Source organism: Guyparkeria sp. TX1, from assembly GCF_046523965.1.
In the GTDB taxonomy this organism is placed as follows: Bacteria; Pseudomonadota; Gammaproteobacteria; order Halothiobacillales; family Halothiobacillaceae; genus Guyparkeria.
Map to the genome: position 1 here is coordinate 1,104,664 of NZ_CP144142.1, position 115,343 is coordinate 1,220,006.

The following is a 115,343-nucleotide window of genomic DNA, read 5'->3' on the forward strand; positions in this document are numbered from 1 at the left end:
GATGGCCGAGGAAGTCGGCATGGACCTGCTGGTCCACGTCAACCCGGAAGGCGTGGAGAAGGACGTCAATCCGTTCACCCACGGCTCGGCGATTCACACCGAGATCATGAAGACCGAGGGCCTCAAGCAGGCGCTCGACAAGTACGGCTTCGACGCCGCCTTCGGCGGGGCGCGCCGCGACGAGGAGAAGTCTCGCGCCAAGGAGCGCGTGTTCTCGTTCCGCACCGCGCAGCACCGCTGGGACCCGAAGGGTCAGCGCCCCGAGCTGTGGAAGCTCTACAACGCCCGCAAGCACAAGGGCGAGTCGATTCGGGTGTTCCCGCTGTCGAACTGGACCGAGCTCGACATCTGGCAGTACATCTACCTCGAGAACATTCCGATTGTGCCGCTGTACTACTCGGCGGAGCGTCCGGTGGTCGAGCGTGACGGCACGCTGATCATGGTCGACGACGATCGCATGCCGCTCAACGAGGGCGAGGTGCCGATGATGAAGAAAGTCCGTTTCCGCACGCTCGGCTGCTACCCGCTGACCGGGGCGATCGAGTCCGAGGCGGACACGCTCACCGACATCATCCAGGAGATGCTCCTGACCAACACCTCCGAGCGCCAGGGCCGCGTGATCGATCACGATTCGGCCGCCTCGATGGAGAAGAAAAAGCAGGAAGGCTACTTCTGAGCGATTGGCCCGGGAGTGCCTAAAGTGGGTAGGAAAGAAAAAGGGGACCTGGAGTCCCCTTTTGTCATGTTGCCCGGGCCGTTTGCCCGGCCGATCTCGGCGATGTTGTTCCCGGTCCGCGATGCGCTCATCAGAACCGGGCGCTCGGGATGTCAGTCGCGATGGTCACGAATGATCAGGATGAGCATGTGCACGATCACAGCCAGGAAGAGGGTGATCAGGGCAAACACCACCGAGTTGTAGGTGCGCTCGGGCTCGACCGGGTACTCCGGCATCAGCGGGCTTTGCAGTACCGAGACCTGCTTGAGCTTACGAGCGGCCTCGATGCGCGTGTTTTCCAAGGCGGCGATTGCGCTGGAGTAGGTTTCCTGCGCGAACTCGGCCTGAAGTTCGAGTGTCTGGTAATGCGCCGATACCCGGTTGAGTGACTCGCCCGTCGCCTGGGCCAGCCGCTTCTTCTCCAGATCGATCTGCTCGCGCAGGGCATCGATCTCGCTCTTGACCTGCACCATCTCGGCTGATTGCCCGCTCTGATAGCTCGCGATGGCCTTTTGCCGGGCCGCGAGTCGGGAGAGTTCGCCCTCCAGGGACGCGACCACCTGGTTCAACGCCTCGACGGTCTGTGTCGGGGCGACCAGCCCCTCCTCGTTCTGGTAAGCCAGCAGGTCGTCGCGAGATTCCATCAGTCGGCTGTGCAGGCGCTTGACCTGTTTCTCCAGGAAGATCACCTGCTCCTCAGCCAGCCGCCGCCCCATCTCGTTCATGTGCGCTTCGCCCGCCTCCAGCAGGAGGTCCGCCAACTCCTTGGCAAAGGCCGGTTCGAATGCCTGGACCTTGATGTTCAACACCCCGGCATAATCGTCCAGCTCGACGCTGACGCGCTTCATGTAGTAGTCGTGCAGGTCCTCGATCGGCGCTTCAGCATTGTGAAGTCGGGTGAACCAATCGCCGTTCTGGCTGTAATGCTCGCGAAACGGCATCTCCTTGCTGATGCGCTTGAGCATGTCGACCGACAGCAGGTGTTCACGCAATAGCAGCAGATCCTTTTGGCCACTGGTGCCCCCGCTCATCAGCGACGAGAAGGACAGCTCCGGCGGCGCGATCTGCGGGCTTTCCAGGACCACCGTTGCCTTCGAGACATAACGGTCCTCGGCCCAGAGGTGCCAGTAGAGGGTAACGGCCGTAATTGCGACCAAGGCAATCAGCCAATGGGGTTGGATCTTGAGTTTCATGAATGCGGAGGTTCTTGCTGATTGGTGTTAGGGGAATTCGTCGTGTCGTTGCCGCCGCCGGGCGTCGGGTTCGAGTCGAGAAAGGCTTCGAGCTGCTCGATGTGCTGGCGTGTGGTCACCATGGCTGTCTTCCGCGCCGTGATTTCGGGGGCGGGTAGGCGAAGCTGCCGCGCCTTCTTCAGTGCCGTGTGCTGCTGGCGCCATTGCCGGCGATATTCCTTGAGCCACTTGGCTGCCTGCTCCTTGTCACTCGGCGTGAGGTCGGGCGGCGGGGCGTCATCGGTGTCCTTGTCGGCTTTCGACTCACCGCCGGTCGCGTCGTGGTAGATCTTGATCGCGTCGTTGATGTCGTCGAACCAGGTCGCGTGCCCGTTTTCCAGGTAAATGCCGGCATGGCATAGCTCCTTGAGGATGCCTTCCTGGTGCGAAACCATGATGAGACTGGCCTCGCCGATCTTGTCCTTGAAGGCCTTTTTCGCCTTTTCCTTGAACATTCGGTCGCCGACGGCCGTGGCTTCGTCCGAGAGGTAGATATCGAAGTTGAACGCGAGCGACAGGCCGAAGGCCAGACGTGCTCTCATGCCCGACGAATACGTGTTCATCGGCTCGTCGAAGGCATCACCGATCTCGGCGAACGACTGCACCTTTTCGATCACCTCGCGAACCTTGGCCTCGCCGCCGTGGATGCGTGCCACGAACTTGACGTTTTGCCGACCGGTCATCGACCCCTGAAACCCCCCGGTCAGACCGATGGGCCAGGACACGCGGCTATGTCGAATGACATCGCCTCGTTCCGGCGCATCCATTCCGCCGATCAGGCGCAGCAGCGTCGACTTGCCGGCGCCGTTTCGCCCCAGCAGGCCCACGTTGACGCCAGGCGGGATCGTCAGGTTGATGTCGCGCAATACCCAGTCACTGCCGTGATGATTGTGGTAGCGCTTGTACAGGTTTCGTATTTCGATCATTTGGCCTTGAGCCTCAACTCGAAACGAAGGTGCAGCATCAACCCCAGCGCGATCAGCCCCAGCGCCCAGTACCAGAGGTAGGTGATGTCGGTTCCCGGGAGTGGCTCGTAGTACGGGAAGAATCCCACCCGCATGTATTCGATGCCATGCACGATCGGGTTGTACATCAGGTAGACCAGCAGGTCGTGCGGCAGCAGGTGCAATGGCGCGATGACGTTGGAGAGAATCAGCAGCGGCAACGAGACGATGCGCACGAGCTTGCTGATTTCCGGCACCAGCGCGGACAGGGCCGACAGCGTCAGACCGGCGCCGATGCCGAGTGCCCAGAGCGACACCCAGCCTGCCATCGCCATCACGGGACGATCCGGCATCAGGTCCAGCTGGATCAACGCCCCCACGGCGATGAACAGCAGAAAGATCACGCTGCGGGTCATGCCCTCGAGATAACAACGCACCAGTACCGTGTCGACCGGTTTGACCTGTCGGTAGGCAAACAGTCCCTGGTTGGCCTCGATCGCGCCGATGGGGCGCTGCATGTTCTCGCGGAACAGGAAGAACCCCAACAGGCCGGTGATCATCCAGGGCACGAATTCCGCGCCGGCAATCTGCGCGTCGTGTCCGAGTACCACCACCCGTACGGCGATCATGATCGCCACGAAGGCGATGGGCTCGACGATCATCCAGAACCAGGCCAGCCGGTCCGCCATGAGCCGCGCGAGAAATTCGCGGACGAACAGCGCGCTCCAGACCGACCGGGTGACTTCCCAAGGCGGGCGGCCCGGCTGCGGCTGGTCGTGGATCGTGTCGGAACTAATGGCCATTACAGGTCCAGTGCTACCTTCGCGGCGATCGCGATCTGGTAAAGGATCTGCGTGATGTTGGTCGCCAACTGCAGGTTCTTGGTCGGTACCTTCGGCAGGACGAGAATCTCGTCACCCGGCCGGACGGTCGTTTCCCCGGCCTGGGCCACCTCACCGTTCGCGTGGACCACCAGGATGCGATCGTCATCGGCACGTGAGCTGAAGCCGCCGGCGCTTGCGATGTAATCCTTGATGTCGCGATCCGGACGGAAGACCACCGATTGCGGCATGACGACCTCGCCGCTGATGAGGATCGAGTCGGAGTGCTCCGGCAGGGTCACCACGTCGCCGTCACGAAGGCGCAGGTTGGTTACCTGTCCGTTGTCGGCGACCACGAGTCGACCGTTGGGCTCGACGTCGCGGGCCCGCTTGACGAACTCGGTGATCAGCTCGGCTTCCTTGACCCGGATTTCGGCCTCTTCCGGCGTCGAGGACGAGGCGCCGAGATAGGTCGACTCCAGCCGCTGCAGGTTTTCCTCCAGGGCGATTTTCTGACGCTCGGCGACGCTTTCCCGACGAATGGACACGTCCTTCGTCGCCGTGAGTTCCGGCGGCACCGCGACGGCGTCGAGCAGCTCGTGCAGCGAGGCATCTCGCGGGAGGACGTACCGGGACGGCCCGAAGAAGCTCCCCTCGAGCTGAACCACGATGTACTCCTCGCGCTGGTCGCTGGAGAAGAGGACGTCATCACCGTTCTTGAGTGGCGTACTGGTGAAGTCATCGAGCGCCACATACTGTGAAATCGGCTTGTCACCGCGGAACCCGCGCAGCAGCACGTGCGAGACATCGGATTTCAGACGGGCCAGATCCAGGAGCGTCTTGCCGTTGGAGCCGTCCTCCACGAGTTCGAACGCGTACGGTCGAGCCACGTCACCGGTGACGGCCACGGTCGGTCCTTTCTCGCGCACGATGATGGTGTCGCCGTCCTTGAACTGTGGACGGGGAAGCTCGCCCTCGAGCAGGAAGTCGTACAGATCCGCCGAGGTAATGACCTTGCCGTTGCGGATCACGTCGACCTGGCGATAGCTGCCCATCACCGGGTCGATGCCTTCGGCCTGCGCGATGAAGTACAGAAGCGAGTCCGTCGGCACCCCGGCATACCGGCCCGGGTTGTTGACAAAACCCGTGACGTACAGGGCGACGGGTTGTACACCCTGCAGGTTGGTATAGACCTCGACGTTTTCCGGGTAGACCGAGCGGATGGCGCCGGTGATCCGGCTGTTGAGTTCGCCCGCACTCGCGCCTTGCACCGGCACGGGGCCCACGCCGGCGATGAAGACATTCCCCTGCGAATCGACCGAGAGGACACTCTGCATCTCCACGGCACCCCAGACGCGCAGATTGATCTGGTCGCCCGGCACGACGCGGTAATCCGGGTTCACCCCGTCGGCGCGGGTGTCGCGGAAGCCGCCCTCGAACAGGTGAGCGCCGAACGGAGGCAGCGATTCCTCGTCAATGCTCGTCTCGCCCTTGCCCGAGGTGCCCCAGGACCCGACTGACCAGTCGGCCCGTGCGCGATCGTCGATTTCTTCGGGGACGGGTTTCGCCTGCTCGTCCTCGCTCAGACCGCTGGTGCCCGACCCCGGCATCTCTTGTGCCGAGGCGGTGGGTAGCCACAAGGTCAGTGCGAGAAGACTGGCCATGAATAGGGGAAAAACGTTTGTGAATCGAAGCATGGTGTATTAGCCGATAAAGTGGTGAAAGCGTATTGGCGGTGATCGCTGGGTTAGCGGGTCACGTTCCGAACCCAGTGCCAAGTGTTTTCGTGTTGGCAGGCAATGCCCACCAAGGAACCGCTGGCCGGTGTGGACACATCGATCCGACGGCATACACGACCGCTGGCGGCATGGTAGGGAGCGCGTGCGGTCAGGGTGGCCGGTGAGCCCCACGGGCTTTGGGAAAACTCGGCCTGCTCGTCCTCTGCTGCCTTGCTCAGGAACGTCGCAATGTCTGCGGGCAGGCGTTTTTCGCCTTCCACGTTGAGGGATGGGGAGTCAAAGTCCTGATCGGTTGGCTGGGTGGCCATGTGCTGGCATCCAGCAAGCAGGGTCACGGCCAGAAAGCCGACGGTGGCAAAAGCTGATCGCGAAATGAGAGAAGATAAAGTGTTCACGTAACATCCTGATTATGATGGGTTTATGACGATAGTCTTCGACCCGGAAGTCGAGCGGTAGTTCGGTCGGCGCGCGAATTTTTCTACGCGGTCACGACCAGAAAGCCGGTCGATGATGACGACCTCATAGCCACGCCTGGAGCCGGTCGAGGGCCATGTCGATCTGTTCTTTCGTGTGTTCGGCCGAGATGAAGAAACGCAAACGGGCGGCACGTTCTTCGACGGCCGGGTAGATGATTGGTTGCACGTTGATTCCCTGCTCGAGCATCGCGTTCGAGCAGTTGGCCGCCTTGATCGAGCTGCCGAGTATTGCCGGCGTCACGCAATAGCCTTCACTGTCCCCGGTATTGATGCCCCGTGCCTTGGCCGCATCGAGGAAGTGGCGTCCGTTGGTCTGCAGTCGCGCGACGCGTTCCGGTTCGTCCCGCAGGATGGCCAGGGAGGCCAGTGCAGCCGCCGCCAGCGGCGGGGCGAGTCCCACGCTGTAGACAAACCCGGGGGCGCCGTAGCGGAGCATCTCGATCAACGCCGTGTTGCCGGCGATATAGCCGCCGCAACTCGACAGCGTCTTGCTCATCGTGCCCATCCAGATATCAACCTCGGCCGGGTCGATCCCTTGCGCTTCCCACGTCCCTCGGCCGCGATCGCCGAGTACGCCCAGCGCATGGGCCTCGTCGACCATCAGGAAGGCCCCGTGCCGTTTCTTGATCTCGATGGCCCGGGCCATGTCCGGCGTGTCGCCGTCCATGCTGTAAAGCCCCTCGATCACGATCAGCACGCGATCGACCTGGTGGCGCTGTTCGCTGAGCAGGCGGTCGAGTGCCTCCCAGTCGTTATGCGGGAACATGCGTCGCTTGGCCCCGGAAAGCTCGGCACCTACCAGCGCGCTGTTGTGAATCAGCGCATCGTGGACGACGAGATCTCGCGGCCCGAACAGGTGACCGATCGTGGCGACATTGGTGGCGTGCCCGCTGACGAAGGTCAGCGCGTCGTCCGCCTGGTACAGGTCCGCAATAGCCCGTTCCAGCTCCCGATGAATGGGACGCTCGCCGGAGACAATGCGGCTGGCGGAAACCGACGTGCCGTAATCGGCAATCGCCTGTTCGGCGGCAGCCGTCACGCGCGGATCGCCATTGAGACCCAGGTAGTCGTAGTTCGAGAAATTGACGCAGTCGACACCGTCGATCCGGCTGGTCCCCCCGGCTCGCACCTCATGCTCGCGGAAAAACGGGTTGCCAATGCCCAGACGCTTGGAGGCCTGCCGCTGGATCTGAATGCGCTCATAGGCTTCGAAGTCCTCGAAGCGCGCACGTGCGGCATGGCGTTTACGGGGCTTTGCCCCGTTCCCGCCAGTCTGGTCGCCGGCCTTCGAACTCCGGAATCGTTCGATCAGGGCGTTTTTCTTGTCGCGCGTCAGCATCTTCATGCCCTGCGGGCCTCCCGTGCTCTCGCGTCGTTGGCCAGCTCGCCCAACGTCGCTTCATCGATGTCGGTTTCATGCTGTTCGGCCAGCTCTCTGACAATGCGGCTGGTGTCGTCCTCACCGTCACCATCGCCCTTGAGCTCTCCCCATACGCGGGAGGCCAGTCCCTCGATGCTGGCCGTCTCGCTCAATGCCATGGTGGGTACGCGAACCCCCAGGCGTGTTTCCAGGGCCAGGGTGAGTTCGACGCCCATCAACGAGTCCAGGCCGATGTCGAACAGGGACCGCTGTGGGTCGATTTGTCCGGCGGTCAGGCCCAGCACCTCGGCGACCTCCTCGGCAATCCACTGGCCGATCAGTGCCTTTGCCTCGGGCTCGCTCTTATCGGCCAACAGGGCTCGAAGATCGTTCTCGTCCTGTTGTTTCGGCCCGGCCGTTCGCTTGACCAGGTCGAACAGGGGCGTTTCCGCCGTCGGAAGCCCGTGGGCCAGGGCGTGCCAATCCAGCGGCGATACCGCTTCGCCGGACAGCCCCTGATCCAGGGCCGCCTCCAACTCGGCAATCGCCTGCTCACCGGTCAGCGCCGGGGCACCCAGTCGTGCTTCCAGTCCCGTCTTGACCGTTTCGTTGTCGGCGAGCATGCCGATGTCCCCGATCGGTCCCCAGTTAAGGCACGTCGCCGGAAGTCCTTGCGCCCGGCGCGCCGCGGCCAGCCCGTCGAGGTAGCCGTTCGCCGCGACGTAGTTCCCCTGGCCGGGATTGCCCAGCACTGTGGTGACCGACGAGAACAAGACGAACGCATCCAGCGAAAGTTCACGGGTTGCCTCGTGAAGGTGCGCGGCACCTTTTGCCTTCGCGGCGATGACCGTCTCGAGACGGTCGTCGTCCAGATTGGCCAGCAGCGCGTCATCGAGAACCGTCGCGGCGTGGAATACGCCACGCAGCATCGTGCTTCCCCGGGGCAGGGAGTCGATCAGCGCGGTGACCTGCTCGTGATCACTGACGTCGCAGGCGCGCACGGTCAGGCGGTCCGCCGCCTCACCGAGATTGGCCAAGCGCTCGTCGAGCCCCGGGGTGTCCGCTCCGCGGCGGCCGACCGCTACCACCTCGCCCGCGCCGCGATCGAGCAGCCAGCGGGCAGTGGCAAAGCCAAAGCCGGCGAGTCCGCCCGTCACCAGATACGTGCCATCGGCATGGACGGTGAACTGGCCGGATGCCTGCGGGGCAGGGAGCATTGGCGGGGTCTCCAGCGAGACCACCACCTTGCCGATCTGCCGGGCCTGCTGCATGTAACGGAAGGCCTCGACCACGCGGTCGGCCGCGAAGACCCGGTGTGCCAACGGGTTGACCTCGTGGGTCTTCATCCACGTCATCATTTCGCCGAAGACACGGGAGGCCACGTCGGGGCGAACGGACATCAACTGGTCGACGTCGATGCCGAAATAGCTCAGGTTGTTCTTGAACGGACGCAGGCCGACGTGGGTGTTCTCGACGAAATCGCGCTTGCCCAGCTCCAGAAACCGACCGAAGGGTTTAAGGGCGTGCAGGTTGCGGTTGATCGCTTCGCCAGCCAGCGAGTTCAGTACGACATCGACACCACGCCCGTCGGTTTCGGCCAGAATCTCGTCGGCAAAGTTGACGGAACGTGAATCGTGGATATTTCCGACCCCCATCATGGCGAGGAAGTTCCGCTTTTCCGGCGTGCCGGCGGTGGCGAAGACCTCCGCGCCAATTTGCTGGGCGATCGCAATTGCCGCGATACCCACGCCCCCGGCTGCGCCGTGGATCAACACCCGTTCGCCCGGCTGCAGGCGAGCCAGCTCGATCAGGGCGTAGTAGGCGGTGAAGAACACGGTCGGCACCGTCGCTGCCTCGTCGAAGGACCAGCCGGCCGGCTTGGGATGAACCGCGCCTTCATGCGTGACCACGTGGCTGGCAAAGCACTGCGGACCGAAGCCAATCACCGCCTCACCTAGGGAGACGCCTTCGACGTCGGGCCCGGTGCGCGTGACGATGCCGGCGAATTCCAGCCCCATCGTCGGGCCCGAGAACCCGTCCTCGATGATGTCGTCACCCAGCAGGCCGAGGGCATACATCACGTCGCGGAAGTTCAGGCCGACGGCCTTGACGGCAACCTCGACCTCACGCCCGGAGAGCTCGCGGGGCTCGACCCGGCGCCAGGCCAGGTTCTTCAGCTGACCGGGCAGGTCGAAGCGCAGTTCGAAATGCTCGTTTGCCTCGGCCGGCCGACGTGCTGGTGTTGCCTGATGTAGTCGAAGGGCCAGCCGCGATTCGCCGCGCAGCACGATTTCCCGCTCCTCATCGGGACGGGATAGGGCGTGGCGCAGGACATCGGAGGCCAGCGCGGCGTCGGGATCCGGGTCGATCAGTTGCAGGTCGAGCACCGGGTATTCGTTCATCACCACGCGGCCAAAGGCCCACAAGGCGCTGTTCCAGGCGTCGGTCGGCCTGGAGGCTTGGGTCACGGCCCCGTTGGGCAACAGCCACGTGAGTCGCGGTGGCGTCGTTGCCTTGGCCAGCTGGTTGCACCAGTCGAGAAGATGCGCCAGGGATGCCGTGTCCGGGGTGCTCTCGGCCCCCGTCGCCGGGAAGGCGATCACGATCTCGTCGAATGACGGGACATCGGTTGGCTGGTTTTCGAGGTCGAGTCGGGTGATGTTCGCGCCGGCCCGGGTCAGCTCGTCGGCAAGGACGGTTGCGGCCTTGTCGTTGCTCGAAGCCGGGGTGATGACGGCCCACTGACCGGCAATCGAGGCAATCGAGGCAATCTGGGCCTGCGTCGGCGCGGTCTCGCGACAGGCCAGCAGCGCAAAGGTCGATTGCGCCATCTGGTCGGATTCGGTCGCGGTGGCCACGGTTTGAATGCTTGTCCACTTGTCGGCACGGGCAGCCAGCGAGTCAGCGGCTTGCGGTGCCGAGCCGGTCGCCGCGGCCATCAGCGCCTGCCAGTACGGTGCCGCATTCAGGCCGGTGATCAGCACCCGGCCGTTCGCGGCCAGGTGCTGGCTCAGGCCGTTGGCGAATGCGTCCGACTCCGCGCTCATCCCCTCATCCACCCAGATGATCAGATCGAAAGCCGGGTGGTCGGTGGCCGGCAGGTCGAGCATGCCGGTCTCGGCATCCATGCCGGCGAGTGTCACGCGCGGGTCGCGGCCATAACGCGACTGCATGGCCTCGCGGTCGGTGGACTGCGGGCTGGTCAGGACCAGTTCGGCCTGCTGCCAGCCCAGGCGTTGTTCCAGCCGGTCGGCCAGGTCAAGCCAGTGGCCACCGACCTGCAGGATCCGCAGCGGACGGCCTTGCTGAACGTGCTCGAGCAGGGCGTCGATGGCGGCCAGGGTCAGCGTGTCTCGTCCGGCAACCGACAGGCTGGCCCGGCGAAGCACGTTGGCATGTGGGCTGTCCGCCACGGTTTCCGTCAGCCGGTCGGCCAAGGGTGTCGCCTTGTTTTCGGCCGGATCGAGAACACTGGGCAGGAGGCGGCCCAGTCGACCCAGCAGGATCAGTTCCGGTGAAAGCGACGGGTATTCCGCCAGCAGGCTCTGCCAGATGGCCTCGACCGGCGGTGGTGGCTCGTCCTCGCTGCGCTCCCAGCCCGACTCGGTCGCGGTCAGCCAGCCCTGGGTGACCAGTTGGTCGGCCAGCCAGTGGGCCCAGTCGAAGCTCAGATCATCCGTGGCCCGGTCGGACAGCATTTCGTGGCTGACCGGTGCGTCGCCGAACGCACCTTGCCAGGCCTCGAAGGCAGCCGAGGCGAGCAGGGCATCCAATAGCGGGCGCGCCTCGTCGAGAAACGCCTGATGCGCCTCGTCGGCACTGAGTTCTTCCAGTGCCGTGGCCAGTGCGTGTTGCCATCCCTCATGGTCCGGCCAGTTCGCGTCTGCCACCCCGTTTGCCGGGACGGTGTCGACGCGCCAGTGAGGGACGGTCTTGTCACGCCGCGTCACCGCCGCCAGGCGGAAGCGGCAACGCTCCATCACGGCGATGGTCTCGCCCGCCTCGTCGAGCAACGCGAAATCCGCGAGGATCGACTGGGGGCTCTGGCGTCTAATCTCGGCACGGCAGCCGGCGGCACGCCCGCCCCCCGATCGCCACAACAGGCGACCGATTGCTACCGGCAGCATGGTCAGCCCGCGGCGGGCCAGTACCTCGAGTGCCGGATGGCTGATCAGCGACTGGAAGCACAGATCGAGAATGCCCGGATGACAGTGATGCGCGGTGTCCGTGGCAACCGCCTCGGGCAAGGCAAACGTGGTGACCAGCCGGGGTCCGGCCTGCTCGATGCGTGCGATGCCCTGAAAGGCGGGCCCGTAATCCAGACCGATACGGCGAGCCTTGGCGTAATGAGCCTCCGCCTCGAGCACGGTCGGGGGCTCGGTCGTGTGGTTGTCCGGTTGCTTGGCTTCCACTGGCCGGGTTGGCGCACCCAGCACACGACCCACCGCGTGGTCGGTCCATTCGTCATCGCTCAAGCGCGGGCGCGAGCGAATGACGAATCGCCCGTCATCGCCCTGCAGGATCAGGCGCAGGACTCGCCCGTGTTCCGGTTCGAAGATCAGCGGCTGGCGTACCTCGAGGGCCTCGATATCGACGGCGTCGAGATCGAAGGCCAGCACCCCTGCTGCCACGGCCATTTCCGCAAAGCCGGCCGCCGGCATGATCGCCGCCTCGCCAACGCGATGGTCGGCCAGGTACGGCAGCACGCTGGTATCGAGTGGATTCTCCCAGCCGTGCGCCACCTCCCTAAGCGGATAACCGAGCAGGGGGTGAACACGGTTGCGCAGGATCAGCGAATACCCCTCGGACGTCGCCTGCGTCCAGTAGCGTTTGCGGTCGAACGGGGAGAAGGGCAGGTCGAGGAACGGCGCGCTCTCCGGCAGGCGGGAGGCGGCCGTCGGCAGGCCGGCGAGCAGGTGAATCCGGTGCGCGCTTTCCTCGATATCCAGGCGGCTGTCGGCCTGTCGCTGGACCAGCGGGATGACGCGGGCATTGGCCTCGGCGGCCTTGATGGTCTGGGTGAGATAGCGCGGCAGGATCGCGTTCGGTCCGATCTCCACCAGCACGTTGCTGCCGGCGTCCAGCAGGTCGCGGACGGCCTGTTCGAAGGCCACCGGCTGGCGGACGTTATCCCACCAGTAATCCGCCGACATCTCGCGACCGTCCAGTACTTTCCCGGTGACGCTGGAGACAAACCGCCGCTCGCCGGCTGCCGGCGTGAGTCCGTCCAGCCGTTCCAGCAAATCGGCCCGGATCGGCTCCATCGCCCGGGAGTGGAAGGCGTAATCCAGCGCCAGCATGCGGGCGAAAATGCCCTTGTCCTCGAGATGCTCGGTCAGACGCGTCAACGCGTCCTCGTCGCCGGCCAGCGTAAGCTGGTCGGGGGCATTGGTGGCGGCGTGCTCGATCCAGGCATCCCCGAGACCCAGTGCGTCGATCTCGTTCCGTAGGGCTTCCCAGCTCAGGTTCACGGCCATCATCCGGCCGTCACCGTGGGCCGCCACCTGGGCGCGACTGCGGTGGCAGACCAGTTCGGTGGCCTGCTCGAGTGTATAAATCCCCGCTGCCCAGGCTGCGGCCACCTCGCCGACACTGTGACCCATGGTGGCTTTGGGAGTAATGCCTTGTCCGGTCAGCAGGCGGGTCAGGCCCACCTGGATGGCGAAGATCAGTGGCTGGGCGACGGATGTGTCCTCGAGGTGGCTTTCCTCGGGAGTGGCGTTCAACTCATCGATCAGCGAGAAGCCGCCGTGTTGTCGTACCAACGCGTCGATTTCCCCGATGGTCTCGGCGAACGCAGGTGACTCGTCCAGTAGCCTCTGGCCCATGCCCAGCCACTGGGCGCCGTTGCCCGAATAGATGAAGGCGATTTGCGCCGGGACACCCAGCGCCTTTTCCTGCACCACGCCACGCAGGTCGGAGTCGTTCGGTTCCCGCGCGAGTTGCCCGAGTCGATCGATCAGTTCCTGCGGGGAGTTCCCGAAGACCGCGCAGCGTTGCTCCAGCCAATTGCGCCGATGAGCGGCGTTCCAGGCCACGGCAGGCAGCGTCTCGGGCGCACCACTGAGCTGCTCGTGATAGGCCGCGGCCAGGGTGGCGATGGTCGCTGGGGAGCGGGTGGAGAGGAATAGCGCCGGCGTGGTGTCGCTCACCGGCAGGGCAGTCGGTTCGGTGGCCGGCGGGCTTTCCAGAATGACGTGGGCGTTCGCTCCACCGAAGCCGAAGGAATTCACGCCCACGCGCAGCGGCCGGTCCGTCACCTCCAGTCGTTTCGGGGCACGGACCACCTCAAGGTGGTTTTCCTTCAGATTCAGGGTCGGGTTGAGCGTGTCGGCGTGGATCGAGGGCGGAATCTGCGCATGCTTGAGCGTGAGCAGTGCCTTGACTAGCCCGGCCATGCCGGAGGCCGGCTCCAGGTGGCCGAGGTTGCTCTTCACCGAGCCGATGGGCAGGGGCGCTCCCTTGCGAGCGCGGCCCAGCACTTGGCCCAGCGCGCCTGTCTCGATCGGGTCACCCACGGCGGTGCCGGTGCCATGGGCCTCGACGTAGTCGATGTCGTCGGCGGACAGGCCCGCTTTCGCCAGCAGGCCGGACAGCAATTCGGCCTGCCCCTCGCCACTGGGAATCGTCAGCCCGTTCTTGCGCCCGCCGTCGGTATTGTTGCCCGTTGCGCGGATGACCGCATGGATCCGGTCGCCGTCAGCCTGGGCCTTTGCCAGCGGCTTGATGAGCAGCATTGCTCCGCCTTCGGCGCGGACATAGCCGTCACCGCCCTCGGCAAAGGCCCGCGACCGGCCTTTGGCCGACAGCATGCTCGCCTTCGTAAACCCGACGAATGGGTAGGGGTGCAGTAGCAGGTTCACCCCGCCGACCAGGGCCGAACCACATTCGCCTTGGCTCAGGCTCTGACAGGCATGGTGCAGCGCGACGAGCGACGAGGAGCATGCCGTGTCCACGGCCAGGCTGGGGCCGTGCAGATCGAAAACATAGGAGAGTCGGTTGGCCGCGACGCTGAGCGTGTTGCCTGTCATGGAATAGGCATCGAAGCTGGGCAGGTCGTCCAGCGAGCGTATGCCGTAATCCAGACCGGAGATCCCGAGATAGACCCCGCAATCGCTGCCGGCCAGGCGCGAAGCCGGGGTGCCGGCATCCTCGAGTGCATGCCAGGCCAACTCCAGCATCAGACGTTGCTGCGGGTCGAGCTTTTCGGCTTCGCGCGGCGAGATGCCGAAGAACGCGGGATCGAACTGGTCGATATCCGAAATAACCCCGGCGGCATAGGTGATGCTGCGGCCGGGCTCGCCACGGCGGTCGTGCCGCAACGTGTCGGTGGCCCAACGTTCGGCGGGTACCTCGGTGACCAGGTCCTGGCCCTCCATCAGGGCAGACCACAAGGCATCCGGATCACTTAAATCCCCCGGGAAGCGGAAGGCTAGGCCAACAATCGCGACTAGGTCCGGTTGGTTTTCGTGTTCAGTGCAAGTTGCCAAATCAATTCACTCGACGGAGTTGGTAATGATCGGCGCGCACGTCCCCGGGCACGGATGGCCGTAGCAAAATCGCGTGGTGCGCGATGTTGCCGGACTCCCTGCCAGCGGAACGGTCGACGCCTCTTGGTTTGGTTGCGCGTCGCTCGAAGCGAGGCACTCTCGCTGGACGCGTCTTGGTGGCCTTTGCGGGGCTCACTGTCGAGAGACTCCGACAACGTTCCTTCCAAAGTGTTCCTGAAGTGTTTTGGTTTTGGCTTGATTTCTCCTCGAGCTCGCACTCGGGCGAGAGTCGATTTCCCTTCTCGCGGGGTGTTGTTTTCCTTGGTTATTTACCGTGTTCCGTTACCCCGGAGTGGTGACCCGGCCCCCGGTCGTGCACCTGTCATGGTGCATGTCACTAGTTCGAAGTTTTGCATTCTGCCTATATGCGGCGGTGAATCTGCCGATCCAAGCATTACCGGATCCAAATATAACTCGGATTGGATATGCTGGTGATGGGATATTTGATTCCCTTTATGTGGGTTATGTGTAGACGAGCGAATCCGACGCTCGGTTGAACTCAACTGCTCCCGGCAGGTCGGATATGGCGAGGGCAAATCCAGGACGACGAAATATCGCTCTGGCGAAATATTACACACCCCGTATCGGGATTATTTGTCGCTGACAAATTCGTAACCGGGGTGAACTCAGTTGCCCCCGTTATGTCGGATCACCGTAACGACGCATCGGGGTGTTGGGTATCCCATGACTGGGGTGTTCAACTGCCCGAATGCGCATTGTTAGTTCCTTGTTAAACAGCAACATGCATGGATTCAGTTGCCTTGAGGGGAGGGTGGATCGGCCTAACGACGAATCCGGGTGTTAAGTATTCCTGGGTCGGAATATTTGAGGGCCTGGATAGGTATGCTGGTCGCCGACAAGGCAGTCACGTTCCCGTCATTTTGCTGAACTAAATTGCCCTCGATGTGTCGAGTGGTAGCAAATAAATATCAGGCGTATCGAGTATTTCTTTATTGGAATATTCCGTGCTCTGAATGGGGTGGTGTTTCTGATTGTTCGGTTTATTGATTGAACTCGACTACCCCCGTTGAGTCGAATCGGATCTTGCGTAAGAAGTGTTGCGGGAAATTAGCGTTCCGCAGTTTATATATCGCACGCTAAATATCAGGAACATTGAATGCCCATGATTTTTAGTCAATCTCATATAAAGCCGTTTTTCGCAGTGGCGGGAGGCAGTCCGGATGTGTTGGCAAATGCCCGCTCCGGAAGGGTTTCCTGTGATCACTGGATTAATTCCGGTCTCGGCTGTGGTGATTTTGGCCCATTATGGGTGCGCACTAGCTTGGCGCGCAAGGCTTTGTGTTTTGTGGAGTCCGCCGGATCGATTGATAAACCGCCGGCATATTGTCCGCTGGTGGATGAGTTTTGCGTTCGATGCGATGGCTCCACATCGGCAAACGAATGGTCATTGTCCGTTGAGTCTCCCTCTCGTGGTTCCAGTCGAGACCGGAGGAGCTCGGGGTTGAAGGGGGCGTTGGAGTTGTCATGACCACTCAACCGCAACAGCTTTTCGGGTCTGCTGGGGCAGGGAGGGAGTTCGAGTACTCCCACCCTTTCAATCAGCCGGTTGACCTGCCGTTTGATCTTCCGACCCGGATTTACGGCGGGATGTACATGATCTGGCTTTTACGTCCAGGCCTCCAGACGCGCTTCCCCCTGCAGAAAGGGCGGCGAGACGACTACCTGGGGTATCTCGCGTGGTGTGTGCGCCACGGTCGGCGGGAATACAAGTTGTTGCGACAGATTCAGTCCTGGAACGAGGAGTTGATGCGTCCTGCCGCAATGGACAAGGTCAGAGGTGACTTGTGGGAGGGTGCCTACACGGTCGGCATGTTCCTCTGCGGGGTCGCCCGTTCCCGTTACTGGTCGGCCCAGGTTCGTTACAACAGGCGTGTCCGGCACCGAACCGCACGCTGGTATTTCCGGGGTGGTCGGCAGGAGATCGGTCTGGCCTCGACGTTGCCGGCGTGGCAGGTGCGAGCCTTGCAGCAGGTCTTCCCGTCGCTAAAGGGTTTTCTGGGCAGCCTTTCCTTGCCGAAGGATGAGCGTGACCCGTACGGCTTCGAGCGAATTGCCTTGTACAACCAGGATCTGGTGCGGGCCTGGGAAGACGGTAGTGCGCCATCCGAGAGCCGGTCACCGGTGGTGGCGCTTCCCCAGTCACCCTGGTGGAGCCGGGCCGCAGCCCGGCACCTGCCGGTCGGCGTCAAGGAAGTGGCCAGGGTTCGACGCATTCGAACGACCCGGCCGACTCAACCGGAGATCGAGGATCTGGTTTCGGGTTTGTCCGCGTCGTTCCGGGAGAAGCAATCCGACAGGAAGGAAGGCAGGTTGCCGGGCATCAACCTCTACGGGTATGCGCGCGGCGAGCTTGGTATCGGAGAAGACGTGCGGATGGTGGCTCGTGCCCTCGAGGCGGCTGAGGTTCCCTTCTGCGTGATCAATTTCGAACCGGGCGGTGACGTAAGCCAGGAGGATCGAAGCGCGGAAAACTGGCTATCGGACGAGCCGAAGTACCACGTCAATATCTTTTGCATGACGGGCATCGAGATGACCCGGCTGGTGTGCGAGCGCGGTCTGGACCTCCTGGAGGGCCACTACAACATCGGACTGTGGCCATGGGAATTGCCGGAATGGCCGGCAGCCTGGCGCCATGCGTACTCGTTGATCGACGAACTCTGGGCAATCAGTTCGCACGTGGCGGAAAGCTACGCCAACTCGCCCCTGTTAACCCGTGTCGTGCCGTTGCCGGTGGTACTGGGTGACGTTGCGGCATCGACGCGAAACGATTGGGGGCTGCCCGAATCCCCCTACCTGTTCCTGTTTTCGTTCGACATGAATTCCCGGCTTAGCCGGAAGAACCCGGAAGGCCTCGTTCGAGCGTTCAAGAAGGCGTTCCCGGATGAAGGCGTGGACGACGTTGGCCTGGTCCTGAAGGGAAGCCACGTCGACCAGCAATCGCCCGCCTGGAAACGACTGCTGAACCTCATCGGCGGGGACAAGCGCATCCACCTGATCACGAGCGTGTTCCGGCGTCCGGATGTCCTGTCCCTTTACGACCAGTGCGATTGCTACGTCTCCCTTCACCGGGCCGAGGGGTTCGGCCGAGGTATTGCCGAGGCGATGCTTCTGGGAAAAGAGGTCATCGCGACTGCCTATTCGGGAAACATGGATTTCTGCAATCAGCCCGGTATCGGTCTGGTTCGGCATCAGACACGCCGTCTCGAGCCGGGTGATTACTTTTATGGCGAAGGCCAGTTCTGGGCCGATCCCGACCTGAACCACGCAGCGGAACTCATGCGTCAGCGTGCGTCAGGAGGGCGAAATCGCTCACCGCCGAAATACGACGTTAGCCGGTTTTCTCCGGCGTATTGCGGTGCCTACATAAAGCGCCGTTTGGAAGCTCTACAACAAGCCAGTAGTTCTGAGTCCATCAACACACAAAAGGAACGAAGCACATGATTACTCCAGTTATCTTGACAGGCGGTAGTGGTAGCCGTCTGTGGCCGTTGTCTCGCGCGGGCTACCCGAAACAGTTCCTTTCGCTTGCGGGCGAACGGACGATGTTCCAGGAAACCCTCCTTCGGGTGCAGGGTGACCAGTTCGGCGCGCCGTTGGTGGTTTGCAACGAAGAGCATCGTTTCGTTGTGGCCGAGCAGCTGCGTGCATTGGGGGTCGAGGCAGAACGGATACTCCTGGAGCCGGTGGGCCGGAACACGGCGCCAGCGGTAGCCGTCGCGGCCTTGAGCTTGATGGAGCACGATCCGGACGCCCGCATGCTCGTCATGCCCTCCGATCACGTCGTCTTTGATACCGATGCCTTTGTCGAAGGTGTCGAGCATGCGGCCGCGGCCGCGGATGCCGGATACCTGGCCACCTTCGGCATCCAGCCGAACAAGCCGGAAACCGGGTATGGCTACATCGAGAAGGCCTCGGAGCCCGTGATGCCCGGCGTGCACCGAGTCTCCCAATTCGTCGAGAAACCGGATCAGAAGACCGCAAAGGCGTATGTCGATTCCGGCGATTATCTCTGGAACAGCGGCATGTTCCTGTTCCGCGCGGAAGACTACGTCGTCGAGCTGCAGGCCCATCATCCGGACATGCTCAAGGCGTGCGAAGACGCGATCGCCCAGGGTGAGGACGACATGAACTTCCGTCGCCTGAATCGCGAGGCCTTCTTCTCGACGCTTTCCGAGTCGATCGACTACGCCGTGATGGAAAAGACCGAACGGGCTGCCGTCGTCCCCGTCGAGATGGGGTGGAACGATGTCGGCAGTTGGTCATCGCTCTGGGAAATCAAGGAAAAGGACGAATCCAACAATGCCGTTTCTGGGGACGTGGTCCTCCACGAAACGAGCAACAGTTACGTTCATTCCCAGAAAGGGCTGGTGGCTGTGTCCGGGCTGGACAATGTCGTGGTGGTGGCCACGGATGACGCGATTCTGGTCGCTGACCGTCGCAAGGCCCAGGACGTGAAAAAGCTGGTCGAGACACTGAAGAAACAGGGTCGTGAAGAGCATTACCAGCACGCCGAAGTCCACCGTCCGTGGGGTGCGTATTGCGGCATCGATCTGGGCGAGCGCTATCAGGTCAAGCACATCACGGTGAAGCCGGGCGAGCGCCTGTCGCTCCAGATGCACTATCACCGCGCCGAGCACTGGATCGTGGTCAGTGGCACCGCTCTGGTGACTCACGGTGAGCGGACGTTCCTGTTGCACGAAAACGAGTCCACCTACATTCCCTGCGGTGAGACGCATCGTCTCGAGAACCCCGGCATGGTGCCCCTGCACCTGATCGAAGTGCAGTCAGGCTCCTACCTCGGCGAGGACGATATTGTCCGATTCGAGGACGGGTATGGCCGCGCCGAGCAGTGCGCCTGAGTTCTGAAGCCAAGGAGCATGGGGAGGTTGGCCGATGGCCACGATCTGTCTGGTAGGTGATTCGCAAACGGACTTGGACCTGCTTCGAGGCATGCTTGAGTCCGCGACTCACATCCCAACGGACGAACAGTTCGGCGTCATCGCAGGCGATGCCTTTCCCACGGAGAAGCTCCAGGAGGCGGGCCGATCACGACCCGAGGGGCATTTCCTGATTCTGTCCCGGTCGCTCAGGGAAACGATCGCCGATGGCATTCGCCGTCGGGCCGGTGAGCCGCGCGAGGTGCTGTCAGGCTGGCTGCGCACTCAGCGGGAGAAGCTGTCCTTCTGCAAGGACCATTCGTCTCGCTGTCTGATGGTGGCTCATCAGGCGGTCCGCGATCACCCGGACTGGGTGGCAGAGGTTGTTCGGGAACGCTGGGATCTTCCGAGCGTTGCCGGCAACCCAATCACACCGTCGACACCCGAGGGAGGGGGCGGCGCGGCCGACCCGCTCCCCTGGATGCTGGCACAAATGTTTATCGAGCGGCTCGACTCGGCCACGACGGTCGAGATCGACAGCCTGGAGACGCGGATTGTTGGTTGTCCGCTTTCATCCGAACGTTTCCACGATGACTCCGGCAGGGTCGATGAGGCGATCCGGGGTTATGGGCAACTCGTCGGGCAGGCCAAGGCAAGTGACCAGACCTCGCCGGAGCAGGACGAGGCGGCGGTGTTGCTTGCCCAGCTCGACGACTGTCATCAACGGATCGAACGCCACGCGCAGTTGGCCAATCGACGCGAACAGGCGCTGGTCGAGGCGCGCAAGACCGTGGACGAGTTGCGCTCAGGCGCCCAGCAGCTGCTCAAGCAACTGCAAGAGACACAAAGGGAAGTCGTCAGGCACGCCTACCTGGCTAACCACCAGGAGGCCAGCGCGGTCGAGATGAGGCGCGAACTGGGCGAATACCGCGCCATGGCGGGGGAATTGCTGGTGGCACTGCATCGGTCTCACGAAGAAACCGAACACCTTGCCAGCAAGTTCAACGATCAAGGCTGGAGTCACATCGGGAAACGGCTTGCGGGCGCGAGCAAGGTCCTCGAGTACCACTCCGTGCGCCTTGTCGGGGTAAAGAACAACCCGGATTACGAACATATCGTCGTGATGCTGGAAAACGTTCGTTGGGGGGGGCAGAAGTTGAAACGGTGGGGGTTTCGGTTGTCCAGCGCGAATCTCGGCCCATGCCGTTTCGGCGAACGTCCGAAGCTGGAGATACCCGCGCAACCACACCAGTGGCTTCAAGGCTGGTTTCCCGAATCACGGGATACCCATGGGGGCAAATGGGAGCTTCGCTTCGAGGCGCCCAACACGTTGGACATGGCGGTACTAAAGCGTCTGCCTCGATCGGATCGGACACGCGTGGGAGAGCTGCTCGAACGGCTCCCCGCGATGCTCCACGAAATTTTCGACATGGGTGGCAGCAACCATTCGCGGGAGGACTGGGTGCGCCTTGCCGAGACCATGCGCGATATCCACCGCGATCGCGTGAGCGACAAGGGCGGCCGCGTCACCGGCAAGGTCGCGGATGCCGGTATCCGCTTCAAGAACTTTCGTTTTATCAAGACTTAAGCAGAGGAAACACAAAGGCAAATGGCTATCGATATCGAGTCATTACGCAGACGACATTGCCAGGAGCTGGTGGGCCATGCCTTCCGGTTGTTGGCAGACCCGTCCGATAGAGAGAAAGCCCAGCTGGACCAATGGGTGGATTTTCTTCTGCAGGAGGGAGATGTCCACCAGCTGATCCAGCGTTTGAAGGCCCGCGGTGAAAAGGCCGCCGCTGAGAAAGCTGCTGCTCAGAAGGCTGCTGCTGAACAGACCGTCAGTGAAGTTGAGGCACCGGCCCAGGCAACGACGCCGGCCGAGTCTCCAGCTCCAGCTGAGGCCGAGTCAGCAGCGCCGGCCGAGGCTCCAGCCCCAGCTCCGGCCGAGTCAGTCGCTCCGGCTGAGGCTGAGGCTAAGGAAGAAGGTGGGGAGTACGCCGGCATGGCGGAAATCGTCGAGGCACCACGCGAGTTCCAGGCCGGCATGCCGGAGACCATCTTGGTAGCGATTGAGAACAATTCATCCTTTACCTGGGAAACCTCGGAAGAGCGGCCCATCAACGCCTCATATCATTGGCTGAATTCCGCGGGGGAGATGGCGTGTTTCGATGGCATTCGCACGCCGTTGGAGGGTCCGATTGCTCCCGGGGAACGCGTCGATATCGATGTGCGTGTCGAGCCGCCGTCGGAGCCTGGCGATTACGAGCTGGTTCTGACGATGGTCCACGAAGGGGTGACCTGGTTCGAGGAACAGGGGTTCACGACTTGCGGGCGCAAGATCCAGGTTGACGAGTACAGCGGCTACGGGCTGTCTCGTCAGGCCCGGGATATCTTTCTGTCGCTTAACCGCCGGTCCCAGGTAATGGAGGTGGCTGCCTAATGCGCATCGTCATCGACATGCAGGGTGCGCAGACGGAAAGTCGTTTCCGTGGCATCGGGCGTTACACCCTTTCACTTACCGAGGCGATTGTCAGAAACCGTGGGGATCACGAGGTGATCCTGGCGCTGAGTGGCCTGTTTCCCGAGACCATTGAAGGTATTCGGGCGGCCTTTCAGGATCTGCTTCCACAAGAAAATATTCGGGTTTGGCAAGCGCCTGGCCCGGTTTCCGACAATACCCCGGACAATACCCCTCGCCGACTGGTGGCCGAGCTGGAACGCGAGGCATTTCTGGCCAGTCTGCAGCCGGATGTCATCCATGTTCATAGCCTGTTCGAGGGCTTTGGGGATGATGCCGTGGTCAGCATTGGGCGCTACGACCGGACAACACCGGTCAGTGTGACGTTGCATGACCTGATACCGCTGATCTACCCGGAGCAGTATCTGGAGCCCAACGCGGTATTTGCCAGCTACTACTACAACAAGCTTGAGCACCTCAAGCGCGCCTCGCTGTTCCTGTCTATTTCCGAGTCGTCCAGCCGGGAGGTCGTTGATCACCTGGGCGTGGAATCCTGGCGGGTTTTCAATACCTCCGAGGCCGCGGAAGATCGATTCCGCGAGGTGGATATCGCGCCGGCCGAAGCGAAGGCGATCAGGGCGAAGTTTGGCTTGAAACGACCGTTTGTCCTGTATACCGGCGGGGCGGACCAACGCAAGAACCTGCCGCGCCTGATCCGTGCCTATGCAGCGCTACCCGACAAGATGCGCGCTTCCCATCAATTGCTGTTTGCCGGGAAGATGCCCGAGGGCGAGATCGCGGACCTGCGGCGGGTTGCCGAGGAAGAGGGCCTGGGCAGTGACGAGTTGTGCTTCACGGGATTCGTCGCGGACGACGAACTGGTTCAGCTCTACAACCTCTGCAAGCTGTACGTCTTTCCCACCTGGCACGAAGGGTTCGGCCTGCCGGCACTGGAGGCCATGCAATGTGGCGCGCCCGTGGTGGGGGCCAATACGTCCAGCCTCCCCGAGGTGATCGGCCTGGCCGAGGCGCTGTTCGATCCGTCGGACGTCAGCGACATGTCGGCCAAGATCGAGCAGGCGCTGAAAAACGAAAAGTTCAGGCAACGTCTCATCGCCCATGGCAGACAGCAGGCGAAGAAATTCTCCTGGGAGACGTCGGCCAAACGTGCCATCGCCGCCTGGGAATCCCTTCATGCCGGTCGCCACAAGCGCGATGCCACGGGCGACGGCGTGTCCACGCATCCGGTGGTTGCCGACGAGGCGCTCGAGCGCGCGATCGTTGAACAGCTGGAGCAGCCCAACAAGTTCGTGCTGAGCGAAATCGCCAGCAGTCTGGCCCTCAACCAGCAGGCCGGCTTTACCCGTCAGCTGCTTCTGGATGTTTCCGAAATCCGCAATAGCGATGCCGCGACGGGTGTGCAGCGCGTGGTGCGCAGTTATCTGCAGGGCCTGTTGAAGAACCCGCCGGACGGGTATCAGGTGGTGCCGGTCTACGCAACGCGGGACGATGGCTATCGTTATGCCTGGCAAATGGCACGCGAATATGGGGCGGTGTTGCCGGATGGGTTGAGCCGGCAGGCGCTCGAGGATCGGGTGCCCATTCGCTGGCAGCGCGGCGACGTCTTTTTTGCACTGGACATGCAGCATCACGTCCAGCTGGCCCATCAACCGTTCTACCGTCAGCTGCAGGCCGATGGTGTGACGGTCAAGTTCCTGGTTCACGATCTGCTGCCCATTCAGCTGGCGGACCTGTTCAAGGATGACGATGCCAAAGAGCTGCACGAGCAGTGGCTCACCATGGTGGCGGGCACCAACGGGGCGGTCTGCGTCTCCAAGGCGACAGCGGATGCCTTCGATCAATGGATCGACGAGAACGGGATCTACCGCACCCCCGGTTTCCATATGACCTGGGTGCATAACGGTGGCGATCTGGATGGCTCCAAGCCTTCGACTGGCGTGCCGAAAGACGCGGAAAAGGTCCTGGCAAAGATTCGCCAGCGGCCGACCTTCCTGAGCGTATCGACGATCGAGCCACGCAAGGGGCAGGATCAGCTATTCGATGCCGTTCAGACGCTGTGGAACCGGGGCCACGACATCAACCTGGTGCTGGTCGGCAAGCAGGGCTGGAAGGTGGATGAATTGGCCAAGGCCCTGCGCAAGCATCCCCAGAAAGGCAAGCGGCTGTTCTGGCTGGAGGGCATCAGCGACGAATACCTGGAGAAGGTCTATCAGGCCAGCAGCGCGCTGGTGGCCGCGAGCATCAACGAAGGCTTCGGTCTGTCGCTGATTGAAGCGGCGCGTTACGGCGTGCCGATCATCGCGCGTGACATCCCGGTGTTCCGTGAGGTGGCCGGATCAAGCGCCTTCTACTTCAAGGGCAGGACCGGTGTGACGCTGGCCGACGAGCTGGCCGACTGGTTGCTGATGAAGGAGGAGCAGCCTCAATCGACCGGGCTTGAGTGGCAGACCTGGGCGCAGAGCACCGAGCAGCTCAAGCGCGAGTTGGTGGAGAAACATCACCCCAAACACCAGCTGCTGGTCGATATCTCGGAACTGGTGATGCGTGACGCGCGCAGCGGCATCCAGCGAGTGGTGCGCAGCATTCTCAGGGAGTGGCTCAGTGAGCCGCCGGAGGGGTACCGGGTCGAGCCGGTCTATGCCTCCGTTGAGGAAGGCTATCGCTATGCCAGACGCTTCACCCGGGACTTCATGGGGTTGCCGGCCGGGGATCTGGAAGACGAGGTCATCGACTACGCGCCCGGCGATGTGTTCTTCGGGCTGGACATGCAGCCTCAGGTGCAGATCGCCCAACAGCCGTTTTACCAGAAGCTGCGTGGTCATGGCGTGACCGTGAAATTCCTCCTCCACGACCTGCTTCCCATAGCGATGCCTGAGTTCTTCCCGCCCGGCAACGAGGAGGGTTTCACCCAGTGGCTCAGATCGATTACGGCCACCGATGGCGTGATTTGCGTGTCGAGCACGGTCGCCAACGAGCTTCGTGACTGGGTGGACGAGCAAGGCCTCCGCCGGGAGCGACCGTTGCAGATCGGCTGGTCGCACAACGGCGCGGATATCCACAGCTCGGCACCCAGTCGCGGCATCCCGGAGGAGGCCCCGAAGGTCCTGTCGTCGTTGGACGCGAGGCCAAGCTTCCTGATGGTGGGCACCCTGGAGCCCCGCAAGGGCTACGCGGACACCCTCGACGTGTTCGATTCGCTCTGGGAGCAAGGGCTGGACGCCAACCTGGTGATCGTCGGCAAGATGGGGTGGAAGGTCGAAGCGCTCGCCGAGCGCATCCAGTCTCATCCCGAGTACAACCAGCGTCTGTACTGGCTGGCTGGTATTAGCGATGAGTATCTGGAGAAGGTTTACACCACCTGCACCTGCTTGATTGCCGCCTCCTACGGGGAAGGCTTTGGCCTGCCGCTCATCGAGGCGGCCCAGAAGGGGTTGCCGATCATCGCGCGGGATATCCCCGTTTTCCGCGAAGTGGCCGGGGAACACGCGACCTACCTTCCGCGGGATATGAATGTGAAATCGGCGGGCAAGGTGTTCCGCCAATGGCTTGACAGTTATCAAAATGGGACCGTGATTACGTCGGGCGCTATGCCGTGGCTGACATGGCAAGAAAGTGCTGATGTGACGATAGAGGAAGTGTTGAAGTGATCATTTCAATTGAAAAGAAGTTCATCTTTATTGCCAATCTGAAAACCGCGTCGACGTCTATCGAGTCTGAGTTGAGGCCGCACGGCGATATCGTCGTTAGACGAAGCGAGCTGGGTAAGCATCTGCCTTACGCCCAGATTCAGAAGCGTTTCAAGTGGCTTTTTGATGTCATGGACGAGGGTGAGTTTTTCAAGTTCGGTGTTATCCGGGACCCCGTGGATTATGCGCTTAGCCTGTATAAGTCGCATCGACACGAGAAGTTCAAGGATAACCCCAGGCTTTACACCGGTGACATGAATTTCGATGAGTTCCTGGAGAAGTGGGTGCCTAATAACAAAGGGCAGTTGCAGCCGCAGATCGATCGGTTTATCGATGTCGACGGAAACCTCTCGGTCGACCAGCTGATCATTTACTCCGAACTGGATAAAACGTTTCCTGAAGTGATGAAAAAGCTGGGCATCCCCGAGATTACCTTGCCGCGGATGAACGTGAGCCCCGATTTCGACGTTGACGTGAGTGATTATGCAAAGTCGCGTCTTGAGACGCTGATGGAGCGTGATTACAAAGCAATCGCGGATATTAGGACCTGATCGGGAATTTCCAGGGTGATCCCCTTGTCAAAGCATGAGGGGGCGAACGGCCCCCTCGATCTAGATAAGGATGAGGGTGTGTCGTTGGGAAGTCGGCCTGCTGGCTATTAGCGGTGTCGGTTTTCGACCAGCCCTGGAGTGAGTTGGCCGAATTCTTTCCTGCTCGCGTTCGGCACATGCCGGAGCGGCATGAGTCAACCGTAACGTAACGCGGATCTGCGTCTTCTGTGGCCAAGCAAAGATCGGCCACGGGTTGGGGCTTCTTGCGCCGGCAAACCGTCCTACCGACTTCTCGCCTCGTGCGGGCGATGTCCGAGGCGGGCGGTTGGCTGGCCGCGCGTAACGATACGTGGGCTGATTGCGTTTTCGCATAGTTATCAATGGGTGGATTAACTCAGGGTGGTTTATATGGGGCATTATCCAGCCGCGTTCGCACCGACAGAGCTTTTTGTGGTGTTGCTGTCGTCGTATTTTGGGAATCATGATTCCGGTTTCTTGATCATTGTGCCCGACCAGGTTCCGGTTTCGCTTCCTGTCGAGGAATACGTGCAATCTGTGGGTGGTCGAATCATGACTGCCAGTGAAGCCAAGAAGCTCGACAAGGATCAGGTTCCAGGGCATCTCTGGGTGCATCCGTTTGGGAAGGCGCATATCTCGACTGGATTGATTGAGAAGTTCGGCGCCCAATACAGCGTGTATTCGGATGGAATCAAGAACGAGCTCGGCAAGGCCAATCTGGAAGAGGTTTTCCCTGACTACAAGGAACTTCTCTTCTTTGGTTTTGTGTGGAAGCGGCCGTTCATAAAGAACGGGGCCCCGGTCAGGGTCTGCACGTTCCGTGATATTGACTCGGCGTTCGATGCGTTGAAGTCGATCGTCGGGGCCAAGTTGTCGTTCGATGCCGATGACCTGAAAAAGGACTGGCTGTTTCTCCGGTATTGGGGACAGGGCCCCGGTGAGTTCGTCGATGGGTTGCGTTATATCGACGTAATAAAGCGGTACCTCTCGACTGAAGACGTTTCGAGCGTGGTCCTTAAGGGTGATTCCCGAATCATGGCCTCATCAACCGATGATGTATTGGCGGGCTTGGAGGGCGACTATGACGTGGTTGCCCTTGAGGATCGGGTTGAATTTACCAAGGCCGATTCGTTGGAGGTCGATAAATTCTTCGCGGAAGTCATGATTCCTCATGATTTTTCCGGTCGGCTGCATTGTTTCGATAGTTCGTTGTCGGTGTACGCGGCGGTGGCTACCGAAGCGACGATCCGGTTCCCCCGAGAGGAACTGGTAACCGACGTTTTCGCCAACGCGGGGTTTGCGAGGAACGTTATCAGCTACGCCGGGCTGTACCGCGGTGTCTGCGAGAAGGTCAGGGAATTGCGAGATGCCGATGCTTTCAAAATCGACGATGCCCTGGTCGTGGAGCGAGGAGAGGGTGGTTTCTCGGTGAGGGAGGCTCACTGCCCCACGGATAAAGCAGTGCCGATCGAAAAACTCTAACCGGTGGATTCTATGTATTTCCTTGATTGCACTCTCCGTGACGGCGGCTACTACAACACGTGGGATTTCTCCACGGATGTGATCCATCAATACCTCGAGGCGATGCAGGCCGCCGGTGTGGACGTGGTGGAGTTGGGCTTCCGGTCGTTGAAGAACAACGGATTCAAGGGGCCCTGCGCCTTCACGACCGATCACTTCATCCAGAGCCTCTGGATCCCGGAAGGACTGGCCATCGCGGTCATGGTGAATGGCAGTGAACTGGTCGGTGATGTTCCTCAGGACGAGGCCTTGGAGCGACTGTTTCCGGTGCGCGGCGACGAGTCTCCGGTCGACCTGGTACGCATTGCCTGTCACGTGCATGAGTTCGAGGCGGCACTGCCGGCAGCTCGCTGGCTCAACGAACGAGGTTATCGGGCGGCCTTCAATCTGATGCAGGTCTCCGATCGAACCGAGGAGGAGATCAAGTCCTTGGCCCGCGAGGCCAAGGATTATCCCCTCGAAGCGCTCTACTTCGCGGACAGCATGGGGAGCATGACCCCGGGGCAGACGGCGCAGATCATCGGGTGGCTGCGCAGCGAGTGGGACGGTGACCTGGGTGTCCACACGCACGATAACCAGGGTCTGGCGCTTTCCAACACCCTGCGTGCGTTGGACGAGGGCGTGAACTGGGTCGATTCCACCGTGACGGGCATGGGCCGCGGGCCGGGCAATGCCCGCACGGAAGAGCTGGCGGTTGAGATAGCCGAGCGGCGCGGCAAGTCGGCCAACATGGTGCCGTTGATGTCGCTGCTGCGCGAGTACTTCAAGCCCATGCAGCGTCAGTATGGCTGGGGGACGAACCCGTACTACTACCTGGCCGGCAAGTACGGCATTCACCCCACCTATATCCAGGAGATGCTCAGCGACTCGCGTTATGAAGAAGAAGACGTGCTGGCTGTCATCGAGCACCTGCGCGTGGAAGGTGGCAAGAAGTTCAATCTGAACACGCTTGATGCCGCACGCCATTTCTATGCGGGTGAGCCGAAAGGTCAGTGGACGCCGCGAGAGCGTTTCGAGGGCCGCGATGTCCTGTTGCTCGGCACCGGACCGGGTGTTACCCGGCATCGTGACGCCCTGGAGCGTCATATCCGGGAGCACCGGCCATTGGTCGTGGCCCTGAATACCCAGAGCGCCATCGATGCCGAGTTGATCGACCTGCGTGTGGCGTGCCACCCGGTGCGCCTGTTGGCCGACTGTGACGCACACACCCAGCTACCGCAGCCACTGATCACGCCTTACTCGATGTTGCCTGAAAAAGTTCAGGTCTCCCTGCGTGAGAAGAACGTGCTGGATTTCGGTCTCCAGGTGCAGCCCGGCAAGTTCGATTTTTCCCAGACCTACTGCGTCACACCGACGTCATTGGTCATGGCCTACGCATTCGCCATTGCGGTCAGCGGACAGGCGAACTGCATCTATATGGCCGGGTTTGACGGTTATGCAGGTGAAGACCCGCGAAACGAAGAGATGAATCGGGTGGTCAAGCAATACCACGCCTCCGATTCCACCGTTCCCCTGATTGCGGTTACGCCATCGCGCTATGACGTGGCCAAAAAGAGTATTCACGGACTCATCACATGACAGACAAAGTTACCTGCTTTTTGCCCTGTCGAGCGGGCAGCCAACGCGTCGCGCGAAAGAACATCAAGCCCTTTGCGGGGTTCGAGTTCGGCCTGATCGAAGTGAAGCTTCGACAATTGTTGGCTGCCGATGCGATCGATGAAGTGGTCCTGACCACCAACGATGCCGATATTCTCGCCTTCGGAGAATCGCTGAACGAACCTCGCCTTCGTTTGCACAAGCGCATCGAGGCCCTCTCGTCGAGCAAGACCAGCACCGATCAGCTGGTCGCCCATGCGCTCGACCTGATCCCGGAAGGTCACATCCTCTGGACGCATGTGACATCGCCCTTCATTACCGAAGAACACTATGACCGGGTCATTCGTTCCTATCTGGACCGGCTGGAACGGGGTTACGACTCGCTCATGACGACGACCTCGATCCACGGTTTTCTTTGGCAACACGAAAGGCCCATCAATTACGACCGTGATATCGAGAAATGGCCCCGGACCCAGACACTGCCGCCCGTTCATGAGGTGAACAGCGGCGTTTTCCTGGCATCCGCTGACATTTATCGCGATCTGGGTGATCGGATCGGTCGCAAGCCTTATCTATATGAACTGGACAAATTTACCAGCCACGATATCGACTGGCCCGAAGACTTTGCGGTGGCCGAGTGCCTGGTGGAAAAAGATCTCATCAAAATTTAATTACGGGTCCGAAGGTGAAGGCATGAAGAAAGTAACTCTCCATATGGGGTTGTGGAAAACCGGTACGACTTTCTTGCAGAAGGCGGTTTTCCGCGAGACGGGGGTGTGCGCCGGGATGCACATCACCCCGCACAAGCAAGAGCGCGAGTTTCAAAGTCACTTCATGCATAGCTCGCCCCTGTTTTGGGATACCAAAGGCGGGCGAGAGATTCTCAAGCAGCTTTTCGTTGGCAAAAGCCTTTACACGGCCGAGAACCTGTATCGAGCGAAGATCTTCAAGAACAACGTGGATCGAGGCGTGGCTGGGGTCGAGCCGGATGCCTTTCTTCGCCATCTCGACGCCATCGGCGACGTGCTGGCGGAATTCGGCATGGACCTTCAGGTGCTGTTCTTCTTCCGACGACAGCCTGAGTGGCTTGCGTCGATGTACAGCGAAATGAGCAGGCCGTTGAACGCCGCAAGTCAAAAGGACTTCGACGAGCGCATCGAGCAGATGGTCAACAACCCGTATCAGCACGGTGACCACGTGATCAAGTATGACCTGCTCTATAAAAGGCTTTGCCAGAGTGTCGGGCGCCGCCGAGTGCTGGCACTCCCCTACGAGGAGTTCATGACGCCTGACAACCTCAACCGGATGCGAGAGTTCACCGGGATTCTGGAGTTGGGTGAGGGGGTCGATCCGAATAAGCGGGTAAACAAGAAGTCATCCGGGGAACGGTCCTGGGGTCTGTGGGTCAAGGAAAAAGAGGAATTTGTCCCCGGGAAACTGACGCTTTCTCCCAAGACGGAAAAGCTGATCCAGGATCACTACCGTCGTTCCAATCAGAATTTCTCCAAGATGCTCGACCTGGATCTGGGTCAGTGGGGCTACTTTTGAGTAATTCGATGTCGTATTCAACCTACCGAACGTTGGTGTTCGACTGCGATGGCGTCGTGTTGAACTCCAATCGCTGCAAGACCGACGCGTTTTATCAGGCAACGTTGCCCTACGGCGAGGCGGCTGCCAAGGCGATGGTCGACTACCACCGGGCCAATGGCGGGATATCTCGCTACACGAAGTTTGCCTACTTCCTCGAGGAGATCGCCCCGCGACACGCGGCCCACTCTGCCGGCCCCGATCTGGATGGCCTGCTGGAAAACTACGCCAGCGAAGTTCGCCAGGAACTGATGCGTTGCGAGGTTGCGCCTGGTCTGCGTGCGCTGCGCGAAAAGACCCCCGACGCCCGCTGGCTGATCGTGTCCGGTGGTGATCAGAACGAGCTGCGTGACGTATTTGCCGATCGCGGCTTGTCAGAGCTGTTCGATGGCGGGATTTTCGGCAGCCCGGACACCAAGGACGAGATTCTCGCGCGCGAACTCGACACGCAGGTGATTCGGCAGCCGGCGCTGTTCCTGGGTGACAGTAAATATGACCACGAAGCGGCCAGCGCCGCTGGTTTCGACTTCGTTTTCCTGAGCGGCTGGACCGAAGTGTCTGGATGGGAAGAGTGGGTTGCGTCCAAACAGATCACCACGCACGAGAACCTGGCCGAATTCGGCCGCGGGTAGCCGTTTGCGGAGGGTGACGGGACGTCACTTGTCGATTCAGGTCGCTGTTATTTATTAAAACTATCGTTATCTGGGAGTTGTATTTTGCACGACGAATCTAATGTTCAGGCGATTCTCGGGAAGAGTCAGATCGAGTTCGGCACCAGCGGTGCGCGCGGTCTGGTCGAACAGTTCACCGACGAGGTGTGTGCAGCTTTCACGACTGCGTTTCTTGTCGTGATGCGCGAGCAGGGCGATATTAATCGCGTAGCGATCGGCATGGATCGGCGCCCGAGCAGCCCGGCGATGGCGGCGGCGTGCACTACAGCTGCCCGGGCCCTGGGGGTGGACGTGGTCGATTACGGGGTGCTGCCCACCCCGGCGTTGGCGTTGCAGGCCATGGCCGATGGGATGCCGGCCATCATGATCACCGGCAGTCATATCCCGTTCGATCGCAACGGCATCAAGTTCTATCGCCCGGAAGGAGAGATATCCAAGGCGGATGAACAGGCGATCATGACGGTGTCGGCCGAGTTGCCGGCGCTTGGCACGAGCAAGCGCGAACCGGTCAACGATGCCGCCAATCGGCGCTATTTCTCCCGGTATACCGAGTGGTTTGCGGGCCAGCCGTTGGCGGGCCGGCGCATTGGGCTCTATCAGCACTCCGCGGCTGGACGTGACCTGAGCCAGGAGGTGCTTGAGGGGCTGGGTGCGGAGGTGATTGCCCTGGGCCGGAGCGAGGAGTTCGTCCCGGTGGATACCGAGGCCGTCAGCGACGAGGACCGTACCCGCGCCCGCCAGTGGACGACCGAGCACCGGCTGGACGCGCTGTTGACGACCGACGGCGACGGTGACCGCCCGCTGCTGGCCGACGAACGAGGTGAATGGCTGCGCGGTGATATCACCGGGTTGCTGTGCGCACGTGAGCTGGGCATACAGGCACTGGCCGTACCGGTCAGTTGCAATACCGCCATTGAAGCCAGTGGTGCGTTTGATGACGTGCTGCGCACCCGTATCGGGTCGCCCTACGTGCTGGCGGGCATGGAAGAGTTGGCCGGGAAACATGCCCGGGTCGCCGGCTTCGAGGCAAACGGCGGTTTTCTTCTTGGTACCCCGGTCGAGGAGGGTGATCGTCGCCTGGACCCGTTACCGACCCGCGATGCGCTGTTGCCGGCCCTGACGTTGATGGTGGCCGCCGCACGCCAGGGCGGGCCGCTTTCCGCCTTGGTGGATGGGCTGCCTGCACGCTATACCGCCAGCGATCGTCTCAAGGAGTTTCCCACGGAACGCAGCCGGGCACTGCTGGCCGAGTGGCGTGAAGACCTGACGGCCATGCAGCAAGCCCTGGGCCTGGAAGCCGCCGTTTCTCGCATCGACGATACCGATGGGCTGCGTGCCGTCCTGGCCAACGGGGATATCGTTCACTTGCGTCCGTCGGGGAATGCGCCTGAATTGCGTTGTTACGCGGAGTCGGCTCAACCAGAACAGGCGCAAGCCCTGGTCGCCCACGTGCTGGAGAGGCTCTCACGGCAATGAGACCGGAGCGCCGTATCGTTCTTCACATCGGAACGGAAAAAACAGGCACGACGTCCTTGCAAGCGTTGCTCCACGCGAATCGGGAGACGCTGGCCAGACATGGCGTCGCCTACCTGTCGACGCCGGGGCGGGCCGAGGCACGCGGGCTAACGGCCGCCGTGCTTGATGAAGACCTGCCGGACGACTATCTGCGGTTTCTCGGTGTGGACGGGGAGAACGCTCGCCGGGTGTTTCGCGAGAAAACCCTGGCCGAATGGCGTGCACAGCTCGAGGGTCTCCCTGCGCACATACATACCGTGGTGGTTTCCAGCGAGCACTTGCATTCCCGTCTCAGGCGTCCCGAGGAACTCAAGCGGCTTGCGGATTTGTTGAGCCCGTGGGGTTCCGAATTCCGGGTGGTTTGCTATCTGCGCCGCCAGGTCGACGTGATGGACTCGTTCTATTCGACGGAGCTCAAGAACGGGGGCACGCGGACGTTGCTCGAGGCGGCCGGGAAAATGTGCCGGCCGGGGAATCATTACTTCAACTACCGCCAAGTGCTCGAGCTATGGGGCGACGTCTTCGGTGAAGAGACGCTGTGTCCCCGGCTCTTTACTCGACCAACCCGTCAGGGCGACGGGGTGATCGAGGATTTCCTTTCGCTGTTGTCCATCGATAGGGCCGCGTTGTCGCGCCCGGTGCGCCCGCGACTGAACGAGTCGCTCACGCCCTTGGGCCAGGCGCTCTTGCGCGGGCTTAACCAGCTGGCGCATCGGGCCGGGGATGAGGGCCGCCTCGCCGAGGACCTGCAGATGTTGCGCCGTGAGGTGGTGCGGGTGTTTGCCGGCAAAGGGGCCACCTTGCCGACGGAAGAGGCACGTGCGCTTCAGAGCCGGTTTGACGAGATCAATGGAGCATTGCGCGAACGGTGGTTTCCCGACCGGGAGACCCTTTTCGCTCCATTGGGCAAGAACGATGATCGTCAGGTCGGGCGGCGCATGGACCTGTCTGCGAAGCAACTGACACTGGTTTCTCGCGCACTGAATCTGTCGGACGCCCTGGGTGAAAAGGCCAACCGGTTCAAAGGGTTCGACGAGTGTGCCGTGCGTTTGCGCGACGCGGCCGTGGAGCGGGAGACGCGGGATCCTGCGGGGGCCGCCTCCTACATGAAGTTGGCCGCCCGTATCCGTCCCAAGGGCGCATTCATCCGGCAGTGGCTGGAGACGAATTGCCCGCCGATGGGGTTCGCCGCGCGCCTGCGTCACCTCCTGGGCCGATGAAGTCGCCTCGAGCCTGAAATGGGGATTCCTCGGCACCGGCCGCTGAGGCGAGAGCCGTCCAGCGGCAAGGGGTCAAAGCCCACCCGATCGTTCACGGGCACCAAGCCACGGTGCCGGTGGTCGATGCCATCGGGTGAGGGTCCAGACACTCTGGGTCTGGTTCAATGAACGGTTCGATCCTGCGGTGTCAAACCAGCATTCTGTAGACGGTTCATGTGGCCCCTGGTGCGTGTGTACGTGCCTGCGGTAGTCCGCGTGGGCGTCGAATGAAACAAACCTACCGAGAGAACAAAGCCAGCCTTTGCTCTTCCCGACACGGGACCGCCATGTCGTCGTTCTTGTTCCTGCAGGGTTCCGCGTCGCCGTTTTTCGATGTGCTTGGCAGGGCCCTCAAGGCCCGCGGGCACACGGTGACGCGCATTTTCTTCAACCCGGGCGACCAGCTTTACTGGTCGCATGGCGGGGTGGCGTTCCGTGGACGGCTCGCGGCCTTGCCGGATTTCGCCGATGACGTGATGACCCGCCATGACGTGACCGATCTGGTGCTGTTCGGCGATTGCCGGTCGATACACCGGCCGGTGATCGACCGTGCCGAGGCCGCCGGTTTGCGGGTTCACGTCTTCGAGGAAGGGTATTTCCGCCCCAATCGCATCACCCTGGAGCGGTTTGGGGTGAACCGGCATTCACGTCTGCCGCGGGATCCGGACTGGTACCTCAAGGCCGCCGCGCTGTGCCCGGACGAGCCCACGGGGTGCCAGATGACCAAGGTGTTCCGCGCTCGGGCGTATCACGATGTGCGGTATCACGTGGCCGGGTTGCTCAATCCGGTGCTGTATCCGCATTACCGTAACCATCAGATCTACAACGCCCCGCTGGAATACAGCGCCTACCTGTGGCGGTTTGCGCGCCTGCTCGTGCGCCGTCGGCAGGACAAGGCGGCGGTGCAAACCCTGCTGGGTGGCGGGCGGACGTTCTTTCTTCTGCCGCTGCAACTCGACGGCGATGCCCAGATCCGGAATCACTCGCCGTTTGATGGCATGAGTGGCGTGTTGTGCTCGGTGATGCGGTCATTCGCCGAGCAGGCGGACCCGTCCCACTGGCTCGTGATCAAGAACCACCCGCTCGATCCCGGCGTGGCATCCCACGAGCGGCAGGCGCGACGAATGGCCGACGAGTTGGGCATCCGCGACCGGGTGGTGTTTCTCGAAAGCGGGCCGCTGGAGGAGTTGATCAAGGCCTCCCGCGGGGTGGTGACCGTCAATAGCACCGTCGGGTTCGTTTCGCTCGGTCTGGGTTGCCCGACGATCGCCCTCGGGGAGTCGATCTACCGACTGCCGGGGCTGACGCACCAGGCCGGCATGCGTCACTTCTGGTCAGACCCGCAACCGCCGGACAGCCGGTTGTTTGCCGCCTTCGAGCGGGTGGTTCGTCATGCCGCGCAGGTCCCGGGCGGGTTTTACTGCCGTGAAGGCATTGCCTGGGCCGTGGAGAACGCGGTTCCGCGTCTGGAGGCCGAGCGTTCGGTGCTTGAGGAGTTGCTTGATGCCGTCGGTTGACCCCTGTCGTGTCCTGATTACCGGGGCCAGTGGCGCCATTGGTGCAGCGCTGGCGCAAGCGTATGCCGAGCCGGGACGAACCCTGGTCCTGCAGGGGCGCAATCTCGACGCGCTCGAACAAGTGGCAACGTCGTGCCGGCGGGCGGGCAGCGAGGTGATCGTCGAGGGTGTCGATCTCCTTGATCGTGCGTCGGCATTGGCATTCATCGAGCGTCACCTTGCCGACATGACACCGGACCTTGTCGTGCTGAACGCTGGCATGAACGTGCACGCGGCCCCCGGCGAGGCCATCGAGGCGGCTGGCGAGGCGGAAGCCCTGTTGACCCTCAATATGATGATGACCCAGCGGCTTTTCGACCGTGTGGCACGGGCCATGCTCGCGCGGGGAAACGGGCAGATTGCCCTGGTGAGCTCGCTGGCTGCCGACATGGGTCTGCCACCGACGCCGGCCTATTCGGCCAGCAAGGCGGCGGTCAAGGCCTATGGCGAGGCCATGCGCGGGGCGCTTGCCCCCCAGGGTGTCCGTGTGAGCGTCATCATGCCCGGGTACGTGCGTTCACCGATGTGCGATGCCATGCCCGGCCCTAAGCCGTTTCTTGTTTCTCCCGAGCAGGCGGCGCGGCGGATTCGCCACGGGCTGTCGCGAAACCGAGGTCGGATCGCCTTCCCGTTCTGGTTGTCGCTGGGGACGCGCTGGCTTGGACTGATGCCGGTCGATTGGGCACTGACGCTATTGCGTCGGCTGGGTTATCGCGCGCCCTGACCGGCATGTCCGGCCGTGTTGGTCGCTGTTAATGCCCTGCGCAACGCCTTCCTAGAAAGGGAACGCCAGCGGGATCAGGATGATGACGGCCGCCGAGTACACCAGGGTGAGTGGCAGACCGGTGCGCAGGTAATCGCCCATTCGGTAACGTCCGGACGAATACACCATCAGGTGGGTCTGGTAGCCGAACGGAATCAGAAAGCAGGCGCTTGCCCCAAATGCCACGGCCATCACGAACGGCATCGGATCCACGCCGAACCCCTGGGCCGTGGCGTAGGCGACCGGGAATACCAGGGCAGCGGCCGCGTTGTTGGTGACGGTCTCGGTCAGGACCACCGTCAGCAGGTAGGCGCCGACAAACGCGGCGAAGACACCATGCCCGTTGAACGTCGCTTGCATGAGATCCGCGATCAAGGCGGCACCGCCCGCGTTCTCCAATCCCTCGGCCAGCGTCAGTGCTGAACCGATGATCACCACGATCTCGAAGGGGAAGCGCCGTCTTAGCTCTCCGACCGTGAGAATGCGGCTGATCAGCAGGGCACCCAGCAGCAGCAAGAGCCCCTCGAACAGCGAAAGCCAGCCCGCGGCGGCGGCCGCCACGACCGCGAAAAAACCTCCAAGTGCGAATCCGCTCTGTTTTGCCCCGAGTCGCGGGCGCTGAAAGCTGCCGCTCAGCACATGGAAGTTGCGATCGATGTTGCGGTGCTGCCGGAAGTCCGCGCCGGTGGCCAGAAGCAGGCAGTCGCCCACCCTTAGCGGCACACGTCCGAGTTGACCACGAATCCGTTCGTTCCCCCGACGAATGCCGACGACGCCCGCGTTGAACATGCTGCGGAAATCCACTTCCTGGAGTGTGCGGTTGGCCAGCTCCGACTGGTTGGAAATGACCACCTCGACCAGGTTGGTGGCCAGCAGGTCGTCGGCGCGATGCCCGAACAACTGCAGGCCGGGGAATCGTTGCAGGGCCTGAACCTTGTCGACTTCACCGGTAAAGACCAGCACATCCCCGGCGGCAAGCACTTCGTCGGGGCCGACCGGCGTGATCAGGCGCCCCTGGCGTTCGATTTCCAACAGATAAAGACCTTCGAGCTGGCGCAGGCCATTGGCCTCGATGCTGTTTCCAATGAGGGGAGAGTCAGGGCGGACCTCGGCGGCGAGGAAGTAGGACATCGCTTCACCGCCGCCTTCTCGCTCGTTGTGCGGCAGGCTGCGGGCCTGCCACCACAGCACGGCCAGCCCGAGCAGGGCCACAGGAACACCGACCAGGCTGAACTGGAACATCGTCAGTTCGGGGAGGCCGGCATTGACCGCGAAGGAGCTGACGACAAGGTTGGTCGACGTGCCGATGAGCGTGGTGATGCCGCCGAGAATCGAGGCGTAGGAGAGCGGGATCAACAGGCGCGACGGGGTGATGCGCTTCTGCCGGGAGATCGCGCCGAGGAACGTGCCGACCACCGCGGTGTTGTTGAGGAATGCGGAAAGCACGGCCGTGGTGCCAATCAGCTTGAAACGCGCCAGGCCTTCCCCACCGGAGACCAGGCGTTCGGCAATGCTGTCGAGGAAAAGGGAGCGCTCGAGCGCCAGGGAGACGAGCAGTAGCAGGGTCAGTGTGGCCAGCGCCGGGTTGGTGAAGTTGGAGAGCATCTCGGCGGGCGCGACCAGTCCGGTCAGCACAAAGGCGACGGCGGTGAAGGCAAAGGCCGCTGCCGGTGAGGCGCGGCCGCTGGCGAGTACGGTCAGCAGGGCGGCGATGGCGAGAAGTACGAGCCAGGCGCTCATGATCGGATTTCCTCGGCCGGTTGGGGTGACGGTGTCACGTGGTTAAAGCGTGAGGATATGGATTGTGATTCTAGGGGCTGGTTCAATACACTGTCGAACAAATTCGGACACTTCCTGTGTATGGATGTCATTATAAACCAATAAAAACAACGTGATGCAGATTAAAAAAGTATAAAACTTTTTCTGCCGCGTCCTGTCGAACCCTGCATGCCCCGAGGTGCCGTCTTTGCGGCTGGGAGGGGTGAACGCCGCGATGGCGGGGCTGAGCCTACCTTGGGCGATCGGCGTTTCGTCGGTCGCCCGGAGAGGCGGGTGGCGCGGCGATGGGCCGCCGGGAGATTTCCCTCGTGTTCGAGGTTTGAACTTCCCGGTCTCGCTGGCCGTCCACCGTTGGCGATCGGGTGGGCGCGAGAGAGGCGCGATGACCCGAGCGAAAGCCCCAATGGGCCGTGTGGCGCCAGTGCCGCGACGGGTTGAGGAAAACGCCGGTTCTGCGTGAGGCACGAAACAATCGACGAGGCCGGCTTTGCGTCGGACTCAGGGCAGGCGGGCCGACGCCGGCTCGTCACCACAACGAATTGATAAGCAGAGCGAAAAGGTTGAATGACACCATGACGACACTGACACACCTGCAACGGCTCGAGGCCGAGAGCATTCACATCATGCGCGAGGTGGTGGCCGAGACCGAGAACCCGGTCATGCTGTACTCGATCGGCAAGGACTCGGCGGTGATGCTGCACCTGGCACGCAAGGCATTTGCGCCGGGCCCGCCGCCATTCCCGCTGATGCACATCGACACCCGCTGGAAATTCCGGGCGATGTACGAGTTCCGCGACCGGATGGCCGAAGAAGTGGGTATGGACCTGCTGGTCCACGTCAATCCGGAAGCGATCGAAAAGGACATCAACCCCTTCACGCACGGTTCGGCGCTGCACACCGAGATCACGAAGACCGAGGGCCTCAAGCAGGCGCTCGACAAGTACGGCTTCGATGCCGCCTTCGGCGGGGCCCGCCGCGACGAGGAGAAGTCTCGCGCCAAGGAGCGCGTGTTCTCGTTCCGCACCGCGCAGCACCGCTGGGATCCGAAGGGTCAGCGCCCCGAGCTGTGGAAGCTCTACAACGCCCGCAAGCACAAGGGCGAGTCGATTCGGGTGTTCCCGCTGTCGAACTGGACCGAGCTGGACATCTGGCAGTACATCTACCTCGAGAACATCCCGATCGTGCCGCTGTACTACTCGGCGGAGCGTCCGGTGGTCGAGCGTGACGGCACGCTGATCATGGTTGATGACGACCGCATGCCGCTCAACGAGGGCGAGGTGCCGATGATGAAGAAGGTCCGCTTCCGCACGCTCGGCTGCTACCCGCTGACCGGCGCGATCGAGTCCGAGGCGGACACGCTCACCGACATCATCCAGGAGATGCTCCTGACCAACACCTCGGAGCGCCAAGGCCGCGTGATCGATCACGATTCGGCCGCCTCGATGGAGAAGAAAAAGCAGGAAGGCTACTTCTAAGGCGACTTCGACCTCCAGGGCCCCGACGGCCCGGATTGGCGCTCACGATCAGATAAAGAAAAGGTTTTTGGCATATGGCACACGCATCGGACTTGATCGCCTCGGATATCGAGGGATACCTGAAATCACACGAGAACAAGGGGCTGCTGCGGTTCATCACCTGCGGCAGCGTGGATGACGGCAAGAGTACGCTGATCGGGCGGCTGTTGTTCGAATCGAAGCTGCTGTTCGAGGACCAGCTCGCCGCCATGGAGGCCGACTCGAAGAAGTACGGCACCCAGGGTGGCGACATGGACTTTGCCCTGCTGGTCGACGGCCTGGCGGCCGAGCGGGAGCAGGGCATCACCATCGACGTGGCGTACCGGTTTTTCTCCACCGACAAGCGCAAGTTCATCGTCGCCGACACCCCGGGCCACGAGCAGTACACGCGCAACATGGTCACCGGTGCATCGACCGCCGATGCGGCGATCCTGATGGTCGACGCCCGGCAGGGCGTGCTGACCCAGACACGCCGGCACAGCTTCCTGATGCACCTGATCGGCATCCGCCACGTCGTGGTCGCGATCAACAAGATGGACCTGGTGGACTACTCGCAGCAGGTCTTCGATCGAATCGTGGCCGACTACCGCGCGTTTGCCGACGAGATCGGGATTGACGAAGTCACCTTCATTCCGATGTCCGCGCTCAAGGGTGACAACATCGTCGATCACAGCGATCGGATGCCGTGGTATCACGGCACCACCCTGATGGGCTTTCTCGAGACGGTCGAGGTGGATGACGATCGGCTCCAGCGCAAGCCGTTCCGGCTGCCGGTCCAGTGGGTCAACCGGCCCAACCTCGATTTCCGTGGCTTTTCCGGCACGATCGGCAGCGGCGTGATCCGTCCCGGCGATGAGATCCGCGTCTTGCCCTCTGGCCAGACCAGCCGGGTCGAACGTCTCGTCACCTTCGATGGTGACCTCGATCAGGCGGTGGCCGGCCAGTCAATCACGCTGACCACCGAGGATGAGATCGATATCTCTCGTGGTGATGTCATCTCGACGACCGACGCCCCGCCGCAGGTGGCCGACCAGTTCGAGACCTCGCTGGTGTGGATGCATGACGAGCCGCTTTATTCGGGCCGTCCGTATCTGATGAAGATCGGCACCCAGACGGTCAGCGCGACGGTCACCGACATCAAGTACGAGGTGAACGTCAACACGCTCGAGCACACCGCCGCGAAGCAGCTGGGGCTCAACGGCATCGGCGTGTGCACCCTGTCGATCAACCGTCCGATCGCCTTCGACCCGTACACCGAGAACCAGGATACCGGCGGCTTCATCCTCATCGACCGGATGAACAACAACACCGTCGGTGCCGGGATGCTCCACTTCGCGCTGCGTCGCAGCCAGAACATCCACCGTCAGCACGTCGACGTCGACAAGGCACGCCGGAGCGAACTCAAGGCACAGCAGCCGGGCGTGCTCTGGTTCACCGGGCTGTCCGGGGCGGGCAAGTCGACCATCGCCAACGCGCTGGAGAAGAAGCTCGCCGCGGCCGGGCAGCACACCTACATGCTGGATGGCGACAACGTTCGCCACGGTCTCAACCGGGATCTGGGCTTCACCGACGCCGACCGGGTGGAGAACATCCGTCGAGTGGCCGAGGTGGCCAAGCTGATGGTCGACGCCGGCCTGATCGTGCTGACCTCGTTCATCTCGCCGTTCCGCTCCGAGCGCGAGATGGCGCGCGGCATGCTTGAGGAAGGCGAGTTCATCGAGATCTTCGTCGACACGCCGCTCGAGGTGGCCGAAGAGCGTGACGTCAAGGGTCTGTACAAGAAGGCCCGTCGCGGCGAATTGAAGAACTTCACCGGTATCGACTCGGCCTACGAGGCGCCGGAAAACCCCGATCTGCACATCAAGGCCGCCGAACTCTCGGCTGACGAGGCGGCGGACCGAATCCTCGTGTTGCTCGCCGAGCGCGGCATGATTCCGGCAGCTTGAAGCGAGGTGACATGATGACAATCAACCAGGCATTACTGGACGAAGTGGTCGCCATCGCCGAGGAGGCGGGGCGGGCCATCATGACGATCTACGCGCGGGACTTTTCGGTCGAGGAGAAGGCCGACAAGAGCCCGCTGACGGAGGCCGACCAGACGGCACACGACCTGATCAGCGAGCGGCTCGCGCCGCTGCTCGGGGGCATCCCCATCCTCTCGGAAGAGGATGTGGAGGGATTCCCGGGGGCGGACGCCGCGGGCCGCTACTGGCTGGTCGACCCGCTGGACGGCACCAAGGAGTTCATCAAGAAGAACGGCGAGTTCACGGTCAACGTCGCGCTGATTGAGAGCGGCCGGCCGATACTGGGCGTGGTCCACGCCCCGGACCTGGACCGGACCTACATCGGCTGGCCGGAGGAAGGCGCCTGGCGTGTGGATGGCGACGGGACGCGGCCGATCACGGTGGCCGGCGAGCACGACGGGCCGTGGCGCGTGGTGGGCAGTCGCTCCCACGCCAGTCCGAAGATGGCCGACTGGCTGGCCGAGCTTGGCGAGCACGAAATGGTTCCCATGGGCAGTTCGCTGAAGCTCTGCCTCGTCGCGGAGGGGGCGGCCGACGTCTACCCCCGTCTGGGGCCGACCAGCCTCTGGGACACCGGTGCGGCCCAGGCCGTGGTGGAGGCGGCTGGGGGCCAGGTGATTGAGTCGTCTGGCGACGTGCTCTGTTACGCCGACACGTCCGAGGTGCTCAATCCGCACTTTCTTGCCTTCGGGCGTCATGTCAATCAATGGCCGGCTTTGGGCGAATAGCTCGTGGCGGTCGCGGTGACATGATGGACGGCACATCGTGATCACAGCCCTCGGTATCCCCGCCCTAGGGGTGGTTGGATTTATCGGGGCGTTGATGATCGAGTCGTTTCAGCGTCCTCGAGCGCTTCCTCCCAGTCGCCGGCAAACAGCGGCGGTTGTGACCCACGCCGGGGTCTGGACGGCCCTGTTCTCGCTATTGGTGATCGTGCTGGCCCGGCCCGTCTTCGCGTTGGGCATCGGCTGGGCGCTCTGGTTCGCCCTGGTGATGGTCAACAACGCGAAGGAGCGGGTGCTCAGAGAACCGTTCCTGTTCGACGATTACGACTATTTTCTGGACGCCGTTCGCCATCCCCGCCTGTTCTTGCCGTTCCTCGGCGGAGCCAAGGGGGTGGCAATCATCGTCGTGTCGATCGGCGTCGTCGTTGCCGGCTGGTGGTTGGAGCCGGCCTGGGCGCGCAGTGTTGATGCAATCACGGTTGCCACCGGCTTGTTTGCCGCCGGGGCGGTGGTCGTGGTGCTGTCGGCCCGTCGCGGGGCGGCGGGACTCACGTTTCGCCCCGGCATCGACCATCGCCGGTATGGGCTGATCGCGCACCTGGCGTTTCAGGCAGCGGCCCGGCAAGCGTCCCCTGAGCCCGCCATGCCATGGCGGCGCAGGCGCCTGTCTCCTTCGCCGAAACCGGGCCTACCAAACGTCGTCGCGGTGCAGAGCGAGTCCTTCTTTGACCCCAGGTATCGCCTTCCCGGGATTCGGCCGGATGTGTTGACGCATTTCGACCGCCTCGCTCGGGAAGGCCTTTCCGGCAAACTTGATGTGCCGGCGTTTGGTGCCAACACGATTCGCAGCGAGTTCGCATTTCTTTCCGGTGTGGCGGGCGGCGAGCTCGGTCATCGACAGTTCAGTCCCTATCGATTCGTGCAGTCCGGATTTCTGGACGCGACGCTGGCATCCGCTTTTCGCGCGGCGGGATATCGGACAGTGTGTGTGCACCCCTACCATGGGGGGTTCTATCGCCGGAAGCAGGTCATGCCGTTGCTTGGGTTCGACGAGTTTGTCGATATCTCGCACTTTGCCCACGCCCGGGGTGAGAGTCCGTACGTCGACGATGAAGCCCTCGCCGACTGGGTGATCGGGCGTTTGGGTAAGTCGGATCAGCCGGTGTTCGTGTTCGTGATCACCATGGAGAATCATGGCCCGCTGCACCTGGAAACCCCGCGCCCCGGCGAGTCGGAGGACTACTTCGTTCGCGGGCAGGCAAGCACCGACCCCGATGCGACCATCTACCTGCGTCACCTGGCGAATGCGGATCGAATGCTGGGGCGTCTTGCCGCTGCCCTCAAGGGTGACGAGCGGCCGGGTGCCTTGTGCTGGTTCGGTGATCACCCCCCGATCCTGCCGGCTGTCTACGCGCGCCACGGTTACCCGGGTCGCTCCACCGATTACCTCGTGTGGCGGACCGAGCCGGGGCTTTCGAGGCCTCCCGCTCGGCGGTCGCTGCATGAGCTTGGAGCGACATTGATCGATGCCATCGGGTGGACGGCCACGGAACGCTGAAGCCTGCGCCGGTAGCTCCCTGTACACATCCATGTCACATCGCAGCGGCACAGTGGTCATGTGGCTGGCCCGGTCGACGGCTTGCCGATCGGTTTGCCGGCCATGAGCGGAAGCGGGCTTCCTCGAAGCGCCCAGCCGCACCGCTCTCACTTGGTGATTTCTTACTTGCTCCTCGTTGCCCCGCCTCGAGCGGGGTTTTCTTGTTTTGAGGAGCACCGTCGTATGGTCCGGTGAAACCCATTGTATTGGCGCATCTTCTCCTCATTATCTCGGTCCGAGAAGAAATACATCTTCACTTCCATATGATGGTGCTAACTTCAAGACGCTCCCAAAAAGGAGGAAGCGAGATGAAAATAATTCTAACGGTCTTTGCAGCGGGCTTGCTGTTCACAGGGCTGGGCTACGCGGCGGGCACTGGCGTTCCAGCTCCAACGTACAAGGGGGCCGGCGTGTTGGAACATGGGGGCGGATGCAGGAAAAGCTCCCCTCCCGGGCAGTGTTGCCACATGGATAACCGCACGGGAGTCGTTCATTGCCACTAATTTTTCTTTAGGGCATGACAAGCCAGAAAGGCAGCTGAGGTCCTCAGCTGCCTTTCTTTTCAGACGCTCGGGAGCGAGACCAGCTCCTCAATCCCGAATCACGTACTTGAGGATGCCGACCACCTGTTCGGGGGTGGTCGCCCAGGCCATGGCGGCGGCGTCGACTTCTTTGAGCGGGTGGACGATCCCCTCGTCGTGCAGGGTGATGTAGGGCGTGCCCAGTGCCGCGGTGTAACCGGCGTCGAAGGCGGCGTTCCATTGCTTGTACTTGTCGCCGAAGCGCACCACGACCACGTCGGCATGCTCGATCAGGGTCTTGATGCGGATCGCGTTGACCTTGGCGGACTTGTGGTCGCGCCAGAACTGTTTGGATTCCTCGCCGAGCAGGTCACCGGCGGCGTCGCTGGCGGCGTGATCGGTGACCGGGCGGGTGAAGGTGATATCCAGACCGGCATCGCGTGCGCCTTGCTCGATCTGTTCGCGCGCAAGGAACCTCGGGGTGGATCGAACGGCCTCTCTGGCCTTGCGAGTGGTCCGCCTTCAAGGCGTCCATGTCGATGGCGTGCCGGGGGGCACGGCGAGACATGGCAACGAAGAAGGCGGGGCACTCGCAAGGCCCCTTCGGGCGCACCTTTAGCCGGCCATCTGCTGCGTTGCCGTCCTTGGAAAGGGAATCACCCTTCCGCGGCGGACGGTCGCCTTGCATCTGCCCGGCTCAAGGTGCGCAGAGAGGCCGTTCGATCCACCCCGAGGTTCCCGGGGGTGTGGATCTCGCCGGACAGGTAAACGGTAAGGCTCATCGGTATCTCCTGGGTCGATTCAGTCGGGCAGGTCGGTGACCGCGCCGGTGGAGGCCGAACTCACGGTCTTCGCGTATTTGGCCAGCACGCCGCGCGGGTAGCGCGGGGCGGGGCGTTGCCAGTTGGCATGGCGGCGTTCGAGTTCGTCGTTGTCCACGTGCACCTCGATGGTGTCGGCCACTGCGTCGATGGTGATGGTGTCGCCGTCCTCGACCAGGGCGATTGGCCCACCGTCGAAGGCCTCGGGCGTGATGTGGCCGACGACGAAGCCGTGGCTGCCACCCGAGAAACGCCCGTCGGTGATCAACGCCACTTCCTTGCCCAGGCCCCGGCCCATGATCGCCGAGGTGGGCGAGAGCATCTCGCGCATGCCCGGCCCGCCGCGCGGGCCTTCGTAGCGGATGACCACCACGTCGCCGGCGGCGACGGTGCCGTCGAGGATGCGGGCCTGGGCCTCTTCCTCGGAGCCGAACACCCGCGCGGTGCCGGAAAAGCGCGTGCCTTCCTTGCCGGTGATCTTGGCCACCGCGCCCTCGGGGGCAAGATTGCCCTTGAGCACGCGCAGGTGGCTGTCGGCCTTCCGCGGGGCGTCGAGCGGGGCGATGATCTGCTGGTCATCCGGGTAGGGCGCCACATCGGCCAGGTTCTCGGCCAGCGTCTTGCCGGTGACGGTCAGGCAGTCGCCGTGCAGCAGGCCCGCGTCGAGCAGCATCTTCATCAGCGGTTGAATGCCGCCGATCTCCACCAGCTCGCTCATCATGTAGTGCCCGGAAGGGCGCAGGTCGGCCAGCACCGGGACCCGCTTGCCGATCTCGGTGAAATCATCCAGCGTCAGGGGTACGTCGACCACGTTCGCCATCGCCAGCAGGTGCAGCACCGCGTTGGTGGAGCCGCCCAGGGCGATCGTCACCGTGATGGCGTTCTCGAAGGCCTCGCGGGTCATGATGTCGCGCGGCTTGATGTCACGCGCCAGCAGATCGAGCACTGCCTGACCGGCCGCTTCGCTGTCGGCGCGCTTCTCCTCGGAGACCGCGTTCTGCGCCGAGCTGCCCGGCAGGCTCATGCCGAGTGCCTCGATCGCCGAGGCCATGGTGTTGGCCGTGTACATACCGCCACAGGAGCCGGGGCCGGGGATGGCGGTCTTCTCGATGTCCTCCAGGCGCGGCAGGTCGATCTCACCCTGGGTGTAGGCACCGACCGCCTCGAACACCGAGACGATGTCGGTGTGGCACTTGCCCGGCAGGATGGTGCCGCCGTAGACGAACACCGACGGGCGATTGAGGCGCGCCATGCCGATCAGGCAACCGGGCATGTTCTTGTCGCAACCGCCGATCGCCACCAGCCCGTCGAATCCCTCGCAGCCGGCGACCGTCTCGATGGAATCGGCGATCACCTCGCGCGAAACCAGCGAGTACTTCATGCCCTCGGTGCCGTTGGCGATGCCATCGGAGATGGTGATGGTGTTGAAGATCACGCCCTTGCCACCGGCGGCATCCGCGCCGGTGCGGGCCGCGTCGGCGAGCTTGTCGATGTGGGCGTTGCAGGGGGTGACTTGGCTCCAGGTCGAGGCGACGCCGACCTGTGGTTTTTTGAAGTCGGCGTCGGTGAAGCCCACCGCGCGCAGCATCGCCCGGCTGGCGGACTTGTTGATGCCATCCACCACTGGGGCGGAATGACGGCGTCGCGGATCGTTGCTTGGGTTGGTCATGCGGTTGCTCCTGAAAAGTCGCTGGGCACACCTTAGCAAGGGCTTGGCTCCGACGGGCATGGCAGCTCGTCGATCCGCAGATGCTATAACAAGGTGGACGCAGCGCGATCAAGGGCGACCGATGCCCGGGCGCGCGTCGACCGGCCTGGCCTTCTGGTCGGGGTGTTCCGGGAATGCGCCGGCAAAGGATGAGGTGCCGTCATCGTGAAAGTGCAGCTGTTCAAGTACTGGGAGGCATTGCGCACCAGTTTCTGGTTTATCCCGGCGATCATGGTCTTCGGGGCCGTGGTGCTCTCGGCGGCTGCCATCCAGGCGGACCATCTCGCGATGAGCGAGGGGTGGCTTCCCTGGGGCTGAGTGTTCGCCGGTGGACCCGACGGGGCCAGTGCAGTGTTGAGCGTTATCGCCGGTTCAATGACCACGATTGCCGGTGTGGTGTTCTCCATGACCCTGGTGGTGCTCTCCCTGGCCTCGTCGCAACTGGGTCCGCGCCTGCTGCGCAGCTTCATGCGTGACCCTCCGACCCAGGTCGTGCTCGGGACATTCGTGGCCACGTTTCTCTACTGTGTGCTGGTGATGCTCACCATTCGCCGCGGTGATGAAGAGGCGTTTGTACCGCATCTGTCGGTCACCGTGGGGGTGCTGTTGGCGGTGATCAGCCTGGGGGTATTGATCTATTTCATCCATCACGTAGCCATTTCCATCCAGGCGAACCAGGTGGTCGCGCGCGTCGGCCATGAATTGATCGATGTGCTGGAGCGCCTGTTCCCCGAAACGATCGGTCAACGGCCAGCGGAGTCCGCGCCGGCCCCGGACGCTGCCTTCTTGCGGCGCCTCGATCGGGAGGCCGAGCCAGTGTGTTCATCCGGTGATGGCTATCTGCAATTCATCGATGCGGATGCCCTGATGACGCTGGCCGAGCGCGAGGATGTGGTCGTGCGTCTCGAATGCCATCCCGGCCATTACGTGGTTGCCGGCGGCCCCTTGCTGCGGGTCTGGCCCACCGGCCAGCGGGCCGACGAGTTCGCCGGTGAGGTCAATGCGGCCTTTGCGCTGGGCAATCAGCGCACCTCCGGTCAGGACATCGAGTTTGCCCTCTTTGAACTGGTGGAGATTGCCGTGCGGGCGCTGTCGCCGGGGATCAACGATCCGTTTACGGCCGTGGCCTGTATCGATCGACTCGGCTCGGCGTTATGCCGCCTGGCCACGCGAGAAATGCCGTCCCCATATCGCCATGACAGCGAGGGGAAGTTGCGGGTGATTGCGCCATCGCCCAGTTTCCCGGCCATGGTCGACGCGGGGTTCGACCAGATTCGGCAACACGGCCGCACGAACGCGGCGGTGAGCATCCGGCTGATGGAAACGCTGGCGGCGATCAAGGCGTTCGCCCATCGACCCGACGATCGCGAGGCGCTATTGCGACAGGCCGAGATGATCCGGCGGGGGGCGTGGCAGGGCTTTCCCGAGCAAGAGGATCGCAAGGCACTGGAAGAGAGTTATCGGGCGGTCAAGCAGGGCTCGAGGCGCCGCTGCCGAAAGAATGATTGCCCGCACGGATGAAGGCCCGGCGAACTGCCGGGCCTGATGGTGGGGCCTGCGGATGGGGCAGGAAGGCGGTTAGTGCCGGCCTTCGGCTACCTCTTCGATCAGTTTGGCATTGAATGCCGGCAGGTCGTCGGGGTTGCGGCTCGTGACCAGTCCGTTGTCCACCACGACTTCTTCATCGACCCAGACCGCACCGGCATTCTTCAGGTCGGTCTGGATGCTGGGGTAGGAGGTCACCCGCCGGCCCTGGAGCACGTCGGCCTCGGCCAGCGTCCAACCACCATGACAGATGGCGGCCACCGGCTTTTGCTGATCGAAGAAGCTCCGGACGAAGGCGACGGCCTGCTCGTTCTGGCGCAACGCATCGGGATTCATCACCCCGCCCGGCAGCACCAGGGCATCGAAGTCCGACCCGTTGGCCGAATCCAGCGGCACGTCGACGTCGAAGGCATCACCCCAGTCGGTGTGCTGCCAGCCTTTTACCCGGCCGTCGGCCGGCGAGACAATCTGGGCGGTTGCGCCGGCTTGTTCCAGCGCACGCTTGGGTTCGGTCAGCTCGACCTGCTCGAAGCCGTCGGCAACCAGCAGGGCGACGCGTTTACCGTTGAGTTGCTCGGTCATGGGTTGCCTCCTTGAGAAGTCGTCATGTGAAACCTGCGTCTAGCCTAGAAGACAAAGCGGGCGTCTTCAGGCACGGGCCTGGCACGGGCGGGCGGTGATCGACCGCCGTGATTTCGTGGCAGGCTGCGGTCCGTCGGATCGACTACCCTTCGAGCAACGTTTTCCGAGGCCCGAATCCATGCTGTGTCCATGTTTCGACTGATGCGCGTCGATCGTGTTCCCAATGCGCTGGTGATTCCGATCGCGCTGGTTTGCCTGCTCGCGTTGTCATCGGCTCACGCCGAGTACTCCACGACGGCACAGACCGTCTGGCTTGATGATCAGAAAGTGCGGTATCACCTGATGGGGGACGCAGGGGCGCCGGTGGCGATCGTGCTGGGTGGCGGGCCCGGCTTTTCCAGCTGGAACCTCGAGCCGGTGCAGCATCGGCTCGCCGAGTTGGGCTACCGAACGGCGATTATGGACATGCTTGGGGTGGGCGAGAACGTCATCGCCGGGGAGTCGCCGACGGGGCAGGCCCTGCTGGATGCCTGGGTGGACCAGATCGAGGCACTTCGCCGGGCGATGATCGACGAGCGGCCGGTGGTGCTGCTGGGGCATTCCTGGGGCGCGTTGATGGCATTGCTTTACACGCGCGCTCATCCCGACGCGGTACGTCGCCTGGTGCTGCTCAATCCCGTCGACGCGGAGCGCCGCGCAATGCGCGATGTCGCCGAGCAGATCGATCGGCGCCGAGCGAGGGAATTGGGCGAGAGCTGGGACGACGAGCGGGCCTGGGAGCAACCAATGGGGGGAGGGGATGATCCGGCGGCGACCGCCCGTCATCAGATCGAGCGGTCGTTGCCGAGCTATTTTCGCGATTACGCGCAGGGCCAGCGGTATGCCGAGCGGTTCGATGCCTCGGATTTCTCGCCGAGATTGAACATCGAGGGCTGGCGGGCGTACCGGGCCGACCCGGTCGACTACGCCGCCATCCGGGAATGGGGCATCCCGATTGATGTTATCGGCTGTCGGGACGACCTGTTGATGCCCGAGAGCCTGGACTCTCTGCAGGCGAACCTGTCGTTGGCGCGGGTCGAGGTGCTAACGGGATGCGTGCACTTTCCGTGGGAGGAGGTGCCAGGGGAATTCACCGAGGCGTTGAGACGGAGTGTGTCGCGGCCCTCCGGTCAGGAGACCGGCAACATCCCTGACTATTAGTCTTCGTTCTTGTTTTCGTTGGCCGAGCCTTCGATGGCGCTGCCAAGGCTTCTGATGTCTTCGCCGAGGCCTTCCATGGTGTTGCAACCAGCGGTCAGGGCCAGCAGGCCGGCGAGGAAGCCGATGCTGAGGAGTCGTTTGATCATGGCTGAGTCTCCGTGTGCGTTGTGTGGGCCATCGTCGGCAAGTGTCCGATCGATGCCGCCGCGTACTGAAATGCCGCGCCGGGGCCAGCGCGATCAAAAAAAAGCCACACCATGTCGGGCGTGGCCTTGGTTCGCCCGGATGATAGAGGGCGTCAATCGTGCTCGGCGGCCTCGCCTTCAATTGATTCGCCCAGTTCCTGGGTATCCTGGCCCAAGCCTTCCATCGTGTTGCAGCCGGCCAGCAGGGTAAGCGAGCCCGCCATGGCAATCAGCATCGCAAGCCGTTTGAAAAATGTGTGAATCATTATCCGATACCTCTTCCATTGTTCCCTACGGACGCCACGAGCGAACCGGCACGGTCTCGGAGGTTTGAGCCGAAGATCACATCGTTGCCGATTCATTCGGACAATACCTAGGATAGTCCAACGACGACGAGGTTCCTGATCGGATGTGTCGAATCGGGTGTATGGATAAGGAGATGGCGTGGAAATACTGCTGATCGGCGTCCTGCTGCTGGCCGGTTTGGCCTTCGGCACCCTCGGGAGCCATTACTTCGGCGTCCCAAGGGTGGTCGGCTACATCCTGATAGGGATGCTGTTCTCACCGGACCTGCTGGGCGACCACCTCGGCCTGGATGCCGCGCGCTGGACCCAGCCACTGGTGGCCATCGCGCTGGGCTTCGTCGCCTACCTGATCGGTGGGGCCGCCACGGTTGGGCAGCTGCGTCGCCTGGGCGTGTCGATCATCACGGCGACCGTCGGCAAGGTCGCCGGGGCGTTCCTCTTGGTGTTCGGCGGTTTCGTCTGGCTGGGTGTGAGCACGCCCGACCTGCCCGGTTGGGCGGTGCCGCTGGTGCTCGCCGCCCTGGCGACCATCACTGCCCCGGCCGCCATCGTCGCGATCATCCACCAGTACCGGGCGCGCGGGCCGCTGACCACGGCCTTGCTGGGTATGGTCGCGATGGACGATGCCCTTGGCGTGGTGATTTTCTCCGTGGCGTTGGCCCTGTTGGCCGCCGACGGCCTGGTGTCGGCCCTGCCGCTGGTGGTCTGGGAGATCGTCGCGGCGCTGGTGATCGGTGGAATCGGCGGCTGGCTGATCGAGCGGATCAGCCGCCTGTTGCACGAACACGAACTGCGCCTGGTCGCGCTGATCGGCGCGATCGTGCTGCTGGTGGGGTTGGCCGAGGCGTGGCACTTCTCCGGTCTGCTCGCGGCCATGACGCTGGGGTTCACCGCGCGCTGGTTCGGCGGGGTGCATGCCGAACGGTTGTTCGAGCCGGTCGAGCAACTCGAGGAGATGGTGTTCGTGCTGTTCTTCACCTTCGCCGGGTTGTACTTCGATTTGTCCGTGGCGGTCGAGCACGGCTGGCTGATCCTGCTGTTCTTCGTGCTGCGGGCGGCGGGGCAGGTGATCGGCTCGTGGATCGGTGCACGCCTGGGCGGAGCACCGCCGGCGATCGCCAACAACGTGGGCCTGGGCATGCTGCCGCAGGGTGGCGTGGCCGTAGGCATGGCGCTGATGCTCGAGGGGCAGCCACGCTTTGCCGAGGTGGCGACCCTGGCGATCAACATCATTACGGCGAGCACGCTGCTGACCGAGTCGATCGGTGCGCTGGCCGCCCGGTTCGGCCTGAGACGGGCCGGCGAACTCAACGCGGCCAATGGCGGACATGACGGGGGGCACGACGATGAAGGCAAGTAATTGGTTGGACGCGCATCCGGCTCGGGCGGTGACCGTGGCGCCCGATGCGTCGCTACCGGAGGCGGCAGCCCTGTTTCTCGAGCATCCCGAGGTGCGTGATATCTACGTGGTCGACGAGGAGGGGCGGGTCTGCGGTCATCTGGGATTTCGCCGGCTCGCTGGCCTGCTGCTTTCCCACCTGCGGCCGACCCACAGCCGACGGCAACTGGTCGAACGGGTGACCGCCGGTGTCGTGCGCGAACACATGGACGACCACGTGCTTTGCATGCGCCCGGACGAGCGGATCAGCGAGGTGTTTCACCACCACATGGAGCGGCGGGTCGAGGACATCCCGGTAGTCGACGCCGACCGACGATTGCTGGGGGTGATCCGCGTGGCGGATCTGTTGCGCAAGGCGATCGAGCCGGCGGGTTAACCCTGTGAGGCAATTGGGGGAACCTTGGGCTTGCCGGTGAGATAGGACGCCGCCGGGTCGACCAGGAAGCGCCCCTCCATCGCCTTGCGGCCGAGCAACATGCGAAAGCGCATGGTGTCCCGGTCCGTCAGGGTCAGCTCGATCGACTGCTCGCTCTCACCGATCACCAGCCGCGTGGCGATCACGTAGCGGTTTTCCCGGTGCCCGCCGGAGTCGGAGACCTGGCGGCGGTCGAGCAACGGTGCCTCGCAGTGCACGACGGTGTCGCTGTCGCCCTGGATGGGGTGGATGCCAATACGGACCCAGTCGCCTCCGTCACGGCGAAATGGCTCGACGGCAAAGGCATGCAGCGCGGAGGTGCGCGCGCCGGTATCGACCTTCACCTTGATCCGCCGGATGCCAAGATCGGGCAACCCCACCCATTCGCGCCACCCCAGGCGGGTCAGTCGTTCGGTCGTGCCGTCCTTGTCATCCGTCATGCGGTTCAGTCCTCCGAGGCATCCTCGTCGTCGGCGTGGTTGGCCTGGAAATCCTCGACCTTGCCGGCGACCTCGCTGACGTCGCCTTTGAAGCGGGCGATGTGATAGACGGCATCGCCCTCGTGGACCAACGGGCGTTCCAGCCGGCCGATCACCACGCCGTCGCTGGGTGACACGATCGACTCGCGTCGACCGCTGTAGGCATCATCGACGTAACCCAGCGTGTCGCCGCGGGAAACCTGTGCGCCCAGTCGCACGACGGTGCCGAGCATGCCGCTTTCCGGAGCCCGTACCCAGAGGCTGCGCCGCGAGACAAACGGCTCCGGCCGGGGTGTCTTGCGCCGGTTGGGCGGCAGCATGTCCAGCGCGCGCATGACGTTGAGCACCCCTTGGGTGCCCGCCCGGATGGAAACCTCGTCGAAGCGCAACGCCTCGCCGGCTTCATAGAGCAGGGTGGGGATGCCCCGCTCCCCGGCGGCCGCGCGCAGCGAGCCGTCACGCAGGGAGGCATTGAGCAGCACCGGTACGTCGAAGGCGCGCGCCAGTCGCAGGGTCTCGGGGTCATCGAGGTTGCCACGGATCTGCGGCAGGTTGGTGCGGTGGATCGCCCCGGTGTGCAGGTCGATGCCGTGGCTGCAACGGCTGACGATCTCCTCGAGGAACAGGTTGGCCAGGCGAGCGGCCAGCGAGCCCTCGTCCGAGCCGGGAAAGGAGCGGTTGAGATCGCGCCGGTCGGGCAGGTAGCGGCTTTCGTGGATCAAGCCGTAGGCGTTGACCACCGGCACGGCGATCAGCGTGCCGCGCAGGCGCTGCAGCGTCCGGGTCTTGAGCACGCGCCGGATGATCTCCACGCCGTTGAGCTCGTCGCCGTGGATGGCCGCACAGACGAACAACGTCGGACCGTCGCGTCGGCCGTGGATCACGTGCACCGGCATGGACAGCGCGGTGTGCGAACTCAGGCGCGGCATTTCCAGATCGACCAGGGCACGCCGCCCCGGTTCGATGCGCCGCCCGGCGATTTCGAAGGCCTCACGCATGCGCTCAGCCCTGGCCGCGGGTGCGGGTCAGGCCGCGCTTGGTGCGCCGCTCGGCCAGCTTTTTCTCGATGAACTGGATCTGTGTCCCGGCGATGTCCTTGCCGGTGGCCGCCTCGATGCCCTCCAGCCCCGGCGAGGAATTGACCTCCATGACCACCGGTCCGTGGTTCGAGCGCAGCAGGTCGACGCCGGCGACATTCAGCCCCATGGTCTTGGCCGCGCGCACGGCCGTGGAGCGCTCCTCCGGGGTGATGCGAATCAGGCTGGCCGACCCGCCACGGTGCAGGTTCGAGCGGAATTCGCCTTCCTTGCCCTGGCGCTTCATCGCGGCGACCACCTTGTCGCCGATGACGAAGCAGCGGATGTCGGCGCCACCGGCCTCCTTGATGTATTCCTGCACCAGAATGTTGGTTTTCATGCCCATGAAGGCCTCGATGACGCTCTCGGCGGCCTGCTTGGTTTCGGCCAGTACTACGCCGATGCCCTGCGTGCCTTCGAGCAGCTTGATGACCAGTGGCGCGCCGCCGACCATCTTGATCAGATCTTCGACATCATCGGGGCGGTGGGCGAATCCGGTCACCGGCAGGCCGATGCCCTTGCGCGAGAGCAGTTGCAGCGAGCGCAGCTTGTCGCGAGAGCGACTGATCGCGACCGACTCGTTGAGCGGGAAGGTGCCCAGCATCTCGAACTGGCGCAGCACCGAGGCGCCATAGAAGGTCACCGACGCTCCGATGCGCGGGATGACCGCGTCGAAGTCGTCGAGCGTTTCGCCCTTGTAGTGCACCTTGGGCTTGTTCGAGGTGATGTTCATGTAACAGCGCAGCACGTCGAGTACCCGCACCTCGTGGCCACGCTCGGTGGCGGCCTCGACCAGGCGTCGGGTGGAGTAGAGCTTCGGGTTGCGCGACAGGATGGCGATCTTCATGGCTGGATTCGATCCGGAAGAAAAGTGGGTCGTGTGAATGATGAGCCAACTGTAGGCAAGTTCACGGCGATTTGGGCGGCGTCCGGGGGAGGACGGCGGGCCGTCGGATCGTGAAGGTCGCTTGGGAACCTCTGCACGAATCGGATAACGCTCTGCGCGTCTTGAGCCGGGCAGATGCAAGGCATCCGTTCTTGGGAAGGGTAATTCCCTTCCCAAGAACGGTAACGCCGCAGCTGGCCGGCTCAAGACGCGCGCTATAGGGCTTGGCTAGCCGCCCGTGCTCGGCGTTGCGACGTCTTGACGTGGCCATCGGCACGCCGGCGACATCGCGCCTTGATCACGAACGGCTCGCCAAGCCAGAGTGCCATCCGATTCGTGCAGAGGTTCCCTTGATCTGGTGCGGGTGGCCGGACTCGAACCGGCACGGCCTTTCGGCCTGCAGATTTTAAGTCTGCTGTGTCTACCAATTCCACCACACCCGCGATGGGACTCGGCCGGGCGGGGTGCCCGGCGGCGGGCATTCTATCGCCTTTCGTCGGTGTCGGCGAACCGCATGCATGGCATCCGCGTAGAGGCTCCTTAAGGTACGTTACACTCACGCGTTCGATTCATTCAGCACAGCCCGGAGTTATCCGCGATCATGTCAGAAGCCAACGGTTCCCATGCCAAGGGCCACCATCCCGCGTTCAGCCTGGTGCGCTCGGTACCCATCGAGGCGCTCAACCTGACCGTCGACGAGTATCGGCACGACAAGACCGGCGCCCGGCACTACCACCTGGCCACCGACGACGATCAGAACGTGTTTCTGGTCGGCCTGCGCACGGTGCCGGAGGACTCCACCGGTGTGGCGCACATCCTCGAGCACACCGCGCTGTGCGGCTCGGAGCGCTTCCCGGTGCGTGACCCGTTCTTCATGATGATCCGCCGGTCGCTCAACACCTTCATGAACGCCTTCACCTCGAGCGACTGGACGGCCTACCCGTTCGCCTCCTGCAACGAGAAGGACTTCTACAACCTGCTCGACGTCTATCTCGACGCGACGTTCTTCTCGCGCATCGATGAGCTCGATTTCCGCCAGGAAGGCCACCGGGTCGAATTCGAGCAGTGGGACGATCCGAGCACGCCGCTGACCTTCAAGGGCGTGGTATTCAACGAGATGAAGGGCGCGATGAGCGACCCGACCTCCGTGCTCTGGCAGACGCTCTCGCGCGAGCTGTTCCCGGACACCACCTATCACCACAACTCGGGTGGTGATCCGGAGCGGATTCCGGATCTCACCTACGAGCAGATGGTGGCGTTCTACAAGCGCTTCTACCACCCGTCGAATGCCGTGTTCATGACCTACGGCAACCAGCCGGTCGAGCGGCTGCAACGCGAGTTCGAGGAACGGGCGCTGGCGCGTTTCGAGCAGATCGACCCCGATTCGGCCGTGCCGCTCCAGCCGATCTTTGCCGGCCCGAAACAGGTCGAGGACATCTACCCACTCGACGATGACGACACCGCCGAGAAGACCCACGTTAATGTCGGCTGGATGCTCGACGAGAGCGCCGATCTCGATGCTCGCCTCGAGGCACAGCTGCTCGAAGGCGTGCTGCTGGAAAACAGTGCCTCGCCGCTGCTGCGCGCGCTGGAGACCACCGATCTGGGCGCCGCGCCGTCGCCGGTGCTGGGCCTGGAAGACTCGCAGCGTCAGATGGTGTTCGTCGCCGGGCTCGAGGGCAGCGAGGCCGACCGCGCGCAAGACGTGGAGAAGCTGATCCTCGACACGCTCACCGAGGTGGCGGAAAAGGGCGTCGACCCCGACATGGTCGAGTCGGTGCTCCACCAGCTGGAGCTCGAGCAGCGTGAAGTGACCGGTGATGGCTTCCCCTATGGCCTGCACCTGATCGTCCAGGCGCTGCCGGCGGCGATCCACGACAGCGATCCCATCAATCTGCTCGATCTTGAGCCGGCCCTTGGGCGTCTGCGTGCCAAGGCCGCCGACCCGCAGTTCATCCCCAACCTGGTTCGTCGGCTGCTGCTGGACAACCCGCACCGCGTGCGGCTGGTATTGAAGCCGGACACCGAGCTGTCCGCGCGCCAGCAGGCCGCGGAGAAGGCGCGGCTGGCGGCAATGCAGGACACGCTCACCACGGACGACAAGCAGCGCATCGTCGATCAGGCCAAGGCGCTGGCCGACCGCCAGGCCGAGGAGGGCGACCTGTCACTGCTGCCGACGGTGACCCGCGAGGACATCCCTGAAGACATCGACATCCCGCAGCCCGAGCAGTTCGTCCACCAGCCGTCGAGCCAGCGTTGGTATAACCGCAGCACCAACGGCCTGTGCTACCTGCAGCTGGCGATCGACCTGCCGCATCTGGATCGCGACGAGCTCGAGCTGATGCCGGTCTATGCCGGCCTGCTCACCGAGCTGGGGGCGGGTGATCGCGACTACGTCGCCATGGCCGAGGCGGTGACCGCGAAGACCGGCGGTTTCTCAGCAAGCGCCTCGGTGCGCGCCGGCATTGATGATGTCCACCGGACCAGTGGCTTCTGGCTGCTGTCGGGCAAGGCGCTGGTGCGCCACGCCGATGCGATGGCCGACCTGTTCCACCAGCATCTTGATGCCGCGCGCTTCGACGAGATCGATCGCATTCGTGACCTGGTCAGCCAGATGCGCTTCGGCACCGAGCAGGGCGTTTCCGGTCGGGGTCATGTCCACGCCATGCTGTTGGCCACCTCGGGCATGTCGGCTCGCGCGGCCATGCGTCACGATACCGCCGGGGTCTCGGCCGTGCGTCGCATCAAGGCGATGGACGACGGCCTCGAGCAGGCCGAGTCCCGCTACGACCTGGCCGAGCGGCTGGCGCGACTGCACGAGAAGCTCAAGGGTGGGCTGCGTCACTACAACGTGGTCACCGAGCAGCGCCATTTCCCCGAGATGGCCCAGGCCCTGCGCCCGCACATGCACCAGGGACAGACGGATCAGCCGTTTGCGCTGGGGCATCACGAGACGCAGGTGCGCGAGGCCTGGATCGGTAACCTCGCGGTCAATTACTGCGCCAAGGCGCATGCCTGCGTGCCGCCCAAGCACCCGGACGCGGCCGCGCTGGCCGTGCTGGGCGGGTTTATGCGCAACGGCTTTCTGCACACGGCTATCCGTGAAAAAGGTGGCGCCTACGGCGGCGGGGCCGGGTTTGATGCCGAATCCGGCAGCTTCCGCTTCTTCTCCTACCGCGATCCGCGTCTGGGCGAGACGCTCGACGACTTCGATCGCGCGGTCGACTGGGTGGTGGACAATACCCACGAGGACCGCACCGTCGAGGAGGCGATCTTTGGTGTGATCGCCTCGATCGACAAGCCGGGCTCGCCGGCCGGCGAGGCGAAGAAGGCGTTCATGGACACGCTGCACGGGCGCACGCCCGACGACCTGCGCGAGATCCGGGCCCGGGTGCTCGATGTCACCCAGGACGACCTCAAGCGGGTGGCGGAAACCTATCTCAAGCCCGAAACGGCCTCGGTCGGCGTGCTGGCCGGTCCGTCGCGCGAAGAGGACCTCAAGGCGCTGGATCTGCGGATCGAGCGCATCTGACACGGATGAGCGACATGACGACCAGGGGAAGCTCGACGACGCGCTGGATGATCGGGATCGGCCTGGCCGGTCTGCTGCTGGTGGCGTATTTCCTGTTGCCGATTCTGAGTCCCTTTGTGGTCGGTTTCATCATCGCCTACCTATTCAGCCCGCTGGTGACCCGGCTCGATCGGCACGGCATCTCACGGACATGGGGGACGTCGCTGATCTTCCTGCTTGGCGCGCTGTTGTTGCTGGTCGGCCTGGTCGCCCTGATCCCGGTGTTGCTCGAGCAGACGGCGCGATTGGTGCGGGTCTTTCCGCAGTTGCTCGACATCGTCCAGCAGCGGGTGATTCCCTGGGTCAACCAGGCCGTCGGCGTCGAGCTGCATGTCGGGCAGTTGCGTGACTTGTTGGTCAAGCACGGCGAGGCGATCGGCAAGATGCTGGCCGACGGGCTGTCCAACGTGTCGGCCACCGGGGCGGCGGTGTTCGTCGCGGTGATGAACCTGCTCCTGATTCCGGTGATCGCCTTCTATCTCCTGCGCGACTGGCCGCGGGTGATCGAGCGCGTCGAGGAAATGCTGCCGCGTCATCGGGTCGTCACCGTGGTCGAGCTGGCCCGCGAATCCGACCGCATGCTGGGCAACTTCCTGCGCGGTCAGCTGGCCGTGATGATCGCCAACGGGGTGACCTACTCGATCGGGCTGACCCTGATCGGCTTGAATACCGGCGTGGCGATCGGCCTGTTCGCCGGGCTGGTGAGTTTCGTGCCCTATCTGGGGACGATCACCGGCGTGGCGCTGGCCCTGATCGCGATGTACATCCAGGCCGACAGCCTCTGGCCGCTGCTGCTGGTCCTGGGCGTGTTCGGTATCGGGCAGGTGCTGGAGACGGTGGCCTGGCAGCCGCGTTTCGTCGGCAACGAGATCGGCCTGCATCCGGTGGCGGTGATCTTTGCCGTCATGGCCGGTGGCCAGCTGTTCGGCTTTTTCGGCATCCTGCTCGCGCTACCGGTCTCGGCGGTACTCATCGTGCTGGGTCAGCACGCCCTGGAGTCCTATCAGCAAAGCCGTTATTACCGCGGAGGCGACGAGCGGGCACTGCCCCCGGGCGATGACAGGGCCGGGGGCTGAGCCGGATGCAACAAATCCCGCTAGCGCTCGACCTGGTCACCCCGACGAGCTTCGAGGGGTTCATCGGCAACGAGAACCTGTTGCTCAAGGCGACCCTGGCCAAGCAGGCGACTGGTGCCGGCGAGGCTCAGGTGCTGATTCACGGACCGCCCGGGGCGGGCAAGTCGCATCTGGCGCAGGCGGCCTGCTACCACGCCGGTTCGATGGGGCGGCCCGCCGCCTACTGGCCGTTGCGCCAACTCGGCGGGCAGCTGGCGGCGGCCAGTGAGCAGATCGAGGCCTTCGCGCTGGCGGTGATCGACGACGTCGACGCCGTGATCGGCCAGGCCGAGGGGGAATTCATGCTGTTCGACCTGATCAACCGGGCGCGCGAGGCCGGCGTGCCACTACTGTTGACTGCCTCGCATCCGCCGACCGAACTGCCGGTAAAGTTGGCGGATCTCGCGTCGCGGCTGACCTGGGGGGCGGTAATGGCCGTCCATCTGCCGGGTGACGGCGAGAAAATCGAATTGCTGCGAGCCCGAGCGCAGGCGCGGGGCCTGGAAATGCCGCATGGCACCGCGCAGTGGATGCTGGGCCATCTGCCGCGCGACGTCGGCACCTTGCTGGAGGTGCTCGATCGGCTGGATCGCGAGTCGATGATCGCCAAGCGCCGGCTGACCATCCCCTTCGTGCGCGAGGTGCTGATCGAGGTTGGTTAACGCTAGGGCCCCTCCGCGGGGGTTCGGTGACGTTTCTGGCTTGAGGATTTGTTCGCAATCAAGGCGCCAGAGCGAAGGCGGGCTTGCGGCCCGTCGAGTGACGGCTTTGCTGCGTGCGGGAAAATCCTCAAGCCCCGGAAGGGCGGTTTCGCAGAGACGTTACCGAATCGTGCAGAGGTCCGCTACATGCTGTGGCGGACGATGCGCTGCTTGTCGCGTTCCCAGTCGCGGTCCTTGATGGTGGCACGCTTGTCGTGGGCCTTCTTGCCCTCGCCTAGGGCGATCTCGAGCTTGACCATGCCGCGCTTGAAGTACATCGCGGTGGGCACGATCGTGAACCCCTTGCGCTCGACCTGACCGATCAGACGCGCGAGCTCGTGCTCATGCAACAGTAGCTTGCGGGTGCGGGTCGGATCGGGGCGGACGTGGCTGGAGGCCTGGAGCAGTGGGGTGATCACCGCGCCCAGCAGCCAGGCCTCGCCGTCCTTGATGATGACGTGGGCGTCGGCAATCTGGGCCTTGCCGGCACGCAGGGCCTTGACTTCCCAGCCCTCAAGTACCAATCCGGCCTCGATGCGATCGCCGAGGAAGAAGTCGAATTTCGCCTTCTTGTTCAGTGCGATGGTGGACTGGCCGGTGGTGGGCTTGTTGTTCTTGCTCATGCGCGCATTCTAGCAGGATCTGTATGGCTTCCCGGTGTCCATCGACAGTTACGCTGCCCCCGTGGCGCTGCTTGGCCGCGGGGGCGCCATGGTGGTAGTTTTCAGCGATTCGCCCGGTTCCCGGGACAAGGAACCCTGCCCGTCCAAACCGAAGAGGAAGACCGGTGTCCGCACAGCATCTCGAGAACCATCCGGAATGGAGTGGCCGGCTGGCCTTCATCCTCGCCTCTGCGGGCTCGGCCGTCGGCCTGGGCAATATCTGGAAGTTTCCCTACATCATGGGCGACAACGGTGGCGGGGCGTTCGTGATGATCTATCTCGCCTGCCTGCTGATCGTCGCGACACCGATCCTGATCAGTGAAGTGATGCTCGGGCGTCGCGCGCGCTCAAACCCGATCATCGGCATGGGCAAGCTCGCCGATCAGGCCGGCGTCAGTCGCGGCTGGCAGGTGATCGGCTGGATGGGCGTGCTCACCGGCTTTCTCATCCTGAGTTTCTACTCGGTGGTCATGGGCTGGGCCTTGTCCTATGTCGAGAAGGCCGCCAATGGCGCCTTCGTCGGGGCCTCGCCCGAGGCCATCAAGGGCCTGTTCGACGGCCTGGTTGGTAATCCGGGGACCCTGCTGTTCTGGCACACGGTCGCCATGGTGATGACCGTGGCGGTGGTGGCGCGTGGCGTGCGTGGCGGGTTGGAACTGGCGACGCGAATCATGATGCCGCTGCTGATCGTGATCCTGGTGCTGCTGTTCGGCTACAACATCGGCACCCCGGGGTTCGCGCCCGCCATGGAGTTCATGTTCGCGCCGGATTTCTCCCGGGTGAATGCCGAGACCTTCCTGGTCGCGCTCGGGCACGCGTTCTTCACGCTGAGTCTCGGCATGGGCGCGATCATGGTCTACGGCTCGTACATGCCGCGGGGCACCTCGATCGTGCAGGCCGGCATCTGGATCATCGTGCTCGACACCGGTATCGCGCTGCTGGCCGGCATGGTGATCTTCCCGATCGTGTTCTCCAACGGCATGAGCCCCGAGCAGGGTGCCGGTCTGATCTTCCAGACCTTGCCATTGGCGCTGGGGCAGATGGAATGGGGTTACTGGCTCGCCATCGTGTTGTTCGTGCTGGTGTCGATTGCCGCCTGGACCTCGGCCATCTCGCTGGTCGAGCCGGCGGTCTCCTACCTCTGGGAGCGATTCGGCATCCGCCGGCTGCATTCGGCGATCGCCGTGGGCGTGGCGACCTGGTCGCTGGGGGTGCTGGCGGCCCTGTCGTTCAACCTGCTCGGTGATCTCACCCTGTTCGGCAAGAACGTCTTCGGCCTGCTCGAATTCACCACCGCCAACATCCTGCTGCCGGCCGGCGGCATGCTGATCGCGCTCTTCGCCGCTTGGCGGATGCCCCGGGCCGACTCGGCCGAGGAGCTGGGGCTGACCGGATGGCGCTACCGCTTGTGGTGGTGGCTGGCGGCCATCGTCGCCCCACTGGGTGTGGCGCTGGTGTTCCTCAACGGATTGGGCGTGTTCGGCTGATTCGGCCGTCGCCCGGATGGCGTGGTGGCTTTGCTAGAATGCTGGTTTGAGCACTCCAAACGGCGGACCTTCCCCGGTATGAGCACCACCATCGAGCGACAGGTCGATGTGCCGTTTTCCGCGCTGCAGATGTACGCGCTGGTCAACGACATCGACGCCTATCCCGACTTTCTCCCCTGGTGCGAGCAGACGCGCATCCTGCAGGCATCGGGTGACGAGGTCGAGGCCAGCATCACCCTGAAGAAGGGCGCGATCCGCAAGACCTTCGTCACCCGCAATCACAACGAGCCGGGTTCGCGTATCGTGGTCACGCTGGTCGATGGACCGTTCCGTCACCTCGATGGTTTCTGGGGCTTCGAGGACCTGCCCGATGGTGGGTCGCGGGTGACGCTCGACATGCGCTTCGAGTTCTCCAACCGGCTGCTCGAACGGGCGATCGGCCCCGTGTTCCGTGAGATCGTCAAGAACCTCGTCGGCGCCTTCCGCAAGCGGGCCTTTCAGGTCTATCCGCGTGAGCCATCCGGTGGGGGTGACGGGGCGTGAAGGTCGAGGTGGCCTACGCCCGCCCGGACGTGCAACTGATTCTCGAGGTGGATGTCGCCGAGGGGGCGACCGTCGAGGAGGCCATCCGTCTCAGTGGCATTCTGAAACGCTTTCCCGAGATCGACCTGTCGAAACAGAAGGTCGGCGTATTTGCCAAGGTCGCGCCGCTGTCGCAGGCATTGCGCGAGTGGGATCGCGTCGAGATCTATCGCCCGCTGATTGCCGATCCCAAGGCTGCGCGCCGTCAGCGCGCGCAAGAAGATGGCGCCCGGAAGGATGGGGCCAAAAAGGATGAAGCCCGGCCTGGGCGAAAAACGGCGTCGTCCAAACCGGTTCAAGCGTCGGCGGACACAAAAAAACCGGCGGAGTAGGCCTCGCGCCGGTTCATGAAATTGTTGCCGGTGCCCGGTAAACCGGGCTGCGGCCTTTTTATTGGTCCCTGATCAGAGCGGATTTTGGGGTGGCGGCGTCTGTGGCAGGGGCTGACCGTCATCCTGCGTTTCCAGATCGTAGGGGCTGTCGCCGCCCTCCGCGCCGGGTGCCGGGCTCGTCGGGGCGTTGCTCGGCGAGGCGGCCTCGGCCTCGTCGGGCAGCTCGGCGCTGTTCATCGACGGCGCGTCGGCCAGGTCCATGCCGTCACGGCGGATGGCATCCACGCGGCCGGTCGAGTCGTATTCGATTACCAGCGTGTGACGGAAGGCCTCCTCTTTGCCGCGCTTGTCGTAATAGATGTAGGTATCACGCTGGCCCTGATGGAAGATGTCATTGAGGCTGGGCGTGCCGAGGATCGAGCGCACCTGGGATTGGGGCATGCCCTCGCGCAACCGGGCGATCTGCTCCTCCTCGTAGATATTGCCCTGCTGGATATCCGGCTGGTAGACCTGGATGAAGCTGGGGACGTAGACCGACGAGCAGCCGGCTAGCAGGGTGGCGACGAGCGGTAGCGTAAGAAGTGAGCGCTGCATGATCCTGGAAAACCTGTTCCTGATGGTCTGGATGGGCATTCGAATGCGCCCCAATGATACGCCGTCTGACGGGTGATGCCAGCCTACCGGTCTATGCGCCTCTCATTATCCGCGTGGTGCTCCGGTTCGCGCAGCATCTTCGGTTACAATCTCGCAAGCACACGCAATCGAGGGTAGAAGTTTTGGATTCCAGCGAACTCAAGAAGGCCGGCCTGAAGGTCACCTTGCCACGGGTGAAGATCCTCGAGATCATCGAGTCCAACCCGGATTGGCACATGAGCGCGGAGGACGTCTACAAGGAACTGCTCGCGCGCGGCGAGGAGATCGGCCTGGCGACCGTCTACCGCGTGCTGACCCAGTTCGAGACGGCCGACATTCTCAAGCGCCACCAGTTCGAGGGCGGCAAGGCCGTGTTCGAGCTGATCTCCAAGGGGGATCACGATCACCTGGTGTGCGTGAAGACCGGACAGGTCGAGGAATTCCACGATCCGATCATCCAGGAGCGGATCGCCATGATCGCCGACCAGCTCGACTTCGATCTGACTGATTACTCGTTGGTGATCTACGGCATCAGCCGCAAGGCAACCGGCAAGAAGTAAGCGAGTCGAGGTCCCGACACCACGACGCCCGCCCGGGCTTTCGGGCGGGCGTCGTGCGTTTTGATTCCGGTGTTCTGGTCATGGCTGCGGGGTTGGTCGGTCAGGCCGAACTCGCCAGCAACTCGCGGGCATGTGCCCGTGTCTGCTCGGTGACCTCGCGCCCACCCAGCATGCGCGCGAGTTCCTCGACGCGCTCGTCGGCATCCAGGCCACGCACCCAGGTGCGGGTCGAATCGGCCTGTTCGTCTTTCTCGATCCGCGCCTGGTGGTGTCCATGCGCGGCGACCTGCGGCAGGTGGGTGACGCACAGGACCTGGCGCGAGTCGCCCAGTGCGCGCAGGTGAGCCCCGACGATCGCGGCAGTGGCCCCGCCGATGCCGGTATCGACCTCGTCGAAGATGAAGGTGCCGACCGGGTCATCGCCGGCGGTCAGTGTCTTGAGTGCCAGGCTCACGCGGGCCAGTTCGCCGCCGGAGGCGATCTGGTCCAGCGGGGCGACCGGCTGGCCGCGGTTGGCGCTGATCAGGAAGACGACCTCGTCGATGCCGCGCTCGCCGCGCCGTTCGGCCAGTGTCTCCGGCTGGGTCAGTTGCACCTCGAATTCGCCGTTGGGCATGCCCAGCTCGCGGATCGAGGCCTTGAGGCGCTCGGCCAGCTTCTTCGCACCGGTTGCGCGTTTCTTGCTGACCTCGGCGGCCAGCCGGTCGTAGGTGGCGCGGTTCTCGGCCAGCCGAGTCTCGACCTCGCCCAGCGTGCTGCCGGCCTGCTCGAGTTGCTGGTATTCCTCGCGCAGATCGGCCACGTGCTGCTCGAACATCTCCGGGGCGACGCGATGCTTGCGCGCCAGTTCGTGGAGGGTATCGAGTCGGGCCTCGACTGTGGCCAGGCGTTCCGGGTCGGCATCGGAGGATTCCAGCCGGTCGCGCAGGGTGTCGACCGCCTCGGCGATCTGGATCTCGGCGGACTGCAGGGTCTCGATCACCGGGCCGAGCGCCTCGTCGAGATCGGCGATCCGCGAGAGCGACTGTTCGGCCGCTCCGATGCGGTCGTGGGCGTTGCCGTCCTCGTCGAACAGCGCGGCCATCTGCTCGGCCAGTACCTGGCGCCATTCGTCGAGCCTCGAGAGCCGCTTGAGTTCGGCGTGCAGCTGGTTGAACTCGTCGGGTTGCGGGTCGACGCGCTCGATCTCCTCGAGCTGGAATTCCAGGAAGGCGAGCCGGTCGGCCCGCGAGGCCTGCTCGGCCTGGTGATTGGCGAGCTGGGCCTCATCGCTGTGGATCTGCCGGCTCAGGCGGCCGAGTTCGTCCACCTGGCCCTTGAGGTCGCAGAAATGATCGAGCAGGGCGAGCTGGGTCTTCGCCTGCATCAATCGCTGGTTCTGGTGCTGACCGTGGATGTCGATCAGGTGCCGCCCGATGCCCTTGAGGGTCTGCCCCGGCACGGGGCGGCCGTTGATCCAGGCCTTCGAGCGCCCGTCACGGGACAGGACCCGGCGCACGATCAGCGGCAGCCTCTCGCCTTCCGGTTCCTCGCCCAATTCCTGTTCCTCGAGCCAGTGTGCCGCCGGGCTATCCATCGGCACCAGGAACTCGCCGGCAACCTCGCCCTGATCGCAACCGGCGCGCAGCAGGTTCATGTTGGCCCGATCGCCCAGCAGCAAGCCGATCGCGTCGATCAGGATCGACTTACCCGCCCCGGTTTCGCCGGTAAGCGCGGTCATGCCGGCAGCGAAATCGAGCTCGAGCTGGTCGATCAGGGCGATCTGGCGGATCGAGAGGGTGGTCAGCATGTCAGGCGGATTCCTTTGCCCGGTTAGCCCGGATGTTTCATGAAGCCGCGCGATGATCGCGCAGTATTTTGATCGTACAAGGGATTTTCCGAAAGAGCGGCGTATCGGTGATTACGGCCGACTGAGGAAAATTCTTTGGACGGACAAGAGACAAGCGAGGGCGTGTGGATTTCATGAAATATCCGGGCTAGAACTTCTGCTCGCTCCAGCAGAGCTTGTCACGCAGTAGCGAGTAATGGTCGTGACCGGCCGGATGGATCAGGCGGATATCGTGCTCGTATTTCGATATGACGAGTACGTCACCGCATTTCAGCGGCTGGTTCAGCTGGCCGTCGAAGCTGACCACGCCGCCGCCGCGCGAACCGGCCACCGGGCGGATCTCGATCTGGTGACGGGCGTCGACCACGATCGGTCGGTAGCTCAGCGTGTGCGGGCAGATCGAGACGATGCCGACCGCGTGCAGGTCGGGGGCGATCAGCGGGCCACCGGCCGACAGTGCATAAGCCGTCGAGCCGGTCGGGGTGCAGACCACCACGCCGTCGGAACGCTGCTGGTTGACCAGGGTGCCGTCGATGCACATCTCGAATTCGACCATTCGGGCCGGGTCGCGCATCTTGAAGGTGATGTCGTTGAGTGCGACCGATTCCATGATGCGCGTGTCGTTGCGCATCAGGCTGCCCTGCAGCAGGAATCGGTGCTCCTCGCTGTAACGGCCTTTGAGAATGGCCGAGAGGTGGCGTTGCACCTCGCCCGGGCTGACGTCGGCGAGAAAGCCCAGGCGGCCGAGGTTGACGCCCAGGATCGGCACGTCGTGCAGGCACAGCGAACGCGCGGCATTGAGCATGGTGCCGTCGCCGCCGATCACCACGATCAGGTCGCGATCGATCCGGTCGCGCGAAAAGCGCGCCGCCGTGATCGACGGGGCGGGGTTTTCGGCGTCTTCCTCCAGCGCCCAGTCGACGCCGTGAGCTTCGGCGACCTCGACCAGGTTGCGGTAGACCTCGGCCAGCGCCTCGCCACCGTTGGGCTTGATGATGATGCCCAGACGCGAGAAGGCGGGGGCACCGTCCGGCTGTTCGCTGGCTGACGAGGAGGAAGGATTCATGGCGTGTGCGCTCTTTCTGCCTGACGACTCAATGATTGCCGGAGGACCACTTCAGTCCGATGATGCCCACCACGATCATGGCGATGAAACCCAGTCGCGCGAGCGAGGCCGGTTCCTTGAACCAGAGGATGCCGAGGATCGCCACGCCGGTCGCGCCAATGCCCGTCCAGATCGCATAGGCGGTGCCCATGGGAATCTCGCGCATGGCCAGAGCAAGCAGGTAGAAACTGGCCCAGGCGATGACCAGCACCACAACCGACGGCACCAAGCGGGAGAAGCCGTCGGTAAAGCGCAGCCCGGTTGCCCAGACGATTTCCAACAGGCCGGCGGCCAACAAGATGAGCCAGGCGTTCATGCCGTGGTGTGATCCTCGAATCCGTTAGGTCGCGTCCGTCGTGAGCCGGCGATCGGCCGGCGGGATGCGAAAGTCGGCCCAGTCTAGCAAAGGAACCCGCGTTTGAATCCGACTGCCGCGCGGCGCGCTTGGCACTCTGGTTGGGCGAGTGCTAGTTTAGAAACCCATTTGAGCGGACCCGCGCGATTGCCGCCAACAAGCCAGAGGTTTTCAAGTTCGCGTATGACTGACGCCTGGAGTGCACTTCCCGAGCGGGCACAGACCCTGCTGCGGGTGCTGATCGATCGCTACACCGACGAGGGCGCGCCGATCGGGTCGCGTGCGCTCGCGCGCATGTCCGATCTCAATCTCAGCCCGGCGACGGTGCGCAACGTGATGGCCGATCTCGAAGACCTCGGGTTGGTGCGTGCGCCGCATACCTCCTCCGGACGTGTGCCGACTGAGCTCGCGTATCGCCTGTTTGTCGATTCGTTGCTGACCGCGCCCGGCAAGGCGCCTGTGGATGCCCGTCGCCTGGAGCGCATCCTGCGCGAGGCGGCCGAGGATGACCCGCAGCAGATGGCGGATACCGCCTCCAACCTGCTTTCGAGCCTGACGCAGTTCGCCGGCGTGGTCACCATTCCTTCGCGGGCCCGCGCCCTGTTTCGCCAGATCGACTTCGTCTCGCTGTCGCCCGGCAGGGTGCTGATGGTGCTGGTTACCAATGACGGTGGGGTGCAGAACCGCATCATCCACCCCGACAAGCCCTACAGTCAGGACGAGCTGACGCGGTTCGCCAACTTCCTCAACGAGCGGCTCAACGGCCAGTCCATCCAGGGGCTGCGCGAGACGCTGGTGGCCGAACTCAAGAGCACGCGCGAGCAGATCGAGGGCAATCTCTCCGAGGCGATCACCCTGGCCGAGTCGGCCGTCGAGGCGGTCGAGGACGAGGCTGGCGTGGCCGTGGCCGGCCAGGTCAATCTGATGGGCATCGACGAGCTGGGCGATGTCGATCGCATGCGGCGGCTATTCAATGCCTTTGCCGAGAAACGCGAACTGGTCTCCCTGCTCGATCAGTGCGAGCGCGCCCAGGGCGTGAAGATCTTCATCGGCCGCGAGTCCGGCTCGCCCACCTTCGATGAATGCGGCGTGGTGGGGGCCTCTTATGGTGTCGATGACGAGGTGGTCGGCGTGCTGGGCGTGATCGGTCCCAAACGGATGCCCTACGACCGGGTGATCTCGATCGTCGATGTCACCTCGCGCCTGCTCTCGAGCGCGTTGTCCCGCCAGTAAGCCTCCCCAGTCCGATCGTCGTTCTCCAAGCCGGACTACTTCCCCTTGAAAAGATGACGGATGCCCCAAGACTCCGGGCATCAAGCGAAACCGTTGACTTGGAGTGGCAGCCCCGGCGACCGGGGCATTGCCGCTTTCAGCCAATGGTTTCAGCGCCAATTTCCATCCGCTTTTCAGGAGAGTTTCGATGACGGACAAGCCGGTCGATCACGACGACATGAACCAGGAACAGCCGGAGCAGCCCGTCGAGGACGGCGCCCAGGCTCAGGCGGGCGATGCCGGCGAGCAGAGCGAGGTCGAGCAACTCAAGGCGCAACTGGCCGAGAAGGAAGAGGAGCTCCTGCGTATCGCAGCGGAGATGCAGAACGTGCGTCACCGCGCCGAGCGCGATATCGAGTCGGCCCGCAAGTTCGCCCTGGAACGTTTCGTCGAGGGGCTTTTGCCGGTCGTCGATTCGCTGGAACTGGGTATTCAGGCGACCGAGAAGGAAAACGCCACGCTGGAGAAGATCAAGGAGGGGGACGAGATGACCCTCAAGATGCTGATCCAGACCCTGGAGAAGTTCGGCGTTCAGGCCGTCCATCCGATCGGCGAGCGCTTCAACCCGGATCACCACCAGGCGATGAGCTTGCAGCCGCACGACGGTGAGCCGGACCACGTCGTTGACGTGATGCAGAAGGGCTACCTCTTGAAGGACCGCGTCGTGCGCCCGGCGCTGGTGGTGGTTTCGAAGCCCAAGTAAGGGGTTCGAGGGCGGATTTTCCGCGGGTGGCTTGAAAAATCACGGCTCGCCCGCAAGTCCAAGCACAAGAGCGGGTCCGGTGGCCTTCGAGGCTGCGGGCCACGCGAACCGAATTTCGCATTCACGACAGAACTCTGGAGACATGATTTATGGGTAAGGTAATCGGTATCGACCTGGGGACGACCAACTCCTGCGTCGCCATCATGGACGGCAAGTCCGGCAAGGTAATCGAGAACGCCGAGGGCGCACGTACCACCCCGTCGGTCGTCGCCTACACCAATGACGGCGAGATCCTGGTCGGTCAGCCGGCCAAGCGCCAGGCCGTCACCAACCCGGAAAACACCCTGTACGCCGTCAAGCGACTGATCGGCCGCAGCTTCGACGAAGATGCGGTGCAGAAGGACATCAAGCTGATGCCCTACAAGATCATCAAGGCGGAAAACGGCGATGCCTGGGTCGAGGCCAACGGCAAGAAGATGGCACCGCCGGAGGTTTCCGCCCGCATCCTGATGAAGATCAAGAAGGACGTCGAGGCGTACCTGGGCGAGGAAGTCACCGAGGCGGTCATCACCGTGCCGGCCTACTTCAACGACAACCAGCGCCAGGCGACCAAGGACGCCGGTCAGATTGCGGGTCTCGAGGTCAAGCGGATCATCAACGAGCCGACCGCGGCGGCGCTTGCCTACGGCATGGACAAGAAAGAAGGCGGTGATCGCAAGATCGCGGTCTACGACCTGGGTGGCGGTACCTTCGATGTCTCCATTATCGAGGTGGCCGACATCGACGGCGAGAAGCAGTTCGAAGTCATGTCCACCAACGGTGACACCTTCCTGGGTGGCGAGGACTTCGACAACCGCCTGATCGATCACCTGGTCGACGAGTTCAAGAAGGAGCAGGGCGTCGATCTCTCCAACGACGCGCTGGCCATGCAGCGTCTGAAGGAAGCCGCCGAGAAGGCCAAGATCGAGCTGTCCTCGACCGAGCAGACCGACGTGAACCTGCCGTACATCACGGCGGATCAGAGCGGTCCGAAGCACATGAACATCAAGATCACGCGTGCCAAGCTCGAATCCTTGGTCGAGGAGCTGATCAAGCGCACCATCGATCCGTGCAAGATGGCGCTCAAGGATGCCGGCGTGTCTGCCTCCGACATCGACGACGTGATCCTGGTCGGCGGCCAGACCCGCATGCCGAAGGTCCGCGACACGGTCGCCGAGTTCTTCGGCAAGGACCCGCGCAAGGACGTCAACCCGGACGAGGCCGTGGCCGTCGGTGCCGCGATCCAGGGCGGCGTGCTCTCCGGCGGCGTCAACGACGTGCTGCTGCTTGACGTTACCCCGCTGTCGCTCGGTATCGAGACGATGGGCGGCGTGATGACCAAGCTGATCGAGAAGAACACCACCATCCCGACCAAGGCGAGCCAGACGTTCTCGACTGCCGAGGACAACCAGACCGCGGTGACCGTGCACGTGCTGCAGGGTGAGCGCGAGATGGCCTCGGGCAACAAGTCGCTGGGCCGCTTCGATCTCACCGAGATCCCGCCGGCACCGCGCGGTCAGCCGCAGATCGAGGTGACCCTCGACATCGATGCCAACGGCATCCTGAATGTCTCGGCCAAGGACAAGGGCACGGGGCGCGAGCAGAAGATCGAGATCAAGGCGAGCTCCGGTCTGTCCGAGGAAGAAGTCGAGCGTATGGTGCAGGACGCCGCTGCGCATGCCGACGAGGACAAGAAGCAGAAGGAGCTGGTCGAGGCGCGCAACCAGGGCGACGGCATCATCCACACCATCGAGAAGGCGATGACCGACGCCGGTGATGCCCTGACCGACGAGGACAAGAAGCCGGTCGAGGACGCGATCGCCGAGCTGCGCGAGTCGATGAAGGGCGACGACAAGGCCGACATTGACGCCAAGATTGAGGCGTTGTCCCAGGCATCAGCCACGGTGATGCAGAAGGCCCAGGGCGCCGGCCAGGAAGGTGGTGCCGAGCAGGCCGCCGGTGGCGAGCAGGCGAAGAAGGACGACGACGTCGTCGACGCCGAGTTCGAAGAGGTCAAGGACGACGACAAGAAGTAAGTCGTCGACATCCTGACCAGTGGATCATCCGCCCCTCGGGGTGGATGATTTTTTGTGCCTCGCGATTCGTTCGCGTGGCACCCAAGTTTCCAAGATGGGTCGGCCACTTTCGTGGTGCGGCCTGTCACCGTATTCAGTCCCGTACGGCGTTGCCGGGCGGGCGAAAACGAAGACAGCCCTAGAGATCGACCATGGCAAAACGTGACTACTACGAGGTGCTGGGGGTCAGCAAGAATGCCTCGGCCGACGAACTGAAGAAGGCCTACCGCCGTCTGGCGATGAAGCATCACCCGGACCGCAATCCGGGCGACGAGGAGGCCGAGACCCTGTTCAAGGAGGCCAAGGAGGCCTACGAGGTGCTCTCCGACCCGCAGAAGCGGTCGGCCTACGATCAGTTCGGTCATGCCGGGGTCGATGGCCAGGGTGCCGGTGGCTTTGGTGGCGGCTTCGGCGGAGGTGCCGGCTTTGCCGATATCTTCGGTGACGTCTTCGGTGACATCTTTGGTGGCGGCCGAGCCCGTGGCGGTGCGTCGCGTGGGGCCGACCTGCAGTACAACCTCAGGCTCTCGCTCGAGGAGGCCGTGCGCGGCACCACCGTCGAGATTCGCATCCCGACCACCGAGCCCTGCGAGACCTGTGATGGCAGCGGTGCCAAGCCGGGCACCGGCAAGACCACCTGTTCGACCTGTGGTGGTCAGGGCGCGGTGCGCATCCAGCAGGGCTTCTTCTCCATCCAGCAGCCCTGCCCGGACTGCGGCGGCGAGGGTCAGAAAATCGAGGACCCCTGCACCGACTGTGGTGGCACAGGCCGCATCGAGACGCAGAAGACGCTTTCGGTCAAGATCCCGGCCGGGGTCGACTCCGGCGATCGCATCCGCCATTCGGGTGAGGGTGCGCCGGGCGAGAAGGGTGGTCTACCGGGCGATCTGTACATCCTGATCGACATCAAGCCGCACCCGCTGTTCCGTCGCGACGACGCGGACCTGCTGTGCGACATGCCGATCAGCTTCACGACCGCCGCCCTGGGTGGCGAGATCGAGGTACCGACGCTCGATGGCAAGGTCAGCCTGAAGATCCCGGCCGAGACGCAGACCGGCAAGGTGTTCCGGCTGCGCGGCAAGGGCGTGCGTCCGGTACGCGGTGGCACCCAGGGCGACTTGCTGGTGACCGTCCACGTCGAGACGCCGGTCAAGCTCAACGACGAGCAGCGTGAACTCCTCGAGGCCTTCGAGCAGTCGCTGGGTAGCGGCGATGGCGTGGCCAAGAAGCATCGGCCGCGACAGCATTCGTTCCTGGATTCGGTCAAGCGCTTCTTCGACGATCTGCGAGGCGATTGACCGTTGCCGTTGGCCGGTAGCGGGGTACCCCGCGTTCAGGGAAAAACGGGCCCCTGAGTCTGGCGCGGCCCCAGGGCCCTCGGTCCAAGTGAGGCCTCGCGCGGACCGGGGTGAAACGGGACGGCAAGGCCGCGCCTCGAAGCCGTGGTGTATCCCGGGGTCGGATTGACTTTGGCGGGTGTTGTCTTTATATTCCGGTTCCCGCGAACATTGGCTTTAAGAGTGATGCCGGGCCCCATATGGGGCTTTTTTATTTTCCCGGCTCCCGGTCTTGCGAAAAGGGCGGGCATAACCAGCAGAGGGTGCAGGCAGACGTGCAGAGAATCCCGGCGGCGATCGAAGACATGCTCAAACCGGTGGTCGAGGACCTCGGTTTCGAGTGGGTCGGCGGCGAGTTCCGCGGCGGCCCGTCCGGCCTGCTGCGCGTGTACATCGACCACCCGGATGGCATGACGCTCGAACACTGTGCCGAAGTCAGTCATGCCCTGGCGGGCGTGCTCGACGTCGAAGACCCGTTCCCGGGCGCCTACCGGCTAGAGGTTTCCTCGCCGGGCGTCGAACGGCCGATGTTCCGCACCGAGGATTTCGCCCGCTTCGTCGGGCACCGCGTGCGTCTGCGGCTGTACAAGCCGGTAGCGCAGCAGAAGAAGTTCGAAGGCGTCATTCAGGGCGTCGATGGCGAGGACATTACGGTCCTGGTCGACGGGGTGGGTGACCTGGTCTTCCGTTTCGAGGAAGCCGAGAAGGCCCACCTGGTCTATGAATTTGCCAACAACACCAAGCGTGGCCGCAACAAGCGTCAGAAACGGCGCACGGCGCGGAAATAGAGCGATCTGGCTAGCAACATGAACAAAGAAATCCTTTTTGTCGTCGATTCGGTTTCCAACGAGAAGGGCGTCGATCGCGACGTGATCTTCGAGGCGATCGAGGCTGCGCTTGCCCAGGCAGCGCGCAAGCGTCACGGCGGTGACATCGAGACGCGCGTCGAGATCGACCGCGAAGACGGCAGCTACCGCACCTTCCGTCGCTGGCTGGTGGTCGAGGGTGAAACCTCCGAGCATCCCGAGCGCGAAATGATTCTCGAGGCCGCCCAGATGGACGACCCCGAGGTGCAACTCGGCGACTACATCGAGGAAGAGATCGAGTCGGCCGAGTTCGGCCGCATCGCCGCCCAGGCCGCCAAGCAGGTGATCGTGCAGAAGGTGCGCGAGGCCGAGCGCCGCCAGGTGGTCGAAGCCTACGAAGATCGCAAGGGCACCCTGATCATGGGGCTGGTCAAGCGCATCGATCGCGGCAACGTCATTCTGGACCTGGGCGGCAATGCCGAGGCGATGATCCCGCGCGACGAGATGATCGGTCGCGAGGCCGTCCGTCCCGGCGATCGCCTGCGTGGTTACGTCACCGACGTGCGCCACGAGCCGCGCGGTCCGCAGATCTTCGTTTCCCGCACGGCACCGGAATTCCTGATCGAGCTGTTCAAGCTCGAGGTGCCGGAGATCTCCCAGGGGTTGATCGAGATCGTCAACGCCGCCCGCGACCCGGGCCTGCGTGCCAAGATCGCGGTGCTCTCCAATGACCCGCGCATCGACCCGGTCGGCACCTGCGTGGGCATGCGTGGCTCGCGGGTCCAGTCGGTGACCAACGAGCTCTCCGGTGAGCGGATTGATATCATCGTCTGGGACGAGAACCCGGCCCAGTTCGTCATCAACGCGATGTCGCCGGCCGAGGTCGTCTCGATCGTCGTCGACGAGGACACCGGCAGCATGGACGTGGCGGTCAGCGAGGAGAACCTCTCCAAGGCAATCGGTCGCGGTGGCCAGAACGTCCGGCTCGCGAGCCAGCTGACGCGCTGGCAGATCAACGTCATGAGCGAAGAGCAGGCGATCGAGAAGGGCGAGACCGAGACGCGCCGCATCGTCGAGCAGTTCATGGAGGCGCTCGACGTCGACCAGGAAGTCGGTGAGGTGCTGGTCGAGGCCGGTTTCACCACCATCGAGGAAATCGCCTACGTGCCCACCGAGGAGCTGCTCGAGGTCGAGGGCTTCGACGAGGGCATCGTCGAGGAACTGCGCAACCGGGCACGCGATGCATTGCTGACCATGGCGATTGCCGGTGGCGGCGAGGCCGAGGAGGAAACCGAATCCTCCGGCGAGGCGCTGGCCCTCGAGGAGCTCGACGGGATGACGGCCGAACTGGCCGCCAATCTGCGCGAGAACAACATCAAGGACTCGGAAGACGTTGCCGAGCTTTCCATTGATGAGTTGACGGAATACGAAGGCGTGGACGAGGAGCTTGCCGGGCGGCTGATCATGGCCGCACGCGCACCCTGGTTCGCCTAATTGGTCGGCGAAGACCGGCCCGTCGCCATCGGCAGGTGCCGAGGCGTGAAATCTCTATTCGATAGTTTGCAGGACCACAGGAGTCGTTAATGTCCGAGGTCACGGTTAAAGATTTGGCAAAAGTGGTAGGCGCCACCCCCGAACGGCTGCTTGAGCAACTGGCTGAAGCGGGCGTGACGGTCGCCTCCGTGGATGCCAGTGTCAGTGACGACGACAAGATGAAGCTGCTGGCCCATCTGCGCAAGTCGCGCTCGTCGGGTGAGGGAGAGGCGAAGTCGCCGTCCTCGCGCATCACGCTCAAGCGTCGCTCCCAGCAGGAAATCAAGGTCGGCGGCGGTGCCCGTGGCGGCAAGACCGTCGCGGTCGAGTATCGTCGCCGCAAGACCTACGTCTCGCGTGACGAGGTCGAGCCGACCGAAGAGACCGAGCAAGCCGAGCAGCCGGCCGAGGAAGTGACCCAGGCGGCACCGGTGGAAGAGCAGCCGGCCGCCGAGGCCGCGCCGCCGGTAGAAGAAACGCCGAGCACGACCGCCGAGGCCGAGCCGGCCGAGCGCGAAGAGTCGCCTGCCGAGCCGGAGCCGGCGGCTGCCGAACCGGCCGATTCGGTCGAGCCCGCCGCCGAGGAACAGCCGGCTGAAGAGCCGGCGGCCGAGGAGAGCGCTCCCGCGGAAGAGGCGGCGGCCGAGGCTGGCGAAGACAAGGACGACGGCAAGAAGAAGTCGCGTCTGCGCATTGTGGCGATGCCGGAAGAGGCGCCGGGTATCCCGGTTTCTGCCGACGAAGGCAAGCCCAAGCGCGGCAAGCATGGCGGCAAGGGCCGTCATGCCCGCGAGAATGCCCGCGAAGAACTCCATCTCGGTGCCGGCGCCGGCCGTCGCCGCAAGAAGGGCAAGAAGGGCGCGGCCTCCAAGACGGCCGTGGCCACCCGTCACACCTTCGAGAAGCCGACCGCCCCGGTCGTTCGCGACGTCAATGTTCCCGAGTCGATCTCGGTCGAGGAACTGGCCCAACGCATGGCCGTCAAGGGCGTCGACGTGGTCAAGGTCCTGTTCAACATGGGCGTGATGGCCACCATCAACCAGGTGCTCGATCAGGACACCGCGATCCTCGTGGTCGAGGAGATGGGGCACACGCCGCACGCCGAGTCCGAGACCGCGATCGAGGACGAGGCGCTCGAGCAGGTCGAGCAGGGCGAGGCCATGCCGCGTCCGCCGGTCGTGACCGTCATGGGTCACGTCGACCATGGCAAGACCTCGCTGCTTGACCACATCCGTCGCGCCAAGGTGACCGCCGGCGAAGCCGGTGGCATCACCCAGCACGTCGGCGCCTATCACGTCGACACGCCGCGCGGCACCGTCACCTTCCTCGATACCCCGGGCCACGAGGCGTTCACCGCCATGCGTGCCCGTGGGGCGAGCGCCACCGACGTGGTCGTGCTGGTCGTGGCGGCGGATGACGGCGTCATGCCGCAGACCAAAGAAGCGATCCACCACGCTCGTGCCGGCAACGTGCCGATGGTGGTGGCCGTCAACAAGATTGACAAGGAAGGCGCCGACCCCGAGCGGGTGCGCGCCGAGCTTTCGCAGGAAGAAGTGATTTCCGAGGAGTGGGGCGGCGATACGCAGTTCGTGCACGTCTCCGCGCACACCGGTGAAGGCATCGACCAGCTGCTCGAGGCGATCCTGCTGCAGGCCGAGCTCCAGGAGCTCAAGGCCCCGGTCGAGGGTCACGCAATCGGTACCGTGGTCGAGTCCTCGCTCGAGAAGGGCCGCGGCCCGGTCGCGACCATCCTCGTGCAGAGCGGCACGCTCAAGAAGGGCGACACCGTGGTCGTGGGCAAGGAATACGGCCGGGTGCGTGCCCTGCTCGACGAGAACGGCAAGCAGGTCAAGTCGGCCGGCCCGTCTATCCCGGTGGTCGTGCTCGGTCTGTCCGGCACGCCGGAAGCCGGTGACGAACTGGTGGTGATTGAGGACGAGCGCAAGGCGCGCGAGATCGCCGAGTTCCGCGAGGCCAAGCAGCGTGATTCGCGCCTGGCGGCCCAGCAGGCGGCCAAGCTCGAGAACCTGTTTGACCAAATGAAGGAAGGCGAGGTCGAGTCGCTGAACGTGTTGGTCAAGGCCGACGTACAGGGCTCCGCCGAGGCCATCCGCGACAGCCTGCAGAAGCTGTCGACCGACGACGTCAAGGTCAACGTCCTGATGAGTGGCGTGGGCGGGATCAACGAGTCGGACATCAACCTCGCGGCCACCTCGAGTGCGATCGTCATCGGCTTCAACGTTCGTGCCGACGCCGCTGCGCGCAAGACGGCCGGTGAACAGGACGTCGAGATCCGTTACTACTCGGTCATCTACGAGATGCTCGACGACGTCAAGGCGGCCATGACCGGCCTGCTGGGCACCGAGACCCAGGAGAAGTTCGTCGGTCTGGCCGAGGTGCGCGACGTGTTCCGCTCGCCGAAGCTGGGCGCGATCGCCGGCTGCATGGTCACCGAGGGCGTGGTCAAGCGGAACAACCCGATTCGCGTCCTGCGCGACAACGTCGTCATCTACGAGGGCGAACTCGAGTCGCTGCGTCGCTTCAAGGACGATGCCCAGGAAGTTCGCTCCGGCATGGAGTGCGGCATCGGCGTGAAGAACTACAACGACGTCAAGGTCGGCGACCAGATCGAGGTATTCGAGCGTTTTGAGGTCCAGCGGACCCTGTAAGGCAGACGTTATGGCACAGGGTTTTCAGCGCCACAAACGCGTGGCGGGCCAGATCAAGCGCGAGATCGCTGAACTGATCCGTGATTCCGGCGTGGACAGCGGGGCGAATGCGCCGTTGACCATGCTGACGGTCACGGACTGCGAGGTATCTCGTGATCTCGCCCACGCGCGCATCTTCTACAGCGTGCTCAACGCCGACGAGCAGCCGATCGCCGAGCAATGGCTCAACGAGGCGGCCGGTTTCCTGCGGGGTGAACTGGGCCATCGGATGCGCCTGCGCATCGTCCCGCAGCTGACCTTCATCTTCGACAATTCGATCGAGCAGGGCATGCAGATGGATGCCCTGATTCGGGCCGTGCGCGACAAGGATGGGGATGCCGAGGACGACGGCGCCGACGAGCATGGTGCCGATCGGAATGGGTCCGAGGAAGACGACCGGCGCTGAGCCGGTCTCGTCCGTCGTATGGCACGCAAACGTCGCGGTCGCGAGATCAATGGCATCGTCCTGTTCGACAAGCCCCTGGGCTTGAGCTCGAACCAGGCGCTGCAGCGCGTCCGCCGATTGTTCGATGCCGCCAAGGCCGGTCACACCGGCAGTCTCGATCCGGCGGCCTCCGGGCTGCTGCCGGTTTGCTTTGGTCAGGCGACGCGCATCTCCGGATTGCTGCTCGACGCCGACAAGACCTACCGGGTCACCGGTCGCTTGGGCACCAGAACCGATAGCGGCGATCTCGAGGGCGAAGTCATCGAAACCCGCGAGGTGCCGCCCATCGACAATGACGCGATGGAGGCGGTGCTAGGCCGCTTTCGCGGCCGCGTCGAGCAGGTGCCGCCGATGTACTCGGCCCTCAAGCACGAGGGAAAGCGCCTGTACGAACTGGCCCGCGAGGGCAAGACGGTCGAGCGCAAGGCGCGCACGATCGATTTCCACGAGATAACGCTCGAGGCGCTCTCGTCCACCGAGTTCACCCTGAGGGTGCACTCGAGCAAGGGCGCCTACATTCGCACGCTGGTCGAGGATATCGGCGAGGCGCTCAGCTGCGGCGCGGTGGTTGCCGAACTGCGCCGCATCGGGCTCGGCCCGTGGTCGATGGACGAGCAGACGACCTACCGGCTCGAGGACCTCGAGACGATCGCCGCCGAGGGCGGGATCGAGTCCCTCGATCGTGTTATCCTCCCGATCGATTCGGCGCTGGGCGCCTATCCGGCCGTCGTGCTGGACGCGACCAGTGTCACACCAATTCGCCATGGTCATCCGGTGTTTGTGCCCAACGCGCCACAAACCGGGTGGTTTCGACTCTATGCACCTGACGACCTCTTCCTGGGTATGGGGGAAGTGCTGGATGACGGGCGAACCGCGCCGCGACGATTGTTCGCGGCGTTGTAAGGGGCGCAAGCGCCCAAACGCATTGCGGGACGGTGGCCTTCAGGCAACAGGCTTGAACGACTGACCCGTGATGGACTTTTAAAGCTTCACCCAGGCAGATAGGAGAGTTCCCATGTCCCTGAACGAAAAGACTACCGCTGATATCGTTGCCGAGTTCGGCAAAGACGCGAACGACACCGGCTCCCCGGAAGTCCAGGTCGCGCTGCTGACCCAGCGGATCACGCACCTGACCGAGCACTTCGCGACCCACAAGCAGGATCACCACTCCCGCCGTGGCCTGCTCAAGCTGGTCAACCAGCGTCGCAAGATGCTCGACTACCTCAAGTCCAAGAGCCTCACCCGCTACCAGGACTTGATCAAGAAGCTGGGCCTGCGCAAGTAAGCGCATCCCGGTTACACGTGGGAAACTCTGCACGAATGGCATGCGGCTCTGGCCTGTCGAGCCGTTCGTGATCAAGGCGCGTCGTCGCTGGCGTGCCGGTGGCCACGTCAAGACGGCGCAACGCGGAGCACGGGCGGCTCGCCAGGCCCCGGAGGGCGCATCTTGAGCCAGACATCTGCTATGTTGTCGTCCTTGGAAAGAGGATCACTCTTTCGCGGCGGACGAACGCCTTGCATCTGCCCGGCTCAAGACGCGCAGAGCGGCATGGCATTCGTGCAGAGTTTCCCTAAACCCGTCGCATTGCGGCGGGTTTTTTGTTTGCGAGGTGGTCAGCCGATCGTCTCGCCGCCCATCGAATACATTTGATACGTCAGGAGCCAAGCGTGGCAGTGAGCAAGCAATCCTTCGAGTACGGTCAACACACCGTCACCCTGGAGACCGGCGAAATCGCGCGGCAAGCCAGCGGGGCGGTCATGGTCACCATGGGCGAGACGGTGGTGCTGGTCACCGCAGTGGTCGCGCCGACCGCGGATCCGTCCAAGGATTTCCTGCCCCTGACGATCGAGTACCAGGAAAAGTTCTACGCGGCCGGACGGGTGCCGGGCAGCTTCTTCCGCCGCGAGGGTCGCTCGACCGAGGGAGAGACCCTGGTTGCACGCCTGATCGACCGTCCGGTACGCCCGCTGTTCGCCAAGGGCTTCACCCACGAGACGCAGGTCATCGCTCAGGTGCTCTCGCTTGACCCCGAGGTCGACTCCGAGATTCCGGCCCTGATCGGCGCCTCGGCCGCCCTGTCGCTCTCGGGGGCACCGTTTGCCGGCCCGATCGGTGCCGCGCGAGTCGGGCATATTGACGGCGAGTTCGTGCTCAACCCCAGCCCGGCGCAACTGACCGAGTCACGCCTCGACTTGGTGGTTGCCGGCACGGACAAGGCCGTGCTGATGGTCGAGTCCGAGGCCGACCAGCTGCCGGAAGACGTCATGCTCGATGCGGTCATGTTCGGCCATGAGCAGATGGACGCGGCCATCGAGGCGATCGAGGCCCTCGCCGCCGAGGCCGGTCGCCCGACGATCGAATGGACCCCGCCGGCCGACAACTCGGCGCTGGCCGCCGAGATCGAGTCGGCCTTCCGCTCGGAGATCGAGTCGGCCTACCAGATCGCCGACAAGGCCGAGCGCGGTGGGCGTTTGGGGCAGTTGCGCGGCCAGATCCGAGAGCGGTTCGTCGACGAGACGGTCGAGCCGCCGGTCACCGAGAAGACGATCGATGGCCTGGTCAAGGGCATCGAGTCCGACGTGGTCCGAGGCGACATCCTCGCCGGCAAGCCGCGCATCGACGGGCGCGACACCCGTACCGTCCGACCGATCAGCATTCGCACCGGCTTTCTGCCGCGTGCCCACGGCTCGGCGCTGTTCACCCGCGGCGAGACCCAGGCGATGGTGGTCACCACGCTCGGCACCGCGCGCGACGCGCAGCTGATCGATGCAGTGGGTGGCGAGCGCAAGGAGCCGTTCCTGTTCCATTACAACTTCCCGCCGTTCTGCGTGGGCGAGACCGGCCGCTTCGGCGCACCCAAGCGTCGCGAAATCGGTCACGGCAACCTCGCTCGCCGTGGCGTGATGGCCGCCTTGCCGCCGGCCGAAGAGTTTCCTTACACCATCCGGGTCGTCTCAGAGATCACCGAGTCCAATGGTTCGTCCTCGATGGCCTCCGTCTGCGGTGCCTCGCTGGCCATGATGGATGCCGGCGTGCCGATGAAGTCGCCGGTGGCCGGCATCGCCATGGGCCTGATCAAGGAAGGCGAGCGGTTCGTCGTGCTGACCGACATCCTCGGCGACGAGGACCACCTCGGCGACATGGACTTCAAGGTTGCGGGCACGGCCGAGGGCGTGAATGCCCTGCAGATGGACATCAAGATCGAGGGCATCAACCGCGAGATCATGGAAGAGGCGTTGCGCGAGGCACGGGCCGGGCGCAGTCACATCCTCGGCTGCATGAACGAGGCGCTGGCCGAGGCCCGCACGGATCTGTCCTCGCACGCACCGCGTTTTATCACTGTGCGCATCAATCCCGAGCGCAAGGGCGACCTGATCGGCAAGGGCGGCTCGACCATCCAGGCGCTGACAAAGGAGACGGGAACCCAGATCGACATCAGCGAGGACGGGCTGGTCACCATCGCCGCGCCCAACGGCGAGGCCGCCGAAGAGGCCCGCCGCCGGGTCGAGGAACTGACCGCGGAGCTCGAGGTGGGCAAGGTCTATCACGGCAAGGTGGTGCGCGTGGTCGACTTCGGGGCGTTCGTCAACATCGCGCCGGGCAAGGACGGCTTGCTGCACATCTCCGAGATGGCCGAAGGTCGGGTGGAGAAGGTCACTGACATCGTCAACGAGGGCGACGAGGTGAACGTCAAGCTGCTCGAGGTCGATCGGCAGGGACGCCTGCGCCTGACCATGCGTTTCTCCGCATAGGTTGGCTGCGGGTATGATGGCTATCATGCCCGGAATTCGATACGTCGGGCGCCCACGAGACAAGTCGTAGCACCGTCATGGCACAACAGGCCGATCACAATCCCCCCAGCGACGAGGCGGTCCAACGGATCGTTCAGTCGGTGCGCCTCGCGCGCCAGCCGATCGTCGATGCCGATCTCAACACCATCGGGTACGAGCTGCTCTATCGGGCGGCGGATGCGGACCAGGTGGCCCGAATCGGCAATTCGAACCAGGCGACGGCGTCGACCGTACTCAACGCCCTGAGCGAGATCGGTCTCGACAGCCTGGTCGGTGGCAAGCAGGCATTCATCAACGTGCCGGGGAAGATGCTCTTCAGTGAGGTGCTGGAAGGGATCGTCGCCCCGTCGGTGGTGCTGGAGGTCCTCGAGACGATCGAGTGCGATGAGCAGACTGCCGAGGCCATCAAGCGCCTGAAGAAGGCCGGTTACCGCGTCGCCCTGGATGATTTCTCGCCCGAATTGATCGACAAGCCCTGCGTGGCCGAGTGCCATTACGTCAAGTTCGACGTGCTGGAGGTGGGGGTGGACCGGATCATTGCGGCATTGCCCGCTGCGCGCCGGGTCGGGGTCAAGGTCATCGCCGAGAAGGTCGAGGAGTGGGACGTCTACGATCGGCTGCGCGAGGCCGGGGTGGATTACTTCCAGGGGCATTTCGTCTCCCGGCCCGAGGTGGTGGTGCGGCCGACCGTGCGTGCCTCCAAGGCGAACCTGATGGGGCTGCTGATCCTGTTGCAGGACGACGAGGCCTCCATGGGCGAGATCGTCGAACGCATCAACACCGATCTGGCCTTGAGCTATCGGTTGTTGCGGCTGGTCAACTCGGCCGCCATCGGCCTGCGTCGCCAGGTCGACTCGGTCGAGGAGGCGGTGCGTCTGCTGGGGCTCAAGGCGGTGCGCAGCCTGGTCTACCTATCGGCGCTCACGGGCGTGGATGGCAAGCCGCCGGCTTTGATCCACAACACCATGATCCGGGCGCGCTTTGCCGAACTCCTGGCGGCACAAAGCCGGCTGGCGAATCCGCCGACCGCCTTCCTGGTCGGGCTGTTTTCCAATCTCGATGCCTTTTACAACCAGCCACTCGCGCAGTTGATCGAGGAGTTGCCGCTGACCGACGACATCGCGAAGGCCCTGCTGGAAGGGCAGGGAAGTCTCGGGGAATTGCTCGAGTACGTTCGCTTCTACGAGAAGGGCCAGTGGCTCGAGGCCGATGGCGAGACCGCGGTCTCCTCGCTCAACGAGGTGGCTCCGAACTGCTATCTCGATGCCGTGCGGTGGGACGAGGCATTAAGGGAGTCGCTCGGCAGCCCCTGACATTCGGCGCGCTCGCCTCCCGACAAGAAAAAAGGGCCGTGATCGTCGGATCACGGCCCTTTCTGCATCCGGATGTCCGGCCGGGTCAGAACCGGCCGATGCTCGGGTTGATATAGCTCAACAGTTCGCTGTGCTGACGGTTCATGCGCCGAATGATCTCGCGCACGCTGTGCACGATCGCGCGCATCACCTTGTATACCAGAATCGGGTGGTCGACCAGCAACGACTCGAGGTGAGCCCGGTCGAGCATCACCACGTGCGCGTCGCCGACGGCGCGCAGGGTTGCGCTGTGCGGCGTGCCGTCGAGAAAGCCCGACTCGCCCGCGAGTTGCCCGGTCTCGAGCAGGTGCAGCGTGTCGGAGAATCCGCGGCCGGTATCACGGCTGACCGCGAATCGCCCCTGGACGACGACGAACAGCGTGTTGCTGCTGTGGCCTTCCTCGAACAGTATCTCTCCGTTGGCCACCGCACGACGCGTGCATACGTTGGCGAGCAGGCGGCACTGATCATCGTTGAGTTCCTGGCCCAGCGCGGTCTGCTTGAGCTCCTCGCCGTTTACGACTTGTTTCGTCATGGTCTTTCCTGTTGCCGTTTGACGGATGGGCGTAGCCCGCGGTTCAGGGCATGGCCTTGAGCGGCTCGGCCGGGAGATTGCCCATGTCGGCGTCATCTCCGGCTTTCTCGGCGTCGTCCGCGGCCTCTTCGCTGGCGTCGTCCTCGGCCTCTTCAGCGGCATCGGTATCGTCGTCCACCTGGGCCTCATTGCCGTCGCGCTCGACCATCGACCGGACGTCGCTGGTGAGAATCTCGACATTGGCCGATTCACGCAGCTCGGCGATCATGTCGTTGATGGCATCACGCCGGGCCCGATCTTCCAGCTCCGGACGCATCTGCTCGAGTGTCGGCTGGGGCATCGGGCGGGTTTCCTCGAGCTGCACGATGTGCCAGCCAAACCGCGTCTCGATCGGGTCCTCGGCACGCTGCCCCGGCTCCAGGGAACCAACGGCCTCGGCGAACGGTTCGACCATCTGGTCGAGGGAGAACCAGCCCAGATCGCCGCCATTTTCACCCGAACCGGTGTCCTTGGAGTGCTCTTGGGCCAGCTCGCCGAAGTCGCCGCCCTCGTCGAGCTCCGCGATCAGCTCGCGGGCCGTTTCCTCGTCCTCGACCAGGATGTGCATGGCGCGGTACTGGGTCTCTTCGCCCAGGGCCTCCAGTTCGCGCTCATAAGCGGCCTCGACGTCCGCTTCGCTCAATTCCATCTCGGTCATGTAGTTCATGAGATAGGCGTTGGCGAGCTGGTTGTCGATCGCGTTCTGAACGCGCGCCTGGGTACGCGGGTCACTGTCGAGGCCCTGTTCGCGGGCGCGGTTGGCCAGCAGGCGTAGTTCGACCATGCGGCTTACCAGCCGATCCTCGGGCACCTCGGCGCCTAGATTCTCCTTCACCACCTCGAGGTTCTCGCGGTAGAGCGGTGAGCCGTTGATGCGGGCGATCACCTCGCCTCCTTCGATGGTGTCGAATGAGCCGGCCGGAGCGCTCTGCTGGCCCAGCGGGGTCTTCTCGGCGGACTGCGGGCGGTCGTCGCTGCAGCCGGTCATCGCACCGGCGCTGAGCAACAGCCCCGCGCTCAGCGCGATCGCGAGGCGGTGGCGACGGTGCGGGATGCGATCGGTGGTCGGGTTGCTATCCATGAGAGGGTCCTTTGGTTTTTTTGGTGTGGTTCGTTGTTCGTTTTGTTGGGTGGTGCCGTCTGGCACTAGCCGGTGGCACCGAAAATCGGCTTGTAGGGTCGGACGTCGACCGATGCGTAGACCCCGCCGGCGTGGAACGGGTCGGCCTCGGCCCAGGAGCGAGCCGCATCCAGGCTTTCGAAGGCCGCGACGATCAGGCTGCCTGACAGCCCCCGTTCGGGGTCGGCGGGGTCGATCGGCAGGGGGCCGGCGGTGAGGATGCGGCCCTCGCTGGTCATCGACTCGATGCGCGCACGGTGGGCGTCGCGGTGCTTTGCCCGCAGCGGGGCGCTGTCGGCCACGTCATTGGCCACGATCATAAACCATTGCATTGGCGGTGCGTCCTCTGTTGCCGTCCGGGAGCGATCAGGGGCGTTCGTCACCGTCCTGAGGGCCGGTCTCCGCCTCGACCTCGGCCGGGCGTTCGGCATACAGGCCGAGATAGAGCCCCTGCAGGATCATGAACACGAAGGTCATGCCCATCAAGCCGAACAGCTTGAAGTTGACCCAGAACGCCTCGGAAAACTGGTAGGCGACCAGGATATTGGCCAACCCCGACAACACGAAAAAACCCACCCAGGCCCAGTTGACCCGGTGCCAGATGGCCTTGGGTACCTGGATGATGTGCTCCATCATCCGCTGGACCAGCGGCTTCTTGCCGATGAACGCGCTGCCGAGGAACACCAGCGCGAACAGCCAGTTGAGGATGGTGGGCTTCCACATGATGAACAGCGGGTTGTGCAGGATCAGCGTCATGCCGCCGAACAGGACGATCAACCCGGCCGAAACCCAGTGCATCCGCTCGACCTTGCGCCACATCAGCCAGCCGGCGGCGATCTGCACCACCGAGGCCACCATGGCCACCGCGGTGGCGACATAGATACCCTCCAGGTGGTAGGCACCGAAGAACAGCAGGATGGGGAAGAAGTCGAACAGGAATTTCATCGTGTCTCGCGTAACGGTAAGGAGCCTGGAATCGAGGGCGGCAGGACGTGCCCGCGGCCGCTTGCAGTACACTAACATGGGCGTGAGGGCGCGGGGAGCGAGCCGTTTGGCGACCCGCTCCCCCAAGCCGTCAACCGGGCCCGCCGCCACTGCCATCCGACGCCACGAGGGTCAGCCATGACCAAAATGCTCGACATCCATCCCGAGACCCCCCAGCCACGCTTCGTCAAGCAGGCCGCCGACGCGATCGCCCGCGGGAAGATCGTGGTCGTACCGACCGACTCGGGCTACGCGCTTGCCTGCCGCCTGGAGGACAAGAACGCGATCGAGCGCATCGGGCAGATTCGTCGTGACGATGGCATCCACCATATGACCCTGTCGGTGCGTGATCTATCCGAACTGGGCGTCTATGCCAAGGTGGATAATGTTCAGTTTCGTTTTCTCAAGACCCACATCCCCGGTCCCTATACCTTCATTCTGCCGGCGACGCGCGAGGTCCCCAGGCGATTGCAGCACGAGAAGAAGCGCTCGATCGGCCTGCGGGTGCCTTCCCAGGTGGTCTTGCGCGCCATTCTCGAGGCCCTTGACGCGCCGATCCTGAGCGCCTCTCTGGTGATTCCGGACCTCGACGAACCACTGGACGATCCGGAGTTGTTCCCGACCGCGGTCACCAACCAGGTCGACCTGATCGCCGGCGCGGGCTTTCTCGAGCAGATCCCGGGCACGGTGCTCGACTTGACCGGCGAGGATTTCGAGGTCCAGCGCGAAGGGCTCGGCGGCGTGCCGCCCGAACTGGCGGACTGAGCCGGGCGTGCTGGAGCTCTCGTTCCTGCAGAAGATCGCGATCGGCATCCTGCCGATCCTGTTGGCGGTGACCGTGCACGAGGCGGCGCACGGTTATGTCGCCAACGCGCTGGGCGATCCCACCGCCAAGCGTGCCGGGCGACTGACACTCAACCCGCTCCCCCACATCGACTGGCTGGGCACGCTCGTCGTGCCGCTGCTGATGTACCTGTTCACGCCGTTCGTGTTCGGCTGGGCCAAGCCGGTACCGATCAATGCCGCCCGGCTGCGCAACCCGCGTCGCGGCATGTTCCTGGTGGCGGCGGCCGGCCCCGGGGTCAATATTCTGATGGCGCTCGGCTGGGCGCTGGTTACCGTGCTGGCGTTGAAGGGGCTCGACGGCGGTATGCGTTTCGCCGAAGCGTTGGCCCTGATGGGGCAGGTGGGGATCTTCATCAACCTGATACTGGCCGTGTTCAACCTGCTGCCCATCCTGCCGCTCGACGGTGGACGGATGCTGGTGGCCGTGCTGCCGGCGAGCTGGGGCGACCGGTTGTCACGCCTCGAGGCGTGGGGGTTGCCGATCGTGGTAGTGCTGCTGGTCAGCGGGGTGCTCTCGGCGATCCTGCTGCCGATCATGGGCACGTTGCTCGGCTGGTTCAATGCGTTGATCCATGTCTTCTGAAGGTCACATGTCGCAAACGGATTCGCGTCGCTGGCCGGATGCCACGCCGCGTGTTTCCGGGCAGCCACTCGAACAGCTGCCGCTGGATCTCTACATTCCGGCGGATGCGCTGGCCATCTGGCTGGAGCAGTTCGAGGGGCCGCTGGATCTCTTGCTCTACCTGATCCGCAAGCACAACATCGACATCCTCGAGATCCCGGTCGCACGGGTGACCGAGCAGTACCTCGAGTACCTCGCCCTGATGAAGTCGATGGCGATCGAACTGGCCGCCGAATACCTGCTGATGGCCGCGTGGCTGGCCGAGATCAAGTCGCGCATGCTCCTGCCGCCCGAGCCGCGCGAGGACGACGAGGAGGAACCGCTCGATCCGCGCGCCGAGCTGGTCGAGCGCCTGCTCGAGTACGAGCGCACCACCCGGGCCGCCGGTCTCCTCGACGAACAGCCTCGCCGCGGGCGCGACTGGTTCGCGCTGTCGGTCGAGCCGCCCGAGCAGCTGCCCGCGCCAGCGGTGCCGGCCGATCTTGCCGGGCTGATCGCGGCGATGAACGGCCTGCTGCGCGAGGGCAGCGTGCGTCGTGCCCACCACGTACGCGCCGAGGGGCTTTCCATTCGACAGCGCATGACCGATATCCTCGATGCCCTGGCCGACCGGAGGAGTTGTGAGCTGGCCGAGGTGTTCCGGCCCGAGGAGGGGCGGATGGGCGTGGCCGTGACCACCGTGGCGGTGCTGGAACTCTCCCGCACCCACGCACTCGACTGGTCGCAGGAACAGCCCTTCGGCCCCGTGACCCTGTTTCGCCTGGCCGGCTCGCCCACCGAACCGACCGTTGAGGAGGAAATGCCCCGATGACCGACAAGGTGCCACCCTCGATGCCCACCGACCGACGTGCATCCTCGGGCAGCGAGCCGCCCGAGGGGCTGGTCGAACTGGTCGAGGCCCTGTTGCTGACGGTTGACGAGCCGCTGTCGCTGGAGGCGCTGGGCGCCATGGTGGGTCAGGAGACCGCCCCGGAACTGCTCGAGGCGACGCTGACTCGCGTGGCCGCCCGGTGGGAATCGCATCGCTTCATCGAGCTGGCCTCCCGCGAGGTCAGTGGTCGTCGCGTCTGGCACCTGGTGGCCACCGCCGCCGTCGCCCCGTACCTTAAGGCGGGTGACCCCGGACGGGTGCCCAAGCTCAGCCGCGCGGCGCTGGAGACGCTGGCATTGATCGCCTGGCGCCAGCCGATCACCCGTGGCGAGATCGAGGCAGCCCGCGGGGTGGCGGTCAATCCACAGATCCTCAAGCAACTGGTCGAACGGGGCTGGGTGCGGAGCCTGGGCGTCAAGGACAGCCCGGGACGGCCCGAGATGCTGGGGACCACGCGCGAGTTTCTTAGTGACTTCGGCCTGAATTCGCTGGCGGAACTGCCGGATTTCGAGCGTTTCGCCGGCCAGGACGACATCGACGTGTGATGGGAGGTTTTCCAATGAACATTGGCGCGCCGGTTGTCACATCGTTACCGACAGGGAGAGGTCATGACCCAGCATTCCGCCGATGAAATCCGCAGTCTCGATCAGCTGATCCAGGAGGCGCGTGCCCTGCCGCCGGCCCCGACGGCCGTGGTCGGGGCCGACGAGGTGCATATCATCGAGGCGGCGCGTCACGCGGCCGACGCCGGGCTGATCGAACCGGTGCTGATCGGCCGGGGCGCGCGCATCGAGGCGCTCATGGCCGAGCAAGGCGTGAGCTTCCCGGTCATCGATGCGCCCGGTCCGGAACAGGCCGCCCGAGCAGCGGTCGATGCGGTCGAGTCCGGCCGGGTGAGTCTGCTGATGAAGGGGGCGATCCACAGCGACGTGTTCCTGCGGCCGATCATCCGCGAACTGCGGCGCGGCCCGCGCATCTCGCACGTGTTCATGGCCGAGATGGCCAGCTATCACAAGCTCCTGTTCATTACCGACGCGGCGATCAATATCCAGCCGGACGTGCGCGCCAAGGCCGAGATCCTGCAGAATGCGGTCAACCTGACCTGGTGGTTGGGCAACCAGCGCGCGCGGGTGGCGGCCCTGTCGGCGATCGAGATGGTCAACCCGGCCATTCCCTCGACCCTGGATGCCGCCTGCCTGGCCAAGATGGGCGAGCGCGGCCAGATCGCGCATGCGCAGATCGACGGGCCGTTGGCCTTCGACACGGCGATCTCGGGCGAGTCGGCGCGCATCAAGGGCCTGATCAGTCCCGTGGCGGGCCACGCCGACATCCTGTTGGTTCCGGATCTGGTCTCAGGCAATATCCTCTACAAGGACCTCGAGTACCTGGCCGGGGCGCGGTTTGCCGGCATCGTGCTGGGCGCCTGCGTGCCGGTGGTGCTCACCTCGCGGGCCGATCCCGAACAGGTGCGGATCGCCTCGCTGGCTCTGGCACGCGTAGCCGCCCATCGCCAGGCGCAGGTCGACCCGCTGCCGCCGTTCGAGGCCGGCAGTTGTGGCCATCTGCCGCATTGAGGCAGGGCCGATGTCGGTCCAGACCATTGCCGCCAGAGCCCAAGGAACTCTGGGCCACCGACCTCGATCCCATCCGTTTCAACGTTTTCACGACGTCTAAGACCGTACAGCCGAAGGATTCTCTATTCATGCCATTGCACGAACTTGCCGGCCAGACCGCGCCCCGTGACTTTCTCGTCGACGTGCCACGTCTGATCAGTGCCTATTACCAGGGCGAACCGCTGGTGGAGGACCCGTCGCAACGCATTTCCTTCGGTACCTCGGGCCATCGCGGCTCGAGCTTGACCGGCTCGTTCAACGAGGCCCACATTGCCGCGGTGACCGCCGCGCTGGTCGAGTACCGCCGCAGCCAGGGGATCGACGGGCCGATCCTGATCGGTTTCGACACGCATGCGCTGGCCTGGCCGGCGTTCATGACTTGCATCGAGGTGCTAGCGGCCGCCGGTGTGCCGTTTCGCTATCAGCACGACAATGCCCCCACCCCCACGCCGGTAATTTCCCAGGCGATCATTGCGGCCAACCGGCAACGTGGCCAGGGTGGAGCGCGTTGTGACGGCATCATCCTGACGCCCTCGCACAACCCGCCGGGTGACGGCGGCTTCAAGTACAACCCGCCCCATGGTGGCCCGGCGGATACCGAGGCCACCGGCTGGATCGAGCGTCGTGCCAACGAGTTGCTGGCGGACTGGCAGGCCATCTCCCGTCAGCCATTCGACCGCGCGATCAAGGGCGATGCCGCCCACGGCGTCGATTTCATCCGTCCCTACGTCGAGGCACTCGACACGGTGGTGGACATGCAGGCGATTGCCCGTGCCGGCGTGTCGATCGGCGTCGATCCGATGGGTGGGGCGGGGCTGCCATACTGGGAGCCGATCGCCGAGCATTACGGCCTCGACCTGACCGTCGTCAATCGCCAGATCGAGCCCGATTTCCGGTTCATTCCGCTGGACCACGACGGCAAGATCCGCATGGACTGCTCCTCGCCGTACGCGATGGCGGACTTGCTCAAGATCAAGGACCGCTTCGATGTGGCCTTCGGTAACGACACCGATGCCGACCGTCACGGCATCGTCAGCCCCGAAGGCGGGTTGATCAATCCCAACCACTTCCTGTCGGTTGCGATCGACTACCTGTTCGGCCAGCGACCCGACTGGCGAGGTGATCTCAAGGTGGGCAAGACGATCGTGTCGAGCTCGATGATCGATCGTGTCGCCGGCGGACTGGGGCGCGAAGTCTATGAAACGCCGGTGGGCATCAAGTGGTTCCAGCCGGGCCTGACCGACGGCTGGTTGGGCTTCGGTGGCGAGGAATCGGCCGGGGCGACCTTCCTGGCCCGTAACGGCGAGGTCTGGAATACCGACAAGGACGGGTTGACCATGGGGCTGTTGGCCGCCGAGATCCTCGCGGTGACTGGGGAGGATGTCTGGGCGCGCTTCAATCGCCTGATCGATCAGTATGGTCAGCCGTTCTACGCCCGTCGCGATGCCGGCCTGAGCGTCGAGCAGAAGGAGCGCTTCAAGGCACTTGACCCGAACAGCCTTGCGATCGACACCCTGGCCGGCGAGACGGTCACCGGTATCCGCACCCGGGCCCCCGGTAACGACGCGCCGATCGGTGGGCTCAAGGTGGAGACGGCCAACGGCTGGTTCGCCGCGCGCCCCTCCGGGACCGAACCGATCTACAAGATCTACGCCGAGAGCTTCCGTGACCCGGGCCACCTCGAGGAAATCTTCGCCCAGGCCGAGCAGGTGGTCGGTGACGCGCTAAACGGGTAAGAACCCGGGCGTCCCATGGACGTGAGGCGGCCAAGCCGCTATCATGCCGCCCTTGCCTGGTGAGGCCTCCTCACCAAGAACGCGCCCGTAGCTCAGCTGGATAGAGTGTCGGCCTCCGAAGCCGAAGGTCACAGGTTCGAATCCTGTCGGGCGCACCAGATACGGCGACTTGCCTGTCGCCAAGAAAAACGCCCCCGCGAGCGCTGCTCCGGGGGCGTTTTTCTTGCGCTCAGGGCAAGTTTTATGACGTGGGCGGGTCGAGGTGATCGGCGATCTGCTGGTCGTTTCGCAGGCAGCGGGTGAGTTCGTCGAGCGGCATCGGCCTGGCGAACAGATAACCCTGCAGGATGTCGCACCCCCAGCCGACCAGGATGTCGCGCTGGGCCTCGGTCTCGATCCCCTCGGCGACCACCTTGATGCCCAGGTGGTGTGCCATCGAGATTACCCCCTGCACGATCGCCGCGTCGTCGGCGCTGTGTTCCACGCCGCTGATGAAACTGCGGTCGATCTTGATCTTGTCGATCGGCAGGTGCTTCAAGTAGCTCAGGCTGGAGAAACCGGTGCCGAAATCGTCGATCGAGACGCTGATGGTGCTGTCACGCAGCTGGTGCAGGGTCTCGATGGCCGTTTCGGTCTCGTTCATCAGGATGCCCTCGGTCAGTTCGAGTTCCAGCCGGTTGGCCGGCAACCCGCTGAGCTCGAGCATTCGCCGAATGGTGGCAAGGAAGTTGGGGCGATTGAACTGGATCGGCGAGAGATTGATCGCCATCCGGCCTTCGGCCATGCCGAGATCGGCCAGGGTCTTCATGTCACGACAGGCGCGTTCGAGGACCCACTCGCTCAGCGGGATGATCTGGCCGGTTTCCTCGGCGAGCGGAATGAAGGTGGCCGGCGAGATCCAGCCGTGAGTCGGGTGGTGCCAGCGCAGCAGGGCCTCGAGTCCGGCAATGCGGCGTTCCTCGCCCAGCACCAGCGGTTGGTAGAAGACCTGGAAGTCACCGCGCTCCAGCGCTTCCTGCATGTCGTTGCGAAGCCCCACCCGCTGACGCACCTGGCTATCGATTTCCTCGTTGAAGATCTGGCAGGTGTTGCGCCCCTGTTGCTTGGCCCGGTACATGGCCATGTCGGCCTGCTGGATCAGGGTGCCTGGATTCTGCATGTCCGGCTCGCTGATAGCGATGCCGATGCTCGCGCTCAGGTACAGCTCGTGCTCGTCGATGCGGTAGGGACGACCGATCTCCGGCAGCAGCCGCTCGGCGACCATCAGCGCCTCGTCCTCGCCGTCGATGTCGGCGAGCAGCGTGACGAACTCGTCGCCACCGAAACGAGCCAGCGTGTCTTCCGCCCGCATCTGGCCTTCGAGCCGGCGTGCCACTTCGATCAAAATCTTGTCGCCTATGGCGTGGCCCAGACTGTCGTTGATCGGCTTGAACTCGTCGAGATCGATGAACAGCACCGCCACCCGGGTGGCGCGACGGCGGGTGAGCTCGACGGTGTGCTGCAGGCGATCCTCGAACAGGGACCGGTTGCCCAGGCCCGTCAGCGCATCATGGGTGGCGTTGAAGGCCAGCTGGGCCTCGTAGGATTTGTGTGCCGAGACGTCGTTCTGCAGCCCGATGAAGTGAGTGACCTCGCCGTGCTCGTCTTCGACCGGGGCGATATGCAACTCGTTCCAGAACTGGGTGCCGTCCTTGCGGTAGTTGCGCAGCAACACGCGGACCGGCTGTTTCTTGGCCAGTCCCAGGCGAATCTGGTCGATGGCGGCCGGGTCGGTCTGTTCACCTTGCAGGAAGCGGCAGTTGCGGCCTAACGCCTCCTCGGCCCGGTAGCCGGTGATTTGGGTAAAGGCGGCGTTGGTGTAGACGATCGGCAGGTCGGGTTTTCTGGCATCGGCGATGATGACGCCATGAATGCTTGCCTCGACGCTGCGCTCGAGCGTGCGCAGGCGTCGCTCCTGGCGCTTGCGGATCGTGATGTCCTTGGCAATGCCATAGGCCGCCTCGATGCGGCCGTTGATCACCATGGGCAGGAAGGTGACGTCAAATTCGTGCCGGCTGGCGTCGTCGTGGGTGACGGTCAACTCGGCGACCTGGGTCCGTCCACGCAGGGTGCGATCAACCGCCTTTTGGATTGTTTGGCATTCGCTTGCGTCGATCAACTCGATCAACGACTGCCCGGAAAGCTCGTCGGAGGGGCGGTTGAGCATGGTCTCGGTGGCGTGATTGAACGTCCGGAGCCGCCCGTTGCTGTCCAGCGAGAACACCGCGTCGGGGTTGTAGGCGAACAGCGAACGGTAGCGTTGCTCGTTTTCCTCGAGGGCGATGCGATCGCGGTGACGCTCGATCGCCAGCGAGACCAGATCCGCCGCCCGGGCAATCTGGCGGCGATGGGTCTGAGACGGTATTCCCGGCACGCTGCGGTAGCTGGCAAAGGTGCCGAGTGCCTGGCCATCGGAGGATAGAAGGGGGTAGGACCAGCAGGAACGCAGGCCATTCTCGGTTGCCAGTTCGGCGAAACCGGCCCAGCGCTCGTCCTGGGCGATGTCCTCCGTGAACACCGGCTCCCGGCGGTGGGCCGATGTACCACAGGTGCCGAGGTCGGTAATCGGAATCATGGTCATGGCCGCCCGGTAGGCCGCATTGAGGCTGGGGGCGGCGGCGAGATGGAGGTTCTCGCCGCTCTCGTCGCTGAGCATGATCGAGCAGCGCGAGTCGGGATTATGCTCCTCCATCAACTCGCACACCGAGACCAGCGTGTGCTCGAGCGATTCGGAGTGCAGGATCATCTGCTGGATGATCTGCTGGGATTCGAGTTCGCGGCGGGCGGCCGACAACCGGCGGGTCTGCTCGAGCCGACTGAGCCCCAGCGCCAGCAACAGGACGACCAGGTGCGTGATCGCCAGACCCACCAGGGCGACCGCCGACGGCAGCACGGAGGCGATGGCCGGTTGTTGTCCATCCTCGAGATAACTGGTGGCCGTCAGGGAGGGGCCGAAGGGCAGCGTCAAATCCCGTTGCGCAAGAACTGTCTGATGGTCGTGCTGCGTCGGATCGGTGTAGAGCTCGATGTGGGCACCGTCGGCGAAATCGAGGTGTACGGCGAGCGGCTGGGTAGTCGGCCGCATCGCCCTCTTGAGCAAGTGGTTGAAATCGAGCAGGGCGAGAAATTGCTGTTCACGCCGTTGCGGATTGACCATGGGCACGGCAACGAGGCTGGTGCTGTTGCCATGGGACGGGGTGTCGGCCAGCAACAGCAATCGCGGAGAGGGTCGGGGCTCGGATAGCCAGTGTCGGGTGTCCTGCTGTGAAAGCAATTCGTCGAGCAGATCGCTGCCGCTGGGGCCACGGCTCGAATGCCACACCGCCTGCTGTTGATCGTCCAGCATGGCGATCACCTGCAGGCTTTCCATGTCCCGCATGTAGGTGTCTGCCTCGCGCTCGCGGATCGACTCGGCGGTGGGCAGGCGGCCGATCAACTGCCAGCGCTCGGCAAGACGTCCCAGCGTTCTGACGCGGTCGGTGAGTACCTGCTGACCGATACCTTCGACCTGGTCGAGCTGGGCCTCGCCAATGGCCTGCAGGTCGCGATTGTGAACCAAGGACAGCTCGTACCACGCCAAGGCCGCGAGTAGCGAGCCGACCAGGCCGGCTGTCACCGCGACGGAGCCCAGTTCCTTGAGGTCGGTTTGGCGCAGGCGGCTGGCGAGCAGCATTGCGCCGCCGAACAGCAGCGTGAACAGCACCGCCACCCAGGCGGTTGTCGACTGGAATTGGAGCCAGGGCGAATTGCCCAGCAGCATCCAGAACGCCGATATGCCACCCAGGAACAGCATCAGGGTGCCGACCCAGCGCCAGGGACGGCGGACCAGACGCGAACCACCGGGGATCATCAGGCAGATGGCAATGGCGATCAGCAGCAGGGCCGCTTCGACGGAGAGGTGATCGTGACCGCTGTGGATTGCATCCATGGCGGCGGGCGCGTGGATGCCATGGACGACAAGGCTGTAGCCCACCAGCAGCAGGAGCGTCCCGCCGGCCGCGGTGTGCAGCAGGCGCCAGCCTTGCAGGTGGGCCCCCAGACCGATGCCGGCAAGCAAGGCCGCCAGAGCGCTCTCACGGGGCAGGGGCAGGCCCAGAGGCCCCGGGCTGGTGATCAACAGTGGCGCGAGCAGGCCCACCGTACCTATCGTCAGGCACGCGGCTACCACCATCAGCAGGTAGGACTTGGTCAGTAACGGGCTGTCGGCGGCGGGCGTCATCTGGTCCTGGGAGTGCACCGGTGGTTTATTGGATCTTTTCTTGGTGCGTACACCTTGGATCGGGGCAACCCTTCCAAGGCAGTCGCGCGGTGCTCCGGGGGCACGGCTAAATGTTGAGCCACGCTAATTGTTTGTCGGCCTGGACTCAAATCAAAGTTTTTTGATGGGTTATTGGTACCGATGGCCTCAGTGGCGGCTTGGGCGCTTAAATCCAGCGGCGGGTACGGGCGCGGTAGGCGGAATAGCCGGCACCGAATCGCTGCGCCAGGGCCCGCTCTTCACCGCGGATCTGGAAACGGTCGATGAACCAGACGAACGCGCCAACCACGACAAGCCCGGCCGGGTGACTGAACCAGCAGACCACGCCGGCGAGCAGCAGCGCATCGCCGAGGTAGATCGGGTTGCGACTAAAGCGGTAGATGCCGCTGGTGACCAGATGGCGGGTGCGTTCGGGGTGGATCGGGTTGATGGTGGTGTGCGCCTGCCACAACGAGATCACCGCGGCCAGCATCAGCGCGCCGCCGCCAACGAACAGTACGCCGGCAAGCCAGGTCAGCCAGGAGCCGTCAAGCGTGGCGGCGGGCCAGGCCTTCGACAGGGCGTAGACGAGGGCGATGCCGATGAGCAGGACGACCGGCGGGGGTATCAGCTTGGTAAGCATGGCAGGCCTTCTACCGCGGATTGAGGAATGTGTCTGTTCGCAGTCTAGTGCGCTCGCGACCGGAATGACATCCTGCGGTGCTTGGCGTGGTTTATACGTGGCGGGCCATGGCCTAAAGTCGGTAGCAGATTCGTTGAGGACTTCCCTTGACCACGAACACGCCGGTAACGGTGTCGGACCGCGTGTATTCAAGGAAACCTCATCTAAACGTTCCCGAAGAGAGGATCGCCATGTTGTCCAGACTCAAGAGCCGCTCGGTATTGCTGACCGGTACGGATGTCGAGAGCAAGCGAGAAGCGGTGCGCGCGTATTTCCATCGCACCATGGATATCTACGAAAACCTGTTCGAGGTGCTTACCGACGATCAGGCCTTCTACGAGCGGCCCGAGCCGCTGCGCCACCCGCTGATCTTCTACTTCGGCCACACGGCCACCTTCTACATCAACAAGTTGGTCACGGCGAAGGCGACCACGCGCATCGATCCGACGCTGGAGGGCATGTTTGCCATCGGTGTCGACGAGATGAGTTGGGATGACCTCAACGACGCGCATTACGACTGGCCCTCGGTCGAGCGCGTGCGCGATTATCGGCGCAAGGTACGCGAACGGGTCGATCAGTTGATCACGGAGCTTGACTGGAGCCCGCCGGTGCGTTGGGACGACCATCCCACCTGGTCGATCTTCATGGGCATCGAGCATGAGCGTATTCATCTGGAGACGTCTTCGGTGCTGATTCGCCAGCTCGACCTCGAGTGGGTGCGCCCGCACGACGACTGGCCGATCTGCGACACGGCCGTGGCCGAACCGGCGGCCGCGCCGGTGAACGAGTTGCTCGACGTCACCGGTGGCACCGTGGTGCAGGGCAAGTCGCACGATGCGCCCCTGTACGGCTGGGACAACGAATACGGCCGTTTGGCGACGCACGTCGACACCTTCCAAGCCAGCCGCATGCAGGTGTCCAATGCCGAGTTCCTCGCCTTCGTCGAGGCCGGCGGCTACGAGACGCCCGAGTGGTGGACCGAGGAGGGGCGCCGCTGGCTGGATTTCCGTGGCCCGGCCCATCCGATCTTCTGGGTGCCGCGGGGTGACTCCTGGGGCTATCGGACCATGACCCGCGAGATCGACATGCCCTGGGACTGGCCGGTGGACGTCAACTATCTCGAGGCCAAGGCCTTCTGCAACTGGCTCGCCGAGACCACCGGCAAGTCCATCCGCCTGCCCACCGAACCGGAGTACGAGCGCCTGCGCCAGGTGGCCGGCGTGCCCGACGAGCCCGAATGGGGCGAGCGGGCGCCGGGCAACATCAACCTCGAATACTGGGCCTCGGCCTGCCCGGTGAACCGATTCGCCCAGGGCGACTTCTATGACGTGATCGGCAACGTCTGGCAGTGGACCGAGACGCCCATCGACGCCTTTGAGGGCTTCGAGCCGCACCCGATCTACGACGACTTCTCCGTGCCGACCTTCGACAACCAGCACAACCTGATCAAGGGCGGCTCGTGGATCTCGACCGGCAACGAGGCGACGCGTGATGCGCGTTATGCCTTCCGCCGGCACTTCTTCCAGCACGCCGGTTTCCGCTACGTCGAGGGCGAGCCGGTACGCCCGCCGGCCTCCAAGGACGAGAGCTACTACGAGACCGACGCGCAGCTCGCGCAGTACTGCGACTTCCACTACGGTCGCTCGTACTTCGGCGTGGCCAACTTCCCGCGGGCACTGGCCGAGTACGCCCTGCGCCAGATGGAAGGGCGCAACCACGGCGCGGCACTCGATATCGGCTGCGCCACCGGTCGGGCGACCTTCGAGCTCGCGCCACACTTTGACTCGGTCACCGGGCTCGATTTCTCAGCGCGCTTTATCCAGATCGCCCAGGCGATGCTCGACGACGGCCAGATCGCCTACGCGCTGCCCACCGAGGGTGAATTGACCGAGGACCGGGCCGCCTCGCTGGCCGCGTTGGGCCTGGACTCGCGCGACAACATCGACTTCTGGCAGCAGGATGCCTGCAACATGAAGCCGCACTTCACCGGCTACGACCTGGTGCTCGCGGGCAACCTGATCGACCGGCTCTACGACCCGGGCAAGTTCCTCGACGACATCGCCGGGCGCATCAATGCCGGCGGCCTGCTGGTGCTGGCCTCGCCCTACACCTGGCTCGAGGAGGTCACGCCGCGCGAGCGCTGGCTCGGTGGCTATATCGATGAGGATGGCCGACCGGTGAGCACCCTCGACACGCTGCTCAAGCGCCTGGAGCCGAACTTCGAGCTGGTGGGCGAGCCCGCGGACATCCCGTTCGTCATCCGTGACACGGCACGGCGCTACCAGCATACGGTCAGTCAGGTGACGGTCTGGGCACGCCGATGAGTGCGCGCCAACCGTCGACCGATTTCACCCGCCTGGCCCAGTACCCGGGCTCGGGTTGCGAGAAGTACGATCGCCGCGGCGAGATCTTCGGCCGTGACGACGTCATCCCGCTCTGGGTGGCGGACATGGATTTCCCGGCGCCGGACTTTGTCACCGAAGCCCTGGCCGAGCGGCTCGCCGACGGCGCCTTCGGCTACGCCAAGCCCACCTCCGAGCACGTCGAGGCGATCACCGGCTGGCTGGCCGGTCAGCACGACTGGCCTGTCGGTCCCGAGGCGATCGTGCCCGTGCCCGGCGTGGTGCCGGCGATGGCGATGGCGATCCGCGCCTTCACGAGCCCCGGGGCGCGCGTCATCATTCAGCCACCGGTGTACTTTCCGTTCTTCCAGGTGGTGCGCGACCAAGGGCGTGAACTGGTCGAGAACCGGCTGGTCGAGCGCGACTCGCCGGACGGCAGTCGGCGTTACCAGATGGATTTCGAGGCGCTGGAACAGCAGGCACGGGACGCCGAGATGCTGTTGCTCTGCAATCCGCACAATCCGGGCGGACGGGCCTGGAACGAGGCGGAGCTCGGCGAGGTCGCGGCCATCTGCGCCCGCCACGACGTGATGGTGATCAGTGACGAGATCCACATGGACCTGACCTACCCGGGCATCCGGCACACGCCCTTTGCCCGGGTGGCCGATGCGTTCGGCTGTCGCTGGTTCACGGTCACCGCGCCGGGCAAGACCTTCAACACCGCCGGCATCGGCGGTGGCTATGCCGTGATCCCCGATCCCCAGGTCCGCAAGCGCTTCGATCGCGAGTGCCGCGGGATGCACCTGGGTGAGGGGTCGGTGTTCGGGCTGACGGCGTTGAAAGCCGCCTACACGCAGGGCGCCCATTGGCCGGCCGAATTGATGCGGCACGTCGCCGGCAATCGCGACCGGGTGATTGAGGCGGTCCGCGATCTACCGATCGAGCCGATGGCACCCGAGGCCACCTACCTGTTGTGGCTGGATTGCCGCGGCATGGGGCTGTCGGACGCGGCCTCGGACCCCGAGGATCGGGCACTGCAGCGCTTCTTTATCGACGAGGCGGGGCTTGGGCTGAGCCAGGGCATCATCTTCGGCGAGCCGGGTCGCGGCTACATGCGCATCAATCTCGCTACGCCGACGCGTGTCATCGATCGGGCCATGGCACAACTGCGCGAGGCCTGGGAAAAGCGGATGGCGAGTCGGCAGAGGCCCGCCTAACGACTTCTCAGGCCAGAGTGGCCTAGTCGCGCAGTCGGGCGTCGAGGTGATCGACGGCCTCGGCCCAGTCGGCGTCATCGGCCAGCGATTCGCGCAGGAAACGGCGCTGGTTCTCGTTCCAGAACGGCGCCTCGCTCAATACCACCTCGCTCGGCAGGGGAGAGTGGCGATCGATGAATGCCTCGATGTCTTGCTCGCTGGCATCCAGGCCGAGCTGTTCGAACAGTTCACTCAAGGGGTGAAACGGTGGCTGCATGCGATCTCCTCCGAATGGTCGGTGCCGGTCTCTGATTTGGGTTTGCCTCGGGATTTTCCTCGGTCCCGCCCCGATTCTAGTCACTTTTTCCGGGGGTGACCCGGACGTCTATACTTCGCTCCTTTGCCCGGAGTAAATCGTCCATGTGGCCCGAGTATTTCCTGTTTCTTCTCAAGACGCTGACGCTGACGGTTGCCGTGATCTTCGTCGTGGCCGCGGTGGTGTCGGTCGTGGCGCAGGCGCGCAATACGCAGGCCGGCGACAGTCGACTCAAGCCGTTGAAAATCCGCCGTCTCAACGACGAGATCGAATCCCGCAGCAAGCAGTTGCGCGAGGCGCTGAAAAAAACCGACGACGGCTGGAAGGCCAAGTGGGCCAATCTGCGCCAGCGGTTGCCCGGTGGCAAGAAGAAGGACGAGGGCGAGGCGCGCGCGGCTACCGAGGACAAACCGGCGAAAGTGGCCGAGGACAAGGGTGAAACGGATGCGTCGTCACGCACCTTCGTGCTGCGTTTCCACGGTGACATCCGTGCCTCGGCGGTCGAGGCCCTGCGCGAAGAGGTCAGCGCCGTGCTGCAGGTGGCCGAGCCGGGTCGTGATCGGGTGCTGTTGGTGCTCGACAGTCCCGGTGGCGTGGTGCCGGGGTACGGGCTTGCCGCCGCCCAACTGGCGCGTCTGCGCAGTGCGGAAATCGAGTTGATCGCGGTGGTCGACCGGGTCGCAGCCAGTGGGGGCTACATGATGGCCGCCGTGGCCAATCGCATCGTGGCCGCGCCGTTCGCCATCGTCGGCTCGATCGGCGTGGTGGCCCAGCTGCCCAATATCCATCGCCTGCTCAAGCGCAACGACATCGACGTCGAGCTGCACACCGCCGGGCAGTACAAGCGCACACTGACGTTGCTGGGCGAGAACACCGAGGCCGGGCGGGAGAAATTCCGCGAGGAGCTCGAGCAGACGCACGTGCTGTTCAAGGATTTCCTGAATCGCTATCGGCCGCAGCTGGACCTGGAGAAGCTCGCCACCGGTGAGCACTGGTACGGCGAGGATGCGCTCGAGCTGGCCCTGATCGACGAGATCGGTACCAGTGACGATCTTGTCCTGGAGGCGGTGAAACAGGGCGATGCCTTCGAGATTACCCAGCCGATGAAAAAGCGCGGCCTGCTCAGTCGCCTCAACGCCTCGGCTCAGGCGGTGCTGAGCGAGTGGCGCCACCCGCTTTGAGCCGAGGGGCGAAAGCCCCGTTGCCCGAGCTGTTACTACTTGCCCGTTCCCTGCCGATTGGCCTGGAACTGGGCGAGGATCTGGGCGTAGGTCTCGCTCACATCGCGGGCGAAATGGTCGATGGCGTGACGCCGTGCGGTGCTGACGGCCCGGTCGGCCATGGTCGCTCGCAGGGCATCGTCCTCGATCAGCCGTTGAGCCGCCGTGGTCCAGCGGTCGATGTCTTCGGCCGTCTTGAATCCGTTGCTCTCGTGGTTGACCACGTCGTCGATGCCGCTGGAGCGCACGGCAATCACCGGCATGCCTGCCGCCATCGCCTCGAGGATGACCATCCCCTGGGTCTCCGACTTCGAGGCGAACACGAACGCCTCACCCAGCTGGTAGTAGCGCGCCACCTCGTCGGGTGAAACCGCCCCAACCAGGGTGACCACCTCGGTCAGGCCAAGCGCGTCGATGCGCGCCTGCAGGCGCTCGCGCTCGTCGCCATCACCGATGATCAGGCAACGGAATGGCTGATCGCTGCGCCGGCGCAACTCGTCCATCGCCGAGATCAGGAAATCGATGTTCTTTTCCCGCGAAAGCCGCGAGACGCTTACCAGCACGCGCTCGTTCGGGGCAATGCCTTGTTTGAGGCGCAGGGCCTCGACGGCCGCGGGTTCGTCGGCCTGGAACCGGTCGAAATCGATCCCGGTCGGGTGCACGTAGATCGAGGCGGTCACCCCGATCACCCGCAGGTATTCCTCTGCCGATTCGGTCGGCACGATCACCCCGTCGCAGCGATTGGCGAATCGCCGGATGGCGGTGTGTGCGATCAGGTTGCGGAACAGTGGGCCCGGCAACGGCACGAAGTGCGAGTAGTGCTCCAAGCGGGTGTGGTAGGTGAACACCGTCGGCACCTTCAGCCGGCGGGCATGCCATTGCGCCGCCCAGCCGAGCCAGAAGGGGTGGTGGATGTGGATCAGGTCGGGCGAGAAGGCCTTGAGTCCGCGGCGAATGCGCGGCGAGACCGGGTTGGCCAGCCGGAATTCACCATTGCGGCCCATGGTCAGCAGGGTGGGGATGCGGACCACGTCGCTCTCCCGGTCATCCTGGTCGGCGTAGCTGGGCGCGATGATCCGCACGCGGTGGCTTAAATGTTCCAGCCCACGGCGCAGCCGGTCGATGGAGATGGGCACCCCGCCGATGAACGGCAGGTAGTTGTTGGTCACCATGGCGATGGCGAGCGGTCGCCCCGTCCAGGGCGAGGTGTCCAGGTCGTAGTTTCGGTAGTAGTCGCGCTCGACGAAGATCGTGCTGTAGAGCTTGATCGCCAGCAGGATCAGCAGGCCGAGCACCAGCAGGAAGTTCAGGTGGCCGACGTAGAACAGCGAGTGGATGAAAAACCACAGGCTCTCCAGCGTCTTGAAGACCTGGTGTTGGCCGATGTCGAGCCGCTCGACCGTGATCGCCACCTCACCATCACCGGTCTTCACGTCGACGTAGTGATAGAAGCTGGTCTCGTCGTTGAGCACCAGGCCGCCGGCCCCGCCGGTGACCACGTAGCGGACCCCGTCGCGTTGCTGTTCGTCGAACAGGTGCAGGTTGCTGGAGAACACCGCGTCGACGTCATGCGCGCGGAACAGCGAGTGAAGCCGGTCGCGGAAGGCCTCGTCGGTGAGGTACTGGTCGTCGAAATCGAGCGGGCTTTTCTGGGTGGTGCGGAACATCGGGTGGCCGATGAACACGAAGCGATGCGCGGCCGACGGGTCGCGCAACTGCTCCCTGAGCCAGTGAAGCTGGAAGGGGTAAGTGTCCGGGTCGGTGCTGTCGAGGAACAGGAACTGGCTGCCGCCGGCGCGAAAGCCGAAGAAGTACGGCCCGAAGTGCTCGTAGTAGTTAAACGAACCGAAGGCGCCGCTCTCCTTCTCGCCCACGGTGAGCAGGTAGGGCATTTCCAGATGCGAGAGGGTGCGGTACAGGGCTCGATACTTGTCCTCGCCGCCCCCACTGACGGCGTTTCCCGCCGAGACCACGAAATCGAACCCGGCGCGGTTGAGCCGCGGGACCATCTTGCGTTCGAACAGGCCGACCGAGTTGTTGATATTGCCGACGACGGCGAAATGCAGCGCGTCGTCGGCCGGGTCACCTGCTCGATTCTGGATACGCTCGATCTGCTCGGCGTGGACTGCGTGGTAGGTGGTCTCGAAGATCGAGAGATACACCCGGTAGCCCACCAGCAGCAGGATTGCGGCCAGCGTCAGGTAGAAGGCCAGCTTGAGCCGGTGCGGCGTCAGCTTTTCCGACAGCCGGCTCATGAGACGCCTCGTCGGGTGGCCGCAATCTCGCGCTGGGTGACGAGCAGCCCGATCAGCATGCCCAGATAAATCGTCAGCGCCCGCCAGGCGACCGTCACCAGCACCAGGTGCGAGGCGGTCACCACGTCACGGAAGAAGTAGCCGAACACGCCCTCGGCAATGCCCGAGGCGCCCGGCGTGGGGGAGAAATACATCACGAAGGTGGTCATCACCATGCGGCCGATCACCAGCCAGTAGTCGAAGCCGTAGCCCAGGGCCCAGAACAGCAGGGCGGGGAACGAGAACAGGGCCAGCAGGAAGATGGCCGTGAAGACGAACGAGGCGGCGATATCGAGCCAGCGTCCCTGGAAATAGCGCACGAAACCATGGGCGAATCGCTGCAATTCGCGCACCAGCCGATGGCGCCAGCGCCAGTGCCGTTGCGGGCTGATCAGGTGCAGGGCCCGCAGCGCCTTGAGCGCAGCCAGCATCGGTCGCAACAGCCAGTTGCTGCGCATGACCAGGATCGTGAAGAACCCCAGGTAAAGCACGACGGACACGCTCAGGGTAATCACCAGCGAATCGCTCTGCGCTGCGCCTTCCGCGCCTGGGAGCGTGACCAGCAGGATCGGCGTGGCGCCGAAGATGAACAGCACGGCCAGTGCCGTGCGTATCGTGGTGGCCGTCAGCCCGGTGCCCACCGGTACGCCGCGCCGGCGCATGAACCACACCTGGGCGACTCCGCCACCGGTGGCCAGCGGCGTGATGTTGGAGACGAAGATGTTGAGAAACACCAGCCGGGCCATCGCCGATAGCGGGATCGAGTGGCCTAGTGCGCGCAGGGTGAACCACAGCCGCAGGCCGTCGGCGGCGAAGTAGACCAGGAGCAGGGCGAGGCTGGCGAGGATCAGCTGCCATCCGAGCAGGCGGGCATCCCAGTGGATCTCGTGACCGGCAACCTGCGAGTACACCGCCCATATCCCGGCGGCGCTGAGCCCGATGAACAGCAAGGCGAACCACGCCAGTCGGCGGCCGCGGAAGGCCGGCTCGTCCTGGATCTCGAAGCGTTCGGGGTGGTGGTGAGGGTCGGTCATGTCGCCTGGGGGGCTCGTCGCCGGCCCGGCCGGCTGGCGTCGGCACGGTAGGCAAGTGTGGCAGACACAGAAAAACCCGCGCGAGGCGGGTTATCCGTGACGTACATCAGTGTTGGAGGCTGGACCCGGAGTCGAACCGGGGTAAACGGATTTGCAATCCGGTGCATAGCCACTCTGCCATCCAGCCGAAATCTGGAGCGGGAAACCGGATTCGAACCGGCGACCCCAACCTTGGCAAGGTTGTGCTCTACCAGCTGAGCTATTCCCGCTTGAGGGGGCGCAATTTTCATCAGGAACCGCCCCCGTGTCAAGTCGTGCTTCGACGCGCCGCATGGCGCATCCCGGTCTGGGTGATCTGCCTCATGGCCGGACCGGGTTCAATGCCGCCGCAGTCGAGCCAATAACCAACGCTGCAACATACGGTTGCGCGATTGACGTGCCCGGTTACACTCGGTGCGGTCGGCCTGCAGGCAGGAGGCCGGGTGACGCGAGTCGTGCAGTTCCGCCGAGCGGGCATCCAGGTAGATGCGCACGCGCAGGGTCACCGGACGCTGGTGCGAATCGAGCACTTCGTGGTCGGTGAGTGCCATCTCCAGTGTGAAGCGCCCTCGCTCGGTCACCCGCGCGACCACCGAGAAACCCAGGGTGAATTCATCGCCCGAGGTCAGGCGCCGCAGGTCACCGAGCAGGCGGCGAATCAGGATATAGTTCTGCTCGTAGAGATCCATCAGCTGATCGAATGGATCGTGTTGGATGGAGTAAGGAGTACCGGTGTTGAGATTCATGTCCGCCAGTGTAAGGAAGCTCTGCGTGAATAGGAATGCTGCGCGGCGAATGGTCCGCCGAGGGTCGCCCGGGGCGGTCAGCCCGCTCGCTGCCACCGTGCTGTGCTCCCTGCTGACAGCCGGCGCCGCCGTGGCGGATGTCTACAAGTACCGCGATGCCCAGGGCGTGGTGCACCTGACCAACGTGCCAAAGCAGTCGGCCGGGGAGCCCTACGCCCTGTGGCGCAAGAGCGAGGCGACCAAGCCCAAGGGATGGCAGGACGGCTACCGCGTCATGCCGCGGCTGGTGCACGATCGTTACGTCGAACCGGTCAATCGGTTTGCCGGACTGTACGGTGTCGACCCGACGCTGATCCGCGCCGTCATCCATGCCGAGAGCGCCTTTCGACCCGAGGTGGTTTCCCCCAAGGGGGCCGGCGGGCTGATGCAGCTGATGCCGGCAACCGCGGCGCGCTTCGACGTGGTCGACCGCTTCGACCCCGAGGACAACATCGCCGGCGGCGTGGCCTATCTCGCGCTGCTGCTCGAGATGTTCCAGGGAGATCGCGAACTGGCGGTGGCGGCCTACAACGCCGGCGAGGGGGCGGTGAAGCGTTACGGCGGGATTCCGCCCTACGATGAGACGCGCACCTACGTCAAACGGGTCATGCAGCTACAGGCGGCCTACGCCGGCGCCGGATAAGACCATGTCATCCGACGAGCGACCCACCCGTCCCGAGCCGCCCGACCTGGCCGAAGAGGAGAGGCGGCTGGCGGCGTTTCTGGCAGGCCAGTCGGCCCTGGTGCTGGCCGTCGTGCCCGACGAGGACAGCCTGCCGGAGATCGGCAGCCTGCCGTTCGTCCAGCATGACGACGCCTTTTGGGTGCTCGCCAGCAAACTGGCCGCCCATACCCGTCCGCTGCTGGAACGCGGCGTCGCCCGCGTTGCCCTGGTGGCCGACCAGTCGGCCACCCGCAATCCCTTCGCCCGCGAACGCGCCCACTGGGCGGCGCGGGTCGAGGCTGTCGACCGCAAGGACGAGCGCTTTGCGGTCATCACCGCCGCCCTGAAAAAGCGCCACGGGAAGACAGTGGAACTGCTGTGCGGGCTGGGCGATTTCCACCTGCTGGGTCTTCGCCCCGGGACGGGGCGCTACGTCAACGGTTTTGGCAGCGCGTTCGAGTTGGACGGGCTCACGGTTTGCCAGCAGCGGCGGCGTTAGCGCAGCAACTCGATCGCCTCGTCGATGACGTTCGGGTCGTCCGCGCGCCGGGGTGATTGCTCGCTCAGGTGACGGCGGTAGGCACGCGCGCCGGGGCGGCCCTGGAACAGGGTCAGTATCGGCTTGATCAGGGTGGGCAGACGGGTGCCGCGGGCGATCTCGGCTGCCGCGTAGTCTCGATACGCCAGCAGCGCAGCCAGCCGGTCGGCGGTTTTCCCGTCGTCGAACAGGGCCGCATCGATGTCGGCCAGCAGGCCGACGTTCTGATAGGCCGCTCGGCCGACCATCACGCCATCGACCTCGGCGAGCGCGGCGCGCATCGCCTCGATCTCCGTCAGCCCGCCGTTGAGCACCACGGTCAGGTCCGGACGTTCCCGCTTTAATCGCGTGGCGAACTCCGGTCGAAGGGGTGGCACGTCGCGATTCTGCTTGGGTGAAAGCCCCTTCAGCCAGGCCTTGCGGCTGTGGACGATGAATACCTCGGCACCACCCTGGTCGGCGACGATGTCGACGAATTCACGGAATTCATCATAGGTTTCCTGGTGATCGATGCCGATGCGGCTCTTGACCGTCACCGGCACGTCGACCGCCTCGCGCATGGCGGTAACGCACTCGGCTACCAGTGCCGGCTGCGCCATCAGGCAGGCACCGAACGCCCCGTTCTGTACCCGGTCGCTGGGGCAACCCACGTTGAGATTGATCTCGTCATAGCCCCAGTCGGCACCGATCCGCGCCGCCTCGGCCAGGGCCTGGGGATCGGAACCACCCAGTTGCAGGGCGACCGGGTGCTCGCTTTCATCGAAACGCAGGTGCCGTTCGACATCCCCGTGCAGCAGCGCGCCGGTGGTCACCATCTCCGTGTACAGCCGTGCGTGCCGGCTCAGCTGGCGGGCGAGAAGCCGGTAATGCCGATCCGTCCAGTCCAGCATCGGGGCAATGCAGAAGCGCCAGGGGCTGGGCGACGGCGTCGGGGCAGGGGCGGTTGATGGGCTCGGATCGGTCATGACGGCGGTTCGCTCTCTCAGGGAGCGGCATTGTAGCGGGGGTAATGCCGAACGTCAGGGCAGTAAGGCCTTGATGATGGCGCTCAACCCGGCGATCGCCGCGATGCCGAGAATGATCGGACGCAGCGCACCGAACGGGATGCGGTTGACCAGGTGCCCCGAGGCCAGGAAGCCGGCCAGTGTGCCGGGCAGGAGGGTGGCGAACAGCCACCACTCTCGGGTACCGATGAAACCACTGAAGAACAGGGCCACGGCACTCGCCAGGCTCGCGAACAGGAAGAAGGCGGAGAGATTGGCCCGCACCAACGGCCCCTGCTCGTTCTGGTAGATCAGGGCGATTGGCGGCCCACCCACGGCGGTGATGGTGCCCATGTAGCCCGAGGCGGCCCCGGCGATCACGCTGTTGCGCGGATTGAGGGCCGGATGGATGCCGACCACGCTCAAGACAACGGCGAGCAGGATGAGGATGCCGAAGGCGAGTTCGAAGCCCCGCGCGGTGAGCAGCGCCAGGGTCACGACGGCGAGCAGTGTGCCGACGATGTCGCCACCAATGGCGAATCGCACCGGGCGGAAACTCAGACTCGAGCGGCTGCGCCACAGGATCAGGACGGTCAGCAGCACGGCGTTGAGGATCAACGGGCCGGGCAGGAACAGCGGGCTGATCAGAAACAGCAACGGCGCCGATAGGGTGCCGATGCCGTAGCCGGCCAGCCCCTGCAGAAAGGCGCCGGCGAAGATGGCGAGGTTGGCCAGCAGCAATTGAAGAAGGGTGATGTCGTCCACGGGGCCTCGCGAGGGGCTGGCAACGAAAAATCCCCGGCGGGGCCGGGGATGACGGAACCGTTGGGCCATCGCTCACGCGATGGGGCCAATGGCCGATTGGATCAGGCGTAGGTGTTGATTTGACCGCCGACCGGACCATCGCTGGCCGCGGTGCTGGTCTGGCCACCACTCTGGCCGATCGACTCGATCAGCGGCGCCATTGCCTGCTCCTGCGTGTCCATCGCCTGTTTCTGTACGCGCACACCCACTTCCTGTGCCAGTTGTGCGTTCGCCATGGCAGTTTGCATGCTGCCGGCGGCGGATACCGAGTCGGCCATGATGCCTCCTCCGTCGAAACGTGAGTTTATGGGCATATCACTAGCCGTGAATATGCTCGACGCACGATCAGTGTACGCTGCTCCGCCTTTGAATTCACCTTCGCCAAAACGGCTTTCTGGCGCCCTTTGCATAAGGGTTCGCTAATTTGCGTGGGCAGGCTAAAGGTTTGCCTGCTTCGGCCGAAAAATCGATCGAAAGAAATTATCGCAAGTCATCGGTCTCAAGGAGTCGTAATGAACCGGCTGAACAACACCACCAAGATCCTTCTGGCGTTTGCCGTGTCCGCCGTGCTGTTTATCGGCGCACTCGGCTACGCGCTGATCCAGATGGACTCCGTCTCGGCGGAATACAAGCGCGTACAACTGGAGGACAACGCCCGTGTCGAGGCGTTGCAGGACATCATGAGCAACGGCCTGCTGGGTGGTGTGGCGACCCGAAACAAGGTCTTCCGTCCCAATCTCGAGGCGGCGATCAAGGTCGCCGGCAAGACCGACGAAGTGGTGCGTGCCGCCTTGGTCGAGGCCCGTTCGCTCACCTCGGCGGACAACGCCGAGGCCCAGGGCCTGCTCGATGACATCGAGACCCGCTGGGAACGCGTCATGGCGGCCCGCTTGGCGGTCTTCGACCAGGTCGATGCCGGCAATATCGAGCGCGCCCAGCAGATCCTGGTGCAGGACGAGCATCCGGACTGGCAGCAGATCCGCAAGAACATCCAGTCGCTGATCGCCACGGCCAAGGAGCGCGAGGATGCACGTACAGAGGCGGCCGAGGACCACATGCTCGAGGCGCGCGCGGCCACCTTGTTCATCGGTGCCGTGGCACTGGGCGTGGGTATCTTCCTGCTGGTGCTGGTAATGGCGACCTTTACCCGCCGCATCCATCGCGTGATTCGCGCCATGGAGGACATTGCCGAAGGCGAGGGTGACCTGACCCGCCGACTGCCGGTGACCGGCAACGACGAGTTCGCCAAGCTCTCCCGCGCCTTCAACCGCTTCGTCGAGCGCATCCACAACCTCGTCCACGAGATTACCGATTCGACTGGCCAGCTCGCCGCCTCGGCCGAGGAAATGTCGATGATCACGCGCCAGTCGCGCGAGAGCACCCACGAGCAGAACGAGCAGACTCAGATGGTGGCCTCGGCGATCGAGGAGCTGACCGCTACCACCCGCGAGATCGCCGAGAACACCAACCAGACCGCGAGTGCCTCCAACGAGACCGAGGAGGTCACGCACAACGGTCAGCAGGCCCTCAAGCGCTCGATGGATACCGTGCATGAGCTGATGGGCTCGATGCGCAACACCGCCGAGTCGATCGGCGAGCTCGAGTCGCAGACCAAGGACATCGGCAAGGTGCTCGACGTGATCCAGGGCGTGGCCGAGCAGACCAACCTGCTGGCCCTGAACGCGGCTATCGAGGCGGCCCGAGCCGGCGAACAGGGCCGGGGCTTTGCGGTGGTGGCCGAAGAGGTGCGCAACCTCGCCAGCCGCACGCAACAGTCCACCGAGGAGATCAAGGGCATCATCGACGGCCTGCGCGAGCGGGCGCATCGGACGGTCGAGGCAATGGAAGTCAGCCAGTCACAGGGCGAGGCGACGCTGGAGGCGGTCAACGAGACCGACGAGTCGCTGGATGCGGTGGTGCGCCACGTCAATCACATCAACGAGATGACCATGCAGATTGCCACCGCCGCCGAGGAGCAGTCGGCCACGGTCGAAGAGGTCAATCGCAACCTCGAGCGCATCCGCGCCAAGAGCGAGGAGCTCGACGATGCCTCGCAGCAGGTATCCACCGCGGGTGGTGACCTCACGCGGTTGTCGGCCAACCTCGACGGGCTGGTCAATCGCTTCAAGACCTGAGGCGATATCGACGTCATGAACGTACGAAGGCCGGCAATTCAAATATGCCGGCCTTTTTCGTTGCTGTTGTGATGAGGGCGCTGGTTACCGCGGTGCGGGGTCTTCCCGTCAGAGGGGGCTGCGGCCCAGACGTCGCACGAATGGCAGGCGTCGCCAGAGGCTGGGGCGGGTATCGGTCAGATCCCGACAGGTCTCGCACTGGCCGGCGCGCGGGCGCCGAGCGGTGAGCGGTTCGACCCGCATTGGTGATGGTCCGCAACCCGGCTCCCAGGCCGAGAGCGGTTCCTCGTGGATCATCACGTCGGCACCGGGGAAGGTGCGTAGCAGCTTGGCCTCGATCTCGTCACCGATCTGGTGCGCGCGGTTGAGATCGATGTGATTGTCGAGATACAGGTACAGCTGGATGATCATCGTCTGCCCGGCCAGGCGGGTGCGGATCTGGTTGACGGCATGCACCGACGGGTGAGCCGTGGCGATCTGCGCGATGCGCATCTCGGTGCCGTCGAGCACCTCCCGGTCCATCAGGTGATCGAGTGCCTCCCGGCCGACCTTCCACGCGCTGTAGAGCACGAAGATGCCCACCAGGGCACCGAAGATCGGATCGATCCAGTTCAGGCCATAGCCGGCGAGGATCAGCACGGCGATGGTCGAGGCATTGACCAGAAAGTCCATGCTGTAGTGCGAGGCGTCGGCCTTGATCGCCGGCGAGCGCGTTTTGACGATCACGTAGCGTTGGAAGGTGATCAGGGCGAGCGTTGCCACCATCGAGAAGATCATCACCGCCACGCCCCACTCGACCGCGTCGATCTCTTGAGGACGAATCAGGCGCTGCAGGGCCTCGATCAGCAGAAACACGCCGGAGCCGGCGATGAAGGTTGCCTGGGCCAGGGCGGCCAGTGGCTCGGCCTTGCCGTGCCCGTAGCGATGGTCCTCGTCGGGCGGCTGCAGCGCGATGCGCACCGCTACCAGCGTGACCAGCGAGGCGAGCAGGTCCATGGTCGAATCAATCAGCGAGGCGAGCATGCTCACCGAGTTGGTGGTGATGCTCGCCGCGAGCTTGAGCGCGATCAGCGTCAGGGCAAGCGTCACCGAAGCGGTGGTGACCATGCGCAGCAGCTTGGCGTGTGGATTGTGCATCGGGTGATCGTCGCCTTGTCGGGGTCGCGGTCAAGCCTCGCTACCGGCGGGTTGCCCCGTCGGCGGGAAAGTTAGTCAAGACTAATACCGAACTGAATTGGTACCATTTTAATGCAGCCCGGCGACGACCGCCAGTCCTTCCATTCAGGGCGTCAATGCGAGCTTGCCGGCTGTGTCTGCAAATTGCGGCGAAACCGCCTCCCGATGCGCCGTGCTTGGGCGCTCCGGCCGGCTCGTCTACCATCGTGACACTGCCTCACTCGCCGGGCGGCCCCCGGCGGTGGCCCCAAAATGAAAGGCCCCAACGGTTATGGCCAACGACTCCCAGGCTGATCGCTCCATGGCTGATCCATCCAAGGCCGATTCATCGACGGCCCACGAGAAATCGACCACCCCGTCTCTCGCGGGCTGCCCGGTTACACGCATCGGCATTACCGGCCTGTCCGGTGCCGGCAAGTCGACCCTGATCACGGCCATCATCAATCACCTGGAGAATGCCCGGCGCGGTGCGCTGTCGGAGCAGTCCGGCCTGGCAGCGATTCGCCACGGTCGCTGGCACCGCGAGATCGAGCGCGCCTTCGATTACGACCACGCCCTGACCGCATTGACCGGTCAGCCACCGAGCTGGCCCGAATCCACCCGCGACTGGTCGATTGCCCGCCTGACATTGGATTACGATCGGCGTTGGTATTCGCTGCGGCCACGGCGACGCTGCCTGGAGTTGTTCGACTACCCGGGCGAATGGCTGCTGGATCTCTCCCTACTCGATTGGTCGTTCGCCGAGTACAGCGCCCACTGGCACGACTGGCTGGCACGTAGCCCGCGCCGGGAGATCGCGCCCGGGCTGCTCGAGGAATTGCAGGCAATCGATCCCGCCGCGCCGCTCGATCCCGAGCGATTGGAGGCGTTGGCCCGTCGCTGGTCGATGATGCTGGCCGATAGCCGCCTGCCGCCGCATCGCCTGTCGCGCAACCTGCCGGGTCGCTGGCTGATGCCGGGCGAGGGCTTCGATCCGGATGCCATGCCATTCCTGCCCCTGCCTGGCGTCGGGGCCGATGCGTCGGTGGACTACCCCGAGGGCTCCTGGGGCGAGGTCTGCCAGCGTCACTTCACCTACTACCGCGACCGGATCGCGCGGCCGTTCTTCGAATCCCATTTCGGTCGACTGGATGCGCAGGTGATCCTGGTCGACCTGCTCGGGGCGCTGCGCAGCGGTCGGTCGGCACTGTCGGACATGCGCGCGGCGCTCGAGTCGATCCTCGAGCCGTTTCGCTACCGCGACGGTCACTGGCTGGGCAACCTGTTTGCCCGCCGTATCCGCCGGGTGGCGATCGTCGCCACACAGATCGATCACCTGCTGCCCGCCGACCAGGCGCGCCTGACCCGGCTGCTCGACAGCTACCTGTTCGAGTTGACCCAGCGGCTGGCCGGCAAGGACATCGAGCTGCGCCTGTTCGCCGTGTCGGCGGTCACCGCCGCGCAGCCGCGCGAGGATGCGCGCGGTCGCCCCATGCTGGTCGGTACCGAGAAGAGCTCGCGGCAGAAGATCGCCTTCACCCCGCCGGCCATCCCCGAGCAGATGCCGCATGATCTGGACTTGGCCATCGACGACCTGCCCACGCTGGCGCCGCCGTCCGGTCTGGATCGGGCCCGGTCGTTCCCCGGCCGGCGAGTCGATGCCCTGCTCGATTTCCTGATCGGCGAGTCCTGAGCGCCGATCAATGAACCCACGTATTCACACAGACAGTCTCCGGAGCTTTCAATGAGCGATGAGCAACCACCCCGAGGTGGTCACCTGGCCACTCGTATCCACGCCCAGGGGAATTCGGTGCCGGATA

94 protein-coding genes and 4 tRNA genes (2 of these 98 only partly in view) are annotated in these 115,343 nt (G+C 64.0%); 60 read left to right on the forward strand and 38 right to left on the reverse strand.

Annotated elements, in window-relative coordinates; translation table 11 throughout:
- Positions 1-676, forward strand: the 3' portion of a protein-coding gene (gene cysD / locus VWP12_RS05215; protein WP_410474944.1) for a sulfate adenylyltransferase subunit CysD. Its footprint begins 470 nt before the window's first position; 676 of the gene's 1,146 nt are visible here — the last part of the coding sequence; its start codon lies beyond the left edge, outside the window; its stop codon occupies positions 674-676.
- Positions 677-828: 152 nt separating this feature from the next.
- Here the strand turns inward: cysD (VWP12_RS05215) and VWP12_RS05220 are convergent, their stop codons facing one another.
- The 7 genes from VWP12_RS05220 to VWP12_RS05250 all read right to left on the reverse strand — a co-directional run bounded on the left by VWP12_RS05220 (position 829) and on the right by VWP12_RS05250 (position 14,777).
- Complete coding sequence (locus tag VWP12_RS05220) at positions 829-1,908, reverse strand: chain-length determining protein (RefSeq protein WP_410474889.1); 1,080 nt, start codon at positions 1,906-1,908, stop codon at positions 829-831.
- Positions 1,905-2,873, reverse strand: coding sequence for an ABC transporter ATP-binding protein (locus tag VWP12_RS05225; protein WP_410474890.1), 969 nt, complete (start codon positions 2,871-2,873; stop codon positions 1,905-1,907). Before VWP12_RS05225 ends, VWP12_RS05220 begins: the two co-directional genes overlap by 4 nt.
- Positions 2,870-3,694, reverse strand: a complete 825-nt coding sequence (locus VWP12_RS05230) for an ABC transporter permease (RefSeq protein ID WP_410474891.1) — start codon at positions 3,692-3,694, stop codon at positions 2,870-2,872. Before VWP12_RS05230 ends, VWP12_RS05225 begins: the two co-directional genes overlap by 4 nt.
- The gene (locus VWP12_RS05235; RefSeq protein WP_410474892.1) at positions 3,694-5,376 is read right to left on the reverse strand and encodes a polysaccharide biosynthesis/export family protein; all 1,683 of its coding nucleotides are present in this window, start codon (positions 5,374-5,376) and stop codon (positions 3,694-3,696) included. Before VWP12_RS05235 ends, VWP12_RS05230 begins: the two co-directional genes overlap by 1 nt.
- A gap of 83 nt (positions 5,377-5,459) precedes the next feature.
- Positions 5,460-5,846 carry a DVU3141 family protein gene (locus VWP12_RS05240; protein ID WP_410474893.1) on the reverse strand — a complete coding sequence of 129 codons (387 nt, stop codon included), beginning with the start codon at positions 5,844-5,846 and terminating at the stop codon, positions 5,460-5,462.
- A gap of 124 nt (positions 5,847-5,970) precedes the next feature.
- Entirely contained in the window at positions 5,971-7,272 is a 1,302-nt protein-coding gene (locus tag VWP12_RS05245) for an aminotransferase class I/II-fold pyridoxal phosphate-dependent enzyme (protein ID WP_410474894.1), read from the reverse strand.
- On the reverse strand, positions 7,269-14,777 hold the full coding sequence (locus VWP12_RS05250) for an SDR family NAD(P)-dependent oxidoreductase (RefSeq protein WP_410474895.1): 7,509 nt from the start codon (positions 14,775-14,777) through the stop codon (positions 7,269-7,271). Before VWP12_RS05250 ends, VWP12_RS05245 begins: the two co-directional genes overlap by 4 nt.
- A 1,545-nt stretch (positions 14,778-16,322) precedes the next feature.
- On the opposite strand from VWP12_RS05250, the gene VWP12_RS05255 reads away from it, so the two are divergent.
- The 15 genes from VWP12_RS05255 (at position 16,323) to VWP12_RS05325 (ending at position 36,901) form a co-directional block, all read left to right on the forward strand.
- Positions 16,323-18,299 (forward strand): glycosyltransferase, encoded by a 1,977-nt coding sequence (locus VWP12_RS05255; RefSeq protein ID WP_410474896.1) that lies wholly within the window; start codon positions 16,323-16,325, stop codon positions 18,297-18,299.
- A complete protein-coding gene (locus VWP12_RS05260) occupies positions 18,296-19,717 on the forward strand; it encodes a mannose-1-phosphate guanylyltransferase/mannose-6-phosphate isomerase (RefSeq protein ID WP_125199823.1) in 1,422 nt (473 codons plus the stop codon). Before VWP12_RS05255 ends, VWP12_RS05260 begins: the two co-directional genes overlap by 4 nt.
- A 34-nt stretch (positions 19,718-19,751) precedes the next feature.
- Positions 19,752-21,323: a hypothetical protein gene (locus VWP12_RS05265; RefSeq protein ID WP_410474897.1), complete on the forward strand. Its 1,572-nt coding sequence runs from the start codon at positions 19,752-19,754 to the stop codon at positions 21,321-21,323.
- 21 nt (positions 21,324-21,344) lie between these two features.
- Positions 21,345-22,178, forward strand: coding sequence for a hypothetical protein (locus VWP12_RS05270; protein ID WP_410474898.1), 834 nt, complete (start codon positions 21,345-21,347; stop codon positions 22,176-22,178).
- Positions 22,178-25,864 (forward strand): glycosyltransferase family 4 protein, encoded by a 3,687-nt coding sequence (locus VWP12_RS05275; RefSeq protein WP_410474899.1) that lies wholly within the window; start codon positions 22,178-22,180, stop codon positions 25,862-25,864. Before VWP12_RS05270 ends, VWP12_RS05275 begins: the two co-directional genes overlap by 1 nt.
- Positions 25,861-26,454, forward strand: coding sequence for a sulfotransferase family 2 domain-containing protein (locus tag VWP12_RS05280; RefSeq protein WP_410474900.1), 594 nt, complete (start codon positions 25,861-25,863; stop codon positions 26,452-26,454). The genes VWP12_RS05275 and VWP12_RS05280 overlap by 4 nt, the downstream gene beginning before the upstream one ends.
- Positions 26,455-26,862: 408 nt before the next feature.
- Positions 26,863-27,954, forward strand: a complete 1,092-nt coding sequence (locus tag VWP12_RS05285) for a hypothetical protein (protein WP_410474901.1) — start codon at positions 26,863-26,865, stop codon at positions 27,952-27,954.
- Positions 27,955-27,966: 12 nt separating this feature from the next.
- Complete coding sequence (locus VWP12_RS05290) at positions 27,967-29,571, forward strand: aldolase catalytic domain-containing protein (protein WP_410474902.1); 1,605 nt, start codon at positions 27,967-27,969, stop codon at positions 29,569-29,571.
- Complete coding sequence (locus VWP12_RS05295) at positions 29,568-30,260, forward strand: cytidylyltransferase domain-containing protein (protein WP_125199814.1); 693 nt, start codon at positions 29,568-29,570, stop codon at positions 30,258-30,260. Before VWP12_RS05290 ends, VWP12_RS05295 begins: the two co-directional genes overlap by 4 nt.
- A 22-nt stretch (positions 30,261-30,282) precedes the next feature.
- On the forward strand, positions 30,283-31,137 hold the full coding sequence (locus tag VWP12_RS05300; protein ID WP_410474903.1) for a hypothetical protein: 855 nt from the start codon (positions 30,283-30,285) through the stop codon (positions 31,135-31,137).
- Positions 31,122-31,808 carry an HAD family hydrolase gene (locus tag VWP12_RS05305; protein WP_410474904.1) on the forward strand — a complete coding sequence of 229 codons (687 nt, stop codon included), beginning with the start codon at positions 31,122-31,124 and terminating at the stop codon, positions 31,806-31,808. Before VWP12_RS05300 ends, VWP12_RS05305 begins: the two co-directional genes overlap by 16 nt.
- 84 nt (positions 31,809-31,892) lie before the next feature.
- Positions 31,893-33,323 (forward strand): phosphomannomutase, encoded by a 1,431-nt coding sequence (locus tag VWP12_RS05310; RefSeq protein WP_410474905.1) that lies wholly within the window; start codon positions 31,893-31,895, stop codon positions 33,321-33,323.
- The gene (locus VWP12_RS05315) at positions 33,320-34,582 is read left to right on the forward strand and encodes a hypothetical protein (RefSeq protein WP_410474906.1); all 1,263 of its coding nucleotides are present in this window, start codon (positions 33,320-33,322) and stop codon (positions 34,580-34,582) included. The genes VWP12_RS05310 and VWP12_RS05315 overlap by 4 nt, the downstream gene beginning before the upstream one ends.
- A 326-nt stretch (positions 34,583-34,908) precedes the next feature.
- On the forward strand, positions 34,909-36,138 hold the full coding sequence (locus VWP12_RS05320) for a capsule biosynthesis protein (RefSeq protein ID WP_410474907.1): 1,230 nt from the start codon (positions 34,909-34,911) through the stop codon (positions 36,136-36,138).
- On the forward strand, positions 36,125-36,901 hold the full coding sequence (locus VWP12_RS05325) for an SDR family NAD(P)-dependent oxidoreductase (RefSeq protein WP_410474908.1): 777 nt from the start codon (positions 36,125-36,127) through the stop codon (positions 36,899-36,901). The genes VWP12_RS05320 and VWP12_RS05325 overlap by 14 nt, the downstream gene beginning before the upstream one ends.
- 51 nt (positions 36,902-36,952) lie before the next feature.
- Here VWP12_RS05325 and VWP12_RS05330 read toward each other — a convergent pair whose 3' ends face one another.
- Positions 36,953-38,680, reverse strand: a complete 1,728-nt coding sequence (locus VWP12_RS05330) for an SLC13 family permease (protein ID WP_410474909.1) — start codon at positions 38,678-38,680, stop codon at positions 36,953-36,955.
- Between the two features lie 599 nt (positions 38,681-39,279).
- Between VWP12_RS05330 and cysD (VWP12_RS05335) the strand changes: the two genes are divergently transcribed.
- The 4 genes from cysD (VWP12_RS05335) (at position 39,280) to VWP12_RS05350 (ending at position 44,540) form a co-directional block, all read left to right on the forward strand.
- Positions 39,280-40,194 (forward strand): sulfate adenylyltransferase subunit CysD, encoded by a 915-nt coding sequence (gene cysD / locus VWP12_RS05335; RefSeq protein WP_255410293.1) that lies wholly within the window; start codon positions 39,280-39,282, stop codon positions 40,192-40,194.
- Positions 40,195-40,268: 74 nt separating this feature from the next.
- The gene (gene cysN / locus VWP12_RS05340) at positions 40,269-42,179 is read left to right on the forward strand and encodes a sulfate adenylyltransferase subunit CysN (RefSeq protein ID WP_410474910.1); all 1,911 of its coding nucleotides are present in this window, start codon (positions 40,269-40,271) and stop codon (positions 42,177-42,179) included.
- Between the two features lie 11 nt (positions 42,180-42,190).
- Positions 42,191-42,985 (forward strand): 3'(2'),5'-bisphosphate nucleotidase CysQ, encoded by a 795-nt coding sequence (gene cysQ, locus VWP12_RS05345; RefSeq protein ID WP_410474911.1) that lies wholly within the window; start codon positions 42,191-42,193, stop codon positions 42,983-42,985.
- A 157-nt stretch (positions 42,986-43,142) separates the two neighbouring features.
- A complete protein-coding gene (locus VWP12_RS05350; protein ID WP_410474912.1) occupies positions 43,143-44,540 on the forward strand; it encodes an LTA synthase family protein in 1,398 nt (465 codons plus the stop codon).
- Between the two features lie 629 nt (positions 44,541-45,169).
- Here the strand turns inward: VWP12_RS05350 and VWP12_RS05355 are convergent.
- Together VWP12_RS05355 and ilvD are read right to left on the reverse strand one after the other, a co-directional pair.
- A complete protein-coding gene (locus tag VWP12_RS05355) occupies positions 45,170-45,556 on the reverse strand; it encodes a YtoQ family protein (RefSeq protein WP_410474945.1) in 387 nt (128 codons plus the stop codon).
- A 345-nt stretch (positions 45,557-45,901) separates the two neighbouring features.
- Positions 45,902-47,590, reverse strand: a complete 1,689-nt coding sequence (ilvD, locus tag VWP12_RS05360) for a dihydroxy-acid dehydratase (protein ID WP_410474913.1) — start codon at positions 47,588-47,590, stop codon at positions 45,902-45,904.
- Between the two features lie 204 nt (positions 47,591-47,794).
- Between ilvD and VWP12_RS05365 the strand changes: the two genes are divergently transcribed.
- Both VWP12_RS05365 and VWP12_RS05370 read left to right on the forward strand, forming a co-directional pair.
- The gene (locus VWP12_RS05365; protein ID WP_410474914.1) at positions 47,795-47,947 is read left to right on the forward strand and encodes a hypothetical protein; all 153 of its coding nucleotides are present in this window, start codon (positions 47,795-47,797) and stop codon (positions 47,945-47,947) included.
- Positions 47,948-49,150, forward strand: a complete 1,203-nt coding sequence (locus VWP12_RS05370; RefSeq protein WP_410474915.1) for a DUF2254 domain-containing protein — start codon at positions 47,948-47,950, stop codon at positions 49,148-49,150.
- A 57-nt stretch (positions 49,151-49,207) separates the two neighbouring features.
- Here the strand turns inward: VWP12_RS05370 and VWP12_RS05375 are convergent, their stop codons facing one another.
- Positions 49,208-49,756: a type 1 glutamine amidotransferase domain-containing protein gene (locus tag VWP12_RS05375; RefSeq protein ID WP_410474916.1), complete on the reverse strand. Its 549-nt coding sequence runs from the start codon at positions 49,754-49,756 to the stop codon at positions 49,208-49,210.
- A 189-nt stretch (positions 49,757-49,945) separates the two neighbouring features.
- Here VWP12_RS05375 and VWP12_RS05380 point away from each other — a divergent pair, with 189 nt between their 5' ends.
- A complete protein-coding gene (locus VWP12_RS05380) occupies positions 49,946-50,956 on the forward strand; it encodes an alpha/beta fold hydrolase (protein ID WP_410474946.1) in 1,011 nt (336 codons plus the stop codon).
- Here the strand turns inward: VWP12_RS05380 and VWP12_RS05385 are convergent.
- The gene (locus VWP12_RS05385) at positions 50,953-51,102 is read right to left on the reverse strand and encodes an entericidin A/B family lipoprotein (RefSeq protein WP_125198294.1); all 150 of its coding nucleotides are present in this window, start codon (positions 51,100-51,102) and stop codon (positions 50,953-50,955) included. The two genes, VWP12_RS05380 and VWP12_RS05385, sit on opposite strands and share 4 nt — an antisense overlap.
- 152 nt (positions 51,103-51,254) lie before the next feature.
- The gene (locus VWP12_RS05390; protein ID WP_410474917.1) at positions 51,255-51,407 is read right to left on the reverse strand and encodes an entericidin A/B family lipoprotein; all 153 of its coding nucleotides are present in this window, start codon (positions 51,405-51,407) and stop codon (positions 51,255-51,257) included.
- 178 nt (positions 51,408-51,585) lie between these two features.
- On the opposite strand from VWP12_RS05390, the gene VWP12_RS05395 reads away from it, so the two are divergent.
- Positions 51,586-52,806, forward strand: coding sequence for a cation:proton antiporter (locus VWP12_RS05395; RefSeq protein ID WP_410474918.1), 1,221 nt, complete (start codon positions 51,586-51,588; stop codon positions 52,804-52,806).
- The gene (locus VWP12_RS05400) at positions 52,793-53,221 is read left to right on the forward strand and encodes a CBS domain-containing protein (protein WP_410473297.1); all 429 of its coding nucleotides are present in this window, start codon (positions 52,793-52,795) and stop codon (positions 53,219-53,221) included. The genes VWP12_RS05395 and VWP12_RS05400 overlap by 14 nt, the downstream gene beginning before the upstream one ends.
- On the opposite strand, the gene VWP12_RS05405 is transcribed toward VWP12_RS05400, so the two are convergent.
- From VWP12_RS05405 to VWP12_RS05420, 4 genes are all read right to left on the reverse strand, one after another.
- A complete protein-coding gene (locus VWP12_RS05405; protein WP_410473298.1) occupies positions 53,218-53,700 on the reverse strand; it encodes an ATP-dependent zinc protease in 483 nt (160 codons plus the stop codon). The genes VWP12_RS05400 and VWP12_RS05405 overlap by 4 nt on opposite strands.
- A 5-nt stretch (positions 53,701-53,705) precedes the next feature.
- Complete coding sequence (locus VWP12_RS05410; protein WP_125198298.1) at positions 53,706-54,737, reverse strand: succinylglutamate desuccinylase/aspartoacylase family protein; 1,032 nt, start codon at positions 54,735-54,737, stop codon at positions 53,706-53,708.
- Between the two features lie 4 nt (positions 54,738-54,741).
- Positions 54,742-55,662 (reverse strand): 30S ribosomal protein S6--L-glutamate ligase, encoded by a 921-nt coding sequence (gene rimK / locus VWP12_RS05415; RefSeq protein WP_125198299.1) that lies wholly within the window; start codon positions 55,660-55,662, stop codon positions 54,742-54,744.
- Positions 55,663-56,057: 395 nt separating this feature from the next.
- Positions 56,058-56,144 (reverse strand) — tRNA-Leu (locus VWP12_RS05420).
- 158 nt (positions 56,145-56,302) lie between these two features.
- Between VWP12_RS05420 and VWP12_RS05425 the strand changes: the two genes are divergently transcribed.
- The 3 genes from VWP12_RS05425 to hda are packed head-to-tail and all read left to right on the forward strand — an operon-like array spanning position 56,303 to position 61,049.
- A complete protein-coding gene (locus tag VWP12_RS05425) occupies positions 56,303-59,233 on the forward strand; it encodes an insulinase family protein (RefSeq protein ID WP_410473299.1) in 2,931 nt (976 codons plus the stop codon).
- Positions 59,234-59,247: 14 nt separating this feature from the next.
- Entirely contained in the window at positions 59,248-60,348 is a 1,101-nt protein-coding gene (locus tag VWP12_RS05430) for an AI-2E family transporter (protein WP_410473300.1), read from the forward strand.
- A gap of 5 nt (positions 60,349-60,353) precedes the next feature.
- Positions 60,354-61,049: a DnaA regulatory inactivator Hda gene (gene hda / locus VWP12_RS05435; RefSeq protein ID WP_410473301.1), complete on the forward strand. Its 696-nt coding sequence runs from the start codon at positions 60,354-60,356 to the stop codon at positions 61,047-61,049.
- Positions 61,050-61,231: 182 nt separating this feature from the next.
- Here the strand turns inward: hda and smpB are convergent, their stop codons facing one another.
- Positions 61,232-61,711 carry an SsrA-binding protein SmpB gene (smpB, locus tag VWP12_RS05440; RefSeq protein WP_125198303.1) on the reverse strand — a complete coding sequence of 160 codons (480 nt, stop codon included), beginning with the start codon at positions 61,709-61,711 and terminating at the stop codon, positions 61,232-61,234.
- Between the two features lie 164 nt (positions 61,712-61,875).
- Here smpB and VWP12_RS05445 point away from each other — a divergent pair, with 164 nt between their 5' ends.
- From VWP12_RS05445 to VWP12_RS05455, 3 genes are all read left to right on the forward strand, one after another.
- A complete protein-coding gene (locus VWP12_RS05445) occupies positions 61,876-63,237 on the forward strand; it encodes a sodium-dependent transporter (RefSeq protein WP_192894150.1) in 1,362 nt (453 codons plus the stop codon).
- Positions 63,238-63,315: 78 nt separating this feature from the next.
- Positions 63,316-63,780, forward strand: a complete 465-nt coding sequence (locus VWP12_RS05450; RefSeq protein ID WP_125198304.1) for a type II toxin-antitoxin system RatA family toxin — start codon at positions 63,316-63,318, stop codon at positions 63,778-63,780.
- Complete coding sequence (locus VWP12_RS05455; protein WP_410473302.1) at positions 63,777-64,151, forward strand: RnfH family protein; 375 nt, start codon at positions 63,777-63,779, stop codon at positions 64,149-64,151. The genes VWP12_RS05450 and VWP12_RS05455 overlap by 4 nt, the downstream gene beginning before the upstream one ends.
- Before the next feature lie 72 nt (positions 64,152-64,223).
- Here the strand turns inward: VWP12_RS05455 and VWP12_RS05460 are convergent, their stop codons facing one another.
- Entirely contained in the window at positions 64,224-64,745 is a 522-nt protein-coding gene (locus tag VWP12_RS05460; protein WP_410473303.1) for an outer membrane protein assembly factor BamE, read from the reverse strand.
- A gap of 182 nt (positions 64,746-64,927) precedes the next feature.
- Here VWP12_RS05460 and fur point away from each other — a divergent pair, with 182 nt between their 5' ends.
- Complete coding sequence (gene fur / locus VWP12_RS05465) at positions 64,928-65,344, forward strand: ferric iron uptake transcriptional regulator (protein WP_125198307.1); 417 nt, start codon at positions 64,928-64,930, stop codon at positions 65,342-65,344.
- Between the two features lie 100 nt (positions 65,345-65,444).
- On the opposite strand, the gene recN is transcribed toward fur, so the two are convergent.
- The 3 genes from recN to VWP12_RS05480 all read right to left on the reverse strand — a co-directional run bounded on the left by recN (position 65,445) and on the right by VWP12_RS05480 (position 68,593).
- The gene (gene recN, locus VWP12_RS05470) at positions 65,445-67,133 is read right to left on the reverse strand and encodes a DNA repair protein RecN (RefSeq protein ID WP_410473304.1); all 1,689 of its coding nucleotides are present in this window, start codon (positions 67,131-67,133) and stop codon (positions 65,445-65,447) included.
- Between the two features lie 187 nt (positions 67,134-67,320).
- Positions 67,321-68,238 (reverse strand): NAD(+)/NADH kinase, encoded by a 918-nt coding sequence (locus VWP12_RS05475; RefSeq protein WP_410473305.1) that lies wholly within the window; start codon positions 68,236-68,238, stop codon positions 67,321-67,323.
- 28 nt (positions 68,239-68,266) lie between these two features.
- Complete coding sequence (locus VWP12_RS05480) at positions 68,267-68,593, reverse strand: DMT family transporter (RefSeq protein WP_125198310.1); 327 nt, start codon at positions 68,591-68,593, stop codon at positions 68,267-68,269.
- A 222-nt stretch (positions 68,594-68,815) separates the two neighbouring features.
- Between VWP12_RS05480 and hrcA the strand changes: the two genes are divergently transcribed.
- The 13 genes from hrcA to VWP12_RS05545 all read left to right on the forward strand — a co-directional run bounded on the left by hrcA (position 68,816) and on the right by VWP12_RS05545 (position 84,655).
- Positions 68,816-69,865, forward strand: a complete 1,050-nt coding sequence (hrcA, locus tag VWP12_RS05485) for a heat-inducible transcriptional repressor HrcA (protein WP_410473306.1) — start codon at positions 68,816-68,818, stop codon at positions 69,863-69,865.
- Between the two features lie 217 nt (positions 69,866-70,082).
- A complete protein-coding gene (grpE, locus tag VWP12_RS05490) occupies positions 70,083-70,607 on the forward strand; it encodes a nucleotide exchange factor GrpE (protein ID WP_370271299.1) in 525 nt (174 codons plus the stop codon).
- Between the two features lie 149 nt (positions 70,608-70,756).
- Positions 70,757-72,682: a molecular chaperone DnaK gene (gene dnaK / locus VWP12_RS05495; protein ID WP_125198313.1), complete on the forward strand. Its 1,926-nt coding sequence runs from the start codon at positions 70,757-70,759 to the stop codon at positions 72,680-72,682.
- A gap of 191 nt (positions 72,683-72,873) precedes the next feature.
- Positions 72,874-74,019, forward strand: coding sequence for a molecular chaperone DnaJ (dnaJ, locus tag VWP12_RS05500; protein ID WP_410473307.1), 1,146 nt, complete (start codon positions 72,874-72,876; stop codon positions 74,017-74,019).
- A 314-nt stretch (positions 74,020-74,333) separates the two neighbouring features.
- Complete coding sequence (gene rimP, locus VWP12_RS05505; protein ID WP_410473308.1) at positions 74,334-74,846, forward strand: ribosome maturation factor RimP; 513 nt, start codon at positions 74,334-74,336, stop codon at positions 74,844-74,846.
- Positions 74,847-74,864: 18 nt separating this feature from the next.
- Complete coding sequence (gene nusA / locus VWP12_RS05510; protein ID WP_125198316.1) at positions 74,865-76,358, forward strand: transcription termination factor NusA; 1,494 nt, start codon at positions 74,865-74,867, stop codon at positions 76,356-76,358.
- An 89-nt stretch (positions 76,359-76,447) separates the two neighbouring features.
- Positions 76,448-79,066 carry a translation initiation factor IF-2 gene (gene infB, locus VWP12_RS05515; protein ID WP_410473309.1) on the forward strand — a complete coding sequence of 873 codons (2,619 nt, stop codon included), beginning with the start codon at positions 76,448-76,450 and terminating at the stop codon, positions 79,064-79,066.
- Positions 79,067-79,076: 10 nt separating this feature from the next.
- Positions 79,077-79,511 carry a 30S ribosome-binding factor RbfA gene (gene rbfA, locus VWP12_RS05520; RefSeq protein ID WP_410473310.1) on the forward strand — a complete coding sequence of 145 codons (435 nt, stop codon included), beginning with the start codon at positions 79,077-79,079 and terminating at the stop codon, positions 79,509-79,511.
- 18 nt (positions 79,512-79,529) lie between these two features.
- Entirely contained in the window at positions 79,530-80,453 is a 924-nt protein-coding gene (gene truB, locus VWP12_RS05525; RefSeq protein WP_410473311.1) for a tRNA pseudouridine(55) synthase TruB, read from the forward strand.
- Positions 80,454-80,565: 112 nt separating this feature from the next.
- Positions 80,566-80,835, forward strand: coding sequence for a 30S ribosomal protein S15 (rpsO, locus tag VWP12_RS05530; RefSeq protein WP_125198320.1), 270 nt, complete (start codon positions 80,566-80,568; stop codon positions 80,833-80,835).
- 40 nt (positions 80,836-80,875) lie between these two features.
- Positions 80,876-81,001, forward strand: a complete 126-nt coding sequence (locus VWP12_RS05535) for a hypothetical protein (RefSeq protein WP_410473312.1) — start codon at positions 80,876-80,878, stop codon at positions 80,999-81,001.
- Between the two features lie 223 nt (positions 81,002-81,224).
- Positions 81,225-83,303 carry a polyribonucleotide nucleotidyltransferase gene (pnp, locus tag VWP12_RS05540; protein WP_410473313.1) on the forward strand — a complete coding sequence of 693 codons (2,079 nt, stop codon included), beginning with the start codon at positions 81,225-81,227 and terminating at the stop codon, positions 83,301-83,303.
- 77 nt (positions 83,304-83,380) lie between these two features.
- Complete coding sequence (locus VWP12_RS05545; protein ID WP_125198322.1) at positions 83,381-84,655, forward strand: EAL and HDOD domain-containing protein; 1,275 nt, start codon at positions 83,381-83,383, stop codon at positions 84,653-84,655.
- 85 nt (positions 84,656-84,740) lie between these two features.
- Here the strand turns inward: VWP12_RS05545 and VWP12_RS05550 are convergent, their stop codons facing one another.
- The 4 genes from VWP12_RS05550 to VWP12_RS05565 form a co-directional block, all read right to left on the reverse strand.
- Positions 84,741-85,229, reverse strand: coding sequence for a Crp/Fnr family transcriptional regulator (locus tag VWP12_RS05550; protein WP_158611727.1), 489 nt, complete (start codon positions 85,227-85,229; stop codon positions 84,741-84,743).
- A gap of 43 nt (positions 85,230-85,272) precedes the next feature.
- Positions 85,273-86,349: a peptidylprolyl isomerase gene (locus VWP12_RS05555; RefSeq protein WP_125198324.1), complete on the reverse strand. Its 1,077-nt coding sequence runs from the start codon at positions 86,347-86,349 to the stop codon at positions 85,273-85,275.
- A gap of 65 nt (positions 86,350-86,414) precedes the next feature.
- The gene (locus tag VWP12_RS05560) at positions 86,415-86,720 is read right to left on the reverse strand and encodes a YciI family protein (RefSeq protein ID WP_410473314.1); all 306 of its coding nucleotides are present in this window, start codon (positions 86,718-86,720) and stop codon (positions 86,415-86,417) included.
- Between the two features lie 34 nt (positions 86,721-86,754).
- A complete protein-coding gene (locus tag VWP12_RS05565; RefSeq protein WP_410473315.1) occupies positions 86,755-87,333 on the reverse strand; it encodes a septation protein A in 579 nt (192 codons plus the stop codon).
- A gap of 186 nt (positions 87,334-87,519) precedes the next feature.
- Here VWP12_RS05565 and VWP12_RS05570 point away from each other — a divergent pair, with 186 nt between their 5' ends.
- The 7 genes from VWP12_RS05570 to VWP12_RS05600 all read left to right on the forward strand — a co-directional run bounded on the left by VWP12_RS05570 (position 87,520) and on the right by VWP12_RS05600 (position 93,218).
- Positions 87,520-88,137, forward strand: coding sequence for an L-threonylcarbamoyladenylate synthase (locus tag VWP12_RS05570; RefSeq protein WP_204742132.1), 618 nt, complete (start codon positions 87,520-87,522; stop codon positions 88,135-88,137).
- A 7-nt stretch (positions 88,138-88,144) separates the two neighbouring features.
- On the forward strand, positions 88,145-88,801 hold the full coding sequence (locus VWP12_RS05575; protein WP_410473316.1) for a site-2 protease family protein: 657 nt from the start codon (positions 88,145-88,147) through the stop codon (positions 88,799-88,801).
- 7 nt (positions 88,802-88,808) lie between these two features.
- On the forward strand, positions 88,809-89,651 hold the full coding sequence (locus VWP12_RS05580) for a segregation and condensation protein A (RefSeq protein ID WP_410473317.1): 843 nt from the start codon (positions 88,809-88,811) through the stop codon (positions 89,649-89,651).
- Positions 89,648-90,256: an SMC-Scp complex subunit ScpB gene (scpB, locus tag VWP12_RS05585; RefSeq protein ID WP_410473318.1), complete on the forward strand. Its 609-nt coding sequence runs from the start codon at positions 89,648-89,650 to the stop codon at positions 90,254-90,256. The genes VWP12_RS05580 and scpB overlap by 4 nt, the downstream gene beginning before the upstream one ends.
- Positions 90,257-90,319: 63 nt before the next feature.
- The gene (locus VWP12_RS05590) at positions 90,320-91,285 is read left to right on the forward strand and encodes a bifunctional enoyl-CoA hydratase/phosphate acetyltransferase (RefSeq protein ID WP_410473319.1); all 966 of its coding nucleotides are present in this window, start codon (positions 90,320-90,322) and stop codon (positions 91,283-91,285) included.
- A gap of 128 nt (positions 91,286-91,413) precedes the next feature.
- Positions 91,414-93,060, forward strand: a complete 1,647-nt coding sequence (pgm, locus tag VWP12_RS05595) for a phosphoglucomutase (alpha-D-glucose-1,6-bisphosphate-dependent) (protein WP_410473320.1) — start codon at positions 91,414-91,416, stop codon at positions 93,058-93,060.
- 81 nt (positions 93,061-93,141) lie between these two features.
- Positions 93,142-93,218, forward strand: a tRNA-Arg gene (locus tag VWP12_RS05600).
- Between the two features lie 83 nt (positions 93,219-93,301).
- On the opposite strand, the gene VWP12_RS05605 is transcribed toward VWP12_RS05600, so the two are convergent.
- Together VWP12_RS05605 and VWP12_RS05610 are read right to left on the reverse strand one after the other, a co-directional pair.
- Entirely contained in the window at positions 93,302-97,318 is a 4,017-nt protein-coding gene (locus VWP12_RS05605; protein WP_410473321.1) for an EAL domain-containing protein, read from the reverse strand.
- A 205-nt stretch (positions 97,319-97,523) separates the two neighbouring features.
- Positions 97,524-97,979: a methyltransferase family protein gene (locus VWP12_RS05610; protein WP_410473322.1), complete on the reverse strand. Its 456-nt coding sequence runs from the start codon at positions 97,977-97,979 to the stop codon at positions 97,524-97,526.
- A gap of 230 nt (positions 97,980-98,209) precedes the next feature.
- Between VWP12_RS05610 and ovoA the strand changes: the two genes are divergently transcribed.
- Positions 98,210-100,342: a 5-histidylcysteine sulfoxide synthase gene (ovoA, locus tag VWP12_RS05615; RefSeq protein ID WP_410473323.1), complete on the forward strand. Its 2,133-nt coding sequence runs from the start codon at positions 98,210-98,212 to the stop codon at positions 100,340-100,342.
- Positions 100,339-101,577, forward strand: a complete 1,239-nt coding sequence (locus tag VWP12_RS05620) for a MalY/PatB family protein (protein WP_410473324.1) — start codon at positions 100,339-100,341, stop codon at positions 101,575-101,577. Before ovoA ends, VWP12_RS05620 begins: the two co-directional genes overlap by 4 nt.
- Before the next feature lie 22 nt (positions 101,578-101,599).
- Here VWP12_RS05620 and VWP12_RS05625 read toward each other — a convergent pair whose 3' ends face one another.
- Positions 101,600-101,833: a DUF2789 domain-containing protein gene (locus VWP12_RS05625; RefSeq protein WP_125198333.1), complete on the reverse strand. Its 234-nt coding sequence runs from the start codon at positions 101,831-101,833 to the stop codon at positions 101,600-101,602.
- A gap of 143 nt (positions 101,834-101,976) precedes the next feature.
- Between VWP12_RS05625 and sohB the strand changes: the two genes are divergently transcribed.
- Positions 101,977-103,053, forward strand: coding sequence for a protease SohB (gene sohB, locus VWP12_RS05630; protein ID WP_410473325.1), 1,077 nt, complete (start codon positions 101,977-101,979; stop codon positions 103,051-103,053).
- A 35-nt stretch (positions 103,054-103,088) separates the two neighbouring features.
- Here sohB and VWP12_RS05635 read toward each other — a convergent pair whose 3' ends face one another.
- The 5 genes from VWP12_RS05635 to VWP12_RS05655 form a co-directional block, all read right to left on the reverse strand.
- Positions 103,089-105,347, reverse strand: a complete 2,259-nt coding sequence (locus VWP12_RS05635; protein ID WP_410473326.1) for a glycosyltransferase — start codon at positions 105,345-105,347, stop codon at positions 103,089-103,091.
- Positions 105,344-106,420: a lysylphosphatidylglycerol synthase transmembrane domain-containing protein gene (locus VWP12_RS05640; protein WP_410473327.1), complete on the reverse strand. Its 1,077-nt coding sequence runs from the start codon at positions 106,418-106,420 to the stop codon at positions 105,344-105,346. Before VWP12_RS05640 ends, VWP12_RS05635 begins: the two co-directional genes overlap by 4 nt.
- Positions 106,421-106,533: 113 nt before the next feature.
- Positions 106,534-106,607 (reverse strand) — tRNA-Cys (locus VWP12_RS05645).
- Positions 106,608-106,613: 6 nt separating this feature from the next.
- Positions 106,614-106,689, reverse strand: a tRNA-Gly gene (locus VWP12_RS05650).
- A 108-nt stretch (positions 106,690-106,797) separates the two neighbouring features.
- Positions 106,798-107,205 (reverse strand): DUF1249 domain-containing protein, encoded by a 408-nt coding sequence (locus VWP12_RS05655; protein WP_410473328.1) that lies wholly within the window; start codon positions 107,203-107,205, stop codon positions 106,798-106,800.
- 49 nt (positions 107,206-107,254) lie between these two features.
- Between VWP12_RS05655 and VWP12_RS05660 the strand changes: the two genes are divergently transcribed.
- The gene (locus tag VWP12_RS05660) at positions 107,255-107,887 is read left to right on the forward strand and encodes a lytic transglycosylase domain-containing protein (protein ID WP_410473329.1); all 633 of its coding nucleotides are present in this window, start codon (positions 107,255-107,257) and stop codon (positions 107,885-107,887) included.
- Positions 107,888-107,891: 4 nt separating this feature from the next.
- Positions 107,892-108,407 carry a hypothetical protein gene (locus VWP12_RS05665; protein WP_410473330.1) on the forward strand — a complete coding sequence of 172 codons (516 nt, stop codon included), beginning with the start codon at positions 107,892-107,894 and terminating at the stop codon, positions 108,405-108,407.
- Here VWP12_RS05665 and dusA read toward each other — a convergent pair.
- The 3 genes from dusA to VWP12_RS05680 all read right to left on the reverse strand — a co-directional run bounded on the left by dusA (position 108,404) and on the right by VWP12_RS05680 (position 110,511).
- Entirely contained in the window at positions 108,404-109,411 is a 1,008-nt protein-coding gene (dusA, locus tag VWP12_RS05670) for a tRNA dihydrouridine(20/20a) synthase DusA (protein ID WP_410473331.1), read from the reverse strand. The two genes, VWP12_RS05665 and dusA, sit on opposite strands and share 4 nt — an antisense overlap.
- 54 nt (positions 109,412-109,465) lie before the next feature.
- Entirely contained in the window at positions 109,466-110,194 is a 729-nt protein-coding gene (locus VWP12_RS05675) for a sulfite exporter TauE/SafE family protein (RefSeq protein ID WP_410473332.1), read from the reverse strand.
- Between the two features lie 101 nt (positions 110,195-110,295).
- Entirely contained in the window at positions 110,296-110,511 is a 216-nt protein-coding gene (locus tag VWP12_RS05680) for a YjfB family protein (RefSeq protein WP_410473333.1), read from the reverse strand.
- 234 nt (positions 110,512-110,745) lie between these two features.
- Here VWP12_RS05680 and VWP12_RS05685 point away from each other — a divergent pair, with 234 nt between their 5' ends.
- The gene (locus tag VWP12_RS05685) at positions 110,746-112,368 is read left to right on the forward strand and encodes a methyl-accepting chemotaxis protein (RefSeq protein WP_125198354.1); all 1,623 of its coding nucleotides are present in this window, start codon (positions 110,746-110,748) and stop codon (positions 112,366-112,368) included.
- A 108-nt stretch (positions 112,369-112,476) separates the two neighbouring features.
- Here the strand turns inward: VWP12_RS05685 and VWP12_RS05690 are convergent, their stop codons facing one another.
- Complete coding sequence (locus tag VWP12_RS05690) at positions 112,477-113,505, reverse strand: cation diffusion facilitator family transporter (protein WP_148097303.1); 1,029 nt, start codon at positions 113,503-113,505, stop codon at positions 112,477-112,479.
- Positions 113,506-113,845: 340 nt separating this feature from the next.
- Between VWP12_RS05690 and VWP12_RS05695 the strand changes: the two genes are divergently transcribed.
- On the forward strand, positions 113,846-115,216 hold the full coding sequence (locus tag VWP12_RS05695; RefSeq protein ID WP_410473334.1) for a YcjX family protein: 1,371 nt from the start codon (positions 113,846-113,848) through the stop codon (positions 115,214-115,216).
- A gap of 51 nt (positions 115,217-115,267) precedes the next feature.
- Positions 115,268-115,343: the beginning of a DUF697 domain-containing protein gene (locus VWP12_RS05700; protein WP_410473335.1), read on the forward strand. The gene runs 914 nt beyond the window's last position; 76 of the gene's 990 nt are visible here — the first part of the coding sequence; the start codon lies at positions 115,268-115,270; its stop codon lies beyond the right edge, outside the window.

Excerpts from the sequence above, each read along its gene's own strand:
- VWP12_RS05230 (WP_410474891.1), bottom strand. The coding sequence starts at position 3,694 with ATGGCCATTAGTTCCGACACGATCCACGACCAGCCGCAGCCGGGCCGC.
- VWP12_RS05235 (WP_410474892.1), bottom strand. The coding sequence starts at position 5,376 with ATGGCCAGTCTTCTCGCACTGACCTTGTGGCTACCCACCGCCTCGGCA.
- dnaJ (WP_410473307.1), top strand. The coding sequence starts at position 72,874 with ATGGCAAAACGTGACTACTACGAGGTGCTGGGGGTCAGCAAGAATGCC.
- VWP12_RS05695 (WP_410473334.1), top strand. The coding sequence starts at position 113,846 with ATGGCTGATCCATCCAAGGCCGATTCATCGACGGCCCACGAGAAATCG.
- VWP12_RS05255 (WP_410474896.1), top strand. The coding sequence starts at position 16,323 with ATGACCACTCAACCGCAACAGCTTTTCGGGTCTGCTGGGGCAGGGAGG.
- VWP12_RS05375 (WP_410474916.1), bottom strand. The coding sequence starts at position 49,756 with ATGACCGAGCAACTCAACGGTAAACGCGTCGCCCTGCTGGTTGCCGAC.
- VWP12_RS05480 (WP_125198310.1), bottom strand. The coding sequence starts at position 68,593 with ATGAACGCCTGGCTCATCTTGTTGGCCGCCGGCCTGTTGGAAATCGTC.
- VWP12_RS05330 (WP_410474909.1), bottom strand. The coding sequence starts at position 38,680 with ATGAGCGCCTGGCTCGTACTTCTCGCCATCGCCGCCCTGCTGACCGTA.
- VWP12_RS05260 (WP_125199823.1), top strand. The coding sequence starts at position 18,296 with ATGATTACTCCAGTTATCTTGACAGGCGGTAGTGGTAGCCGTCTGTGG.
- VWP12_RS05555 (WP_125198324.1), bottom strand. The coding sequence starts at position 86,349 with ATGGATAGCAACCCGACCACCGATCGCATCCCGCACCGTCGCCACCGC.
- VWP12_RS05290 (WP_410474902.1), top strand. The coding sequence starts at position 27,967 with ATGTATTTCCTTGATTGCACTCTCCGTGACGGCGGCTACTACAACACG.
- ilvD (WP_410474913.1), bottom strand. The coding sequence starts at position 47,590 with ATGACCAACCCAAGCAACGATCCGCGACGCCGTCATTCCGCCCCAGTG.
- grpE (WP_370271299.1), top strand. The coding sequence starts at position 70,083 with ATGAACCAGGAACAGCCGGAGCAGCCCGTCGAGGACGGCGCCCAGGCT.
- VWP12_RS05665 (WP_410473330.1), top strand. The coding sequence starts at position 107,892 with ATGTCATCCGACGAGCGACCCACCCGTCCCGAGCCGCCCGACCTGGCC.
- VWP12_RS05475 (WP_410473305.1), bottom strand. The coding sequence starts at position 68,238 with ATGAATCCTTCCTCCTCGTCAGCCAGCGAACAGCCGGACGGTGCCCCC.
- cysQ (WP_410474911.1), top strand. The coding sequence starts at position 42,191 with ATGATGACAATCAACCAGGCATTACTGGACGAAGTGGTCGCCATCGCC.
- VWP12_RS05685 (WP_125198354.1), top strand. The coding sequence starts at position 110,746 with ATGAACCGGCTGAACAACACCACCAAGATCCTTCTGGCGTTTGCCGTG.
- rpsO (WP_125198320.1), top strand. The coding sequence starts at position 80,566 with ATGTCCCTGAACGAAAAGACTACCGCTGATATCGTTGCCGAGTTCGGC.
- VWP12_RS05285 (WP_410474901.1), top strand. The coding sequence starts at position 26,863 with ATGGGGCATTATCCAGCCGCGTTCGCACCGACAGAGCTTTTTGTGGTG.
- VWP12_RS05460 (WP_410473303.1), bottom strand. The coding sequence starts at position 64,745 with ATGCAGCGCTCACTTCTTACGCTACCGCTCGTCGCCACCCTGCTAGCC.
- VWP12_RS05610 (WP_410473322.1), bottom strand. The coding sequence starts at position 97,979 with ATGCTTACCAAGCTGATACCCCCGCCGGTCGTCCTGCTCATCGGCATC.
- VWP12_RS05300 (WP_410474903.1), top strand. The coding sequence starts at position 30,283 with ATGAAGAAAGTAACTCTCCATATGGGGTTGTGGAAAACCGGTACGACT.
- recN (WP_410473304.1), bottom strand. The coding sequence starts at position 67,133 with ATGCTGACCACCCTCTCGATCCGCCAGATCGCCCTGATCGACCAGCTC.
- VWP12_RS05380 (WP_410474946.1), top strand. The coding sequence starts at position 49,946 with ATGTTTCGACTGATGCGCGTCGATCGTGTTCCCAATGCGCTGGTGATT.
- dnaK (WP_125198313.1), top strand. The coding sequence starts at position 70,757 with ATGGGTAAGGTAATCGGTATCGACCTGGGGACGACCAACTCCTGCGTC.
- VWP12_RS05655 (WP_410473328.1), bottom strand. The coding sequence starts at position 107,205 with ATGAATCTCAACACCGGTACTCCTTACTCCATCCAACACGATCCATTC.
- VWP12_RS05545 (WP_125198322.1), top strand. The coding sequence starts at position 83,381 with ATGGCACAACAGGCCGATCACAATCCCCCCAGCGACGAGGCGGTCCAA.
- VWP12_RS05550 (WP_158611727.1), bottom strand. The coding sequence starts at position 85,229 with ATGACGAAACAAGTCGTAAACGGCGAGGAGCTCAAGCAGACCGCGCTG.
- pgm (WP_410473320.1), top strand. The coding sequence starts at position 91,414 with ATGCCATTGCACGAACTTGCCGGCCAGACCGCGCCCCGTGACTTTCTC.
- VWP12_RS05625 (WP_125198333.1), bottom strand. The coding sequence starts at position 101,833 with ATGCAGCCACCGTTTCACCCCTTGAGTGAACTGTTCGAACAGCTCGGC.
- VWP12_RS05320 (WP_410474907.1), top strand. The coding sequence starts at position 34,909 with ATGTCGTCGTTCTTGTTCCTGCAGGGTTCCGCGTCGCCGTTTTTCGAT.
- VWP12_RS05450 (WP_125198304.1), top strand. The coding sequence starts at position 63,316 with ATGAGCACCACCATCGAGCGACAGGTCGATGTGCCGTTTTCCGCGCTG.
- VWP12_RS05605 (WP_410473321.1), bottom strand. The coding sequence starts at position 97,318 with ATGACGCCCGCCGCCGACAGCCCGTTACTGACCAAGTCCTACCTGCTG.
- dusA (WP_410473331.1), bottom strand. The coding sequence starts at position 109,411 with ATGACCGATCCGAGCCCATCAACCGCCCCTGCCCCGACGCCGTCGCCC.
- VWP12_RS05295 (WP_125199814.1), top strand. The coding sequence starts at position 29,568 with ATGACAGACAAAGTTACCTGCTTTTTGCCCTGTCGAGCGGGCAGCCAA.
- hrcA (WP_410473306.1), top strand. The coding sequence starts at position 68,816 with ATGACTGACGCCTGGAGTGCACTTCCCGAGCGGGCACAGACCCTGCTG.
- VWP12_RS05220 (WP_410474889.1), bottom strand. The coding sequence starts at position 1,908 with ATGAAACTCAAGATCCAACCCCATTGGCTGATTGCCTTGGTCGCAATT.
- VWP12_RS05245 (WP_410474894.1), bottom strand. The coding sequence starts at position 7,272 with ATGAAGATGCTGACGCGCGACAAGAAAAACGCCCTGATCGAACGATTC.
- VWP12_RS05570 (WP_204742132.1), top strand. The coding sequence starts at position 87,520 with ATGCTCGACATCCATCCCGAGACCCCCCAGCCACGCTTCGTCAAGCAG.
- VWP12_RS05225 (WP_410474890.1), bottom strand. The coding sequence starts at position 2,873 with ATGATCGAAATACGAAACCTGTACAAGCGCTACCACAATCATCACGGC.
- cysN (WP_410474910.1), top strand. The coding sequence starts at position 40,269 with ATGGCACACGCATCGGACTTGATCGCCTCGGATATCGAGGGATACCTG.
- infB (WP_410473309.1), top strand. The coding sequence starts at position 76,448 with ATGTCCGAGGTCACGGTTAAAGATTTGGCAAAAGTGGTAGGCGCCACC.
- VWP12_RS05560 (WP_410473314.1), bottom strand. The coding sequence starts at position 86,720 with ATGCAATGGTTTATGATCGTGGCCAATGACGTGGCCGACAGCGCCCCG.
- hda (WP_410473301.1), top strand. The coding sequence starts at position 60,354 with ATGCAACAAATCCCGCTAGCGCTCGACCTGGTCACCCCGACGAGCTTC.
- VWP12_RS05565 (WP_410473315.1), bottom strand. The coding sequence starts at position 87,333 with ATGAAATTCCTGTTCGACTTCTTCCCCATCCTGCTGTTCTTCGGTGCC.
- VWP12_RS05400 (WP_410473297.1), top strand. The coding sequence starts at position 52,793 with ATGAAGGCAAGTAATTGGTTGGACGCGCATCCGGCTCGGGCGGTGACC.
- truB (WP_410473311.1), top strand. The coding sequence starts at position 79,530 with ATGGCACGCAAACGTCGCGGTCGCGAGATCAATGGCATCGTCCTGTTC.
- VWP12_RS05270 (WP_410474898.1), top strand. The coding sequence starts at position 21,345 with ATGGCTATCGATATCGAGTCATTACGCAGACGACATTGCCAGGAGCTG.
- VWP12_RS05680 (WP_410473333.1), bottom strand. The coding sequence starts at position 110,511 with ATGGCCGACTCGGTATCCGCCGCCGGCAGCATGCAAACTGCCATGGCG.
- VWP12_RS05620 (WP_410473324.1), top strand. The coding sequence starts at position 100,339 with ATGAGTGCGCGCCAACCGTCGACCGATTTCACCCGCCTGGCCCAGTAC.
- rimK (WP_125198299.1), bottom strand. The coding sequence starts at position 55,662 with ATGAAGATCGCCATCCTGTCGCGCAACCCGAAGCTCTACTCCACCCGA.
- rbfA (WP_410473310.1), top strand. The coding sequence starts at position 79,077 with ATGGCACAGGGTTTTCAGCGCCACAAACGCGTGGCGGGCCAGATCAAG.
- nusA (WP_125198316.1), top strand. The coding sequence starts at position 74,865 with ATGAACAAAGAAATCCTTTTTGTCGTCGATTCGGTTTCCAACGAGAAG.
- VWP12_RS05640 (WP_410473327.1), bottom strand. The coding sequence starts at position 106,420 with ATGACCGACCCTCACCACCACCCCGAACGCTTCGAGATCCAGGACGAG.
- VWP12_RS05425 (WP_410473299.1), top strand. The coding sequence starts at position 56,303 with ATGTCAGAAGCCAACGGTTCCCATGCCAAGGGCCACCATCCCGCGTTC.
- VWP12_RS05265 (WP_410474897.1), top strand. The coding sequence starts at position 19,752 with ATGGCCACGATCTGTCTGGTAGGTGATTCGCAAACGGACTTGGACCTG.
- VWP12_RS05535 (WP_410473312.1), top strand. The coding sequence starts at position 80,876 with ATGCGGCTCTGGCCTGTCGAGCCGTTCGTGATCAAGGCGCGTCGTCGC.
- VWP12_RS05590 (WP_410473319.1), top strand. The coding sequence starts at position 90,320 with ATGACCCAGCATTCCGCCGATGAAATCCGCAGTCTCGATCAGCTGATC.
- VWP12_RS05430 (WP_410473300.1), top strand. The coding sequence starts at position 59,248 with ATGACGACCAGGGGAAGCTCGACGACGCGCTGGATGATCGGGATCGGC.
- VWP12_RS05325 (WP_410474908.1), top strand. The coding sequence starts at position 36,125 with ATGCCGTCGGTTGACCCCTGTCGTGTCCTGATTACCGGGGCCAGTGGC.
- VWP12_RS05660 (WP_410473329.1), top strand. The coding sequence starts at position 107,255 with ATGGTCCGCCGAGGGTCGCCCGGGGCGGTCAGCCCGCTCGCTGCCACC.
- VWP12_RS05405 (WP_410473298.1), bottom strand. The coding sequence starts at position 53,700 with ATGACGGATGACAAGGACGGCACGACCGAACGACTGACCCGCCTGGGG.
- smpB (WP_125198303.1), bottom strand. The coding sequence starts at position 61,711 with ATGAGCAAGAACAACAAGCCCACCACCGGCCAGTCCACCATCGCACTG.
- VWP12_RS05410 (WP_125198298.1), bottom strand. The coding sequence starts at position 54,737 with ATGCGTGAGGCCTTCGAAATCGCCGGGCGGCGCATCGAACCGGGGCGG.
- VWP12_RS05635 (WP_410473326.1), bottom strand. The coding sequence starts at position 105,347 with ATGAGCCGGCTGTCGGAAAAGCTGACGCCGCACCGGCTCAAGCTGGCC.
- VWP12_RS05275 (WP_410474899.1), top strand. The coding sequence starts at position 22,178 with ATGCGCATCGTCATCGACATGCAGGGTGCGCAGACGGAAAGTCGTTTC.
- VWP12_RS05385 (WP_125198294.1), bottom strand. The coding sequence starts at position 51,102 with ATGATCAAACGACTCCTCAGCATCGGCTTCCTCGCCGGCCTGCTGGCC.
- VWP12_RS05315 (WP_410474906.1), top strand. The coding sequence starts at position 33,320 with ATGAGACCGGAGCGCCGTATCGTTCTTCACATCGGAACGGAAAAAACA.
- VWP12_RS05580 (WP_410473317.1), top strand. The coding sequence starts at position 88,809 with ATGTCGCAAACGGATTCGCGTCGCTGGCCGGATGCCACGCCGCGTGTT.
- ovoA (WP_410473323.1), top strand. The coding sequence starts at position 98,210 with ATGTTGTCCAGACTCAAGAGCCGCTCGGTATTGCTGACCGGTACGGAT.
- sohB (WP_410473325.1), top strand. The coding sequence starts at position 101,977 with ATGTGGCCCGAGTATTTCCTGTTTCTTCTCAAGACGCTGACGCTGACG.
- VWP12_RS05390 (WP_410474917.1), bottom strand. The coding sequence starts at position 51,407 with ATGATTCACACATTTTTCAAACGGCTTGCGATGCTGATTGCCATGGCG.
- scpB (WP_410473318.1), top strand. The coding sequence starts at position 89,648 with ATGACCGACAAGGTGCCACCCTCGATGCCCACCGACCGACGTGCATCC.
- VWP12_RS05690 (WP_148097303.1), bottom strand. The coding sequence starts at position 113,505 with ATGCACAATCCACACGCCAAGCTGCTGCGCATGGTCACCACCGCTTCG.